The organism is Psychrobacter sp. NPDC078929 (genome assembly GCF_050267985.1).
Taxonomy (GTDB): Bacteria; Pseudomonadota; Gammaproteobacteria; order Pseudomonadales; family Moraxellaceae; genus Psychrobacter.
This window is the reverse complement of the sequence record NZ_JBNNFX010000002.1, coordinates 115,344-230,686: the sequence shown is the minus strand read 5'-3', so window position 1 is coordinate 230,686 and position 115,343 is coordinate 115,344. Positions and strand designations below refer to the sequence as shown.

96 protein-coding genes and 3 tRNA genes (2 of these 99 cut by a window edge) are annotated in these 115,343 nt (G+C 42.8%); 80 read left to right on the top strand and 19 right to left on the bottom strand.

Annotated elements, in window-relative coordinates; translation table 11 throughout:
* On the bottom strand, window positions 1-12 hold the beginning of the coding sequence (locus tag ACQKCG_RS02180) for a PhoH family protein (protein WP_201555944.1). 1,092 nt of this gene lie to the left of the window's left edge; only the first 12 of its 1,104 coding nucleotides appear in the window; its start codon is at window positions 10-12; its stop codon lies off the left edge, out of view.
* 589 nt (window positions 13-601) lie between these two features.
* On the opposite strand from ACQKCG_RS02180, the gene ACQKCG_RS02175 reads away from it, so the two are divergent.
* From ACQKCG_RS02175 to ACQKCG_RS02165, 3 genes are all read left to right on the top strand, one after another.
* On the top strand, window positions 602-1,930 hold the full coding sequence (locus tag ACQKCG_RS02175; protein WP_201555943.1) for a UbiH/UbiF/VisC/COQ6 family ubiquinone biosynthesis hydroxylase: 1,329 nt from the start codon (window positions 602-604) through the stop codon (window positions 1,928-1,930).
* Between the two features lie 167 nt (window positions 1,931-2,097).
* Window positions 2,098-3,381 (top strand): FAD-dependent monooxygenase, encoded by a 1,284-nt coding sequence (locus ACQKCG_RS02170; RefSeq protein WP_201555941.1) that lies wholly within the window; start codon window positions 2,098-2,100, stop codon window positions 3,379-3,381.
* A gap of 37 nt (window positions 3,382-3,418) precedes the next feature.
* Window positions 3,419-4,651 carry a PIN domain-containing protein gene (locus ACQKCG_RS02165; RefSeq protein WP_201555939.1) on the top strand — a complete coding sequence of 411 codons (1,233 nt, stop codon included), beginning with the start codon at window positions 3,419-3,421 and terminating at the stop codon, window positions 4,649-4,651.
* A 1-nt stretch (window position 4,652) separates the two neighbouring features.
* Here the strand turns inward: ACQKCG_RS02165 and ACQKCG_RS02160 are convergent, their stop codons facing one another.
* Entirely contained in the window at window positions 4,653-5,564 is a 912-nt protein-coding gene (locus ACQKCG_RS02160) for a lysine exporter LysO family protein (protein WP_102092960.1), read from the bottom strand.
* A gap of 264 nt (window positions 5,565-5,828) precedes the next feature.
* Between ACQKCG_RS02160 and ACQKCG_RS02155 the strand changes: the two genes are divergently transcribed.
* Genes ACQKCG_RS02155 through ACQKCG_RS02145 form a run of 3 tightly spaced genes read left to right on the top strand, consistent with a single transcriptional unit; the run spans window position 5,829 to window position 10,555 of the window.
* Window positions 5,829-8,540, top strand: a complete 2,712-nt coding sequence (locus ACQKCG_RS02155; protein WP_201555937.1) for an alpha/beta fold hydrolase — start codon at window positions 5,829-5,831, stop codon at window positions 8,538-8,540.
* Window positions 8,541-9,731: a patatin-like phospholipase family protein gene (locus ACQKCG_RS02150; protein ID WP_201555935.1), complete on the top strand. Its 1,191-nt coding sequence runs from the start codon at window positions 8,541-8,543 to the stop codon at window positions 9,729-9,731. It abuts the gene before it with no gap.
* A complete protein-coding gene (locus ACQKCG_RS02145) occupies window positions 9,728-10,555 on the top strand; it encodes an SDR family NAD(P)-dependent oxidoreductase (RefSeq protein WP_201555933.1) in 828 nt (275 codons plus the stop codon). Before ACQKCG_RS02150 ends, ACQKCG_RS02145 begins: the two co-directional genes overlap by 4 nt.
* A 26-nt stretch (window positions 10,556-10,581) precedes the next feature.
* Here ACQKCG_RS02145 and ACQKCG_RS02140 read toward each other — a convergent pair whose 3' ends face one another.
* From ACQKCG_RS02140 to nadA, 3 genes are all read right to left on the bottom strand, one after another.
* On the bottom strand, window positions 10,582-11,475 hold the full coding sequence (locus ACQKCG_RS02140; protein ID WP_201555931.1) for a phosphatidate cytidylyltransferase: 894 nt from the start codon (window positions 11,473-11,475) through the stop codon (window positions 10,582-10,584).
* Window positions 11,476-11,596: 121 nt separating this feature from the next.
* The gene (gene nadB, locus ACQKCG_RS02135; protein ID WP_201555929.1) at window positions 11,597-13,507 is read right to left on the bottom strand and encodes an L-aspartate oxidase; all 1,911 of its coding nucleotides are present in this window, start codon (window positions 13,505-13,507) and stop codon (window positions 11,597-11,599) included.
* Between the two features lie 70 nt (window positions 13,508-13,577).
* Window positions 13,578-14,717, bottom strand: coding sequence for a quinolinate synthase NadA (gene nadA, locus ACQKCG_RS02130; RefSeq protein WP_057758969.1), 1,140 nt, complete (start codon window positions 14,715-14,717; stop codon window positions 13,578-13,580).
* A 360-nt stretch (window positions 14,718-15,077) separates the two neighbouring features.
* Between nadA and ACQKCG_RS02125 the strand changes: the two genes are divergently transcribed.
* From ACQKCG_RS02125 to ACQKCG_RS02115, 3 genes are all read left to right on the top strand, one after another.
* A complete protein-coding gene (locus ACQKCG_RS02125; RefSeq protein WP_201555928.1) occupies window positions 15,078-16,109 on the top strand; it encodes an NUDIX hydrolase in 1,032 nt (343 codons plus the stop codon).
* Window positions 16,110-16,269: 160 nt separating this feature from the next.
* Window positions 16,270-17,130 (top strand): carboxylating nicotinate-nucleotide diphosphorylase, encoded by an 861-nt coding sequence (gene nadC / locus ACQKCG_RS02120; RefSeq protein WP_201555927.1) that lies wholly within the window; start codon window positions 16,270-16,272, stop codon window positions 17,128-17,130.
* Between the two features lie 302 nt (window positions 17,131-17,432).
* Complete coding sequence (locus ACQKCG_RS02115; RefSeq protein ID WP_082624565.1) at window positions 17,433-18,074, top strand: MarC family protein; 642 nt, start codon at window positions 17,433-17,435, stop codon at window positions 18,072-18,074.
* A 149-nt stretch (window positions 18,075-18,223) separates the two neighbouring features.
* Here the strand turns inward: ACQKCG_RS02115 and ACQKCG_RS02110 are convergent, their stop codons facing one another.
* Window positions 18,224-18,826: a LysE/ArgO family amino acid transporter gene (locus ACQKCG_RS02110; RefSeq protein WP_101206238.1), complete on the bottom strand. Its 603-nt coding sequence runs from the start codon at window positions 18,824-18,826 to the stop codon at window positions 18,224-18,226.
* A 166-nt stretch (window positions 18,827-18,992) separates the two neighbouring features.
* Here ACQKCG_RS02110 and ACQKCG_RS02105 point away from each other — a divergent pair, with 166 nt between their 5' ends.
* From ACQKCG_RS02105 to ACQKCG_RS02095, 3 genes are all read left to right on the top strand, one after another.
* Window positions 18,993-19,721: a hypothetical protein gene (locus ACQKCG_RS02105; RefSeq protein ID WP_201555993.1), complete on the top strand. Its 729-nt coding sequence runs from the start codon at window positions 18,993-18,995 to the stop codon at window positions 19,719-19,721.
* A gap of 175 nt (window positions 19,722-19,896) precedes the next feature.
* On the top strand, window positions 19,897-20,571 hold the full coding sequence (locus ACQKCG_RS02100; protein WP_201555926.1) for a hypothetical protein: 675 nt from the start codon (window positions 19,897-19,899) through the stop codon (window positions 20,569-20,571).
* Window positions 20,572-20,611: 40 nt separating this feature from the next.
* Complete coding sequence (locus ACQKCG_RS02095) at window positions 20,612-21,163, top strand: hypothetical protein (RefSeq protein ID WP_201555925.1); 552 nt, start codon at window positions 20,612-20,614, stop codon at window positions 21,161-21,163.
* A 155-nt stretch (window positions 21,164-21,318) separates the two neighbouring features.
* Here the strand turns inward: ACQKCG_RS02095 and rluB are convergent, their stop codons facing one another.
* The gene (gene rluB / locus ACQKCG_RS02090; protein WP_101206234.1) at window positions 21,319-22,245 is read right to left on the bottom strand and encodes a 23S rRNA pseudouridine(2605) synthase RluB; all 927 of its coding nucleotides are present in this window, start codon (window positions 22,243-22,245) and stop codon (window positions 21,319-21,321) included.
* A gap of 628 nt (window positions 22,246-22,873) precedes the next feature.
* On the opposite strand from rluB, the gene ACQKCG_RS02085 reads away from it, so the two are divergent.
* From ACQKCG_RS02085 to ACQKCG_RS02010, 16 genes are all read left to right on the top strand, one after another.
* Entirely contained in the window at window positions 22,874-23,920 is a 1,047-nt protein-coding gene (locus ACQKCG_RS02085; protein WP_227678825.1) for a polysaccharide biosynthesis/export family protein, read from the top strand.
* 198 nt (window positions 23,921-24,118) lie between these two features.
* Window positions 24,119-26,380: a polysaccharide biosynthesis tyrosine autokinase gene (locus ACQKCG_RS02080; RefSeq protein ID WP_227678824.1), complete on the top strand. Its 2,262-nt coding sequence runs from the start codon at window positions 24,119-24,121 to the stop codon at window positions 26,378-26,380.
* A gap of 58 nt (window positions 26,381-26,438) precedes the next feature.
* On the top strand, window positions 26,439-28,448 hold the full coding sequence (locus ACQKCG_RS02075) for a polysaccharide biosynthesis protein (protein ID WP_201555920.1): 2,010 nt from the start codon (window positions 26,439-26,441) through the stop codon (window positions 28,446-28,448).
* 145 nt (window positions 28,449-28,593) lie between these two features.
* On the top strand, window positions 28,594-29,910 hold the full coding sequence (locus ACQKCG_RS02070; RefSeq protein ID WP_201555918.1) for a lipopolysaccharide biosynthesis protein: 1,317 nt from the start codon (window positions 28,594-28,596) through the stop codon (window positions 29,908-29,910).
* Between the two features lie 71 nt (window positions 29,911-29,981).
* Window positions 29,982-31,004: a glycosyltransferase family 2 protein gene (locus ACQKCG_RS02065; protein ID WP_201555916.1), complete on the top strand. Its 1,023-nt coding sequence runs from the start codon at window positions 29,982-29,984 to the stop codon at window positions 31,002-31,004.
* The gene (locus ACQKCG_RS02060) at window positions 30,991-32,175 is read left to right on the top strand and encodes a hypothetical protein (RefSeq protein WP_201555915.1); all 1,185 of its coding nucleotides are present in this window, start codon (window positions 30,991-30,993) and stop codon (window positions 32,173-32,175) included. The genes ACQKCG_RS02065 and ACQKCG_RS02060 overlap by 14 nt, the downstream gene beginning before the upstream one ends.
* 13 nt (window positions 32,176-32,188) lie before the next feature.
* The gene (locus ACQKCG_RS02055) at window positions 32,189-33,271 is read left to right on the top strand and encodes a polysaccharide pyruvyl transferase family protein (protein ID WP_201555914.1); all 1,083 of its coding nucleotides are present in this window, start codon (window positions 32,189-32,191) and stop codon (window positions 33,269-33,271) included.
* Complete coding sequence (locus ACQKCG_RS02050) at window positions 33,268-34,314, top strand: glycosyltransferase family 2 protein (RefSeq protein ID WP_201555913.1); 1,047 nt, start codon at window positions 33,268-33,270, stop codon at window positions 34,312-34,314. The genes ACQKCG_RS02055 and ACQKCG_RS02050 overlap by 4 nt, the downstream gene beginning before the upstream one ends.
* 5 nt (window positions 34,315-34,319) lie before the next feature.
* Entirely contained in the window at window positions 34,320-35,432 is a 1,113-nt protein-coding gene (locus ACQKCG_RS02045; protein WP_227678823.1) for a glycosyltransferase, read from the top strand.
* Between the two features lie 39 nt (window positions 35,433-35,471).
* Entirely contained in the window at window positions 35,472-36,512 is a 1,041-nt protein-coding gene (locus ACQKCG_RS02040) for an EpsG family protein (protein WP_201555912.1), read from the top strand.
* Window positions 36,512-37,375 carry a glycosyltransferase family 2 protein gene (locus ACQKCG_RS02035; protein WP_201555911.1) on the top strand — a complete coding sequence of 288 codons (864 nt, stop codon included), beginning with the start codon at window positions 36,512-36,514 and terminating at the stop codon, window positions 37,373-37,375. The genes ACQKCG_RS02040 and ACQKCG_RS02035 overlap by 1 nt, the downstream gene beginning before the upstream one ends.
* A 32-nt stretch (window positions 37,376-37,407) precedes the next feature.
* The gene (locus ACQKCG_RS02030) at window positions 37,408-38,550 is read left to right on the top strand and encodes a glycosyltransferase (protein ID WP_201555910.1); all 1,143 of its coding nucleotides are present in this window, start codon (window positions 37,408-37,410) and stop codon (window positions 38,548-38,550) included.
* A 3-nt stretch (window positions 38,551-38,553) separates the two neighbouring features.
* On the top strand, window positions 38,554-39,165 hold the full coding sequence (locus ACQKCG_RS02025; protein WP_201555908.1) for a sugar transferase: 612 nt from the start codon (window positions 38,554-38,556) through the stop codon (window positions 39,163-39,165).
* Between the two features lie 145 nt (window positions 39,166-39,310).
* A complete protein-coding gene (locus ACQKCG_RS02020) occupies window positions 39,311-40,510 on the top strand; it encodes a DegT/DnrJ/EryC1/StrS family aminotransferase (RefSeq protein WP_201555906.1) in 1,200 nt (399 codons plus the stop codon).
* Between the two features lie 276 nt (window positions 40,511-40,786).
* Entirely contained in the window at window positions 40,787-41,665 is an 879-nt protein-coding gene (gene folD, locus ACQKCG_RS02015; RefSeq protein ID WP_201555904.1) for a bifunctional methylenetetrahydrofolate dehydrogenase/methenyltetrahydrofolate cyclohydrolase FolD, read from the top strand.
* Between the two features lie 99 nt (window positions 41,666-41,764).
* On the top strand, window positions 41,765-42,283 hold the full coding sequence (locus ACQKCG_RS02010; protein ID WP_165597444.1) for a phosphate-starvation-inducible protein PsiE: 519 nt from the start codon (window positions 41,765-41,767) through the stop codon (window positions 42,281-42,283).
* Between the two features lie 80 nt (window positions 42,284-42,363).
* Here ACQKCG_RS02010 and corA read toward each other — a convergent pair whose 3' ends face one another.
* Both corA and ACQKCG_RS02000 read right to left on the bottom strand, forming a co-directional pair.
* Window positions 42,364-43,518, bottom strand: a complete 1,155-nt coding sequence (gene corA, locus ACQKCG_RS02005) for a magnesium/cobalt transporter CorA (protein ID WP_371546973.1) — start codon at window positions 43,516-43,518, stop codon at window positions 42,364-42,366.
* 162 nt (window positions 43,519-43,680) lie between these two features.
* Window positions 43,681-44,070, bottom strand: a complete 390-nt coding sequence (locus tag ACQKCG_RS02000; protein WP_057759025.1) for a DUF2237 family protein — start codon at window positions 44,068-44,070, stop codon at window positions 43,681-43,683.
* 488 nt (window positions 44,071-44,558) lie between these two features.
* Between ACQKCG_RS02000 and ACQKCG_RS01995 the strand changes: the two genes are divergently transcribed.
* The 13 genes from ACQKCG_RS01995 (at window position 44,559) to ACQKCG_RS01935 (ending at window position 61,372) form a co-directional block, all read left to right on the top strand.
* Window positions 44,559-45,857, top strand: coding sequence for an ATP phosphoribosyltransferase regulatory subunit (locus tag ACQKCG_RS01995; RefSeq protein WP_201555902.1), 1,299 nt, complete (start codon window positions 44,559-44,561; stop codon window positions 45,855-45,857).
* A 198-nt stretch (window positions 45,858-46,055) separates the two neighbouring features.
* Complete coding sequence (locus ACQKCG_RS01990) at window positions 46,056-47,345, top strand: adenylosuccinate synthase (protein WP_057759029.1); 1,290 nt, start codon at window positions 46,056-46,058, stop codon at window positions 47,343-47,345.
* A 259-nt stretch (window positions 47,346-47,604) separates the two neighbouring features.
* Window positions 47,605-48,021 (top strand): lysozyme inhibitor LprI family protein, encoded by a 417-nt coding sequence (locus ACQKCG_RS01985; RefSeq protein ID WP_201555900.1) that lies wholly within the window; start codon window positions 47,605-47,607, stop codon window positions 48,019-48,021.
* A gap of 421 nt (window positions 48,022-48,442) precedes the next feature.
* On the top strand, window positions 48,443-48,874 hold the full coding sequence (gene ndk, locus ACQKCG_RS01980; protein WP_057759031.1) for a nucleoside-diphosphate kinase: 432 nt from the start codon (window positions 48,443-48,445) through the stop codon (window positions 48,872-48,874).
* 414 nt (window positions 48,875-49,288) lie between these two features.
* Complete coding sequence (gene rlmN, locus ACQKCG_RS01975) at window positions 49,289-50,518, top strand: 23S rRNA (adenine(2503)-C(2))-methyltransferase RlmN (protein ID WP_201555899.1); 1,230 nt, start codon at window positions 49,289-49,291, stop codon at window positions 50,516-50,518.
* 210 nt (window positions 50,519-50,728) lie between these two features.
* Entirely contained in the window at window positions 50,729-51,664 is a 936-nt protein-coding gene (gene pilW, locus ACQKCG_RS01970) for a type IV pilus biogenesis/stability protein PilW (RefSeq protein ID WP_227678822.1), read from the top strand.
* Window positions 51,661-52,473, top strand: a complete 813-nt coding sequence (locus ACQKCG_RS01965) for a helix-turn-helix domain-containing protein (RefSeq protein ID WP_201555991.1) — start codon at window positions 51,661-51,663, stop codon at window positions 52,471-52,473. Before pilW ends, ACQKCG_RS01965 begins: the two co-directional genes overlap by 4 nt.
* A gap of 158 nt (window positions 52,474-52,631) precedes the next feature.
* A complete protein-coding gene (gene ispG / locus ACQKCG_RS01960) occupies window positions 52,632-53,747 on the top strand; it encodes a flavodoxin-dependent (E)-4-hydroxy-3-methylbut-2-enyl-diphosphate synthase (RefSeq protein ID WP_101206213.1) in 1,116 nt (371 codons plus the stop codon).
* A gap of 123 nt (window positions 53,748-53,870) precedes the next feature.
* Window positions 53,871-55,160 (top strand): histidine--tRNA ligase, encoded by a 1,290-nt coding sequence (gene hisS, locus ACQKCG_RS01955; RefSeq protein WP_201555898.1) that lies wholly within the window; start codon window positions 53,871-53,873, stop codon window positions 55,158-55,160.
* 70 nt (window positions 55,161-55,230) lie between these two features.
* Complete coding sequence (locus ACQKCG_RS01950; RefSeq protein ID WP_201555897.1) at window positions 55,231-56,025, top strand: YfgM family protein; 795 nt, start codon at window positions 55,231-55,233, stop codon at window positions 56,023-56,025.
* Window positions 56,026-56,171: 146 nt separating this feature from the next.
* On the top strand, window positions 56,172-57,380 hold the full coding sequence (bamB, locus tag ACQKCG_RS01945; RefSeq protein ID WP_201555896.1) for an outer membrane protein assembly factor BamB: 1,209 nt from the start codon (window positions 56,172-56,174) through the stop codon (window positions 57,378-57,380).
* Between the two features lie 392 nt (window positions 57,381-57,772).
* On the top strand, window positions 57,773-59,194 hold the full coding sequence (der, locus tag ACQKCG_RS01940) for a ribosome biogenesis GTPase Der (RefSeq protein WP_057759046.1): 1,422 nt from the start codon (window positions 57,773-57,775) through the stop codon (window positions 59,192-59,194).
* 207 nt (window positions 59,195-59,401) lie between these two features.
* Entirely contained in the window at window positions 59,402-61,372 is a 1,971-nt protein-coding gene (locus ACQKCG_RS01935; protein ID WP_201555895.1) for a sensor histidine kinase, read from the top strand.
* Between the two features lie 182 nt (window positions 61,373-61,554).
* Here the strand turns inward: ACQKCG_RS01935 and ACQKCG_RS01930 are convergent, their stop codons facing one another.
* Both ACQKCG_RS01930 and ACQKCG_RS01925 read right to left on the bottom strand, forming a co-directional pair.
* Window positions 61,555-62,721 (bottom strand): D-alanyl-D-alanine carboxypeptidase family protein, encoded by a 1,167-nt coding sequence (locus tag ACQKCG_RS01930; protein ID WP_101206208.1) that lies wholly within the window; start codon window positions 62,719-62,721, stop codon window positions 61,555-61,557.
* Window positions 62,722-63,224: 503 nt separating this feature from the next.
* The gene (locus ACQKCG_RS01925) at window positions 63,225-63,659 is read right to left on the bottom strand and encodes an MCR_0457 family protein (RefSeq protein ID WP_057759051.1); all 435 of its coding nucleotides are present in this window, start codon (window positions 63,657-63,659) and stop codon (window positions 63,225-63,227) included.
* A gap of 540 nt (window positions 63,660-64,199) precedes the next feature.
* Between ACQKCG_RS01925 and surE the strand changes: the two genes are divergently transcribed.
* The 12 genes from surE (at window position 64,200) to modB (ending at window position 74,784) form a co-directional block, all read left to right on the top strand.
* On the top strand, window positions 64,200-65,018 hold the full coding sequence (gene surE, locus ACQKCG_RS01920) for a 5'/3'-nucleotidase SurE (RefSeq protein WP_201555894.1): 819 nt from the start codon (window positions 64,200-64,202) through the stop codon (window positions 65,016-65,018).
* 135 nt (window positions 65,019-65,153) lie between these two features.
* Complete coding sequence (locus ACQKCG_RS01915) at window positions 65,154-65,942, top strand: LysM peptidoglycan-binding domain-containing M23 family metallopeptidase (protein WP_102092022.1); 789 nt, start codon at window positions 65,154-65,156, stop codon at window positions 65,940-65,942.
* A 69-nt stretch (window positions 65,943-66,011) separates the two neighbouring features.
* Complete coding sequence (locus tag ACQKCG_RS01910; RefSeq protein ID WP_101206205.1) at window positions 66,012-67,310, top strand: lytic murein transglycosylase; 1,299 nt, start codon at window positions 66,012-66,014, stop codon at window positions 67,308-67,310.
* Window positions 67,311-67,716: 406 nt separating this feature from the next.
* Complete coding sequence (locus ACQKCG_RS01905) at window positions 67,717-69,012, top strand: molybdopterin molybdotransferase MoeA (protein ID WP_201555893.1); 1,296 nt, start codon at window positions 67,717-67,719, stop codon at window positions 69,010-69,012.
* A 130-nt stretch (window positions 69,013-69,142) separates the two neighbouring features.
* The gene (gene moaA / locus ACQKCG_RS01900; RefSeq protein WP_201547669.1) at window positions 69,143-70,255 is read left to right on the top strand and encodes a GTP 3',8-cyclase MoaA; all 1,113 of its coding nucleotides are present in this window, start codon (window positions 69,143-69,145) and stop codon (window positions 70,253-70,255) included.
* Window positions 70,256-70,384: 129 nt separating this feature from the next.
* A complete protein-coding gene (moaB, locus tag ACQKCG_RS01895) occupies window positions 70,385-70,915 on the top strand; it encodes a molybdenum cofactor biosynthesis protein B (RefSeq protein WP_179798683.1) in 531 nt (176 codons plus the stop codon).
* Window positions 70,916-70,972: 57 nt separating this feature from the next.
* Entirely contained in the window at window positions 70,973-71,686 is a 714-nt protein-coding gene (gene mobA / locus ACQKCG_RS01890; RefSeq protein WP_427584976.1) for a molybdenum cofactor guanylyltransferase, read from the top strand.
* Window positions 71,687-71,716: 30 nt separating this feature from the next.
* On the top strand, window positions 71,717-72,223 hold the full coding sequence (gene moaC / locus ACQKCG_RS01885) for a cyclic pyranopterin monophosphate synthase MoaC (protein WP_427584975.1): 507 nt from the start codon (window positions 71,717-71,719) through the stop codon (window positions 72,221-72,223).
* A 97-nt stretch (window positions 72,224-72,320) separates the two neighbouring features.
* A complete protein-coding gene (locus tag ACQKCG_RS01880; RefSeq protein ID WP_057759069.1) occupies window positions 72,321-72,602 on the top strand; it encodes a MoaD/ThiS family protein in 282 nt (93 codons plus the stop codon).
* Between the two features lie 77 nt (window positions 72,603-72,679).
* Window positions 72,680-73,171: a molybdenum cofactor biosynthesis protein MoaE gene (locus ACQKCG_RS01875; RefSeq protein WP_427584974.1), complete on the top strand. Its 492-nt coding sequence runs from the start codon at window positions 72,680-72,682 to the stop codon at window positions 73,169-73,171.
* Window positions 73,164-74,036, top strand: coding sequence for a molybdate ABC transporter substrate-binding protein (modA, locus tag ACQKCG_RS01870; protein ID WP_427584972.1), 873 nt, complete (start codon window positions 73,164-73,166; stop codon window positions 74,034-74,036). Before ACQKCG_RS01875 ends, modA begins: the two co-directional genes overlap by 8 nt.
* Window positions 74,037-74,082: 46 nt before the next feature.
* Window positions 74,083-74,784, top strand: coding sequence for a molybdate ABC transporter permease subunit (gene modB, locus ACQKCG_RS01865; RefSeq protein WP_201555886.1), 702 nt, complete (start codon window positions 74,083-74,085; stop codon window positions 74,782-74,784).
* Between the two features lie 157 nt (window positions 74,785-74,941).
* Here the strand turns inward: modB and ACQKCG_RS01860 are convergent.
* Both ACQKCG_RS01860 and ACQKCG_RS01855 read right to left on the bottom strand, forming a co-directional pair.
* Window positions 74,942-75,018: transfer RNA gene (locus tag ACQKCG_RS01860), tRNA-Asp, on the bottom strand.
* Window positions 75,019-75,055: 37 nt separating this feature from the next.
* A tRNA-Val gene (locus ACQKCG_RS01855) sits at window positions 75,056-75,131 on the bottom strand.
* 283 nt (window positions 75,132-75,414) lie between these two features.
* Here ACQKCG_RS01855 and ACQKCG_RS01850 point away from each other — a divergent pair.
* The 7 genes from ACQKCG_RS01850 to ACQKCG_RS01820 all read left to right on the top strand — a co-directional run bounded on the left by ACQKCG_RS01850 (window position 75,415) and on the right by ACQKCG_RS01820 (window position 85,737).
* On the top strand, window positions 75,415-77,052 hold the full coding sequence (locus ACQKCG_RS01850; protein WP_201555885.1) for a cardiolipin synthase: 1,638 nt from the start codon (window positions 75,415-75,417) through the stop codon (window positions 77,050-77,052).
* 119 nt (window positions 77,053-77,171) lie between these two features.
* Complete coding sequence (locus tag ACQKCG_RS01845; RefSeq protein ID WP_427584970.1) at window positions 77,172-78,611, top strand: tetratricopeptide repeat protein; 1,440 nt, start codon at window positions 77,172-77,174, stop codon at window positions 78,609-78,611.
* A gap of 132 nt (window positions 78,612-78,743) precedes the next feature.
* Window positions 78,744-80,300, top strand: a complete 1,557-nt coding sequence (locus tag ACQKCG_RS01840; protein ID WP_102094344.1) for a 3-deoxy-D-manno-octulosonic acid transferase — start codon at window positions 78,744-78,746, stop codon at window positions 80,298-80,300.
* A complete protein-coding gene (locus ACQKCG_RS01835; RefSeq protein WP_102094345.1) occupies window positions 80,297-81,019 on the top strand; it encodes a 16S rRNA (uracil(1498)-N(3))-methyltransferase in 723 nt (240 codons plus the stop codon). Before ACQKCG_RS01840 ends, ACQKCG_RS01835 begins: the two co-directional genes overlap by 4 nt.
* A gap of 268 nt (window positions 81,020-81,287) precedes the next feature.
* Window positions 81,288-82,412, top strand: coding sequence for an extracellular solute-binding protein (locus tag ACQKCG_RS01830; protein ID WP_102094346.1), 1,125 nt, complete (start codon window positions 81,288-81,290; stop codon window positions 82,410-82,412).
* Window positions 82,413-82,610: 198 nt separating this feature from the next.
* A complete protein-coding gene (locus ACQKCG_RS01825) occupies window positions 82,611-84,287 on the top strand; it encodes an ABC transporter permease (RefSeq protein ID WP_102094347.1) in 1,677 nt (558 codons plus the stop codon).
* Window positions 84,288-84,411: 124 nt separating this feature from the next.
* Window positions 84,412-85,737: an ABC transporter ATP-binding protein gene (locus tag ACQKCG_RS01820; protein WP_185156646.1), complete on the top strand. Its 1,326-nt coding sequence runs from the start codon at window positions 84,412-84,414 to the stop codon at window positions 85,735-85,737.
* A gap of 34 nt (window positions 85,738-85,771) precedes the next feature.
* Here ACQKCG_RS01820 and ACQKCG_RS01815 read toward each other — a convergent pair whose 3' ends face one another.
* Window positions 85,772-86,635, bottom strand: coding sequence for a methyltransferase domain-containing protein (locus tag ACQKCG_RS01815; protein ID WP_102094348.1), 864 nt, complete (start codon window positions 86,633-86,635; stop codon window positions 85,772-85,774).
* Window positions 86,636-86,690: 55 nt separating this feature from the next.
* Window positions 86,691-86,972 carry a hypothetical protein gene (locus tag ACQKCG_RS01810; protein ID WP_101206189.1) on the bottom strand — a complete coding sequence of 94 codons (282 nt, stop codon included), beginning with the start codon at window positions 86,970-86,972 and terminating at the stop codon, window positions 86,691-86,693.
* Between the two features lie 469 nt (window positions 86,973-87,441).
* Between ACQKCG_RS01810 and ACQKCG_RS01805 the strand changes: the two genes are divergently transcribed.
* The 7 genes from ACQKCG_RS01805 (at window position 87,442) to ACQKCG_RS01775 (ending at window position 95,785) form a co-directional block, all read left to right on the top strand.
* Window positions 87,442-87,621 carry a hypothetical protein gene (locus ACQKCG_RS01805; protein ID WP_102094349.1) on the top strand — a complete coding sequence of 60 codons (180 nt, stop codon included), beginning with the start codon at window positions 87,442-87,444 and terminating at the stop codon, window positions 87,619-87,621.
* Between the two features lie 292 nt (window positions 87,622-87,913).
* Complete coding sequence (gyrA, locus tag ACQKCG_RS01800) at window positions 87,914-90,718, top strand: DNA gyrase subunit A (RefSeq protein WP_102094350.1); 2,805 nt, start codon at window positions 87,914-87,916, stop codon at window positions 90,716-90,718.
* Between the two features lie 176 nt (window positions 90,719-90,894).
* The gene (gene rarD / locus ACQKCG_RS01795) at window positions 90,895-91,965 is read left to right on the top strand and encodes an EamA family transporter RarD (protein WP_102094351.1); all 1,071 of its coding nucleotides are present in this window, start codon (window positions 90,895-90,897) and stop codon (window positions 91,963-91,965) included.
* A 240-nt stretch (window positions 91,966-92,205) separates the two neighbouring features.
* Entirely contained in the window at window positions 92,206-93,276 is a 1,071-nt protein-coding gene (gene rarD / locus ACQKCG_RS01790; protein WP_057759099.1) for an EamA family transporter RarD, read from the top strand.
* Between the two features lie 194 nt (window positions 93,277-93,470).
* Window positions 93,471-94,139, top strand: coding sequence for a glutathione S-transferase (locus ACQKCG_RS01785; protein ID WP_102094352.1), 669 nt, complete (start codon window positions 93,471-93,473; stop codon window positions 94,137-94,139).
* A 94-nt stretch (window positions 94,140-94,233) separates the two neighbouring features.
* The gene (locus tag ACQKCG_RS01780) at window positions 94,234-94,545 is read left to right on the top strand and encodes a hypothetical protein (RefSeq protein WP_102094353.1); all 312 of its coding nucleotides are present in this window, start codon (window positions 94,234-94,236) and stop codon (window positions 94,543-94,545) included.
* Between the two features lie 103 nt (window positions 94,546-94,648).
* A complete protein-coding gene (locus ACQKCG_RS01775) occupies window positions 94,649-95,785 on the top strand; it encodes a ribonuclease Z (RefSeq protein WP_102094354.1) in 1,137 nt (378 codons plus the stop codon).
* A 40-nt stretch (window positions 95,786-95,825) separates the two neighbouring features.
* Here the strand turns inward: ACQKCG_RS01775 and ACQKCG_RS01770 are convergent, their stop codons facing one another.
* Complete coding sequence (locus ACQKCG_RS01770) at window positions 95,826-96,797, bottom strand: ATP-binding protein (RefSeq protein ID WP_102094355.1); 972 nt, start codon at window positions 96,795-96,797, stop codon at window positions 95,826-95,828.
* Between the two features lie 192 nt (window positions 96,798-96,989).
* Between ACQKCG_RS01770 and ACQKCG_RS01765 the strand changes: the two genes are divergently transcribed.
* From ACQKCG_RS01765 to ACQKCG_RS01755, 3 genes are all read left to right on the top strand, one after another.
* Window positions 96,990-98,030: a serine/threonine protein kinase gene (locus ACQKCG_RS01765; protein ID WP_102094356.1), complete on the top strand. Its 1,041-nt coding sequence runs from the start codon at window positions 96,990-96,992 to the stop codon at window positions 98,028-98,030.
* Window positions 98,031-98,184: 154 nt separating this feature from the next.
* The gene (locus ACQKCG_RS01760; protein WP_322868756.1) at window positions 98,185-98,745 is read left to right on the top strand and encodes a DJ-1/PfpI family protein; all 561 of its coding nucleotides are present in this window, start codon (window positions 98,185-98,187) and stop codon (window positions 98,743-98,745) included.
* Window positions 98,746-98,775: 30 nt separating this feature from the next.
* Window positions 98,776-99,174: a ribbon-helix-helix domain-containing protein gene (locus ACQKCG_RS01755; protein WP_102094358.1), complete on the top strand. Its 399-nt coding sequence runs from the start codon at window positions 98,776-98,778 to the stop codon at window positions 99,172-99,174.
* 203 nt (window positions 99,175-99,377) lie between these two features.
* On the opposite strand, the gene ACQKCG_RS01750 is transcribed toward ACQKCG_RS01755, so the two are convergent.
* The 3 genes from ACQKCG_RS01750 to ACQKCG_RS01740 form a co-directional block, all read right to left on the bottom strand.
* Window positions 99,378-99,462 (bottom strand) — tRNA-Leu (locus tag ACQKCG_RS01750).
* A 218-nt stretch (window positions 99,463-99,680) separates the two neighbouring features.
* Window positions 99,681-101,462 (bottom strand): sigma 54-interacting transcriptional regulator, encoded by a 1,782-nt coding sequence (locus tag ACQKCG_RS01745; protein ID WP_102094398.1) that lies wholly within the window; start codon window positions 101,460-101,462, stop codon window positions 99,681-99,683.
* Window positions 101,463-101,560: 98 nt separating this feature from the next.
* Window positions 101,561-102,925 carry a two-component system sensor histidine kinase NtrB gene (locus ACQKCG_RS01740; protein WP_102094399.1) on the bottom strand — a complete coding sequence of 455 codons (1,365 nt, stop codon included), beginning with the start codon at window positions 102,923-102,925 and terminating at the stop codon, window positions 101,561-101,563.
* Between the two features lie 135 nt (window positions 102,926-103,060).
* On the opposite strand from ACQKCG_RS01740, the gene rimO reads away from it, so the two are divergent.
* From rimO to fabZ, 10 genes are all read left to right on the top strand, one after another.
* The gene (rimO, locus tag ACQKCG_RS01735; RefSeq protein WP_102094400.1) at window positions 103,061-104,647 is read left to right on the top strand and encodes a 30S ribosomal protein S12 methylthiotransferase RimO; all 1,587 of its coding nucleotides are present in this window, start codon (window positions 103,061-103,063) and stop codon (window positions 104,645-104,647) included.
* Between the two features lie 172 nt (window positions 104,648-104,819).
* A complete protein-coding gene (gene pyrH / locus ACQKCG_RS01730) occupies window positions 104,820-105,545 on the top strand; it encodes a UMP kinase (protein WP_057759121.1) in 726 nt (241 codons plus the stop codon).
* A gap of 112 nt (window positions 105,546-105,657) precedes the next feature.
* Complete coding sequence (gene frr / locus ACQKCG_RS01725; RefSeq protein ID WP_057759123.1) at window positions 105,658-106,212, top strand: ribosome recycling factor; 555 nt, start codon at window positions 105,658-105,660, stop codon at window positions 106,210-106,212.
* 389 nt (window positions 106,213-106,601) lie between these two features.
* Window positions 106,602-107,360, top strand: a complete 759-nt coding sequence (gene uppS / locus ACQKCG_RS01720) for a polyprenyl diphosphate synthase (protein WP_102094401.1) — start codon at window positions 106,602-106,604, stop codon at window positions 107,358-107,360.
* Window positions 107,361-107,549: 189 nt separating this feature from the next.
* Entirely contained in the window at window positions 107,550-108,359 is an 810-nt protein-coding gene (locus ACQKCG_RS01715; RefSeq protein WP_102094402.1) for a phosphatidate cytidylyltransferase, read from the top strand.
* A gap of 176 nt (window positions 108,360-108,535) precedes the next feature.
* On the top strand, window positions 108,536-109,744 hold the full coding sequence (gene ispC, locus ACQKCG_RS01710) for a 1-deoxy-D-xylulose-5-phosphate reductoisomerase (protein ID WP_102094403.1): 1,209 nt from the start codon (window positions 108,536-108,538) through the stop codon (window positions 109,742-109,744).
* A 96-nt stretch (window positions 109,745-109,840) separates the two neighbouring features.
* Window positions 109,841-111,217, top strand: a complete 1,377-nt coding sequence (rseP, locus tag ACQKCG_RS01705; RefSeq protein WP_102094404.1) for an RIP metalloprotease RseP — start codon at window positions 109,841-109,843, stop codon at window positions 111,215-111,217.
* A gap of 262 nt (window positions 111,218-111,479) precedes the next feature.
* Window positions 111,480-113,879: an outer membrane protein assembly factor BamA gene (gene bamA / locus ACQKCG_RS01700; protein WP_102094405.1), complete on the top strand. Its 2,400-nt coding sequence runs from the start codon at window positions 111,480-111,482 to the stop codon at window positions 113,877-113,879.
* A gap of 146 nt (window positions 113,880-114,025) precedes the next feature.
* Window positions 114,026-115,042, top strand: coding sequence for a UDP-3-O-(3-hydroxymyristoyl)glucosamine N-acyltransferase (gene lpxD, locus ACQKCG_RS01695; RefSeq protein ID WP_102094406.1), 1,017 nt, complete (start codon window positions 114,026-114,028; stop codon window positions 115,040-115,042).
* A 52-nt stretch (window positions 115,043-115,094) separates the two neighbouring features.
* Window positions 115,095-115,343, top strand: the start of a protein-coding gene (gene fabZ / locus ACQKCG_RS01690) for a 3-hydroxyacyl-ACP dehydratase FabZ (RefSeq protein ID WP_102094407.1). Its footprint extends 288 nt past the window's final position; 249 of the gene's 537 nt are visible here — the first part of the coding sequence; it begins with the start codon at window positions 115,095-115,097; its stop codon lies beyond the right edge, outside the window.

Genomic DNA, 115,343 nt, shown 5'->3' with positions numbered 1-115,343 from the left:
GGAATCAGTCAAGCGATTATCCTTTTATTGTGTACCCGACGCTATGATTTGGTTTTAATTGCGTGGCGGGTTGCAGAGATAAAATAGTTAGTGGAATTACAGTGTTTAGGTGATACAAAGATTGTAGATGATACAAATGACGGCGATATTATTTTTGTTATTGTGGAAGGTCGTGAATGAAAGTCTTGCCTTCATTATGGTAGAGAATTTTTAAATTTCAAGCCATACATCAGATAGATAACGCTGTTTTTGTATGCTGATTGCAACTCTACAGCGATTTTCTATAGATTGATTCGATGTTGCTGTCAGTTCTATATAATTCATCGCTACTCACCATGTGATAGCGCTTTAATCATATTAATATTTTTGATTTTTATAAAAATAAACCTCGTTTACGATGAGAGTGGAGAAACGATTTGTCTACTGTTAAGACCACGGCATAATAGACAATTTGTGGTAATCTATGGGCGATACCATAGGTTGCTGCAACCCATCTAACAACAGTAGTGAAATGATAAAAATTATAAAATAAAGTCAGTGACGAGCGGCTATCTATCACTAATAAATTGCTTGTCCAAAAGATTATAATAGGAAAATAACGATGCAAGATACTGATTCACATTTATCCAATGCTGACAACATACCTAAAAAGTTCGACAGCATCTCTAAAAAGAAAGAAGCGATAACTGACCAGCAAGTGCTTATCGCGGGTGGTGGTCATGTTGGTTTGTCCTTTGCATTGCTATTGGCCCATCACGGTATTGCGAGCACCTTGTTAGAAAAAAACAGCTATCCAACCATCAGTCCAACGGATGATAGTGCTCGCAGCCATTATTTAGACAGTCGCAATACGGCTTTATCGCGGCGCACGGTACAAATATATCAAGAGATTGGACTGTGGGATGAGTTACAGAGCCATGCCTGCCGTATCGATACCGTGCAGATTAGTGAGCAAGGCAGTTTTGGGCGTGCGCAGCTGAATAAAGCAGAGGAAAAGGTCGAGTCATTTGGACAAGTCATCGAAAACGCTTGGCTGGGTCGTAAACTTTTATTAGCCGCACAGCAAGAGCCACTAATTACCTTGATAGATAATGCCAATGTGACGACTGTCCAGCAGCAGGCCGATAGTGTGACACTTAGCTTTAATTATAACGATGAAGCCGAAAACGAGCAGCAGCTGCAAGCTAGCGTATTAGTCGCTTGTGATGGGCGCGATTCTACAGTACGCCAACTGCTAGATATTAGTACAACCACGTATGACTATCAGCAAACGGCCATCGTCGGGGTAGTAGAGACAGATACGCCACACGAGCATGCAGCGATTGAGCGTTTCAGTCCAGCTGGCCCACTTGCCGTGCTCCCACTGACCGATCCAGAGGGCGATGGCAACGATGAGTATCAACAAGGTTACAGGCGCTCTGTGGTGTGGGTATGCCCAACGGGTGAAGAAACCAGGTATTTGGAAGACGACGCCCATTTCTTGCAGACCCTACAGCAAGCTTTCGGTCAACGCGCTGGCAAGTTCACCGCTGCTGGTCGCCGCGGCGCCTATCCATTGACCCGCGTACTAGCGGATAAGCAGGTAGAAGGGCGCTGCGTCATTATGGGCAATGCCGCTCACACTCTGCATCCTGTCGCTGGTCAAGGGTTTAATCTCTGTATGCGAGACGCACATGTGCTGGCACAAATGCTAAATGCACAAGTACTCAAAGGCGCAGATATTGGTGATGCACAGCTATTAAAGCGTTATGAGAAAGCACGTCAAACTGACCAGAAGCGAGTGATTCGTTTTTGTGATGCGGTAGTACACGGCTTCACGCATCCTAACCCAGCGATTAAGCTGGCGCGAAATATGGCGCTATTGGCCTTTGATAAATTGCCAAATATCAAGCCACTAGTCGCCACTTATGCGATGGGTCTAAAATCATAGCGCTATAGTTAAATCCTCTTTAAAAGAGTGACAGCGTTAACCTCGCTTGAAGTATTGCCTATACATCTGCACTCGGTTGCCTTGTTTCTCTCTTAAACTGAATCAACTAACTGTAATTAAGATTGATAATCATCATTCTAATATTGAGCAATATTGAGAGACACCTTATGAAGAACAACCATACGTTGATTATCGGTAGCGGTATTGTTGGGGCAACGCTTGCTCTAAAGTTGGCGCAAGACAAAATGCCAGTGACGTTGATTGATGCCCGTCCTGCACGTGATGAATCAGCTTGGCAACATGTACTTAGCAAACGTGATGCACGTGTCTATGCACTTAGTATGGCTAGTATTAATTTACTTGAAGACATTGGCGCTTGGCAACATATTGCCGCCTCTAAACGCAAAGCAGACTACTCGCAAATGCAGGTATGGCAGCTCAATGGTATGGGTGAGTTGTTATTTGGCGAAAGTGAAGATAGCAGCGCCGAGGATAATAGTAGTGAAACTCATGAGCCTACATTATTAGGTAGTATGGTTGAGCCTGCTGTTATCGAGCACGCATTATGGCAACGCTTGCACGAAGCTGATGTCAGTGACTATCTGACCCTTATCGCTGGTCATAAAGTTGTCAATATGGATTGGCTAGGGGCGCAGCAAGGCTACCGTGTAACTCTGGACAATGGCGAAGCGATTGATTCGCGTCTGTTAGTTGGTGCTGATGGTCGCGGTTCATTTGTCCGTCAGCAAGCAGGGATTGGCGTAGATACACTTGACTATAATCAAACTGCCATCTGCTGTGCGATTCAGACTGAGAAACCGCATCAAGCGACAGCACGCCAAGCTATGCTACCGACAGGTACGTTGGCACTATTGCCATTAGCAGATATAACCGATGTTGATAAGGCAAGCCCGCAGCATTGGCAGTCAATCGTATGGACATTGCCACGCAATCAGGCATTGGCGTTGATAGAGGAAGAAGATCGATTTATCGCTGATAAGTTAGCAGCTGCCAGCAATTACGAGTTGGGTGCGATTAATCAGATTGAGTCTATCGCTAGTTTTCCATTAGCAGCACAGCAAGCGAAAAGCTACGTCGCTGATAACTTGGTGCTGATCGGTGACGCTGCTCATGGCGTACATCCGTTAGCAGGCCAAGGGTTGAACCTCGGTATGCTGGATGTGCAAGCATTGTCTGAGCAGTTAACGCATGACTATACCCGTAGTGGCGGTACGCTTTGGGGCAGCAATCAAACGCTACGTCATTATGAGCGTTCGCGTCGTCCGCATAATAGCCTAATGATGCATAGCTTTTCTGCGCTTAACTGGTTATTTGCAGGGTCGCTTGCCCAAATGCGTCCTGTGCAGCAAATTCGTAATGAAGGCATGTACCGCGTCAGCAAAATCAAGCCATTGATGCGCTTATTTGCGAAGCAGGCGAGTGGGGTATAAGTAATCGTAACTTTTATTAAATGATAAGAATATTTTGATGAAGCATATTTTAATTGATTATGAAAACATTCAGCCTAAAAGCTTCGATAATGTAGAGGTGGATAAATGCCATGTATGGCTGTTTTTGGGTATCAATCAGCAGAAGAGTTTACCTCTTGAATTGGTTGAAAACTTGCTCAGGTTTGATAATGAAAATGTGCACATTATTAAGATGCAACATGCAGGGAAGAATGCGCTAGATTTTTACTTGTCTTTTTATCTTGGCAAAATCTCTGAAATTGATCCTAGTGCTGATGTTTGTATTTTAGCAAGAGATAGTGGTTATGATATCTTGGTTGAGCATCTCAATAGTGCTTATGATGGTATGAACATCATGCGGTTAGAAAATGCTAATCAGCTAACTGTGGCTTACGAGTCAAACATAGAAAGTGCATCAGATATAAAAAAAAGCCAACTTGTCATCGAAGATAGTCATCATGTTTTGTGTGATGACGTTACTAGCGTTGCCATGGACAATAAGAAATCTTTAGCGCAAAGCCTTGAAGAGAGCGTTCCCAAATCGGTTATACATGAGTGTTATGTATTGGTTTTTGATAGCATTGTCAATCGTAAGGTTTTTTTACCGAGCTATAAATCCAACCTATTGTACTCGATAAAGAAGTACGTTCCAGTGAAAGTACTAGAGAGATTCAATAGTACTGAGCAAGATTATATTTTTGAACAGGTTTTTGGAAAATTTATCAAAGCAGGACTTATTAGACTTGATGAAAATGGAGAAAAACTAAGTTATAAAGTAGACAGTCAAGGAATATTAGATTTAGTCACTGATCAAGTTTTACGAAGTAAGGCAAAAGAAATTGATGGATTGAATAATGTGATAAAGCAAAAACTTGCAAGTTATCGCCAAGCAAATAGTCAGGATCAAATTGATTTAGTTGTAACGTACCTCAAAAAGAAGGACATAATAAAACAAGATAATAAAGCTATCTATTACTCACCTTTCGATAATATCAAAGGAAATTCGAGTAAAGTTTCACAAGATGATAATAAGAATAGCAAAGACTCTGCTACAACATATCAACGTGCAATAGCACAGCTAAAAAGTAGACCAGCAGGTACTCGACCATCCAAAAAGTCAAGTTTAACAAACTATCTTAAAAGCCATTTACGCAATGAAGACCCTAAAGTCATCGATAAGCTAGTTACACAGATGGTTAAAAATAAAGTTATCGTAATATCAAATACGAATAAGCTGATCTACAAAATATAGCTTAGCCAAGCGCCGAAAAGAACACCATCAGTACTGGCGAGACAATATTAATTAGGAAACCAAAGCTAATCGCTAGTGGCACGACTTTTAGACCACCTGACTGCTGAATGATAGGCAAGGTAAAGTCTAAGCTGGTCGCGCCGCCAAGCCCAACCGCAGCGGAGGGGTATTTGCGCATAAATACCGGAATAAAGATTAACGCAAAGAACTCGCGTACCAAGTCATTAAACAACGCGACACTACCCCAAACCGCGCCATAAGCATCGGTCATGACAATCGCTGATAGCGAGTACCAACCAAACCCTGACGATAGTGCTAAGCCTTTCGTCCATGACACATCCGTAAATAGTAGTGCAAAGATAAGCCCACCCGCCAATACCGCTAGCGTAAAGATGACACTCATTTCTACGCCGCGTTTATTTAACAGTACTTCTTTTAAGGTGATGCCCGATCCTTTTAAGCCTATACCGACCAGTAAAATCAAAATCATCAGCATGACAGTCATAGAGTTTTCAGGCGGCATATAATCAGCAGGCAAGAAATAGCCAATCACCATCCCGATCACCACACAAACCACTTGCGCCAAGCTACCTCGAATGCTCACCCGATGCTCTTTAGATTTTACGCTTGGTTTTTTGGCATGCCACGGGCGCAGATGATCGAACAACATCAGCCCAAATAAACCTGAACCAATCGTCAGTATCGATAATACAGTGACATATAAGGCAATTTCACCCAACTGATTACCTAGACCTTCTACCTGAGACAGCTCAATACCGATCAACGCTAGGATAATAAATACCAAGTATGATAGACCTTTGTCGGCCAATTTTGTCATAGTAGGGTTAGACGGAATGGCAAAGCCAATAAACATTGGCATTAATACCAGAACAAGGGTGACTAGGCTTTCCATGATAAAGGGCTCGCAGCATTTTTAATAAGGCGTTTTTAAGAAGCTGAAGATTGTACCATATAAGGTTAATAGTATTGATATGAGCCACTGAGATTCATTGTAAATCATCGCTCATTGTTGGCTAAACTGGAAAAACTGGACGATTATAATGATGTTAATAAATATCTTTTTCAAAATGTTTGAACGTTTTTGAGCGCTTTGTAATTCTTTACCTTACAAACTTTTGTTGCTACATTAAAGTACTGAAAATATTTGGCTAGACTCATGTCGCTATATCAGCTCAAGACTCAGTTTCAAAATCAACTACGCCCGATAAGTAATGCGCTGGTTGAGCAAAATGTTACCGCTAATCAAGTGACAGTATCCGCTGTTTTATTAAGTATCGGTACTGCCTATATCATTGCCAAACCAGCGGCTGAACAGCAGCGGCTGTGGCTTTTATTACCATCATCATTGTTTGTACGTATGGCACTCAATGCTATCGACGGCATGATGGCCCGTGAACATGGCCAGGCATCAAGGCTAGGAGCTGTGTTAAACGAGGTAGGTGATATGGTTGCCGATACGGCTCTATTAGCGAGTCTGGCGCCTCATATTCTGACCCCTCATATCAATAACAAAGAACGGCAAACGGTAATAGCCAACTTACCAACGAACATATCAATTTCTCAGCACCATATCACTGCTCTGATCGCGCTTAGTATTGGCACCGAGCTGTTGGGCGTTACTAGTAATACCATGTTAGGTGTTCGTGCTAACCAAGGGCCTTTGGGCAAAAGCGATCGTGCCTTCTTATTAGGTATGCTTGGTGCGTTTATGGGCATTAGAGCCAAAGCGCCAGTAAGTATTAAAGGGCAGGTGGCTTTACCTGCTATCAGAATGAGTCAATTATTTATATTAACAGAGATAATGCTACTAAAGACCTGTCTCAATCGACTACGTTATATGACAGAGTTATACTTGATGCATAACCCACCTCAGCTGCGATCCGTACTGGGTGAGTCAACAAACAACTCACTATTTCTTACTGTTGTTTTACCAAGTACTTCTACTGATAACGCTCGCCCATTGGAGTTCAAAGAAATGCCAACCACAACCGTTGATAGTCAAAAATTCGAAGAACAGGCCAGTGTTGGTTTTGACTTGCCTGCATCTAAAATCATCAATGGTGAAAGCTGTTATAACGCTTACGACGGCACGGCTATTTATTATCGCTATTGGCTAACGACGCCTTTAGAAGACATGAAAAAATCAGCTATCAAGCAAGCCAACCAACCGTTGCGCCAAGTTATCTTATTGCACCGAGGTCATGAGCATTCAGGACGATTGGCAGAGCTAGGAGAGCAGTTTGCAACAGCTGGCTATCAAGTGTTTGCTTGGGATGCACGCGGTAATGGGCGCTCAGGGGGTATCAAAGACCATGCTGAGAGCGTTACCGAGCTTGAGCGAGATTTAGAAGGTTTTGTACAACTGGTGATGGGGCAAACAGGCATTGCTATTGAAGATACATTGATTGTCGCTAGCAGTATCGGCGCGGTATTGGCAGCAGCATGGGTACACGATTATGCGCCAAATATTCGCGGGATGATACTTGGCACGCCTGCGCTCAGTATTCGCTTGTATTTGCCCTTTGCCATACCGTCATTGAAGGTGGCGCGTACGCTAGGTCTGATGTCACGTGTCAGCAGCTACGTTAAAGCACAAGTACTGACCCATGATAAAGACGCACAGCAGGCTTACAATGCCGATCCATTAATCTCCAACAGTATCTCGACTGATTTACTCATTGATACCCATGCAACGGGTCAGCGTCTGCTCGATGATGCTGGTGCTATCACTGTACCGACGTTCGTCTTGTGTGCGGGCAAGGATTATGTGGTCGATAAGCAGGCTGAGCGGACATTTTATGAAGCGATTAACACACCGATCAAACGCTGGCAGTTGTATCCAGACAGCTACCATGCAATCTTTCATGAAACCAATAAAACCGATGTATTCGCTGACTGTATTGAGTTTGCTGAGCAGGTATTTAGCACACCAGTCCAGGCACCTGATCTAAGTACCGCCCATTTAAACAGTGCCAGTAAGGATAAAGTGGATCGTTTGGCGATTAAACCATTCAATCCAAACTTTGCAATTACCCGTTTTACAATGCAGAAGTTTGGTCATGTCAGCGACGCGATTGCCACAGGGCTGGAGCATGGATTTGATTCTGGCCATTCGCTGGATCATGTCTATTACAATAAGCCTAGCGGTCAGAATAAATTCGGACAGGCAGTCGATAAGTTTTATTTAAATAATATCGGCTGGCAAGGTATTCGCATTCGCCGTGAGCATATATTGGAGTTGGCACGTTTAGCACTTGCAGACATTGAAGACAAAAATCAAAGTAGTAATAAACCATACCAACCAAAACTGTTAGATATCGCTAGTGGACATGGTTTTTATGCATTTGATCTGCTGACAGAGTTTACAGATTTGTATGCTGAGCTGCGTGATTATGAAATGCATAATATTCAAGCATTGCAAGCAAAGGCGGAGCGTTTGGCCATGAGCAGTCGAGTCGTGACCAGTAAAAAGGACGCCTTTGATCCTACTAGTTATATTGATGCACATACGAAAGACACTAGCACCGATACTAAAAAATCAGATCTTGCTATTGCTTCAGGGTTGTTTGAATTGTTCTCTGATAACGCGCTACCAGCGACAGCCTTAGCGGGTATTTATGACAGTTTAAAATCGGGCGGTTATCTGATTTATACCAACCAACCGTGGCACCCTGAGCAAGAGTTTATCAGTAAAACACTAAACAATCACCGTGGCAGTAGTTGGGTGATGCGCTGTCGCTCGCAAGCGGAGATGGATCAACTGGTTGAGCGTGCAGGCTTTAAAAAGGTCACGATGCGTATCGATCGCTTTGGGATATTTACTGTCTCGTTAGCGATTAAAACTGCATCAGCTGATAACGAGCAATAGATGAACAATGAGCAGGTTAAGCCTTACGAACGTGTTCAGCTTTTTTCAGGAGGAGGCTCACGTTTTGGTTACTACTTGGGCAGTTATGCAGCACTAGCAGCGCATGATTTGACGCCAGACATTATCGTTGGTACTTGCGGTGGGAGTTTGTCTGCTTACTTAGTACAACTTGCGCCTGATCCTAAAGATTTGCAAGCGTTGATGTGCAGCCGTGAGTTGTATCGCGTCATCACAGCCATCAGACATGTCGCGCCAGATGAAGCCAATAAACGTCTAAAGCTGCGTTATATGACCCATGCACTTAAGCGTTGGCGGTTATCAAAGCAAAAGGATAATGGACAAAGACAACGTCAAGCAGACAGCTACGAGCGACTGTTAAATGAGTTGCAGCAGTTAGCGATGTTTCGTATCGATAACGAGCAGTACTGGCTAGATGAGCTGTCGCAGTTTGCTACTAGTAATAATGATATTAGCAATACTGATAAAGCAACGCCAGAAATAGCTATCATTGCTAGCCGCCTGTATCAAACACCTGCTGATGGTTTGTATAGTGAAAAACTCGCACTGCAAGAGTTGTTATTTGCGCCGCCGCGCTTTGAGCGTTCTGCATCAGGTCTGGCCGACGGGCAAATGACATCGCCTGCGCACACATTTGCAAACGGACGCATACACCCTTCTGTAAAGGTTCAAACGCAATGGGACTTTGCCCCAGTGATTCCCGCTTCTATGGCAGACATGTACTATCTACCGCCAAAACATATCCCAGAGCTTGGCTGGTGTTTAGGAGGTGTGATTAATCTGACACCAATTGAGCTAGCCTGTCAGTTGGGTAACAGCGTATTTGCAGAGACTAAGGCAGGTTATGACCCATGGCTGGCTGCTCCCGCGATTCAGCGTGTTTTTGGTTTTGATCCTAATAGGCGATTGGCAGCAGTACACGGTTATCAACCGATGGAGGTATCGTCGCACATTAATACGGCGGCTAGCAACAACCGTCAGCTACATTGGTTACCATTTGCAGATAACGAGCAGCAACTGAGAGGGCAAAATGTGCAAAAGCATTTTAACCTAAAACAAGTGACCGTTGAGCTAATACACAGAGATTATGACGGTTTTGTGCAGCAAATGCAGGCGCAATGGCAATATGGCTATCAGCGTACGGTCGACTATATACAGCAGCATAAATTATGAAAAACCTCGCAAAAGGTATCACTAAAAACCATGCGCCGCATATCATTATCGTTGGTGGTACAAGTGGCATTGGCTTAGCTTTGGCGTTGCATCATCAGATGCTCGGCTGGCAAGTAAGCGTTGTTGGAAGTAGCGCAGTAAAGATAGCCGATATCAACAGCTTACATCCTGCTATTGTGATTTATGTATGCGACTTAACTGACCCAAATCAAACGCAAACGTTATTAGACAATTTGTCAGGTATTCCATTTCAAAGGCTGATCTATAGTGCGGGTAGTTACACCAATGAGCGTATCCATCACTTAAATCAAGCAGATAGCGACCAGATGCTAGTGATTAACTTACAGGCGTTTGAGCAAGTTTTTAGATGGGCAAGCAGTCAGTTAAAGCAGCAGTTAAAACAGTCATGTCAGGCATTAGATATGACTAAAGGTGATAGACCTAGCCTCATCTGTATTGCCTCTATCGCAGGCACGATAGATTATCCTTATGCCAGTCTATATGCAAAAAGCAAGCGTGCAATGATTGCTACGGCTAGCGCTTATCGAGCAGCACTTATACCTTATAACATCCAAGTAAACTGTATTGCCTCAGGCTATATCAATACTCAAGCACTACGTGATTTAAACGATGACGATGCTAGCCATAAGCCATTTATCATGAGCACGCAAGCAGCGGTTGATCATATTATGCAAGCGATTGACGATAATATAGAACTAGCGATATTTCCACGCTCAATGCGCTATATCACGAGTGCCTTAAATTATTTACCTAAGCCTGTGCTCAATTGGATATTGGGCAGTAAACTGGATAAAGCCAAATGACTCTGCTATCTGTGCTTTGATTGTATTTAACCAAATAACCAGTAGAGTAGAGTAAATGCTGGCACTCCAATCAGTAAACTGTCTATCCGATCTAACACCCCACCATGACCAGCGAGCATCGTTCCAGTGTCTTTTACCCCGTGCTGGCGCTTAAAGGCTGATTCTAATAAGTCTCCAAATATACCGCTTACAGCCAAGCCATAGGCAGCTAATAGACAGATCCACCAATCAAAAGGGGTGAGCCAAAGACCTAATACTGCTGCCAACATTGCCGCAACTAAACTGCCAAAGATAGCACCTTCAATGCTTTTATTCGGGCTAATAGTCGGCGCTAGACCTCGTTTAAACAGCTTACGTCCAAGCAGTCTTCCACATAGATATTGGGCAATATCGTTGAACTGACTGGCAAATAATACGAAGAGTAAAACGCCATATTGTTCGCGTTGCCAGGTCAATTGCTGTAAGGCTACAAGGCTAATGATGAGTGAGATGAATGCAACACTCAGTAGCAGATCTAAGGAATTGAGCCGCGTATAGTGTTGAGTCAGATTGAGAGAGGTTTTCGCTAGTAGGGAAGTATTTGGCTGTAAGCCTTGCGCTTGGAGTTTATTAATGAGTACGGCTTTACTGCGTAAACACCATAGGCGTTTAATCTCGTAGCTGCCGCGTAGACCAATTAATATAAAGAATAAAATGAGCAGCCATTGATAGGGATATACTTGCGAATGAGAACCTTGCGTATCGTTTGTTATTTTTGCAATCACATAGCAAATGCAGAGCGCGGCGAGCATCAACCACCACGAGCGGGCTATCAAGTAGATTTTTGGCAAGCGTTTTCGCAGAGGAGGTACGGCAAGCACGCTCCAAGCCAAGCTGACGATTATCATCAGGGCAATCACAAACACAATATCAGAAGCCATACCGTGGACACTCAAAGAAGAGGTAATATTTTAAGCCTATCCATAATGATAGCTTAAATGCCTCTTTAACTATAGTGTTAGATATCGCCCTTGATTGGTTTGGCTATTATCTGTCGTACGCTTAAATATGGTCAGTAACAGGTATCGGATAACGCTCGTCTTCTATATTGTGAGAAAAGGAGTTAAGCGTAGCGTCTCTCCGTGGCAAAATGATACTGGTAAAAGGTGTTTCAGCTAAGTTAGGATAATCCTCACGGTAATGCCCACCGCGACTTTCAAAACGCTGATAAGCCGATTGAACAATCATCGTTGCTAACGCTAATTGCCTCACCAATTGAAAAATGGCAAGCTCACTGTCAGTAGTAGGGGCTTTACTACTCGTATCAGATAGCATGATCTCAGTATGTTCGATTGACTCTTGCCACTGCTCAATTTGTCGCAATGCTTGCTCTAATTTTTCATCGCTACGTGTGATGCCCATATTGGCTGTCAAAAGAGCTTTCAACGCTATAGTTATCTCTGCAATATCTACGTCAGAATGAAACGCCTTATCGACCTTATAAATTGGGAGTGATGACTGCTTGGAAGATAGCAAGATAACAAATTGTGTGTTTTCTAATGTCGGATATTGCCAAATATCGGCAGCCAACTGATGCAGTTCATAAGAGGCAGTCGTATGTGGCTGTGCCATTTTTTCTAAAGTTTCAGCCGTTTTCTCTAAAGCTTCTAAGTTCTTTAAGTTTTCCAATTTTGTTAAATAATGAGGTAAGTTGGCGGCGATGTTGCGACCAACCACCACACACTCCAACAATGAATTGCTTGCTAAACGGTTGGCCCCGTGCAGCCCTGTATAAGCAACTTCACCTGCTGCATACAGCCCTGCAATATCGGTCAATCCATTGGCATCAGTCACCACGCCGCCACAACTATAGTGGGCAGTCGGAGCGACCGGAATAGGGTCTGTCGTCATATCGATACCGAGTGCTAGCAGCGTCTGATAAATCTGTGGGAAATGCGCTTGTATAAATGCGGCTGGCAAGTGACTGACATCAAGATGTACATAGCCAAGTCCGTTACTACTAATCTGATTGGCTATTGCTCGAGCGACGATATCGCGTGGCGCCAATTCAGCGCGCTCATCAATGTCTAACATAAAGCGCGCACCAGTCTGTGGGCAATACAGTCGCCCACCTTCACCGCGTAACGCTTCAGATATCAAAAAGCTGCTGTCATCTAATGCCAGACCCGTTGGGTGAAATTGAATAAATTCTAAATTTGCTAAGCGGCAACCTGCCTGCCATGCCATGATAACGCCATCACCGACACAAACGTTAGGTGCGCTGGCACGCTTAAATAGTTGGCCCAAGCCACCACTAGCGAGTACAACAGCCGCACTATAAATGGTGAGTTGGCGCTCATTGATATGATCAAAGACCAGCGCCCCTCGGCAATGTTTAATCTCGCTATCGTTCATGCTAAAAGAGGAGCTGCTAATCATAGGTGAAGTTAGTAATTCCAATGCTTCATGATAAGGCAAGATAGTGATATGGGCCGCAGTCTGTACTTTGGTGGTTAAGGCATCCATCACGTGTCGACCCGTTGCATCATCCGCATGGGCCACACGTCTACAGCCATGACCGCCTTCTTTGGTCAAGTGTAAGTCACTGGTTTTTAAGACTGCAAAATCAGGTGTATTATCATTTTCTTTAGTTAAAGTAGTTTGAGTAAATGGCACACCTTGTTCGCATAGCCACTGCACTGCTTGCTGTCCAGCACCCAAGATACGAGCAGTATTGTCCGTCGCACACAACCCTGCACCAGCAATTAAGGTATCAGCGATATGATCAGTCACAGAGTCTGCCTTGTCTAAGCTGGCTGCGATACCACCTTGAGCGTAGTGACTTGAACACACCTCAAGCGCGGCTTTGCTTAAAACAGTGATATTCAGCGATTTTGGCAGAGATAGCGCGGTGCTCAAACCTGCCAGACCAGCCCCAATAATAAGAACATCAGTTTTTATAATATTACTCATATCACTGCTGCTCCTACTATTTTTATAGCGAGTGGTGTTGGAACAATCAACTGAATGCGACTGACTCATGCTAGGCTGCCCCAACGTTAGCGAACAGCGCACGGTCTTTTACAATGTCGCCACTGGCGGCTACGCGTTGCTTTTGTGCTTCAGCAAAATCGAGCATCCGTTGTAATGGTTTTTTTGCTGCAGTCGCTAACTCAGGTGTCATTAGTACTTCACCGCTTTGATTGGTTAAGCACTGCTCAATACCTTTTAGACCGTTCATTGCCATCCAAGGACAAAACGCACAGCTCTTACAGCTTGCACTCTCACCAGCAGTTGGTGCGGCCAAAAAGCGCTTGTTTGGCGAGCGTTTTTGCATCTCGTGCAATATGCCCAAATCAGTAGCGACGATAAAGGTATCAGCATCCATCTCATACGTTGATTGCAAAAGCTTGCTAGTCGAGCCGACCACATCAGCGAGTGCTACCACGCTATCAGGTGACTCAGGATGCACCAAGACTTTGGCCTCTGGATGTTTCTCTTTTAATTGCATTAACTCAGTAGCTTTAAATTCGTTATGCACGAGGCAAGACCCTTGCCACAGCAGCATATCGGCGCCAGTCTCACGAGCGATGTATTTGCCCAAATGGCGATCAGGCCCCCAAATAATAGGCTCGCCTTGGGCATGTAAGTGACGAACGATGTCGATACCGACAGATGAGGTGACCACCCAATCAGCTCTCGCTTTTACCGCGGCGCTGGTATTGGCGTAGACGACGACAGTACGTTCAGGATGAGCATCACAAAATGCTGAAAACTCATCAGCAGGACAGCCCAAATCAAGCGAACATTCGGCTTCCAAATCTGGCATGAGGACAGTCTTTTCCATGCTTAATATTTTTGCTGATTCACCCATAAAGCGCACACCAGCGACAACCAATGTTTGGGCGCTATGAGCTTGTCCAAACCGAGCCATTTCAAGTGAGTCACCGACGCAGCCACCGGTTGCAAATGCCAAGTCTTGGATAAAAGGGTCGACATAGTAGTGTGCTACCAGTACGGCATTATTCTCTTTCAGTAGCTTCTTGATATTTTCTTCAATCACGATGCGTTCAGCGTGAGGCAAGTCTGCTGGCATTTTAGCCTTGGCATATTCAATGTTCATCTGAGTGGCGATGCGATTGTCCGTACTCATGATAGGTGCGTCGTAAGGATATTTTTTCATAATGGCAGCCTTTGTTGGTGCGATAACGATAAATGTGTGTGCTAAAAAATGGGTAATTGGACATAACAAATTTATAAGTTGTCTTAATTATGCTCATTTTGAGCATAATTACAAGTGGTTTTTTATACTCAATAAGTCAAAAGATTGGTTTTTAGTGCCCGAAATGACGTGCAGTTAAGCCGTACTAAGCTTAGAAATGATGCTAATTCATGCCTCTTATGACTATTTATCGCCATTGATTTTTCATACTTACAACCACAGACTATGATAGTTTTAGATTCGAGCTATACTAAGTCATACCATAGCTATTAACCCCAGTAGCCTTTCACATTTCAGAGAAAAAGGATAATTCCCAAAGCCATGACGTTGTCTTATTCACATGCGCACCAGCAAGGTAGCGGCACGACAGAAGTGGTCGCCGTATTGGTCGCTATCACCGATCATATCGCGCGCGTTCTAACCGTTGACCAAGGCAAGCTGTTGCCAAATGGGCCGCTTATGCCGCTACATCGCTCGTTGCAAGCGGGCGTACGTCAGTGGGTAGAGGAGCAAACACAACAACCGCTCGGATACTTGGAGCAGTTATATACCTTTGTCGATACCAATAGACGTAACATCGACGGTCATGCGTTGGTGTATGTGAGTTATTTAGGTTTGGTGCAAGAGACGCAAACGCAGGCACTCCAAAGCAAAGCACTCTGGCGAGATTGGTACGACTATTTCCCATGGGAAAATCATTTGGACGGTATGCCTAGTATTATTATGGACTTTATCGTGCCTGCGCTACTCGAATGGGCCAATACTGCCAACGACTCGATTGTCCAACAGCGCAGGCGTCAGCGTATTGGCTTATGTTGGGGACTAAACGAAGCGTTTTTAGCAAGTGGTAAACTCACTAACAGTCAATCCGTCAACGAACACGATAATGAAAGTAGAGAATGGATTGCAGAGCATGTACTACTACGTTATGAAATGCTTTATGAAGCAGGTTTAATCCCTGAAGCCCCTAATTATCCGCCTAACTATCAAGCTGTTACCTTGCCAGAGGACTGGTCACAACGCATAGGTGTACCCATGTATTATGATCACCGTCGCGTGATTGCTACTGCTATCTCAAGACTGCGCGCGAAAATTGAATATAGACCGCTTATTTTTGGGCTGATGCCAGACGTCTTTACCTTATCGCAGTTGCAGCAGAGTGTTGAGGCGTTATCAGGAGTGCGTTTGCACAAGCAAAACTTTCGTCGATTGCTTGATTCACAAAACTTGGTAATGGAGACAGGAGAGAGTAGTACTGCTCAGCGCGGTCGTCCTGCCAAGTTATATCGCTTCCGCCATGATATTGAATTACAGAGTTTATTGATGGACAGCAAACTTCCTAAGCGCAAATAGTCATTTCAAGCCAGTCCGTTGTATCTCTAAATCAGTTTGTATCACGAAAAATTTGTCACCTTTCCTTGCAGGGTCGCTAACTTTACGCTATATTTATGCTCATTTTGAGTTTAAATGACGAGCAGTTTCTATCAATATCATGCCTAGATAAGGGTCAAAGATGACAATTGAACAAGAGCCAGCATTGGATGACGTATTGCTTAAACCATTGGTTGAGAATGCACTAACTGAAGACTTGGGTAGGCGTGGTGATGTAACGTCACAAGCTACTATCCCAGCCGATATGCAAGCGCAGCTACAGATCAAGGCGCGGCAAGCAGGTGTGATATGCGGTATAGACTTAGCACGTTTGTCTTTTGCCTTAGTCGATGCACAAATTGAGTTTATTGCACAAGTACAGGATGGCGAAACAGTAGAGGCTGGTGCAGTGTTAGCGACCGTAAAAGGTAACGCGCGTCACTTATTGACAGCAGAACGCACGGCACTGAACTTTATGACCCATCTCAGTGGTATTGCGACAGCGACCCGTCAGATTGTCGATAGTGTGGCGCAATATCCTGCGCAAATTACTTGTACACGCAAGACCATTCCAGGCTTACGTATTGTACAAAAATACGCCGTACGCTGCGGCGGCGGACGCAATCATCGCTTGGGATTGGATGATGCGATTTTAATCAAAGACAATCATATCGCGATTGCGGGTGACATCAAAACGGCCATTCAGCAAGCCCAGAAATTTGCTGGGCATCTGATTCCTATTGAGGTCGAAGTCGATACACTAGAGCAATTAGAGCAAGCGCTCGATGCAGGTGTGAGTTTAGTGCTATTAGACAACATGTCGCCTGAAACATTATCGCAAGCGGTTACTATGTGTCAGGGTCGAGCAAAGACTGAAGCCTCAGGTGGTATTACGCCTGAAACGGTACAAGCGGCGGCAAGTACAGGGGTTGATTTTATCGCGATGGGCTATTTGACGCACAGTACGACAGCCTTGGATATTGGGCTAGATTTTAGTGCATAAGTGCAGGCGTAATAAAGGCTAATATCATTATATACGCTAGATTTTAGCGAAAGGACTATCACCGAGTTAATAGAATGGCAATTTATACTGACAGCTTGTACTGATAATCGGTTAAATGCTTGTTTTTACACTGAAGCTTTACTAAGGTGACATGTAGGCGTAACGGCGCAAAGTTAATGATTTTATTAGCTTATCTGCCTATGCTACAATGCTATTTTTAGTTGCCTATTGGGTCATCGTTGCACTCGCACGATGACCTTATCTTTTTGCACAAGCGGTATCAATAGACAAGCGAGCGCTCAGTGAATACTGAAATTATCAAGATAATCCTAGCCTTTATGGTATTGATCAATCCATTTAGCGCATTGACGTTATTTTTAGATTTGACTCGCGGCTATTCGATGAACAATCGACGTAAGGTCGCGCGCGTTGCTTGTCTGACTATTTTTATCACCATCAGCTTTTTTACGATTGCAGGTGAGACGCTACTAAAAACCCTTGGTATTTCTATCGGCTCGTTCCAATTGGCAGGCGGTATATTGGTGTTTTTAATTGCGCTAAATATGATGAATGGGGAGGGTAACCCGGTTAAACCTGATCAAGAGAATTTTGATGTTGATCATGTGAAAGATGCGCCAGTTTCAATGGCAGCTGCTGTGGTTCCCCTCGCGATTCCGATGATGATTGGGCCTGGTGGTATCTCCACGGTTATTATTTATTCTTCACAAGTATCAGGTATTTTGCAGGTATCTGCCATTTTGATTGCTGGCTTATTTATCAGTCTGTTTTGCTACTTAGCATTGATGGCGGCAGGTCGTATCAGTCGCTTACTAGGTGATACTGGCTTGAACATCATGAGCCGAATCATGGGGATGCTATTGGCCGCCGTTTCTATCGAGATTATCGTTAATGGACTGCGTACGCTCTTTCCTAGCTTGATGTAAACGATCAATACAATATTACCGCTAACCATATATATTTATACAGTGGTTAGCGGATATCGACGTCATTCAGTATTATCCAATACGTCGTTTACTTAATATTCAGTTTATTCAACACTCAGCTTATCTATCATTTCTCAGTTATACCTCTATCAGCTTTGATACAAATGCCAAGCCAGATAGAGCATTAGCAACCCTACCAAAGCGTCCAGTATGTTCCATGCTTTAGGCTTCTCAAATAGAGGCCTGAGTAATCGCGCACCATACCCAAGTGCAAAGAAGAAAAAGAACGAAGCGCTAATTGCACCTGCGGCAAACGTCAATTTACTGCTTGCACCCGTAGAGACCATGCCGACGAGTACCAATGTGTCTAGATAGACGTGCGGGTTTAACCAAGTAAAGCCAAAGCATAGTAACAAGGCTTTTTTTAAGCTAGTGACGACTTGTCCTTCAACAGTCAAAGCGTGTGACACGCGTACGCTGGCATACAAACTCTGTAAGCCATATCCTAATAAAAATATAACGCCTGCTATTTTTGCGATATCTATAACGTGAGGATAGCGAGCTGTAACTGCACCAAAACCACCAACGCCTGCTGATATTAAAAATGCATCGCTCACCGCACAAAACAAGCAAACAAAAAATATGTGCTCGCGTTTGAGGCCTTGTTTGAGTACAAAAGCGTTTTGGGAACCAATAGCAATGATGAGAGATAGCCCAAGTAGGAAACCAGAAATATAATCGGGAGCATTCATAATACGGTGCTTAACGGTTGGCGTGTAGGAATGGTGACATTTTGCTTACTGGCAGGCCAGCAAAAACCTGCTAAGATACGCTATTGAATGAATGTATGCAATATGCGCACAATGTGAGTGTAATAGACGAGGGGCAGAGCAAGTCATGGTAGTCAGTTTGACAAGAATGCTACAGTCATTTGGGCAAGCTCAAGATGACCTACCGACATTGGCAGCAAAGAATGCTCAGGAGATGAGTGTCAATCATGAACAGGATGCTGCTGCCGATAATGATAGCAATCACGCAGTACAAGAGCGTTCTATACTGACTCCACCTGAACGTGTAAACCGTATATGTGATGCGTTGGCACAAGTCAGTGATAGCCAATCATCCACACCTTTGACCGATCGCTATCTGAGTAATCGTGCTCAAATGCGCCCAACCAATAGACCGCCTTTTGACCCAGATACTTTGTGGTATCTCAAACATGGACGTTGTCCGATTATGACTGAGCTTGTTGATGTGGTCGATGAGGCCACCCTAAATGCCATGCCTATTGAAGCCGTTGCGATACTAGACCGTATCAACGGTAAGCTAAAGCGTTACCGTGAGTGGAGTAGTGAGCTGAACGAACAGCAACAGCAGCAACATAATGAGCGTCAGTTCGTCATCGATAAACTGGTGTCCGAAAGTATCCCTGAAGCATTACATCATTATGAGCAGCTACAACGCTTTAGTCCGCATCGCACCAAAAACAATATGGTGCAGGGCAAGATGACTGCTGGTGATATGCTGACAGATTTGTTTTTAGAGATTGATTATGAGCTTGACGAATTATTGGATGAATTGCATCAGACAGTTTTGAACCGCCTTGCCTCAACCCATCGTTATGTTAAGAGCCGTACGCAAAGTTAAATTTTCTCTGATGACACTTTCTCTCGTACATTTGCAAAGGTTAAGTATTATCAAAAAACACAATCGACCTAGTGCATAACAATATAGGGCTTTAATAGAGCCTTATTTTTTTGTTTAATAATAACAACCACAAAAAATCAGCCACGACATTCTGATAAGTAATAAGGACAATATAATGACCCAAATGACTGCGATGTTCGTAATGTTTGTTTTGTATGGGCTGTTGCCAGCGGCTGGGTTATATCTAGGTTATCGTGGCATTAAAAAAGTCACAGCACCCAAAATGCTCGAATATAAGGCAATGCCGCAACTGGGTTATATACCTGAAAAAAGCCTACCCGTCGACGTTAAGACTGCTCTTGATCAAATTAATACAAAGGGTGAGAAGCTGCGTGTCATGTATGGCGATACCAATAATGATGGCAAGATTGATGACAAAGATACTGTCAACGAAATTTATATTATGATTCAAAACTTAATGGATAGGCATGTGCCACAAGCCGTCGCTGACTATCGCCGCTTACATGATTTAGATGTGACGGATAGTGCACTTGCTGATACTACCAAAATTAAACATTCTAATGTCACGGGCAAAGAAGCCTTGTTAGACGTGCTTAAGACAATTAACACACAGTTCGATGACCTGCTCAACGCGTCATATCATCAAGACGGTCAAAAGCTACTCGCGACCAATCGCTATCTCCAAAAACGTTTTGACAGTCCTGCTAGCAATACAGATATTCTAAAGCCCGATAGCAATGCCAGTAGTAATGCTAGCAGTGATGTAAATATCCAAGCGATTGAAAGCCCAACTGGTGAAAATGTGAGTGCTGAAGACATTAAGCTATAAATACAAAGTTGAATGGTAAAAGGGTAAAGAGCAAGCGTATATGAGTATTTTAATAGGCATCGGTATTGTAACGACCGTCACTACCTTTTATCTAGGTAGAAAAGGCTGGCAAGCTTTTCATAAAGCCGTCGGTATCTCACCTGGTGTACTCACGTATCAGGATTACGATGTACCCTTGTCATTAGCCACATTAAATTGGCAGCAGTTAACGTTAAATAAACAGCACTTAAAAACGTTGTCTGAGCAGAAATTGCGCCAGTTAAAACGTATCGATGAAAAAGTAAGCAGCTATCACGCTTATCAAGCAGCCCTACAAACTCAACATAAGACACCGGCGATAACAGAAGCACAATTTGTGTTGAATAAAATGTTGCAAACACGGTTACCCGAGATGCTGGCTACTCATTACCAATTAACGGATATAAATGCCAAGAATAGAAATAACGAAAAGAGATTGGAAGCTAGTGAGTTATTGCAGAGTGTTTTAGATAATATCGAACAGCGTTTGGATAGATTACTGGCACAAATGGACGAGGAACAGCTACAAGAGCTGCGAGTCATGAAGCACTATATTAATAGCCACGATAGCTGAGCCGTTATTTTTATACTAAGCGACTGTGACGCCTGTAAACTGTGACACCTGTAAAAAGACACAAAAAAAGCGGTCAATGACTATTCATCATTGACCGCTTTTTTATGTTTATCCCAAATCTATTTAAGACTTAGAATAATGTTAAACAAAATCAACTAGCGCTTATCATTGCGATCACGGGTGTTACGTGTACCGCGGCTAGCAGGGCTAGCACTACTTTTAGGTTTCGCGCTGCTGTTGCGGTTATCGCTACGGGTGTCAGTGCGACGCGCTTTAAGCGGCTTGTTTCTGATACGTTCTTGCTTTTCTTTAGCTGCGCCATGTAGACCCGTGCCATAACGTGGACGCAAGCTGACCAAATCCGTCAACGTATTAATTTCTTTTTTATCAAGCTCTAAGAAACGACCAGTACGTAGCTCTTTTGGTAGAACAATCGTGCCATAGCGTGTACGTAGTAGACGACTAACTTTTAAACCTTGTGACTCAAATAAGCGACGTACTTCGCGGTTACGGCCTTCTTTTAGCTGGACGTGATACCACTTGTTGACGCCTTCGCCGCCGCCTTCTTTGATGTCTTCAAATTTTGCAAGGCCATCTTCTAGCATGACACCAGCGGTCAATGCACGAGCGATATCAGGCGTTACTTCACCCAATACACGTACCGCATATTCACGAGTAACTTCACCAGATGGATGCATCAAGCGATGCGCCATTTCGCCATCATTAGTAAATAACAATAGGCCAGTTGAGTTGATGTCCAAACGTCCAACCATTACCCAGCGGTCATGAGTCAGCTTTGGCAAACGTTCGAAGACAGTTGGGCGGCCTTCTGGATCTTTAGCAGAGCAAACTTCGCCTTCAGGCTTGTAGTAAGCGATAACACGGCGACGCTTCTCATTTTCAGAAGTGTATTTGATTTGACGGCCATCAACGCGAATCTCATCACCTTGCGAGACGCGATCACCAATGGTCGCAGGACCGTTATTAACCGTTACGCGGCCAGATTTGATGACTTCTTCCATTTGACGGCGTGAACCAAGTCCCATACGGGCGAGTGCTTTCTGTAATTTTTCGTCTTTCATCATAATATCCTTGAGTCGGTGGGTTACATTTCTCAATGTAAAAAATTGGATTGACTATTCTACGCTATTTTAACAAATTTAGCACGTAAACCAATAGCTTACTGATTATTAATGCATAAGCAAACATTGTGCTAATCAATAAAAGTTTATTAGTCATATACGAAATATAGACTCGAAGACTCTCAGTGACTGGTGGTATAAATGAATACGTAGATACAAACACTTACACTATTTCGGCACTAAAAGGTTATTTCCAATCATAAATGCAATCGAAACAATCCTTTATTAAGTTAAAGTTTTTCAAATTAAAAATAAAAATTTTATTTATGACGAAGCTGTTTTCACTTGCATTTTTTTATCGCTCAACAATCTAAAAGTCGATATAAATTTTTGCAATTAGCCGAAAATAAAGGGCTTGATGAGAAATTGCAAAATAGTCACTTAATTATTTTATGGCAAGTTATATGTATTGCACTGAATATAGTTTAGGTGTATATTTATTAAATATATTCTTTTTTACGAATATAAATGCTGTGGTGAGGTTTCCTGGTTTGATTCACAAATATAAATATGAGTAACTGTTATGGTTAATAAATATTTCATTTTTGTACACAGACGCTTCTTGGTAATGAGCATATTTTGCTTATTTCTAATGGGGTTGTTTAGTGGCTGTACGATCAACTCAGGACTTCAGTCAGGAAATCTTCCTGAATCTGGCACCTTTACCGCAGAAAACGGTCTTCAATTTCATATTCAGCCTTTAAGTCTGGCAACTTTACCGCGTACAGTGCCGCCTATTATTACGCAAGATCTCTCTCATTTGATCAAAACTTCTGGACGAGTCAATTACGGCATTGCGAAAGGGGATGTGCTGAATATCATCCTTACCAATTATCCAGATATTAATGCGTCAACTGCTAGCTTAACGGTAGATCAACAAGGGTATATACAGTTTCCATTAATAGGTAGAGTTCAAGCCAGTGGGCTGAGCGTGCCGCAGTTCACCGCTACGTTGCAAAGCAAGTTACAACGTTATCTCAAGTACTCAGATCCTCAAGTCAAAATCATCAATTACCGTGGCAGCAAGTTTTTCGTAGATGGTGCGGTGAAGCAGTCTGGTGAGTTTGCTATTGCTGATGTGCCAGTGTCGGTATATGGGGCTATCTCTATGGCAGGTGGTACCACTGAGACAGGCGATTCAAATAACATTGTGCTAAATCGTCAGGGCAACAGCTATCGCTTAGGAGTGCAGTCACTACATAAAATGGGACTGTCTGCCAATCAAATCTATCTGCGGAATGGTGACTCTATTCACGTCAATAGCCAAAGCCGCAATAAGGTCTACGTATTGGGTGAATTTGGCAAAATTGAGCCAGTTGCGATTCCAGAACAGGGGCTGAGCTTAGCGCATGTATTGGGCGAGTCAAATGGACTAAATTCCAATACGGCTAACGCAGCCAAAGTATATATCGTGCGCGACAACCCTCAGTACCAGTACACCAATATCTATTACGTCGACATGCAGAGCATCACAAGCTTAGCATTAGCCAGTCGCTTTGACATGCAAGCCAATGACATTCTTTATGTAGATCCAACAGGCTTGGCTCGCTGGAATCGTGTGATTAGCGCGATACTACCGTCAACCTCTGCCATCAACGTGATATCAGGGTTATAAATAATAGCTAGTGAAAATACTGGATGTGCTTTGAATTTCAATACTGAGATTAAGTGAGATAAGAATAGAAAGTAGAGTGATAGATTTTATAAGGTGCGATGAGGCAGAGAGCAATCTAACTGCAGTCAAGGGCAGTTAGGGTCTTGGAGCTAAGCGAAAGCTATTAAGCGATTAACATTGAATAATGGGTATATGGTTATGAATAATATAGATTCAAAAGACCTATCGACACCTAAGGGTGACAACGACAATGACAACATCGACTTAACAGCGCTGGTTTTGGTTTTGTTGCGTGGCTGGAAAGTCATAGCGCTCATGGCAGCAATCGGACTCTTAATAGGATTTTTCTATACACGTTATATTAATCCGACCTTCAAGTCTGATGCGCTGATCCAAATTGAAGAAAACTCCCAAGGAGTCGAGGCGCTTGGTGCAAACATCTCAGAGTTGGTCGGAGAAGAAGTCAGCAAGGCTGAGGCAGAAGCCGAGCTCATACGGTCTCGGATGATACTAGAGCCAGTCGTCGATATGCTACATCTAGACATCAAGCTGACCGATCCTAATATTGGCTATCTCGATAAAATAACAAACGACCGCATTAATACTCAGTTGAACACAAATGATGGTGTGTCTTTGAGCACAAAAAACGGTTCCGTACAAATCAATCAGTTCGATGTTTCACCAGCGTATTTAAACCAGTCTTTTACGCTGTCACAGTCTGACACAGGATTTGTCTTGAGTAATGGACTAGATGATTTCAAAGGACAATTGGGTCAGCCGCATCAGTTTAATGGGGTAAACGGTGAGATTAACATTACGGTGACTGAGCTACCTGCAGACGGTTATCCTATTGGCATCACTCAGCAGACCTTAAAGACCACGACAGATGCAATGAATAGCGCATTGTCTGTGGAAGAAAAAGGCGATAAAACCAATATTATTCAGCTGTCGATGACAGGCACAAACCAACAGCAAATCACGACCACACTTGATCAGATAGTCCAGTCTTATATCGATCAAAACCAATCTCGTGGTACGGAAGAAACGACCAAAACATTGGCTTTCATGGAAACGCAGATTCCAGCGTTAAAAGAAAAATTAGACGCCTCTGAAGCTCAGTTCAATGAATTTCGTAAAAAGCACGGCACCATCGATGTAGGTAAAGAAGCTGAGCTGTTACTAAATGAAAAGTCTCGAATCGATGAGCAGCTCAATGATCTCAAATTAAAGCGAGCAGATTTAACGACTTACTATACCAATGAACACCCACTCGTTATCCAGATTAATGAGCAACTAAAAGTCCTCAACAGTCGAATAGGAGCGATAGGTAGCACAGTGGCAGGACTGCCTGAAATACAGCGAGAGTTCTTAAAATTATCAGAAGATACAGCCATTAATAGAGAGATTTACCTCACGCTGCTCAAAAATTATGAACAACTAAAAATCGTTAGAGCTGGTCAGGTTGGTTATGCCCGTATTCTAGATAGACCGACCAGTACCTTCGATGCCATTGCACCAAACAAATTCCAAATTATGCTGCTGGCGCTACTCGTAGGTACTGTACTTGGGGTAATGCTGGTTTTAATCAGAAACTTAATTAGAAATGTCGTGAAGGACCCAGAGCATCTAGAGTCTAAAACGGGAATTCCTGTCATTGCAACGATTCCACGTTCGACCTCGATATCTAAGTTAGGTAGGAACAAAAAAAATACTGGTCGGATGCTTGCTCATGTTGATCACAACGGCTTGAGCTATGAAGCAATTAAAAATTTACGGACAAACCTTTTATTCGGTAAGACGCCGAAGACAGTAGATAAAAATTCTGCTCAGACCATATTAATCACTGGAGAAAGCCCAGGTGTCGGTAAATCTTTTATTACGGCCAATTTATCTGAAGTATTTGCACAGCTTGACAAAAAAGTGCTGATTATCGATGGAGATATGCGTTTAGGAGAGCTGCACAAAATGTTTGGTATGAGTCCAGACAGTGGTCTCACAGACTACTTACTGCAGGATAAAGATAGCTCTCTAACAGATAATGAGCCTCGATTAGATAGTGATATGACTAAGTTAAACCTTGAGAGCTTTATTCAGCCGACTGGTATGGAGCATATCGACCTTATATCGCGGGGACGACCGTCGCATAATCCGACTTCGTTATTGATAGGAGAGAGGTTCAATCATTTGATGGCAGCGCTCAAAACGAAGTACGACTATATCGTTATCGATGCGCCACCTATTTTGGCTGCATCAGATGCCATGGTGCTGGCACAGCACGCAGACAAAGTACTGATCGTCACCAAATTTGATCATTCAGTAGAAGGCCAGCTGGTCTATGCCATCAAACAGATGAGTAAAGCAAACGTACAAGTAGATGGCATCATCTTAAATGACATACAGCAAAGTATCTTGAACAGGTACAGCTATCACTACCATTATGCTTATGGACACAATTCGTAGTTAGTTACTGTCCATTGTCCATGGCAAACGAGCGACATAACTTAAGTAGGTGGATCTTATGTTTATAAAAACAGAGTCTAACAATGCTTATCACACGCCAAGCGATATCAATCGATGGTCGAAGCGTATGACGCTGTTTTTATTAGCCTTACCACGCTTTGCTAAATGCTCTATCTTATTTGGCATCGACTTTTCAATTGCTGTCCTTTGCTTGGTAGCGGCATTGGCACTGCGTCAGGGTTATGTCGATGATCAAATTGGCCCTATGGTGTTGGCTTTTTATGCATTGATACCTGTCGTCAGCTTATATCTGATTGGCTTTTATAGAGGCGCCTCTAGAGGATTTTTCGATGCGGCGATGGGTCGAGTACTACAGTTGTTTTTATTACTTATTATCGTTTATCAGTTCATCATTTATGTGAACCCAGTATCAATGATGCCGCGCTCAGCGCCAATCATATTTTTGTTCTTATTTTTTATTTGGTTATGGAACAGTCGGCTAATGATTCGCGGGTTGCTGAATCGACTACAGAAACCAGACAGTCAAGATCGCCTAGATAGTTGCTGTGATAACGTGATTATTTATGGTGCAGGATCGGCTGGTAGAGAGCTATTAGAGAGCTTGAGACATTCTCATAAATACAATGTAGTGGCATATATCGATGATGATCCGCAGCTGATAGGGGCTTATTTACATGGTAAAAAAATATATGCCGCTCATGCGCTACCTTGGTTGATAGAAAAATTAAATGTCGCGCAAGTGATTTTGGCAATACCTTCTATGAGCCGTGGTCGTAAAAAACAGATTATGGATAGCCTGTCAGGCGTTTCTGTCAAATTAAAAGATTTACCGAGCTTACGAGAGCTTGCTGATGAGATCGTAACAGTCAGCCATATACGGCCAGTCGATATATTAGATGTGCTTGAAAGAGAGACTGTCGAACCAGTTGCTGAGCTCCTCCAAAAAAACATTACGGGTAAAAACGTACTCGTGACAGGGGCAGGAGGTTCTATTGGAAGTGAGTTATGCAGACAAATCATGAAAAATAAACCTGCATGTTTGGTATTATACGAGCAGTCTGAATATGCCTTGTACACAATTGATCAAGAGCTTAGAAGCCTTGTCGCTAGTAATGTCATTAGTAATATTGAATATCAAGATACTGAGATTGTCAGCATCATTGGAAGCGTGGGTAACGAAAAAAAATTAATCAATATATTCGAAAAATACCATATAAAAACGATTTATCACGCTGCTGCATACAAACATGTACCGATTGTCGAGTCCAATCCATTTGAAGGCACAATCAACAATACTAAAGGTACCTATCATTGTGCTTGTGCTGCGATAAGGGCTCATGTTGATACGTTTGTACTGATCTCTACTGACAAAGCAGTGCGGCCGACCAACGTGATGGGAGCCTCCAAACGCTTGGCTGAGCTTGTCTGCCAAGGACTGAGCCAAAGCAATAGTCATACGTGTTTTAGTATGGTGCGTTTCGGTAATGTCTTAGGTTCATCAGGCTCTGTGGTACCACTTTTTACCAAACAAATTGAGCAGGGTGGTCCGATTACCATCACCCATCCAGACATCACGCGCTACTTTATGACCATACCAGAAGCGGCCAGTTTAGTTATTCAAGCAGGGGCTATGGCGTTCGGTGGTGAAGTATTTGTGCTTGATATGGGTGCGCCCGTCAAAATTGTGGATCTTGCAAAACGTATGATTCGTCTGACAGGGTGCGAGCTAAAAGATGCGAGGAACCCTAATGGTGATATCGAAATTGTGTTTACTGGATTGAGACCAGGTGAAAAGCTCTATGAAGAGTTAATCATTGGTGCCGACAACATAGAAACCACGTTTCATCCACTCATTATGCAAGCAATGGAGCATAGTTTTCCATTGGAAGACATCGAAGCTATCTTGTTTGAGTTTATCGAAAGATCAAAGCGGCACGATATTGAATGGTTGAAAGCACAGTTTAGGACCTTCGTTGAAGGCTACCGAGAAGGCGATGAAGCTGATGTCACAAAGACAGATGTAGAGCAGTTAGAGGTGGTCGGTTAAGTAGTAGTAATGATACTAAGTAAGGGTATTAAATAGCGGTGATAAGGTTGATATTGAAGAGATGATGAAATCATTTATTGGTAAGATTGTTTAGGATATGATGATTTATATAAATGCTGTGACATACCAAATTGGATGATGAGTAATGGCCTCTGAAGTGTTTTTATCGATACAGAGCGTAATCAGTCGATTGAAAGCCAGTCACTTTGTACGAGATGTGGCCATGGTTGGCGGCGGTATTGCTGCTGGTCAGGCAATCGCTATGGTCTTTATGCCGTTTCTCACCAGATTATATAGTCCTGAAGATTTTGGTATCGCTGCCGCATTTGCCGCAGTCATCAGTATTATTACTCCGATTGCGACCATGGGTTATGCCAATGCCATTGTGATGCCTGACAGTGACGAGGATGCCGCTGCCATTATCAGATTGTCTGTATTGCTCAGTTTGTTTATAGCGGCTATAGCGTTCATCGCTGTCTATTTCGGCAATGTTTATTTGGCACGATGGACGGGTATGGAAAGTGCACCATATATGTTGTATCTCATACCGTTGACGCTATTGGCTGGCGCGTTTCTATCTGTTGCTGATCAGTCTGCTATCAGGGTAGGTTTGTTTAAAGCCAAAGCTCGTGCATATGTAGAGAGCAAGCTTGTGACAGATACCAGTAAGTTGATAGGGGGTATGTGGGCCCCCTCTGGTATGTTGCTTATTTTATTAACGATAGCAGGGCAGATCACGAATTTTATAATGCAAATGCTCCGTGTGCCTAGGATTGGTGTATTAAATGTCCGAAATTGGTTTGGCACGATTGGTATCCGTAACGCCGCTATATCTCAGCGTGACTTTGCCATATATCGCATGCCACAGAGTATGCTTAATGCTGCTTCAGTAGGGTTGCCAACTATCTTGTTAGCATCACTATTTAGTGCTTCTTCTGCTGGGCAGTATTCGTTGGCTATTCTTGTACTTGGTGCACCAGCGATGTTGCTAGGCCAAGCTGTTGGAGAGGTTTTCTATCCTAAGATTACGCGTGCGATCACAGCAAAGTCACCAGAAGCTTATCAATTTTTATTAAAAGTGACGGTAATTCTATTGGTGGTTGGTATTGTTCCATTCGGTACAGTGTTCGTTTTTGGCGATTATCTTTTTTCTTTAGTGTTTGGCGCAGAGTGGGCATTAGCAGGTAGTTATTCACAGTGGCTTTCTATTTGGCTTTTGACCAGCTTGGTGTCGGGTGCGAGTACTGCAGCATTGCCAGCATTACGTTTGCAGCGCTTTCTTTTGATTAGAGAGATTTTTGCAGTGACATTTCGTGCTGCAGCGTTGTATATAGGTTTTTACGTTTTTGAGTCAGATATGGTCGCCATTGCCCTGTTCTCATTTGTTGGGGTCTTGCTTAGTTTATCTATCGTTTATGTCGCTTTTCGGCAGCTAAATGATGCTTACGAAATGAAGCGATAGGCTGATTGCCTTTAGTTATTCCAAGCAACTTACAGGATAATTTCTAGAGATTTCACCTTAAGAGGTTCCATATGATATCAGTTATTATTCCCGCGTTTAACGCCGCCGCTACTATTGATCGGTGCATTGATAGTATTGAAACAGCTAAGAAAAACCATGAGATTGAGTTGATAATCATTGACGACGGTTCTAAAGATGAAACAGCTAGGTTATTGCATAGCTGGGAAAGTGATAGGGCATGGATAACGGTGATATATCAAAAAAATGGCGGCGTGGCAGACGCTCGTAATACTGGGCTTGATATTGCAAGTGGTAACTACATCACGTTTATAGATGCAGATGACACCATTGATGATTGGTATTTTGACTTTGTGGTTGAAAAAGCTATTACTTCAAATGTTGAGATGTTGGTTTTCGGTCATAAGCGTGTGATGCTAGATGGCTCAATCATCGAAAGAGAGAACGATTTAGCTGAATACTCTAGACAAGAAATTAATAAGATACAATTGAAAGGGACCGAACACAGAAATATATATTGGTACGCTTGTACTAAGGTCTATAGTAGGAATTTAATAGAAGGTTTGAGATTCAATTGCGATGTCAAGTTTGGTGAAGATTCAATTTTCAATGTCGAGTGTTTGAGTAAGGCTAGCCACTTATCTGTGGTGCCAGATTGTCCATATAATTACTATGAAAGTATGACTTCTTTGACAAGCTCACATTATAAACCCGATCTTTTAGAGTCCATTGAAGCGCATTATAGTGCTAGAGTCAAAGCATACGATTGGCCTACCAGCTCTATTGAAAAGCAAGTGCTTTTCTCAGACTTTGCTCGTAGCTATGTTGAGCATATGCTGCCCTATTTACTTAATAATTTGGTGCATATTGATATGAAAAAGCGTCGTGCAGAGCTAATTAAAATACGCCAGTCTTTCGTTTATCAAAACTGTTTGCCGCATTATTATCAACGACATCCAGCACGAGGTATTCGCATCTTGATTTCATGTTTTTCGCAGCGTTGGTATGTTATGACACTGATGCTGCTTCAAATTTCTTGGTATAAAGAAAAGGTGAATGACTATGCTCAAGATTGATTTGTTTCCTCAAGTTCTAAAGATTGAAGATAGTGCGCAGAAGCGGTCTTGCTTGATCCAGCAGACAACAGTAAACGACACAATTATCGAGAAAGAGCTATGGTTTTTATATCCGACTGAGCTATCTTTGCCAGAGGACCACAACTGTGACTCTTACTTGCTTGCTGTATTACTACCAGCCATGCAAATGAAAGCTAATATTATTGTCCATGGTAGTGTCTCTAGTGAGTTACTTGCTAATCTTACTGAGCTGCAACATGTCTGGAAGAAGTGGTGCCCAGAGCAGTTTTTCTTAGTGGATATAGAAGTTGAAAGGGTTAGAGAAAAAGAAGGACGAGTGGAGGGATCTATTTTAGCATTTTCTGGTGGCGCTGATGCTCAGTTTTCCGCTTATCGCCATGCTACAGGTAAAGTAAGATATGGCACACAGTTACTCAAAGCTGGTATTTTTATACATGGTTTTGATATTTCGATTTCTGATAAAAAAGGATTCTCTGGTGCCCAATGTCTGGCAAATCGTGCATTAAAAGATCTGCAGCTGAGCCTGTTTATTGTGCGTACTAATATACGTGAACTTTGGGATATTAATTGGGAAAATTACTTTGGTTCCGCTCTTGCGTCGGTCTTATGTGCTTTTAGTAAGTATGCAGGAACTGGTCTCATTGCAAGTGGGCCTTCATACAATGAGTTGTTTACGCCTATGGGAGATCATCCAATGCTAGACCCTATGCTAAGTTCTGGAGAATTTAAAATTATGCATGATGGGTGTGGTTTTGACCGATCAGAGAAAATTAAAATTATTTCAAGGTGGTCAAGCGGAGTGAGCAACCTAAGGGTTTGTTGGGAGGGTGCTGAAAGTAATCGTAACTGCGGTCGCTGTGAAAAATGTGTTAGAACACGTCTTAACTTCTTAGTTGCTGGTATATCAGATCCTGTTTGTTTTAGCTCTCCACTTAACAAAGAAATTCTTAAAAATATGAGATTATCTAGTAGTTTTATAGTTTTGGAGTGGGAACGTATTTGCGACGAGATGATAGCTGTAGGTATAGACGATAAGTGGGTAGAGCAGGTTCAAAAAGTTATTAAACGAGGTCCTCCGTTGGCTTTTTTATTCCCTGAAGGCTCAGGGCGTCGTATGTGGGTGAAAAAGATGTTAATGAGAAATAAATAGGGGAGTGTCAAAAATGAATACTACCGCCATAAAAAAGCTCATACCACTTAGACTAAAAAAACACTTAGTTACTTATATGGGCGCGCGAGATTTGCCTTTACCTAGTAGTAATCGATGCTTCATTTTTCTGGCAGCTGACTACGGCAATATTGGTGATATTGCTATCTCTTATGCTCAAAAGCAATATTTGCAACATGTGATGACTGATTATGAAGTTGTCAGTGTTCCTATTAGTCAAACCAGATTGGTGCTTAATTCGATTAAACAACAAATACAACAGAGGGATATTGTCACTATTATTGGGGGAGGCAATATGGGTAGCTCGTATCCTGATATTGAAGAGCTGCGCCAATTAGTTATCAATACGTTTCCTGCGAATCGCATTGTTTGTTTTCCTCAGACATTGGATTGGAGTGATTCTGCTAAGTCTAAGCGAGCATTGCATCGTATCGTAAAGGTCTACGCCAAGCATCCAGATATACACATTTTCGCTAGAGAGTCGATGACAGCGGCCAAACTTATCAAGCTTTTTGCTGAGTATAGCAATGTCCATGTTGGTCTTGTGCCAGATATCGTTATGAGTGCAAACGCAGCAGTACTTGGGACGACAAATGACGTAGAGTCTTCAACTATTCTGCGATGCTTACGAGATGACAAGGAAGCTGCGCTATCAGGTGAGCAGTATGCAATGATAGACAAAGCCTTAGCAGATACTGGCTATCATATTGAAAAGACAGATACTCATGCTGGCGGCTCTCAATTGGACGAAGCACATTGCAAAAAATTATTGACTGACAAGCTTAGCCAGTTTCGTGCTGCAAAATTGGTCGTGACTGACCGCCTACATGGCATGATTTTATGTTTACTATCGGGTACACCTTGCTTGGTATTGCCGAACTCCAATCATAAGATAAGGCAAACGCAGTTAGACTGGTTACGTAACCATCCAAGACTTGTGTTTTTAGAATTAGATGAGGTTGCTGAGATTTCGAAACATATCGACAAACTGCTATACCTGTCTCATGGCACCATGACTGAGTCAACCGTTCATATCAATGAATACCATGATTTAGAAAAATCGGTGGTGATTATATGACTAGCATAGCAGAGCCATTAGTGAGCATTATCGTGCCAGTATATAACGTCGCACTATATATCGACGCGTGCTTAGAATCTATCAAGCAGCAAACCTATAAGAATATTGAAATTATTGTCGTTGAAGATTGCTCTACTGATAATTCAAAACAAGCGCTTGCCTTACATCTCACAGATAAGCGTATCAGAGTCATTCAACATAATAAAAACAGTGGTCTTTCTGCTGCTCGCAATACTGGTATTAAATCTGCAGTAGGCGATTATATGATGTTTGTGGATTCCGATGACATTGTAGATACTCGCTTAGTAGCAGCTTGTGTAGATTGTGCTCTTACTACGAATGCAGAAGTAGTGACATATGGTTTTGCACCGTTTAGAGAGGGAGCAGCAGAGAATGAACTACCGTATCCAGCTGCTAGCTTGGTATCCGAGACAACCAAGATAGAAGATTCGTATTTCAGCCTACCGCATTTTGCGTGGCTAAAATTTATTAAATCTAGTGTCGTGCAAACGGCTTCTCTAAATTTTCCAGTGGGTTTGTATTATGAGGATTGGCCTTTCCATTGGCATCTTGGCTTATCTACTAAGGTTAGATATCAGTTGCCTATTAATTTTTACCTGTATAGACAGCGAGGCACGTCGATTACGGGTTCAACAGATAAAAAGCTATTAGACCTATTTATTATTCATTCAAAAGTCATGAGTCTAGTAGAAGACTATCAAGCGGATGACGTTAAAAAGATACTTGCCAATAAAATCAGACAGAGTCATTGGAGCATTCTCACCCGTATAGACAATGAGTATTTAGTAAAGGCATTAGTACAAGCTAAAAAAGCAGATAAAGCGCTACGACTAAAAGGTTATCAGAATAAGTGGACGTTAAGGAATATATTGATCAGCAATATAGTACGTATGCCAAGCCAAATTGCGCTGCCTATAATGCAGGTGCTTCGTCAAGCACTAGAGAAAGAAGCAAAACTAAAAGGAAGCAAATTGGAAATAGTTATGAGAAGCAAAGTTGGCTTTATGTTTCTTAAAAGGTAAATGATATGACTATCCGAAGAGTGCTGCACATAGTGGGAAAAATGGATCGTGCTGGGGCAGAGACCATGCTTATGAATTTATATCGTCATATAGATCATAGCCAGATTCAGTTTGATTTTGTCACTTTTACCAACGAGATCGGCGACTATGATGCTGAGATAACAGCGTTGGGCGGTAGGGTTATACCGATTTTAGCTGGTCATTCATTAACGCGCATGCTCAAACTTAAAAAATTCCTTAAACAGCAGCCTGATTATCAAATCGTTCATGCTCATATGCTATTAAACAATGCCTTTCATCTGTTGGCTGCTAAAGGTGCTGGCGTGCCGCATCGCATTTCTCACTCTCATAGCACCAGTAATGGTAAAACCAATATTATTAAAAAAATATATGAACAATGGGCATTAATTACCAATCGTACATTGGCTACTAAGAGAATCAGCTGCGGTGATCATGCTGCAAACTACCTATTTGGTACTACAAAAGATGTGTGGCTACTGCCCAATGCTGTTGATATACAGAAGATGATATCAGTCGCTAACCAATCACGGCATTATATCAATCAGGAGTTTGGTGCTAAAAGACTTGGAGATGAAGGGTTAAAAATCATCCAAGTTGGTCGTCTCAATGAGGTTAAAAACCATCAGTTTTCTTTAGAAATCGCTGAGCAGCTGAAAAAACGTCAGATCGACTTTACCTTATATATCGTTGGACAAGGTCCATTGGAAGATAAATTAAGACGACAAGTGAAAGAGCAAACCTTAGGGGGTAATATTAAGTTTTTGGGTATGCGTACTGATATTACTGAGTTAATGGCCAGCGCTGACTATATGATTATGCCATCCCTGCATGAAGGTTTCCCAGTGGTCTTAGTAGAAAGCCAGACAGTAGGACTTATGGCATTAGTTTCTGATCAAGTATCACCTGAAGTAGATTTAGGACTTGGACTTGTATGTTTTTTGCCTATACAGTCAGCCAATGTTTGGGTGGATAGTTTGCTGAGTTTTCAGCCTCCAATATCCAATGAAGCAGAAATAATGAATGCGCTAAATGTACATGGTTTTAGCGCCGCAACCAATTCGCAGAAGTTAACGCAAATGTATTTGAATATGCGATAAGGCTTTTACTTAATATTCAGCTACTTTATAGAGGGTTAAATGCTTCCTTATCTGTTGGTCCTTAGCCTTGTTGTTTTCTGGATAGTACTGGAGAAAAAATCTCTCAATCGTACGTCTTTTTGGCTGCCTTTAATTACTTTAGCGCTGTTCGCAGGCGGTCGTAGTTATTGGGTCGGTACGGATACTGCAAACTATACCAGAAATTTTAATAACAAATTGAGTCCTGAGTCCTTTAGATTCAATGAAGATGTTGAGTACGGTTACCAGTTATTTGAGTATTCATTACTGCATGTGACGAATAACTATTTTTGGCTACTAATTATCACCAGTTTGATTATCGTCTATTGTTATTTAAAAGTCATCAAAAGATACAGTGTGAACTATTGGCTCTCTGTATTTCTGTTTATTACGCTAGGTGTTTATACCTTTTCATTCAATGGGTTGCGTCAAGGAATCGCAATGGCTTTGTTTACGTTGGCTATTCCTTACCTATTAGAGAAACGGTTTTTTCCTTATCTATTGATATGTGCCATTGCATCACTTTTTCATATCACGGCTTTATTTATCATTCCATTTTATTTCATTGTAAATTTGAGAGTGAAGCCAGCTTATAAAATATTTGCGACATTTTTTGGGTCGTTATTCGTTAGTAGGTTACTCGTATCTTATATTTCATCTACTAATGATCGATATGAAGACTATGCAAAAGTATCTGAAGAGTCGGGCGGGTTTTTGACACTTGGGTTTTACACAGCCCTTATGCTTCTCATCATTATTGCGAGCTATGTATATAAAATCAGAGACAAAAGTTTTCAACAGCTATTGATGTTTTATGCATCAGGCGTGGTTTTTGTCATACCGCTAGCGCTGTTAGGTACGAGCGCCTCAGGGCCGCAAAGAATCATTTCGTATTTCACATGGACTTTGGTTTTGTTACTGCCAGTGGTTTTGAAAAAGATAAATAACATTTATGTCTATATCATCAGTGTGTTTATCTTCCTTGCGTATTTCATATTGACGACATCAAAGTTCAGCGATCTGAGTCCTTATATTATCAATCCTATGTTTGAGGTGTTCTGATGAAAAGTCACGCTTATATCTCAATTGGCATTCCTATCTATAACGCTGAAGCCTATTTGGCAACAGCCATAAAGTCGATATGGGCGCAGACACACGAGCTGTGGGAGCTTATCTTGATAGATGATGGTTCTACAGACAACTCGCTAGCAATAGCCAAACAGTTTGAGAAGATTGATAGCAGAATAAGAGTGATATCTGATGGTTCCAACAAGAAACTGCCTGCTCGTCTGAACCAGCTTATTGATGAATCAAAATATGATTACATTGCCCGTATGGATGCTGATGACCTCATTCATCCAGATAGATTGGCTATTCAAATAAGCTTTCTAAAGGACAATCCCAGTTACGACTTGGTGTCGACTGGCGTAGTATCTATTGATGCTCAAAACAAAGTGTATGGCTGTCGTCATGTAGACGATTTATATGCAAAATTTGAGAGTGTGGAGACTGCATATCCCATTGTCCATGCGTCTATTTTGGCAAAAAAAAGCTGGTATGAGCGTAATAGATACAATGAGAACTATCCACGATCTGAAGACTATGACCTGTGGTGCAGAGCCATATCCAAACAGGATTTGCGCTTAGCTGTGCTCCCAGACTTGCTCTATTACTATAGAGAAGAGGGTAATCTATCATTGGCAAAAATCGTTCGATCTTACAAAGATAGTCTTACAACATATAGTGAGTATAAAAAAACCAATATCGTCGACAGTGCTAAGTTAGAAGCAAAAGTAGGCGCGGTAAGGTTATTAGACTCGCTAGGGCTCTTGCAAAAAATAGCCAATAAGAGAAACAAAATAACGATGTCCGAGGAGCTCCAAGAAAACCATCAAGCGGTTGTTAATGGTTTGGTTGCTGAATAAATTTATCAATGAAGTAATAATGAGGTGCTTAAATGAAACCAAAAATATGCTTTATTATGACGGACGCCGTTTCTTTTAATGTGTTATATCGCAATCAGCTTGAATATATTAGAGACTCTTCAAACTTTGAGATTACGTTAATCTGTGGCGGTAGTAGAGAGCAGCTAGATATTTTACGAGCTCGTAATCTAGGAGAAGTAGTTGATTTAAATTTTCAGCGCAAGCCTTCTGTAGTACAAGATGCCAAGTCATTAGTGCTATTGACTCGTTACCTGTTTACTAGACGATTTGATATTGTGGTTTATTTAACACCAAAGGCTTTATTGTTAGGAAGCATAGCCAGCGCACTCACTATGCAAAAGAGAAGAGTTGCTTTTAGTGTGGGACGAGCCTATGAGAATTTTTCAGGCCTAAAGAAGCGCGCTTTTCAGAGTCTTGATCAACTTAGCTTTGGTCTTTCTCATGAGGTTCTATTCGTTTCTGATTCCTTAGTAAATGTTTGCTTGTCAGAGAATCTCCTGAAAAAAAATAAGGCACGTGTCATCGATAATGGTTCATTTAACGGTATTGATATTGATGTGCTCAGACCGGTAGAACAGATGGAAAAACAAAAATTAAGACGACAGTATAGAGTGCCTGTAGACGCTTTTGTAATTTGTGTTGTCGGTAGAATTTGTGAAGACAAAGGCCTAAAAGATATTAGTGAGATATCAGAAAGCCTTAAATCAGAGAATATTCACTTTATGTTCATCGGAGACTTCGAAGATGACATCGGCAAGTCGGTCGTTGATAGAATAATGAGAGAGGGTAAAGGCGTATATATACCAGCCAATCCAAAAGTAGAAGAGGTAATTCAGTGTGCTGATTTGCATCTATTTTTAAGCTACCGAGAGGGTTTTGGGAATGTTGCTATCGAAGCAGCTAGTTGCGGTGTGCCAACGTTTGCCTATGATGTGGTGGGTGTAAAAGATAGTGTAAAACAAGACATCAGCGGCCAAAAGTTCCAGTTAAAAGACACTGTGTCCGTGACAAAAGCCATCAAACAAGCAATCACTGATACCAGTTTTAAAGATAAGTACTCTGAAGCGAGAGCTTGGGCGGTTCAGCACTTCGAACAAAAAGAACTATGGCAGAGTTATTTGGATTTTTATCTACACCATACAAATAAGGTCTAACAGATGATAAAACGACTATTTGACATTGTAGGTGCAACGACAGCGTTAGTAGTGCTGTCTCCTGTCTATGCTGCAACTGCATATAAGGTGAGTAAAAATCTTGGCGCGCCTGTTCTATTTCGTCAGATTCGTCCAGGTCTGTATGGCAAGCCATTTGAGATGATAAAGTTTCGATCCATGAAGGATGATATAGACGCAGATGGCAACCCTTTGGAAGATGGCGCGCGATTGACATCGTTTGGTAAAGCGCTGCGTAACACCAGCCTTGATGAGCTGCCTGAGCTTTGGAATGTCATAAAAGGTGATATGAGTTTAGTGGGCCCGCGACCATTATTGATGGAATATTTGCCCTTATATAATGATGAACAAGCGCGCCGACACGACGTTCGTCCAGGTATTACAGGTTACGCTCAAGTCAATGGTCGCAATGCTATTGGATGGGATGAGAGGTTTGCATTGGATACATGGTATGTTGACAATCAGTCGCTGTGGTTGGATATCAAGATTTTATTTAAAACAGTAAAAAAAGTTATTATCAAAGATGGTATTAGTGCTGAGGGTGAAGCGACTATGAGTAAATTCATGGGCAATAGTATTAATAAAGAAATGCTTTAAAAGTACTCTTTGCTGATAGCAATACAGCTAATCAAAAGACATTAAGTATTAGAAAAGTCGTGAGAGATAAAAAGATTAATAACATAGTGAGCAGTTTATCGTAGAGCGTGACACAACATTAGACATAAGTACCATAGAGGAACATATGCTAAATACCCCTTTTTCACCTTGGCCAAAATTTACGCAGCATGAAGCTGACGCTGTCAGTCGAGTGCTACTATCTAATAAAGTCAATTATTGGACAGGCGAAGAATGTCGTCAGTTTGAGCGAGAGTTTGCTGACTGGACAGGTAGTAAATACGCAATAGCGTTGGGCAATGGTACCCTAGCATTGGATGTCGCGTTACAAGCACTTGATATAGGTGCAGGTGATGAGGTCATTGTCACACCGCGTACCTTTATTGCTAGTATCTCATCAATCGTTAATGCAGGTGCGACCCCCATCTTTGCAGATGTCGATGAAGCAACTGGCAATATCACTGCTGAGACCATCACAGCTGTATTAAGCGACAAGACGAAAGGTATCGTGTGCGTCCATTTAGCTGGCTGGCCATGCGATATGGACAGTATTATCGCACTGGCAGATGAGCATGGCTTATATGTTATTGAAGATTGCGCACAATCTCATGGCGCACGATATAAAGGGCGAAGCGTGGGCAGTATTGGTCATATTGGGGCATGGAGTTTTTGCCAAGATAAGATTATGACCACAGGAGGTGAGGGCGGTATGGTCACCACTGATAGCGAGCTGCTATGGCGTAAAATGTGGGCATATAAGGATCATGGTAAGAGCTATGCTGCAGTCTATGAAACGGAGCAATCACCCGGATACAACTGGCTGCATGAAAGCTTTGGCACCAATTGGCGTATGACTGAGATGCAAGGCGTTTTGGGGCGTATTCAACTGGAGAAAATGAATGAATGGACAGCCAAACGGACTGCTAATGCGCAAGCCATACTAGAGGCCTGCAGTAAATGGGAGTCCAAAGGTTATCTTATCGTGCCGAGACTAGAGCATTTAGCGCAGTTCTCCAACACTGACCATGCTTACTACAAATTATATGTCTATGTGCAGTCCGATAATCTACCTACTGGTTGGACACGTGACCGTATTATTGAAGCAATTAACAATCAAGGTGTGCCTTGCTTCTCTGGATCTGCGTCAGAAGTCTATTTGGAGAAGGCCTTTGATAATACAGGGTTACGTCCAAGTGTTAGATTGCCAATAGCAAAGCAGTTAGGAGAGAGTAGTCTAATGTTTCTCGTGCATCCTACGCTTACGGCGACTGAAATTGAACTGACGATACAGGCGATCGACAGCGTATTTGGTTCGATGGACAAATAACATGATAATGAATGATTATTTTTAGAAATTTACTTTGTGGTCGATGCTGCTCTTACTAAAAGCATAAAGTACATTTGCCTATATAAGTAATACTGTTTAATTCACTTATTATAAAAAATTATCAGTGTGCAGGCTTTATCTTACGCTAGGATTTTGTAGCGTACACAGGTACAATATTACTCTTAGTCAAAGATTGACGAACCAAAGGACAGGCATGCAAAGTATTTGCGCGCGCTGTCTTTATTTTTTTATATCGTACCCTCTATTGGAGTTACTATGTCTACTGCCCAAGAATCCGCCACCGTTTTGGACGGCAAAGCACTTGCCAAACAAATAGAACAGGATCTGCGCACGCGCGTAGATACGATTAAGGAAAAGACTGGCCGCACCCCAAGCTTAGCGACGATATTGGTTGGTGACGATCCAGCCTCTGCCACTTATGTTCGTATGAAAGGCAATGCCTGTAAGCGTGTTGGCATGGACTCTATACGCGTTGAGATGCCAAGTGCCACGACCACTGAGCAGCTCATGGCAAAGATAGATGAGTTAAATAGCAATCCAGATGTACATGGCATTTTGCTACAGCATCCTGTTCCTGAGCATATCGATGAGCGTGCTTGTTTTGAGCAGATTGACTTAGCAAAAGACGTCGATGGTGTGACTTGTCTTGGTTTTGGTCGTATGGCCATGCAGCAGTCAGCTTATGGATCATGCACACCGCAGGGCATCATGCATTTGTTAGAGCATCATAATATCGATCTATCAGGTAAAGAAGCAGTAGTCGTAGGGCGTAGTGCTATCTTAGGTAAGCCAATGGCGATGATGCTATTGAATGCTAACTGTACGGTGACGATCTGCCATTCAAGAACTCAAGATTTGGCAGCGCATATTAAGCGTGCAGATATCGTGGTTGGTGCGGTAGGCGTACCTGAGCTGATTAAAGCGGAGTGGATCAAAGCAGGAGCGGTTGTCATTGATGCGGGTTTCCATCCGACAGATGATGGCGGTGTTGGTGATATCGAAATGAAAGGCATGGAAAATATTGCCAGTGCTTATACGCCAGTGCCAGGCGGCGTTGGCCCAATGACTATCAACACGCTTATTCGCCAAACGGTCGATGCTGCTGAAAAATCAGCGGGTTTGAATAAAGACTAAAAAGATAGTCATACGAATACTGATTGCCGATATATAAGGGGCCTGAGGTAACGTAAACTCAGGCTAAATCAACCACATTTCAGTTGATAGGACCTAAACATGGCTAAAAAAAACGTAGGTGTTCATGAGCGACTACAAGGTATTGGTAGAGAGTTTGTCGATGTCTGTCATTACGTTATTTTATTTCTAATCAGTGTGGTTGTCGTTTGGACCGCAGGTAAAGAGTTTATTTATATTGTCCAAAAGGGTTCAGCGGATCTAAAAGACATATTAATGTTATTTATTTACCTTGAGCTACTGGCCATGATAGGTATCTACTTTAAAACCCACCGTCTGCCAGTACAGTTTTTGATATTTATTGCCATAACGGCTTTATCACGACATTTGGTGGTTGATGTGCAGGCTGTTTCAGACTATTTCCATTTATGGCTACTAGCGACAATTTCCGTGGCCATCATGCTACTAAGCGGCTCTATTGTAATCTTGACTTGGACAGCAAAAACGTTTGGTCGCCCAGAAGACAATCTCGATAAACAACATGCAAACCTAACGGTTAAAGCATTGTTGCCTGATAATGCTCAAGCGCCTGATAGCCATACTAAGCATCGCCGTGAATAATTAGATAGCAATACAAAAAGATAGCAACATAAAAAAAGAGCGACCAGTGGTTGCTCTTTTTTTACGGATGGCATTTGGTATTACAACCATTTCAATCTTTTGAAGTTATAGTACAGATAGCTACATAAGGCGATAATAATGGCCATGATGACAAGGTAAGAGTATTTCCAATGAAGCTCAGGCATAAAATCAAAGTTCATGCCATAGATGCCAGCGATGGCTGTCGGCACTGCTAGAATACCTGCCCATGCAGCGAGCTTACGCACCACTTCATTCTGACCCATATTGACCATCGCCATATAGGTATTCATCACCACGCTCAGCATTTCATTGAGGCCATTAATAGCATCTAGTGAGTGCAACAGGTGATCGTTCACATCGCGAAAGTACGGCTTAGCGGCTTGAGAAAACCCAGAGACAATCTCACTTTTCTTATGATTAATAAAAAAGCTACAGATGTCTTGCACAGGTAATATAATGGCACGCATATGTACCAGTTGTGACTTGAGCTCGTAGAGGTTTTTTAGGGTGCCTTTATCAAACTCAGAAGTAAATACATAGCGCTCCTGCTCGCGCAAGTAACGGCCCAATCGATCGGTAATCGGCATATAGTTATCAACGATAAAATCGAGGATAGCGTGCAGTACAAAGATAGGCCCCATGCGTAACTTTTCGGGGCGACGATGGCAGTGCTCACGTACTGGCGCATAAGAGTTTGACGGGCCATTGCGAATCGTAATGAGGTAGTTTTTACCCATAAATATCGCAGTAGTACCATAACGAATGACATTGTCTTCTAGCTTGGCCGTACGTAGCACCACAAAGACCATATCATTATCGTAGTTTTCGACCTTGGCGCGTTGATGATCAGCAAAGGCATCTTCAATCGCAAGCTCATGCAGGTCAAAGGCTTCTTTTACTTTGACCATGGTTTCTAAGCTTGGATCATATAGCCCAAGCCAAATAAATTGACCGTTATTACCTAGCGTACGACTCACATCATTGAGCGCCACTCTATTAAGATTCTCACCTGTTTTACGTGAGTAAGCGTAGCAATTGACAACTTCGCCTGCACTTGATGAATCAATATCTTCATAGCGTTCAGAGTCAGGATCGTAGACCGTCATGGTCTCGATAGTGTCTTCAGTGGTGGCATCCACATCACCATAAATATAGCTATCATCATCGTCCAAATAGAGATGCTTGTCATTCATATTGGCGTAGATATGATTCATATTGGAATCAGGCGCAATATGAGCCGTTTTTTTAATCAATTGATTATTATCATTTTCCATATACTTTCCTGTCATATAATAAAAAACTTCAATAATCCAAATATGCTGTGAACGCTACTACGGTTTTATCGTGTGCCAATATTATCTATAGGGCATAGGTTTCTATAGGGCGTAGCTTTTTAGCGTATCGATATCTACCAATGCCAATAGGCTTTCGTGACATGCTTCTAGTTTGATTTGCGGTGCAATATCGAAGTCCAATGCTTCAACCCAACGTAGCGCGCAGATGCACCAGTAGTCGCCAGGTTTGAGACCAGGAAAGTTGTATTCAGGTAGTGGGGTAATCAGGTCGTTACCGCGACTGGCAGAGAAGTTTAAAAACTCGCTGGTCATCTTGGCGCAGACGGTATGTTGACCGACATCATGGTTGCCAGTATGACAAAAACCATTGCGATAATAGCCAGTGATGGGATCGAAACAACAGCTGGCAAGTGCGGTGCCTAAGACATTGGTTTGGTTGATGGCAGGGTTTGGATGGTAATCAGATGACATAAGGATTCCGAGATAAAAATATGTGTTAGTGTATCATGAGTCTGTGTTGATGACGCTGTCGTAATCACGCTCATTATCTTATGGTTAACAAAAAATAAACCTCTCGGCTATTCGCTCAATATTGAGCCAAACACATCAATGATGACTGTCACATCTGCTAAGCTAATAAGCGGCAATTGAACTGTAATTAGATAGTGATTGTGGCTAATTGTCACTAGGCGAACCTTGAGTGCTATGCTAAACTAAAGCATAAAGTGCCTTGATTATTTGTCGCAATTTTTTAGCGCATAAAGATACTCGTCTTATCATTCTAAATTATACTTATTATTCACCCTTTTGCGGTTACCTGGTTTGTTTATAAATAATTGGGTCAATGATGTTGCGCGTTAAAAATAAACACACACAGCGTCAATACCCGGCAAATCACCCTTTAAGTACCGCATCAGTACCGCGTTTTTGGTAAGCGATACGCCAAACAAGGATTTATTGTGTCTGTTAGTTCTGATTCTGCAAAACCTGACCAGCCAAACTCTACCAATGAAACAGTGTCTCAGCCTGCCGAAAACAGTGCTGCACCCAATCGTATGCCATATTTGAGTAACTTTGGCAGTAATGTTGCCAATAGTTGGCTATTGCCTGATGGGGTGGTTGATGTCCTGTTTGAAGATGCGCATAAGCAAGAAGTGCTTAGACATCAGTTAATCGAGCAGCTTATTACTCATGGTTATCAGCTGGTTTGTCCACCGATGATCGAGTTTACTGAGTCTTTGCTAAGTGATGCATCAGAAGATCTAAAACGCCAAACCTTTAAGATTATCGATCAGTTGACTGGTCGCTTAATGGGCGTACGCGCTGACATTACCCCGCAGATTTTGCGTATAGATGCGCATCATGGCGGTACGGGTATTGCGCGTTATTGCTATGTGGGCGATGTGATTCATACCTTGCCATCAGGTCTGTTTGGCTCACGTACACCGCTGCAGTTAGGTGCTGAGATATTTGGCTGTGCGTCACTAGCGGCAGATATTGAGCTGATAGATGTGCTATTTACGATGGTGAATAAACTCAATATGAGTGCAGCGCTCCATATCGATTTGGGTCACGTAGCGATATTCAAACGTTTGGCTGAATTGGCTGAATTGTCAGACAGTGATACTGAACAATTGATGTACTTATATGCCAATAAAAACTTACCAGAGCTCAAGCGTGTTTGTCGCGCTTTGCCAATGGGTGATGATTTTTATGTGTTGGCACGCTTTGGTCACGATATCGCAAACCTATTAGCCAAATTATCAGATGCGGCGCAGCAAGACAGCCAAATCGCAACGGCAATTGATGAGCTACAGCGTTTGAAAAACTATCTACAAGACCAATGGCAGTGCCCAGTCAGTATTGATGTGACTGAGCTATCAGGCTATCACTATCATACTGGCATCGTCTTCAATGGTTATATCAATAGCGAAACGCAGCCACTCGTACGTGGTGGTCGTTTTGATGGTATGCAAAGCCAGACGCAAGCGTTACGTGCAGCCACAGGCTTTAGTATGGATGTCAGCCGATTGTTGGCTCATACACAGTTAGATGCGCCAACCGTTGTCTTGGTTGACTTTGCCGCTTTGTCTAATGCAAATACAGATGAGATTCAGACGCTACTGCAACAAGTAGAGAGTCTACGTCAGCAAGGCTATCGCGTTACTATGCCGTTAGATGCACAGGACAGTCCAGATGATGTGACGCATCGTTTGAGCATGGCTGATGACAGTCAATGGCAGCTACAGACTGTTTAACTGTCTGATAGTAGGCTATTGAATGGCGCACGCGGCCAAAATTATTCAGTACAGATTACGAGAACGCAAAATTATTTGTTAGATATCTCAGTGTTTCTATTTCATGAAGCACTGAGATAAAAAGATACAGCTAAGAAAATCATTTTAATTTTCAGCTTTTATTGCACACACCTCAATACATAAAGGTAAGGATTGATCATGGGTAAGAATGTTGTAGTTTTGGGTAGCCAATGGGGCGACGAAGGTAAGGGTAAAATCGTTGATTTACTTACCGAAAAAGCCTCAGCAGTAGCCCGCTTCCAAGGCGGTCATAATGCTGGTCACACGTTGGTTGTCGATGGCAAAACCACTGTCTTGCATTTGATTCCATCAGGTATCTTGCGTGAAGGCGTCACTTGCTTTATCGGTAATGGCGTGGTGTTAGCACCTGACGCATTACTAAAGGAAATGAAAGAGCTAGAAGACAACAACGTACCAGTACGTGAGCGTCTACGTATCTCTCCTAATTGCCCACTTATCATGCCTTATCACGTGGCACTTGATCAAGCTCGTGAAGCCAAGCGCGGTTCTGGTAAAATCGGTACAACAGGTCGCGGTATCGGTCCTGCATACGAAGACAAAGTAGCACGTCGTGCGATTAAACTTGCTGATTTGTTCCGTGAAGATCTAGAAGAAAAACTACGTAACCTAATCGAATATCACAACTTCCAACTGACTGAGTATTATAAAGTTGAAGCGATTGATTTTGACGAGACACTTAAGCTTTGTAAAGAGTGGAAAGAAGAGATTAAAGGTATGGTTACTGATGTAACTGAAGACCTAAATCAATTACGTCTAGCTGGCAAAAACCTAATGTTTGAAGGTGCTCAAGGTACGCTACTTGATATCGACCATGGTACTTATCCATTTGTAACTAGCTCAAGTGTAACTGCTGGTGGTGTATCAACTGGTACAGGTATCGGTCCATTGTATTTAGACTACGTACTTGGCATCACCAAAGCGTACACTACGCGCGTTGGTAGTGGTCCGTTCCCAACTGAATTGTTCGATGATGTTGGCGCTCACTTAGCCAAAGTCGGTCATGAATTTGGGGCAACGACTGGCCGTGCACGTCGTTGTGGTTGGTTCGATGCTGAAGCATTACGCCGTGCAGTAGTACTTAACTCTATGTCAGGTATTTGCTTGACCAAGCTTGACGTACTAGATGGTCTTGAAGAATTGCTAATCGGTGTGGGTTATAACCTACCTGAAACTGAGTGTGCAGGCGCGCATGATGCTGAATTCTACGAGTCAGTCACGCCTAAGTACGAAACAATGCAAGGCTGGAGCGAGTCTACTGTTGGTATTACTAACTATGATGAGCTTCCAGAAAATGCTAAAAAATATATCAAACGTATCGAAGCATTGATTGGTTGCCCAGTTGATATTATCTCAACTGGTCCTGATCGCGAAGAGACTATCGTACTGCGTGATCCGTACGACGCTTAGTTTTTACTACAAACTTAATTAAATAGTTTTTAGTATCAATAAAAAAACCCCAATGCTAAGCGTTGGGGTTTTTTATGTGTGCTACTTCAAGAAATTGATTGATTACCTTGAATTTCAACAATGTAAGAGTAGGGCTACTAGCTATAATATCATCTAGAAATATCATAGATAATGGATATACTGACATTATTTTGGTTTAATTAAGTGTAAGATATTATAGACGGATTTGGTTTTATCAACATACAAAAAGGAATTTGCTATGACAACGAATACGCTTAAATCCACGATTCGCAATACCTCTATAGCAATAGTTACATCCGCAGCTTTCATGTTGCCTATGTTTGCTTGGGGTGCAGAAAACTGTGACAAACCAAACAATGACTTTGATGGGCTATATTGCCTCACGAAAGTATATTTGGAAGCAGATAAGGAGCTTAATAACTCTTACAATAAATTTAGTAAACTCCTAAACAAACAGCAAAAAGCCACGCTTAAACGCGGACAATTAGCGTGGATGCGCGAGCGCAACGACCAATGTAGTTATAACGATGGCGATGGTTTCTTTGTCAATATGAGCTGTGCTACCAATAAGACAGCTAATCGAGTTAATTTTTTGAATGAACGTGTGCGTGAATGCAATGCAGGTAGTTGTCGAGACAGTCGCTTAGATGATTAAATGTTTTGATTGGTAGTATGTATTAGCAAAACTCTTAGCAAGGTGTGTTGAGGGTTTCTAATCATTAATAATGATATAAATACTCTATAAAATCAGTCTGGTAGCTATAAATGATAAATATGAGTAGCGATAAGGTAAGTAAGTCGATAGCTCATGCATCTGTTGTTGATGAGTACTTAACTTGGATGTAAGTAAGATACTGTTATAAATTTACTTTTATGCAAGGTATGGTCATAAATTAACCCTATCATTTATGGCCTTAATCATTATAATAGGCAGCAATCCGATGTTGGCGCTTATGGTTATACACTGATATATCATGAGTTGTGTAAAACAGTCCAAGTCAACATTGTGGCTAAAGCTAAAACAACGCATTAATTTTTCATATTTTATTGAATTTATCATTTATTAGGAGCTTCTCATGGCTAACGAACGTACTTTATCTATCATCAAACCTGACGCAGTTGCTGGCAACCACATCGGCGCTATCTATAGCCGTTTTGAACAAGCTGGTCTAAAAATCGTTGCAGCTAAAATGCTACAACTTGATGATGAAAAAGCAGGCGGTTTTTATGCTGAGCACGCTGAGCGTCCATTTTACAATGACCTAAAATCTTTCATGATGTCAGGTCCAGTATTGGTATCAGTATTAGAAGGCGAAAACGCTATCGCTCAACATCGTGAAATCATGGGTGCAACTAACCCAAAAGAAGCTGCTGAAGGCACTATCCGTGCAGACTTCGCTAGCAGCATCGACGAAAACGCAGTACATGGTTCAGATTCAGCTGAATCAGCAGCACGTGAAATCAGCTACTTCTTCAGCGATGATGAAGTTTGTGCACGTACGCGTTAATAGCAGCGGTTATTAATGTCAGCTATTATTTAGCATATTGATTGTTAATAATTGGTTGTGCAAGACGGCTTATATCTTATGGGTATAGGCCGTTTTAGCTATTATAATAATCCTATAGTCCAAGAATTACTAAACTGCTAGGGCGTTACCCTCATCAGATGTACTACTTGTACAATCTACAGTTGGCTGCCTTGTCTCCGCTTTTCAGTTCTGTAATTATATTATTCATTGAAATTCTTAGTGACTTGCCTCATTATTGATTTTACTTAGCGTTATCAATCCCTTATCAGCATGTTTTCATTAATTCGAAAAACTGCGCTCATAGCGGATTGCTCATGCACTCATGTATGTATGGCAAAGCCCATATAAATAATTGCACCGCTTATCTAAGCTTCTGCAAAAAGGTTACCTATTATGTCAACTGTTCAAGCACCTACTCAGCACGTACCTGCTAAGATTACTGATAGCATTAAGCTAGTAGATGAGGCACATGCCAAAACCAATCTATTGGGTATGACGCAAGCGCAACTGGCTGATTACTTCAAGAGTATTGGTGAAAAACCATTTCGATCTACTCAAGTGATTAAGTGGATTTATCAGCATGGCGTGACAGATTTTGAGCAAATGACCAATTTGAGTAAATCGTTGCGAGACAAATTATCGCTTAATGCTTGTGTGGTACCGCCCAAAGTGATTCATCGTCAATATAGTGATGATGGTACGCGTAAGTGGATATTTGAAGTCACTGGTGGCTCGTTGGTTGAGACGGTGCTTATCCCTGCAGATGATAGTAAGTTAAATGGCCGTAAGACATTATGCGTGTCTTCACAAGTGGGCTGTGCGTTGGACTGTAGCTTTTGTAGTACCGGTAAGCAAGGGTTTGAGCGTGACTTAAGTGCGGCTGAAATTATCGGTCAGTTATGGGTCGCTAATGCGTCATATATGACAGATGAAAATGAAAGCTTAGAAAACGTCGACCATAGCCTATGGGAAAATAACGTCACCAACGTGGTGATGATGGGCATGGGTGAGCCGCTATTGAACTATAAGCCTGTCGTAGGCTCAATGGAGCTGATGCTAAGCGATCATGCTTATGGGTTATCAAAGCGTCGCGTCACGTTATCGACTTCTGGTGTCGTCCCGAAAATGTATCAGCTAGCACAAGACATCGATGTGGCATTGGCTATCTCACTGCATGCGCCAAATGATGAGCTGCGTAATGAGTTAGTACCAATTAACAAGAAATATCCGTTAGAAGAGCTGATTGCAGCGGCAAAAAACTATGTTTATGATGTCAATCCACGTCATAAGAAACACGTTACAATCGAGTATGTGATGCTTGATGGCGTCAATGATAGCAATGAGCATGCCCATCAGTTGGTTGCATTATTGGAAGGGTTACCAAGTAAGATTAACCTTATTCCATTCAACCCTTTCCCGCATGCACCGTATGATAAATCAAGCAACAACCGCATCCATGCGTTTAGTAATATATTGAGCGAAGCGGGTTTTGTTTGTACGATTCGTCAAACACGTGGTGATGATATCGATGCCGCTTGTGGTCAGTTGGTTGGACAAGTTGCCGATCGTACCAGACGCTCAGCCGCGTGGCAGCAGAGCATTAAAGATCGTGAAAGCGTTTAGTAGTCTTTGAGAGGATAAACGTTATATCTGACTGGTATAGCGTTTTAGCTGTCTTTTGTCTGTCGCAATGGTAAGAAAATGTAGCAATGACTGTCAAGATTGCAGAACGTGGCAATTAATAACAACTAAATTGTACTTATAGGGGTTAAATCTATTAAACTGAGGCCTCGAAGATCGAACGCATTGAATCCCAGTTTTATGATGGCGGCTATGATGACTTCTAAAAATTCTTGTCAGTTCAAATATCAAAAATCATTTTCTAAGTTTTATAAGCATTCGAGTATCAGTGCTGCCCAAACCGCTTTGCCAAAGCGTGCAGTGCTGTCGGCAGTATTTGGCGTTCTTGTATTAAGTGGCTGTCAGACCACACCGACTAATGATTTGCTAGGTAACTCTCCTTATCAAACATCTACGCGCGCTAGCAACGATCGAAATTTAGATCAGCAGGAAATCGCCCGTGTACGTACCTCACTTGCCGCGCAATACATCCGAAAAAATGAGCTTGATACCGCGCAGCAGCAGCTCGAAAAAGCCTTTGCTGCCGATAGCCGTTATGCGCCAGCCTATGATATGATGGGCGTTTTGTTGCAGCAAGAAGGCAGTCGTATCAATCTAGCCAAAGCTGATGAATACTTCAAAAAAGCAATCACGCTAGATAAAGACTTTGTACAAGCACACAATAATTATGGCGTGTATCTGTCACAGACAAAGCGCTATCGTGAAGCAGCAGAACAGTTTGAGATTGCAGGGGCGACGCTAGGCTATGAAGGCCGTATTGGCGCGCTAGAAAACCTAGGTCGTACTTATCTACAGTTAGGTGATAATAGTGCTGCTTCAAAAGCATTTTTACGGGCACTTGATGGCAATCGTAATAGTATTATTGCTCATATCGAACTGGTAGATTTATTGCTCAACCAACAGCGTGTACCGCAGGCACAGAGACTGTATGATGAGACGCTGATATTGGTGCAGGGGCAGGGTATTAGCCCGCGCTTGCTCTTACAAGGTATCAAGCTTGCAGCAGCACAAAATAATATAACAACGCGCCAGCAATTGGCACAGCAGCTTTTATCCGCTTATCCGCTAAGTGATGAAGCAAAACAACTTAAGACTTGGCTTAACAATCCAGAGGCACCATGGAAATGATCACCCCATCATCTAACACTCAATCTAACGCTCAGGGATCATTTGGTGCCGTGTTGCAGCAAGCCCGCAAAAACAAGCAAGTAACTTTAGAAGCAGCGGCGGCTGAGCTGTTTATTCTAAAGCGTCATCTAGAAGCATTAGAGAGCGAAAACTTCGCTGAGCTACCACAGGCTGCATTTGCTCGTGGTTTTGCGATTAATTATGCCAAATATTTGGGCTTAGATTCAGCAAAAATCGCTAGTAGCTTCGATGCTGCCTATCCTAATGAGTTGAAGGCCAAATCAGCCAGCAATATCGATACGCCGCTGCGCCCAATGGGGACTTTGCAGCGTGATACTCACAACCGCATCCGCTTTAACCCGCTATTGATCATAGGCGTTATCGGATTGATTATCTTGGCGGTGTTCCTATTCCGTATGGTGAGTAACGCTAGCAAAGAAAACACACAAGAGCCTGTATCAGCTGTTGAAGACATGTCAGCGATAGAGCAAGCGCAAGGTGCCGCCATCAATAGTGATGCAAGTGGCGTTGGTGCTTCTGGCTCTGCATTGAATCTAGGTGATGCTGCAACGACTGCTACCCTAAACCTTGTATTGACAAGCGACGCTGTGGTTAGTATCACGGATGCTTCTGGAAACAGTCTAATAAATGGCTCTCAGTCTGCAGGTAATTATGACTTGCCAGGTATGCCACCGTTTAATGTGCAGATTGATAATATCGACAATGTTAGCTTGATGCTCAATCAACAACCAGTTGCGTTAGATACGTATGCAACAGATAAGCAAGCTACTTTTGAATTGGCACCATAGTCAGTTGCATAAGCGCCAAATTTAAATAAAGCACTCATATGTTTGGATGAAGCATCCATGTGTTTGAATAAAGCGAATATGTGTAGGCTGATTTAGCTGGTTTATATTATATGTACAAAGGCCTAGGGCTTTTCTATTTTTGATTCAAGGATTTATGTATGTCAATGCCATCGCCTATTAATCGTCGTCTGACCAAAAAAATCTATGTCGGTGATGTCGCGGTTGGTGGTGATGCACCAATTAGCGTACAGAGCATGACCAACACTGACACCTGTGATGTAGCAGCAACGGTCGCTCAAATCGAGCGTTGTGTCGAAGCAGGTGCAGATTTGATGCGCGTATCAACGCCAACGATGGATACGGTCAAAGCCTTTGGTGAAATTCGCAAACTGGTAAGCGTGCCTTTGATCGCTGACGTGCATTTTGATCATAAAATCGCTTTGGCCGTTGCTGAAGCGGGCGCTGACTGCTTACGTATCAATCCCGGTAACATTGGTAGCGATGCCAAAGTACGTGAAGTAGTCGCTTGTGCCAAGTATCATAATATTCCGATTCGTATTGGCGTCAACGCTGGCTCTTTAGAAAAAGACATACAGCGTAAGTATACTGAGCCAACTGGCGAGGCAATGCTTGAATCGGCAATGCGCCATATCGACATTTTAGAGCGTCTTAATTTTGACCAGTACAAAGTATCTGTCAAAGCCAGTAACGTGTTTTTGACACTGGATGCTTATCGTTTAATATCAGCGCAAATTGATAATCCATTACATTTGGGCGTGACGGAAGCGGGTGTCTACCGTACGGGCGCTGTTAAATCTGCTATCGCGCTAGGTGGATTATTGCTAGATGGTATTGGCGATACCATTCGTATCTCATTGGCCGCCGAGCCTGAAGAAGAGATTAAGATTGGTTTTGATATCTTAAAATCGCTTAATATTCGCTCGAACGGCGTAAACTTTATCGCTTGCCCAAGTTGCTCGCGTCAAGAGTTTGACGTGATTAAAGTAATGACAGCGTTAGAGTCGCGCCTAGAAGATATTCGTGAACCGATGAATCTATCTGTGATCGGCTGTAAGGTCAATGGTCCAGGAGAAGCAAAAGAGGCCGATATCGGTATCGTTGGTGCTGCCCCTAGATCACTGGTCTATCGTATGGGTGAAAAAAGCCACCTTATTGATACAGGCAATCTGGTCGATGAAATAGAAGGTATGGTTCGCGCCCATGCAGAAGAGTTGGCGAAAAAACGTGAGAATGAAATCATTCGCGTAAAATAAGCCATACATTAGATTGATACGTTAAGCTATATCGTCATAGCATCAATTAGATATAGCGCTTATTTGAAGATATAGAAAACAATAATAGAATACCTGTTAAACATTTAAGGATACGACCGTACCATGATCAAAGCTATCAAAGGTTTTAATGATATTTTGCCTGACCAATCAGCAAAGTGGCTGCATTTAGAAGCGATATTGGCTGATGTACTTGGTAGGTACGGTTACGAGCATATTCGCTTGCCTATCGTTGAACAAACGGATCTATTTGCCCGTGCTATTGGCGGCGCGACTGACATTGTCGAAAAAGAAATGTACAGCTTTACTGATAAATCTGAGCCACCAACGCCATTAGCGTTGCGTCCTGAAGGCACAGCTGGAGCAGTACGTGCAGTTATCGAGCACAACTTGCTACGTGGTGATACGCCCAAGCTTTGGTATATCGGTCCAATGTTCCGCTACGAGCGCCCGCAAAAAGGCCGCTATCGTCAGTTTCATCAGTTAGGTGTCGAGAGCTTCGGTAGTGCATTACCAGATGCTGATGCTGAACTGATTGCGATGACTCATCTGATGTGGCAAGAGCTAGGCCTCAACAATGAGATGCGTTTGCAACTAAACAGTTTGGGTGAGCTTGATGAGCGCTATGCTTATCGCGAAGCATTGGTTACTTATTTGACTGATAAAAAAGACCAACTAGACGAAGACAGCAAACGTCGTCTAACGACTAACCCTTTACGTATCTTGGATAGCAAAGAGGCGAGCACGCAAGCAGTATTGGCAAATGCGCCAAAGCTTGCTGACTTCTTGGGTGAAGAGAGTGTGGCGCATTTTGAGCAGGTCAAAGCCTATCTGACTGCGCTTAATATCGATTTTGAAATCAATCCGCATTTAGTACGTGGCCTTGATTATTACAATAAAACGGTATTTGAGTGGGTAACGGATAAGCTTGGAAGCCAAGCTACCGTTTGTGCAGGTGGTCGTTATGACGGGCTAGTAGGGCAATTGAAATCAATCGGTACAGATGGTAGTAAACCAGTAAAATCTGAGCCTGGTGTTGGTTTTGCAATGGGGCTTGAGCGTTTATTACTACTCATAGAAGCGGTTGCACCGATTGCTGACATACCTGCTTGTGATGTATTCGTTGTGGCCCATCCTGAGGTATATAGTGCTGGTATAAGCTATGCACAGAACTTACGTCACAGTCGTCCAGATGTACGAGTAAAGATGGCCAGTGCCACGAGTCTAAAAGCGCAAATGAAGAAGGCGGACAAGTCAGGCGCGGCATTGACAGTCATCATCGCCCAGCAAGAGCTGGATGATAATACGATTAGTATTAAAGACATGCAGACAGGTGAGCAAAAGACGGTCGCCCAAGATTGGCTATCAAATAAAGATAACTTTTCTCGTGGCTAGTCAATTTTTGACTAATCAGCTTTGTTTGTCGCACTAGCAATTTAATGTAAATTTTATCAGGTAAATATATATGGCTCTGACACCTAATTCGCCAAATGCAGATAACTCCATGCAAGCGCTAAAGCAATATGGTAGTTATATCGTCACTGCGATTTTGTTAGCACTGGCCGCCTATTTTGGTTGGACATACTGGCAAAACAACCATGCGCGAGTAGATACCGTCGCCGCCGATCAATATGCTGATATTCAGCAGCTAAACGAAGAGGTTAAATTGGCCTCGCAAAACCCAGATTTAGAAGCAGAGGCTCAAGAAGCGCTGACCCAAAGTCGTAGCCAACTAGACAAAGATATTGATACTTTGGTCGGCACGCATGGTGAGTCGGTTTATGCATGGCAAGCGCTAATGATAAAGGCACGTCAGCAAGTAGACAATGATGACTTTGCAGCAGCGACTGAGACATTCAAAAAAGCATTGGCCATCGATTTGGGTGATGCTGGTCTAGAAGCGATTACTCGTTTACGCTATGCAAAAACATTATTGGCTGCAGGTGATACAGATGCTGCACTTTCAGAAGCAAACAATGATATGCCAAGCTCGTTTGAAGCAAGTCAGCAGGAGCTGCTAGGGGATATTTACTTAGCGCAAGACAATAAAGATTCAGCGATTAAATCTTATAGCAATGCGTGGGAGCTATTACGTAGCCGTCAAGAAACGCGTGCAGTATTGGCATTAAAGATGGAAAGCTTAGGTATCACGGCTGAGCCGATTGCTGAACAAACCAGTCTTGTTCAAGAGCCATCTGCTCCTGAGCCGTCGCTAGTGATGGATACCTCGAACGAAGTCGCTGTCGAAGCAGGGCAGTAAGTCAGTAGGCTAGATATTAAGTCAGTAGTATAGTATTGAGAGTTGGTAATCATCCAAAGCTCTTTTTTAATATAACCTAATGATTACTAATTTGCCGTTGGCCAATTTACCAATTAATAATAATTTATCTGTAGTGAGAACATACAATGACTCAATCTATTCGCTCTAGCAAAATGTTAAACACCAAGACTATCAGAAAGACAGTCATGCATGTGGCCGTACTGGCAGTAATGAGCACGGCAGTGATTGGATGTAATCGCGGTATTAAGCCGGTCGTTAATGATCCGGTAAAGTTGGTACAAATCGCTCAGCCGATTAGCGTACTACAGCCTGTTTTCAGTACCGATGTTGGCAACAAAAAAGCCAGCAAAAAGGATCCGCTAGATTTGCAAGTTGGCTATGCCAATGGTCAAATCGTTACTGCATCACGTGGTGGTGAACTGTCAGGGTTTAATAGCGCAGGCGAGCGCATATGGTCAATCAATGTTGATGACCAAATCACCGGCGGTGTTGCAGTAGATGCATTAAGTCAGACATCTATCGTTAGTACTCGTGGTGGCAAGGTCATGGCGTTTGATAGCACGACTGGTGCAAAACGCTGGCAGCAGCAGTTATCAGGTTCGGTTTTGACGCCAGCACTGATTACCAATAATCGTGTGGTATTATCAGCAAATGATGGTTTCTTACATGGTCTGTCACTACAAACCGGACAATCAGTATGGCAGTTCGCAACTCAAGTACCTGCTATCAGCGTTCGCGGTAGCGCTGCGCCAACTTTATTAGACAATGAGACAGCGCTTTTAGCAACAGCTGATGGTCGCCTGCATGCAATTACTGTCGATAATGGTCTTCCGCTATGGTCAAGACGTGTTGGCGTAGGTGCTGGTAGTAGTGAAGTTGAGCGCATGAGCGATGTCGATGGCAAACCTATCTTAGATAAAAATCAGTTGTTTGCGATCAGCTATAGTGGTCAGCTATTGGGTATTGATTTGGCCTCGCGTCAGGTGATGTTCGTCAATGAAATTGCGAGTCTCAAATCACTGGCGGTAAATCCTCAGCAAGTTATCGCTACCAGTCTAGATGGCAAAGTAGTTGCTTATGATCGCAACAGTGGCGAGACACTATGGGAAAGTGACGAATTGGCTTATCGTGATCTTACCAATCCTGTGATGATTGGCAACTATATTGCCATTGGTGATTTCGATGGCGTAGTGCATTTGTTTGACCCTGCTACGGGTAGCATCGTTAGTCGTGTAGAGACAAAAGGTGCGTTGACCAACTTGCAAGTCCAAGGTAGCCGTTTAATGACTCAAAGTACGTCAGGACAAGTTGCTATCTGGCAGTTAGTGCGCTAATAACTATATAGATAGGTGCTTATAGATAATCAACGAAGTGTAATATTTCACTATAGCCCTTAAGCCTATTCTTGATTATCATTTATAAAACACAAACGCTGCTTAGTCAGCGTTTGTGCCTTGTGTAAATTGCTTGTTTAAACACAGGCTTTCGCGTACTCTATGCGACCGATGTGCTATCCATATATACTACTTATTTATGTATAATAGGTATTATGAAGCCATCCTATATACTATTTTTAATCGTAAAATAGCCATCTATTATTTTTGCTATTGTTCTATCATTCATTTTAATTCACGGTCAATTGCAGCATATCTATTACTATTGTTATGTCACTGGTTATAAGAATAACTGTACTGCCCGTCATTGTGCCTTTCACTGAGAGTAACCCATGAGTATCAAGCCTGTGGTCGCCTTAATTGGTCGTCCAAACGTCGGTAAATCCACCTTATTTAATCAGTTCACAAAAAGTCGGCAGGCATTGGTCGCTGACCTTTCAGGATTGACTCGTGACCGTCAGTACGGTGATGCAACTTATGAAGATAAATCTTTTATCGTTGTAGATACGGGTGGTATCGGTGAAGCTGACGATGGTAGCGGTAATATTGATGACTATATGTCTGAGCAGTCGCATACAGCAATCCATGAAGCAGATATTATTGTATTCGTCGTTGACGCTCGTGCCGGTATGATTGGTGCTGATGCTGAAATTGGTAAATTCTTGCATACGTTAGGCAAGCCTGTCTATGTTGTTGCCAATAAAGTCGACGGCGTACATGATGCAGCGCCTGCTGAGTTTTATGCACTAGGCTTGGGCGAGCCGTATCCGATGGCAGCCAGTCATGGTCGCGGTGTGGGCAATTTGCTTGAAGTGCTAACGGCTGATATGCCTGAGCAAGAAAACATAGTAGAACCAAGAGGCTTGAAGCTCGCCATTATTGGTCGTCCAAACGTTGGTAAATCGACGCTCGTCAACCGCCTGCTTGGCGAAGACCGAGTAGTGGTATTCGATATGCCAGGCACGACGCGCGATAGTATTTATATTCCTTATCAGCGTGAAGGTCGCGACTATGTTTTGATCGACACTGCTGGTGTACGTCGCCGTGGTAAAATCGATGAAAAAGTAGAAAAGTTCTCTGTCATCAAGACCTTGCAAGCGATTGAAGATTCTAACGTAACTGTGATTGTTATTGATGCTCACGAAGGTATCGTGGACCAAGATTTGCATATGATTGGTTATGCGCTTGACGCTGGACGAGCGTTAGTCGTTGCGATCAACAAATGGGATGGTCTAACACAAGATCAAAGAGACTATATCAAGCTTGAGATGGATCGCCGTTTTAGCTTTATCCCTTATGTAAAAATACATTTGATTTCAGCATTACATGGTACAGGTGTCGGTAATTTATATCCGTCTATCTTGCGTGCATACAAATCTTCGATGTTCGAAGTATCGACCAACCGTTTGACCCAGATTTTGCAAGATGCGGTAACGGCCAATCCGCCACCGACCGTTGCTGGTCGTCGTATCAAGTTACGATATGCGCATATTGGTGGTCACAATCCACCCGTTATTGTTATTCATGGTAACCAAACCAGTGCGCTTCCTAAAAGCTATCAGCGTTATCTAGAGAACCAATTCCGTCAAGTATTCAAGTTAGAAGGCACACCGCTTAACGTTATCTTGAAGCAAAACGATAACCCATATGCGAATAAGAGCGATACGCCGACTAAGGCAAAAGCTCAGCAATTGCGTCAGCGTGAGCGTAATAGATCACAGAAATTTACTACCAAAGATAAAAAGCCTCGTTAGTCCTCGTATTTTAGGCTTTATATCTTTAGCTTTATGATTAATGTCATCGCGTTCGATAGCGCGATGACATTTTTCTATTAATACGCTATAGTTTAAGTTCATCAATAGCTGTCTTAATGCGTCAAAAAATACTCAAATGTTTTACTTATCACATCTTTAAAATACCTGTACTATAAATGAAAGCTGCACGCGACTCAGTAGAGTGATATGAACAACCGTTCGTTTCAAACCATCCCCGTACTTATCTGGCGTTCTGTCATACAAGCTGTCGTATTGGCAGTATTGGCAGGTTTTTTATTGCCTTTTATTTATGGCTTAGTGCATCACTATCAAGAAAAAGAACAGCATATTCAACAATTGGCATCGCTACTAACGACTAGCGCATCGACTGCAGATGGCGCAGATGTTGTGGCCGAACAAGTTAATATCTTGTTAGAAAATGAGCCGACTATTCAAAGTATTGTTTTTTATTCCACCTCTGAGCCAATTGAAGATATAGACCAGTCGCTTGCTGATTGGAAAAATGCTTTATTTGCGCATACGGTCAGTTTCAACTATCCAGTGATTAGTAAAGACCTCGATGCCAGTATTGTGGCGTCCAATAAGTCCGATTCCAATCAACAGTTAGCACTGACCTTATCAAACATTATGAGCGAATCGTCAGCGCCAGATGAGGCTACTGATACAGTTACCGAAAATAGCACATTGATTGGTTATATTAATATTACGATGGACGTAGAGTTGCTACGTTTACATTGGTTCCAAAATATCCTTTGGTTATGGCTAACAACAGTGGTAATGATTGTTATATTTGCCTTATACATTTTTAGGAAGCTTAATTGGCCAGTCAAAGATATTGAAGTGTTAACTGATGTTTGTGACATTGTCATAGACAACACAAATCTAGAGCAACTACCCGTTATCCCGCAACAATTTAATTTTCAAGAACTGACCCAAATCAAGAAAGCATTGATTGTGTTATTCAACCGTTTACAAGAAGCGAAGCAAGGTTATGAAACCCTTGCAGCTTTTGAACAGCAATTGCACAATAAAGACGTGTCACTTGATGTGCAATTGCATAATTTTCAAAGTATGATTTCTCATGAGTTAAAAACGTCATTGAATGCAATTGTAGGCGGTTTACAACTATTGGATCATGAAACGCTAAACAGAGAGCAAAAAGACGCGGTAGAGATTATCAGTAGTGGTAGTGATAAATTGGTATTGTCTTTAGATCATATTATACAGCTGAACCAGATTCAAAAAGGCCAGATAAGAATTCATAAAAATGAGTTTAACCCATTACAGTTAATCGCTGATCTGCTAGCTAAGTTTGAAAATATGGCTACGCAAAAAGGGTTAGAGTTAATCAGTAATATTCATCATATAGACTATAGCCTATACGGTGATTCAGAAAAAATACATCAGATACTATCGATACTGCTCAACAATGCGATTAAGTTTACACCTGTCGGAAAAATTACAATTACGTCGCAACTGACACATTTTAATAAAAGTAATCGCTGGCAAATTAGCGTAAAAGATACGGGTATTGGTATCAATAATGAGCACCTAGACGATATATTTAATCCGTTCTTTCAGGTAGATTCGTCGCAAACTCGCCAGTACGAAGGCTCAGGGGTTGGCTTACCGATTGTTAGACAAATGGCGCAGCTTATGGGTGCTACGATTGATGTTGATAGTGTGCTTGGTGTAGGTACACAGTTTACGCTGACCATAGCGATGCCCAATCAACAGCAATCAAAACAGCAGCGCTTATTGTCTGGTCTAACGATTATTTATTATTACTATCATGAGACAGGCTCCTTATTAAATGAACTGGAATATCTAGGGGCTACGATTATTTGTTGCCAAGGTAACCAACTCGTCATAGAGGAGATGCGTAAGCAGAAAGTTGACATGGTGATGTTTGGTGAAGATGTTTTCCCGGAAAAAGCTGCGATGCTAGCCAAACGTATCCGTAAGCATGAAAGCGATGAGGGCAGTAAGAGCGAGCATCGTGCGTTATTGGTATATTGGTATCCACAGCATCGGGCGCGCTATGTAGGCAGCTTTGAGTATGGTTTAAAAGCAGCTGGTATTGACTATTGTCATATTGCTACTTATAAGGACAAAGCGTTAAGCGACTTATTAAAACAATGGTTGGTTTGGACGTAGAGCTGTTCTACCAAATCCGTGTTCCTAGTTAGGCTTATTTAATTTACTAGGTAGCATTTTTCATATTTTTTACTATCGAAGCACTGTTGAATTAAAGTAAGCATAAAAAGAAAAAAGACGCCCATTTTGAGGCGTCTTTTTTTAAACAGTTTTTAGCTAAAATTACTTTTTAAAAGTTTCTCTTAGAAAAGGTTCTTTACCCAGCGTACGATATGTTCCCACGTACGGCTCATAAAGCCTGACTGTTCGATATCATTAGTTGCGATAATGGGAACTGAGGCTACCGCTTTACCATCGATGACAGCCATCATTTTACCAACTTCCTGACCTTTTTTGATTGGTGCTTCTAAGCTCTCAGGAATATCCACCACTGTGGTGATTTTATTTTTCTGGGTTTTGCTGGTTAGAATTTGCAAGTTGTCGCCAGTTGCCAGTTCTACCTCGTCAGCTTCTCCAAACCATACTGGAAGCTTACTAACGAACTGCCCAGCAGGCGCCTTGGTAACCGTTGTAAAGTGACCGAAACCCCAGTTAAGTAGTTCGCGTGACTGATCAGCGCGAGCCTGTTGGCTCTTGGTACCCATAATGACAGAGATTAGACGCATGCCTTCACGGTTGCTTGATGCAACCAAGCAGTAGCCTGCTGCATCAGTGTGGCCAGTTTTCAGGCCATCAACAGTTGGGTCAGTAATCAGCAGAGCATTACGGTTACCTTGGGTAATACCGTTATAAGTGAACTCTTTTTCTGCGTAGATACTATAGTAGTCGCCGCTGTTTTTGATAATAGCGCGAGCAAGTTTAGACAAATCCAAAGCAGATGCTAAATGACCTTCATCAGGCATACCCGTAGCATTGACAAAGTTAGAGTTCTCCATGCCAATTTTTTGCGCTTGTTCGTTCATCAAGATTGCAAACGAGGCTTCGCTACCAGCAATATGTTCAGCCATGGCTTTTGATGCATCATTACCTGATTGAATAATAATACCGCGTAGCATATCGATGACGCTGGCGGTTTTGTTCACAGGCACATACATACAAGATTGGCTGCTACTACCACGGCACCACGCGTTTGGACTCATCAATACCTGTTCATCTTCTTTCAGGTCACCTGATGCTAAGCGTTGCTCAATGATATAACTGGTCATCATCTTAGTCAGAGATGCTGGCGGCAGCGCCTCATTGGCGTTCTTCTGAGCCAAAATTTCGCCAGTGTTATAGTCCATCAACACATAGGCAGTATTGTCCATTTCAGGTGGTTGAATGGCTGCGTTTGCCACTACTGCACTCATCGAGATACTTACACCAACTACTAGCTGTATAAGCTGATTTTTTACACGCTTTACTGTCATATATCATTACACCGCATCATGGAACCAAATGTATCTATCGCTTATGTTTTGTACCTATTTCCATACATTATTTTAAGCAGCATGTCTTAAATGCAGTGTTTAAAATAATGTATCGACGAAAATAGTAACGCCTACACAATAGACATAAAATTAACGCCTTATCTTAGCAAAATGACTACCGATGGGGAATCAATAAATGCAAAAATAAGGCAAGTTTGAAAAGAAAAATGAAGGCCTATCATATATTTGTTCTGACTATCATCTGACCAGTCTCTGTAATAAAAATTTAACGCTCACAAAAAAGCCTGCTGCACTGCTTGTGAATAACAAGTAAAGTGACAGCAAGCTTTGATGCTACAGACGTCTAAACAACCAGTTGATAATATTTGCTTAACCGATGTTCTAAAGAGTACATAGCTTTTATTTTATTATCATTAATAGCAATATTATTATTAACACATTAAGCAGATGACGCTAGTCGTTGAATCAAACTAGCTAGTTATCTAATAATCTGCGTTTGCTAAATCTTCACATAGTGCTTTGTTTTCTTGCTTTGAGAATCCCATCGTCCAACTACGAATACCTTGTAGTATCTGGCGATAGTCTTGCTGTGTAGATAAATATTGAATAGCCGCTTTGGGATCTTCTAGAGAAGGCATTAGCTCATGCAGCTGCACAGTGTACGACTTATAGAACCGCTGTTTTTGTTTACCATTTAGCATTGGTGGGCATATCTCTGATAGTACCTGCATCACCGCAATTTCGTGCTTAGTGATATTGATGCCAGACATGTCTAGCGGAATGGTAGTGCCAGAGTTATTCGCAGCATTAGAAGCTTGAGACAGCATAGCAACAGACGTTATCAGTCCTGCAATCCCAACTTTTGAGGCAGTATTTGCTATCACAGAAGCTATAGATAATATCGATTGTTTATTCATTCAGTATTACACTCGCTCGTCTTTATTTAATGGTCATATGTTAATCGGTAAAAAAACAAAAGTCACATAAAATATTGATTTATGTGTAGATATCTTGTGAGCCAAAACCATTTTTTAGCAACATATCAGTAGCATACCCTAATGACGTTACTTCAGTATCAGTACATCGGTTTGTATTGTTGTGGGGTGTTGCTTATTGTAACGCGATGCTTAATCTACTAGTTGTTATTCGTTTGATACAGATCTTGTTACGCTACTTTCGTCGTATAATTATCAGCATAAGAAGAGCATGATACTTTGCTAAAGACAGGGTTCGTGTCTTTATATTATTCAGTTATAATCGCCCATGCTATCAAAATGACTCTTTTTCTCTAGACTGAGACGTCATCTCATTGGAGAATTAGAGTATCATGTTTTCATTTTAAATATGAGCATCGTATTTTTATGCCATATCTTGAACGGATATGGCACGATAGCAGAATTATCAAATAGAGCTGTAGAAAAATCGGCAATAAAATATTAACCATATACTGAGCAGAAATGAGATTTTTAATTAGTAACGATGACGGTGTGTATGCGCCAGGATTATTGGCACTATCTCAGGCATTATCGACTATTGGTGAAGTGGTGGTCGTCGCCCCGAACGATGAACAAAGCGGCTATGCCAGTGCGCTGAGTGTCTCAAGACCACTGAATACGCATCAGCTGCCTTCTGGATTTGTAGCGGTAAATGGTTCACCAGCTGATTGTGTTTATCTAGCAATCCATGAGTTGTATCGTGATACTGACTTTGACTGCGTGATTACAGGCATTAACTCAGGGGCTAACTTGGGACAGGATGTGATGTTCTCTGGTACGTTCGGTGCTGCATTGACTGCGCAACTATCTGGTATCCCTGCTATAGCAACGTCTTTGGTAGGCGGGGGTGTCAAAAACGGCGGGCAAGAATCAGCCAGTGATTATCAAGTGGCTGCACATGAAATCGTCAAGCTGCTTACTGAAACTTCGGTTTTAGAGATGCTCAAAAGTTTGCCCTATCATGTATTAAACGTTAATATTCCTGATGTGCAGCATGCCGATGATATCAAGGGTCGAAAAATAACCTCGCTAGGCTATAAGCAGTCTGCTCAGCCAGTACGCCATATGATAGACCCACGCGGTCGAGATGCGTATTGGTTGTCTCTACGAAAAGGTAAAAATGAGCGACCATCAGAGACGTCAATCGATGCGATACAAGCGAATCAGGATATGATGACAGATTATCAGGCTGTAGCGGCAGGGTATGTCAGTTTATCACCAGTACGCCTACATCATACGCCAACGGCAGCGCTGGAGAGATTATCAACACTCGCGCTATAAATTCTATAAGATATAGTCCATACCGGCTTATTAAACACTGACGTGTTATGAGAATATCAGAAGACTCTTGTATGATATCAAGCGCTTTTGAATGATTAAACAATGAATGAGCAACACAAAGAATAGGAACCTTGTATGAAAAAAATCATAGCTGGATCGCACCTTGTTAAAGCCGCGTTGATTGGTACTATGGCAGTCGCTACTCTATCTGTCGTTGGCTGTGCAACGAAGCCTACCTATCAATCAGCAAACCAAGCAGGTCCTAAGATTATTACTAACGCGCAAGGCGTCCCTAACTATCACCGTGTACAACGCGGCGATACGGTCAGCCAGATTGCAGCGCGCTATCGTCTGAACTACCGCCAAATCGGAGCGATGAACAATCTAGATAGTAAATACACCATCTATAGTGGCCAATGGCTCAAACTATGGCAAGGCAATGTGGCAACCACTGCAAGTAACAATAGCTACAGTGCTCCAGTTCAAACGCAACCAACTTATACGCCACCTGTGACCCAATCTCAAACACCAGCTTATGAGGCCACTGCCAACTCGACCTCTGGTTATGATTATCCTACGCGTAACCCAGTGACTCGTAATATTGACCCTGCTACGGGCAATATGGGAATGTGGTTTGCGGGCAAAGTTGGTGATCCAGTACTTGCCAGCCAATCAGGAACTGTGCTTTACTCAGGCAACGGTCTGCCAGAGTATGGCAATCTAATTATGATTCGTCATAGTGATAACTACATCACAGCCTACGCGCACAATAGCCAGTTGTTGGTGCAAGAGGGCGATACAGTACAGCGTGGCCAACGTATTGCTAGTATGGGTAGCAGTGGTCAGACCAATGAGGTAGGCTTAGAGTTTCAAGTTCGCTTAAATGGTAATCCTATTGACCCACGTAGCGTACTTGGGCGTTAGACTTAAATAATAGCTACGGATAGCTTGGCCACTGTGAGCCATTTTATTTATTCATGTTTGAGATTTTTTATGAGATTAAAAAAGCAATACCTCACCCTTATGCCAGCATTAGTGATGGTCGGGTGTACAAGCCAGCAGGCAATGCAAAGTAAGCCTGTTCGTCAAGGCGGCGTTGAGATTACTCAAACTCAAACCGTTCAGGTTAAACCAACACCTGCGCCAGTCGTAAAACCGCAGCCTGCGCCCAAGCCTAGCTACAGTAGCTTTTCTGATTGGAAGTCAGACTTTTCTATGCGTGCCATATCGTCAGGCTATGATGCCCAAGTGATTGGTCGATTGCTCGATTCTGCTTATCTAAATCAGCAAGTCATCTCATTAGATTCAGGTCAGCCCGAGTTTTCTAAGATGCCATGGGAATACGTAGATTCTGCGGTATCAAGTGGACGCGTCAGTGTAGGTAAACGCAAATTTGCTGAGCAGCGTGCTTATCTCTCTCAGCTAGAGTCTCAGTATGGGGTTAATGCAGAGATTATCGCTGCGATATGGGGCATGGAGTCATCGTATGGCGCTGTAACCGGCAATAGTGATTTGCCAAGTTCGCTTGCTAGTCTTGCTTATGATGGTCGTCGTCAAGAGTTCGCTGAAACGCAGTTGCTATCGTTAGCGACCTTGCTACAACGTGGTGACGTATCATGGTCACAGCTGGATGGTTCTTGGGCAGGCGGTATGGGACAAACCCAGTTTATCCCTGAGACTTGGCTCAAACAAGGGGTTGATGGTGATGGCAATGGGCATCGCAATCCATGGGCCACTGGTGATGCACTAGCCTCGACTGCCAACTATCTTAGCAATTCAGGTTGGGTTCGTGGCTTAGCACCGTTTTATGAGGCAACGGTGCCAGCATCGTTTGATTACTCAGTGGTTGGTAGTAAACAACCTGCCGCTAGATGGGCTGCGATGGGCGTCGATACGATAGCGGACGTTTACTTAGATGCCAATACTCAGATGGAGCTATGGTTGCCCGCTGGCAAAGACGGTCCCGTATTATTGCTGAGCCCAAACTTTGATGTGATTAAAGTCTATAACAACTCATCAAGCTATGCGTTGGGCGTTAGTCTACTAGGCAAAACGATTAATGGACAAAGCGGTTTGCAAAAATCTTGGCCTCGTTATGAACGTCCATTATCGACCACGCAAGTGACTAACCTACAACGTCGTTTGACTAGTATGGGTTACGATACCAAAGGCGCTGATGGTATCGTGGGCACGAATACTCGTATGGCATTCCAGCGTTGGCAAGCAGATAACGGCCAAACGCCAGACGGATTCATTACTCAAAACAGTGCGTCTTCATTGGCTGGATGGTGAGGTAAACTGACGGTGTTTATACATTGTATAAAAGTGGCTATTTTTAATCGTATTTAGCCATTATTAATTAGCCACTAGTCATCAAACGATAATTTACTTTGTTCTACAAAAAGCACCTTGCCAAGGTGCTTTTTTTGTCTCAATCTATGTCTGATTTTGCTGACACCTTTAACATAATGGACCATGCAATAAGTATCAAAAATTAAGACCAGTGTAATCTGGCTTTATTCAAAACTTATCAGGACAAGGTTAATACAAGAAAGTTGATACTTTGAATGATAGACTCTAGATAATGTGTTTTTTAACGATGACTTTGACTCAGAGTGTTTAGTAACAGTTTTCAACGACTATTTTAAATCACAATTTTGATTATAAATAATTAGAACGACAGAAAGAGCGTGACCTTATGATTACCATGGAAGAATTACAAGCTGCGATACAGCAACGGATAGATACTTATCATATTACTGATTTTCCACTACAAAAAAGAGCCGTTAACACTCTAGAGTTGCTGGGCAGCCTAAACCATATACTGGCTCAAGATATTGCTTCGCCCTTTGATGTGCCGAGACAGAATCTATCTGCAATGGATGGTTATGCGATTGCCAAAGGTAGTCAGTTATCAGAAAGCAGTACTATCGAAATCGTTGGTGAGTCGCAAGCTGGCAGTGCTTATACTGGTGAGACAGCGGCGGGGCAAGGGATACGTATTTTTACTGGTGCAGTCGTGCCAGATTGTTGTGATACGGTCATTATGCAAGAGAATACAAACTTTGCAGATATCAAAGCGACCGTTGATAAATCTCGACCTTATAACATCACGCTCACACAAACCGCCAAAGTTGACAACAACATCCGCTCACAAGGCGAAGAGATTGAGTCTGGCGAATCCGTTTTAAAGATCGGTAAACGCCTTAATCCTGCAGATATTAGCTTACTGGCTAACCTTGGTATTAGCCAAGTGAACGTGTTCCAACCGCTCGTTGTAGGCGTGTTGGCAACAGGTGATGAGCTCGTGGCTATTGGCAATGAGCTACAAAGTCTAGCCCAAATATATAATTCTAATACTCCAACGCTCAAAAGCTTGCTATCAGATTTGCCCATCATTATTCGTGATTATGGCATTATTCCTGACAACCTAGAGCAGACAACTATCGCAGTCAATGAGGCCATGCAGGACTGTGATGTACTGATATCGACAGCAGGTGTCTCTGTTGGTGACTATGATTTTTTGACCACTGTGATCGAAACGCTAGGTCAGATTAACCATTACAAAGTGGCGATGAAGCCTGGTAAGCCTTTTGTATTTGGCGAGTTAAATAAAAATCTCGATAAGCCAGTATTGTATTTTGGCCTACCGGGCAATCCACTCTCTACGGTTGTGGGGACGCTACAGTTTGTGATTCCTGCATTGTGGCAAATGTCAGGTGCTAGCGTATCAGAGCAGCCAATGCCGCTAACTATTAAAGCCAAACTCATCAGTGATATCAGAAAATCTCCCGGCCGCAAAGACTTTCAGCGTGGCGTACTGTCACGAGGTGAGACAGGTAATTATCAAGTTGAGTGCTTTTCAAGACAGCAGTCACATAGAATCAAACAGCTGAGCCGCGCTAATTGCTTCATTGTGTTGGATAAAGATAGTGGGAACGTAGCAGCTGGTAATGACGTCGTTGTACAACCGTTTCCTTGGCTACATCGCTAATTCATCGTTTGCCAATTTATTGTAGGGTGGTCGCACAAAGTTAGAGAGCAATCCCATGACCTTACACTGGTATGCTAAACACGAATAATAAAGTAGTGCTTATAGTAAGCAGTACTGATGGCAGTAACATATGATTGATGACAACATAGATGACAAACACAAAATAGACAGCCCGCAACTCTATTCACCGAGCTTGGCACCGGCATTATCTGATGGCTACATAGAGCCTTCCTTGGTCATGCCCACTGAGCAGATGAGTGACTATCACCAGCCGCTAACCGATGGGTTTGCACGGCGTCTGACCTACTTGCGTCTGTCTATTACTGACTTTTGTAATTTTCGCTGTGAGTATTGCCTGCCAAACGGCTATCAAGGTAAGCGACCTGATGATGAGCTGAGTATCTCTGAAATTGCCACCTTGGTGCGTGGCTTTGCTCAAGTAGGTACTAAAAAAGTTAGAATTACAGGTGGTGAGCCTTCTATTCGTCGTGATGTTGTCGAAATTATCGAAAAGATTAAGCAGACTGACGGTATTGAGACAGTTGCGATGACCAGTAACGGCTATAAATTGGGTAAACATATAGCCAGCTGGCAAGCGGCTGGACTTGATCAGCTCAATATTAGTATGGACAGTTTTGATGCCGCTACTTTTCATAAAATGACAGGCTTTGATACCTTGCCGCAGATATTGGCTGACATGGATACGTTGTTAGAAACGACTGATATCAAACTGAAAATAAATAGTGTCTTGATGGCGGAGACTGCTTTTGAGAACTTAGTCACGGCGATTGACTATGTCAAAGACAGACAAGTGACATATCGCTTTATTGAATTTATGCAGACCAGTGACAATAGCGATTTGTTTTTTGCTCAGCATGCTCAGTCTGATATTATCACTGATTACTTGTTAGAAAATGGCTGGCAGCCGCACGAGCGCGGTAGTGCCGATGGTCCAGCAGTAGAGTATAGCCACCCTGAGTATGTCGGTCGTATCGGTATGATTGCCCCATATGCGGCGCACTTCTGTGATACCTGTAACCGCTTGCGCGTAAGCAGCCAAGGCAAGGTGCATTTGTGTCTGTTTGATCAGGGCAACTATGATATCCGTCCATACTTACAGCAAGACGATATCCAAGGACTGGTAAACACTTTACATAGCTTTATGCCAATCAAGCCTGAGCATCATCATTTGCATGATTCTAACAGTGGCATCATGCACAATCTATCGATAATCGGCGGATAAAAACCTTTGAGTCTACAATTATGACGCTGATAGAGATTGTCTGCCAGTGCAATCGTTTTTCTACATAACTTTTTTTGATACAACGGATCTTTAATACAATTATAAAATGACATCTATAAAGGATTATTTATGAGTAAGCCTGCTGCACAATTTACACCGCTTAATATTGCTGTATTGACCGTTTCTGATAGCCGTACGCTGGCAGAAGATACATCAGGTCAGTACTTAGTAGATAGCTTGACTGAAGCAGGGCATCATTTGGCAGATCGCCAACTAATCACCGACGATATTTACCAGATTCGCGCAGTCATCAGTGGTTGGATTGCTAGTCCAGACGTTCATGCGGTTATCACCACTGGCGGCACAGGGTTCTTCATCAGAGATAGCATGCCAGAAGCTGTGAGGGTGCTGTTTGATAAATCAATCGATGGTTTTGGTGAAATGTTCCGTTTAATCTCAAAAGATGAAATCGGTATGTCTACCGTACAATCGCGAGCAGTTGCTGGCATGGCCAATGGTACGGGTATATTCTGTCTACCAGGTTCTTCTGGTGCTTGCCGTACTGGTTGGGAAAATATCTTAAGAGATCAGTTTGATAGCCGTACTCGTCCGTGCAATTTTGTGCCGCATTTTTTGGCACAAAATCCTAGCCATGATTGAGTTGTAAATAATTGAGCCAAGATTGATATTAAATCAAAACTGATAGGTAATGGCACAATGACAGATCGCTCAAATAATCTGGATGGTTTGGCAGGTGTGGTTATCTTGGCAGGCGGTGCATCTAGACGTATGGGAATGGCTAAGGCGATGCTGACGCTACCGTCAGGTGAGCAGCTGCTAGACTATCATGTTCGTCATGCGAACAAGTTACAAGTTCCTATATTGATTGCAGATAATGGTCGCGACTTTCAAGCTGGTTTAGATGTCCATTCAGAAAAACCTAATGCGCCTGTTATTCATATTGCTGATTATGGTGCTGATGTTGACTCTAATAAGCATGATGAGCAGATTAAAACTGGCGGCGCATTGGTGGCTATCGAATCAGCCTTACAAACATTGAACGATTTGATCAGCTTGAATGATTCAGGCGTATCAAAAGACGTACAAGCATCGTGGTTAATGGTTATTAGCTGCGATAGCTTAATACCAGTAACTGACCTGTGGCAGAAATTACAATGTGAAATAAGCCTTGTTACTGATAAGAAGGTGATTTGCTTAAAAGATGACAGTCACCTATATCCATTGTTAGGGCTGTATCAGTTAAGCATTGAGCCTGATTTGAAAAACTATATAGATAGCGGACAGCGTAGAGTAATGCAGTTTATTCAGCCATTAGTGCAAGCTGTACCATTTATCAAAGAGTGGCAAAATCTGACTAACTTCAATACGCCTGAAGATTTTAAGCAGGCATGTGCTGCTCTACCAAAATAATAAAAATATCACATAAGAAAGGTTATATAAATGAGTGACAGCGTTCAGATAAATCAGCAATCTACTTTATCTCACTTGGATAGTGATGGTGATATTACCATGGTCGATGTCAGTGGCAAGACAGCAACGACGCGAGAAGCCAATGCCACTGGACAAGTACGCTTTCCCAGTGAGATTTATGGGCAGATTAAAGCGGCTGATGGTATGACCAAAAAAGGCAGCATCACGCAAACAGCTCATATCGCTGGTATCATGGCGGCCAAACGCACTCATGATCTTATACCGCTTTGTCATCCACTACCGCTAGATAAGATAGGCTTAAGCTTTGAGTATAACGACGCGCTTAGTAGTATCACGGTCAGTGCTGCAGTCAAGGTCACGCATAAGACAGGGGTTGAGATGGAAGCGTTAACAGCGGTTAGCGTTGCCTGCTTAACTATCTACGATATGACTAAAGCACTATCGCATGACATCGTTATAGATGATATTCATCTGGTTAAGAAGACAGGTGGTAAGTCAGACTATAGTCATGCTTAAAGTGATAAAATTGCAGAGTGCGTCGTCAATCAATCAATGAATTAATAAAAATGTGCTAAGTGCCAAGCAAGGAAGCGTGCATAAGAGGGAGAGGGTTATGAGTGCTATCGATATGACAACTAATATCGAATCAACGATGAATATTAATGTCATGTATTTTGCCAGTTTGGCTGACGAGGCCAATTGTCAGCAAGAGACAGTAAGCGTACAACAGGATACGTCATTGACTGAACTATACGAACAGCTTAGTCAAAAGCATCGCTTTAGCCGTCCGCAGTCGGAGCTACGAGTCGCAGTGAATGACTACTTTGCTAAATGGACTGACCAGATAAATGATGGTGATAGCGTGGTTTTCATCACGCCAGTCGCTGGTGGTTAGACAAGCGTTTATTAGTGTCCATTTTGTCAGTAGCTATTCAGTGGTTACAAAGAGAAAATAATAAATAGAGAAGAAAAATGACCGACAACGTCCACGATCATTCAATGAGTATCAAACGTAGTGCTGACGAGGCTTACCTTATCGCTGAGCGTGATGGTTTTGCGCTATTAGATATTGCTATAGATGAAGATAGACTAAAAAGTACGTTAGATAATGACAGCTGCGGCGCGTTTGTTTGTTTTGAAGGGCGAGTGCGCAACCATAATAATGCCGCGAGCGTTGATAGCCTTACCTATTATGGTTATGAGGATTTGGCCATCAATCAAGGCCGCGCCATTATAGAAGAAGCCAAAAAGCGTTTTGAAATTACGCATGCTATTGCGATACATCGTATCGGTGCGTTAGAAATTGGCGACGTGGCTGTGTGGGTTGGGGTAGTGTCAGCGCACCGTTATCCATCATTTGATGCTTGTCGCTGGATATTAGATACCATCAAAGCAGACATTCCTGTGTGGAAGCAAGAATACTACGAAGACGACTCGTCTAAATGGCTCAGCAATAATGGTTAAGTCATTAGTTGCTGTCTGTGTATCTGCTTGTCTGCTATTGTCACTAAGTGCTTGTACGCAAGACAAAGACGCCAATACGATGCTTGCTGGTGATACCACTGAACCAGCCCGGACTTTGCGTATTGCCGCGGCTGCTAACTTATCTGATGTACTACCTCATATTATTGATAGCTATCAGGCTGATAACAGCTCATCTGCCCAAAATGTTTCAAGTATCTCAGATATTGAAGTTACTTATGCCTCTTCTGGTAAGTTATATGCGCAAATCAAAGCAGGGGCACCATATGATATATTCTTGTCTGCCAATCAAGATTTTCCTGCTAAATTGGCTGATGAAAATTCAGCTAGTGCTATTAACGAAGATAATAAGCTAACCAAGCCTTTTACGTATACCAGAGGTCAATTAGCACTCTATAGTGTCACCAAACCTTTAAACGATTTTACGCCAACATCGCTAGGTGATGTGTTTACCAGCGTTGACTTTACTCAGGACAGCAAGGTAGCTATTGCGAACCCTGACCTTGCTCCTTATGGTGCCTCTGCAAAAGCCTATCTGCAATCACAAAATATGTACGATAAGTTAAATGCTCAAAAAAGCTTAATACAGTCAGAGAATATCGGTCAGGCATTTCAATATGCGCATACAGGTAGTGTGGACTATGGGTTTGTGGCACAGTCTCAGCTTGTTGCGATTAAAGCCAAGCCTGAGCAGTTTATCACTTTGCTGCCAGCGTCTTATCCAGCTATTTTACAAGATGGCATAATCGTTAATAACACCGCTCCAGCAGCAGACTTCACCGACTACCTGCGCTCAAAAGCAGGGCAGCAGCACTTCTTACAAGCAGGCTATCTGGCCGTCCAGTAATACGTTAGACTAAACCCTCTCATCATAGAACGAGCAGTGACATTATATGATCGACCAGTCTCTTATGTCAGATATGCTCAGTCCATTTTGGGTGAGCATCAAGCTCGCTTGCGTGACTACCTTATGTCTATTGCTATTTGCAACGCCTATCGCTTACTGGTTGGCTAAGCCGAGCCGTATAAAAGTAATAGGACGTCTTAAGGTACTGCTCATGGGCATCATTGCGATGCCTCTGGTGCTACCACCTACCGTGATTGGTTTTTATCTATTGTTACTGCTCAGTCCTAGTGTGGGTATCGGTAAATGGTTGAGCGAGCATAATATTAGCCCGTTGATTTTTACCTTTGAAGGTCTGGTCATTGGTTCCATTATTTACTCATTACCGTTCTATATACAGCCAGTTTACGCACAGTTTTTGCGTATTCCACAAAGTGTCACAGAAGTTGCTCATCTCTTAGAACCAAGTCGTATGCGACGGTTTATGAAAGTGGCTTTACCGCAAGCGCGGGTGGGTATTATTTTGGGTAGTTTGGTAAGCTTTGCTCATACCATCGGAGAGTTTGGGGTTGTACTGATGATAGGGGGCAGCATCTCAGGTGAGACCAAGGTAGTATCGATTGCGATATATGAGCAAGTAGAAGCGCTTAACTATGAAGCAGCGCACATGATGTCTGGTATTCTGATTATTATGGGTGTAGTGATGGTAGCGTTAATCGCTAGCGTCAGCCGAATAAGTCAGCGTCCATAGCACTGAAATATTTGTATGAGAGTTAAGACGTGTTAGCTGGCGCAGTAGCTATATAAACAATGTCCAAGCAGAATATACAGACACAAAAAAACCTCAAGCAATCTAATGCTTGAGGCGAAACTTGCTTAAACTTAACAGTTTAAATTCGTTTTAAATATGGCGCAGCGGACGGGACTCGAACCCGCGACCCCCGGCGTGACAGGCCGGTATTCTAACCAACTGAACTACCGCTGCTTAGGTCTCTTAGCTTGTTTAGCCACTTGCTAAAAAGTGGTGGGTGATGACGGATTCGAACCGCCGACATTCTGCGTGTAAGGCAGACGCTCTACCAACTGAGCTAATCACCCTTCGAACAATTGCTATGCAATTTATTCAACATCAACTGAGCTCTTAAGTTTGTCACTAAGCTCCGTTGCTGTGGGTGTGTATTATATAGATTTACAGTTGGGTGTCAAATATTATTTTAATATTTTTAGAAAATAATTATAAATCGCGCTTGTAATCTATCAAAAATAGCACTCAAGGCTATGTATTGCATAGCATTTCTAAAAATACACTTATTATCATTATTTGTTGTTTAGAGGTGAAAAGCTACTGTACTATGGATGCTTTATTCGTTGAACACGGTTGATGGAGGCCAATATAAATACTTTTACTATTAAAGATACTTTTACCAGCTGGACATGGGGAGACTTAGCGGGTCTAGGTTTGGTACTACATATTGTACTTATGATAGTAATGACGCTGCGAGTGGTTTCTGTGCAGCGCAATATTGGCGTGTCTATCGCTTGGGTTGCGGTGCTTTACACGTTGCCAGTATTTGGTTTTATTGCTTATATCCTGCTCGGTGAGCCGATGATCGGACGACGCTATCGTGAACGCGTAGATCAAGCCAGCATCTTGATGAATGATATGGCAAGGCGTGAGCATCTGATTTTTGATAAAGGGCAAGACTTATTACCAACCAACTACCGCGGTGTTAGCCAAATAGGAACGCGCTGGACAGGGTTTGGTGTATTTCCCAACCATCAAATGCAGCTGTTGAACGATCCTGCTTCGATTTTTCAGCGTTTGATTGAAGATATCCACGCCGCCCAGCGTATTGTCCTCATGGAGTTTTATATTGTCTATCCAAAAGGACAGGTGCTAGAAGTCATAGAGGCACTGTCTGTAGCGGCTCAGCGCGGCGTAGAGTGTCATATATTGGCTGATAGTGTGGGCAGCTTTAGCTTTATTAATAGTAGCGTGCATCGCAAATTAGAAAAAGCAGGGGTTTATGTCCATCAGTCATTGCCAGTAGGACTGTTTAAGACGCTATTTAAACGTTCTGATTTGCGCAATCATCGTAAAATGGTGGTTATCGATGAACATATTGGCTATATCGGCAGCTTCAATCTGGTTGATCCAAGGTTTTTTAAGCAAAATAAAAACGTTGGTCAATGGATTGATGTGGCGCTACGAACGACTAGCCAGCACTCAATTAGTATCAATACAGCGATGGCCAAGGTAATTGTTACCGATATCGGTGCTGAAAGTAATGACAATCTTGCTGAACTGCATCAGCGGGTTAATAATTACACTCGTAAGTTATATGTGATGCATCCGACCATCAATGATCTAAATAGCCGCGTGAAGGTATTGGCGGATACGATTGATAATCATGAGCAGCCAGATATAGGTGCCACCTCGATTGTCGTACCAAAGATGCCTGTCGTGGACAAAGTCTTGGCGCAGCTAATACCTTCAGCACCGCAGCTAACGGCTCATGTGATTTACAATACGTTAGTTTCTGTGATTCATCGTGCCAATAAGCGCATTCGCATTACCACGCCTTACTTTGTCCCTGATGAATCCCTATCGGGCGCGCTGACGATAGCGGCTAAGCGCGGCGTTGATGTGACGATTATTGTTCCTGAAAAAGTAGACTCGTTTCTGGTACAGCACGCTTCTCAGGCTTATTATCAAGAGTTGTTGGATGCAGGGGTAACGATTGCATTGTTTAGAGGTGGTTTGCTACACGCAAAAACAGTGGTTATCGATGATGACTACTGTTTATTTGGCACCGTCAATATTGATATGCGCAGCTTTTATTTAAATATGGAAGTCAGTTTGGCGATTTATACGCCAGAAATGGTTGCCCAAGTAGCGGACTGTCAGGAAGTCTATTTAGAAAACTGCCGAATCTTGGATAGTGATGAGTGGCAACAGCGTCACGGATCAAAACGCTTGTTTGATAATGTCGTGCGCTTGTTCAGTCCTTTATTGTAGCACTCGGATTTTTAGGGTAAGGTAATCTACCAGTATCGTTCTATTATTTTAGTAGTAGTAGCAATCTTATAGCCTATGCTTTTTTGGTTTATCTATCTGTAAAGAGGACTCGCCTTTCTATGTCTGCATCACCTTTAACGCCACTGGACTATATTGCAGAAGGCTACTGGCAAGATTTCTTAGCTAGACTTCCTATTGCAGGCGGTATCGCCTACGAAACTGAGCTGCGCGCTTGTACGCTAGATGAGTCGCTTGAGAGTTTACAGCGTATCGATACGCTATTGTCCCAAGTGCGCCGAGATATGATCAAGAGTGGTATGTGGGAAGAGGCGACGCTGCTGGTCGATGAGCGCTATCGTAATTTTATGGTATTTTTGGCGTTTTATGCAGGTCGTGTATTGGCGCAGCAGTGGCAAAGCAAGCCACATTGGTATGGTCAGTTTGAGCTGCGTAAACGTTACCCTGAGCTAACGTTGATCACCGATGATTTTTATCAGCATATGGCAGTCGGTTATGATGATAGCGTGGTTAAAGAGCGCTTATTTTTTGCACTAGAGCCAATAGGGCTGCGTCTGTTTGGTCATATTGATCGGCAGTTTGACGCGGTACAAGGTGGGCATGTAGAGAGTGGGCTGTATCAAGCGATTAGCCTTAGACTACCAACTATTTTAAGTAACGACGTTCATTCAGTGCCTGAATTAACAGCGGATAAAGTAACAACGCATAAAGCAACCACTCATCAAGTCACTGAAAGCATCGTTCCGAGCGCAGATTTAAATACGCATATCGGTACTATCCAATTAAATGCTCCTCTTAACAAGCCAGAGGAAGTATCGATAGGAGCTGAGCATAACCAAGCAAACGTAGTGCCTCCTGAGTCTGAGAATTCAATAAAGCCTGAGCTGACTAAAGTAGCGCAACCAACGGCTAAGCCTGCGTCACCTGTAAAAAACACATCAACGCCAGAGATGTTTACGCAACTGCTCGTAGAGTTAGATGAGATAACGGTGCCACAACCAACTGGTGATGTGCAATATAAGCAAGCACGCAAAGTATTAGATCAGTTCGAGCAGCATATTGCCAAACAGAACAAACCTCGTCGCCAAGTTATATTTTCAGATAATCATATCGCAGCAAAAAACAAAGCGTTGCTATTACTACAAGCGGCTGCTGAAGATGGTAATACAGCGGCTATGTTACGTTTGGCCATGTATGAATTGTTAGGTGAAGGTTTGACAGCGGACAGTGACAATCAAAAAAAATCTGGCGTAGATTGGGTTAATCAAGCCGCCAGCAAAAACGACAGCCGTGCTCAGCGTCTACTCAGTAAAATGTATTATCAAGGAGTAGGGGTGTCTCAAGATATAGATAGCGGTAAATACTGGTTAGAGCAAGCAGCGGATAATGGTCATGCAGAAGCGGCCAATCTGGTCAAGCAATGGCAGCAAGCAGATATGCTGCTGACCACACAGAAGCAAGAGCAGCATAGCACCAAGCGTTATCAGCTGTTAATCGGCGCAATCATCGCAGTCGCTTTATTGATAATAATCATTATCTAACAATCATTATCTAATAACTATTTACTCAGTAACTTTTTAAAAGCTTATTGTTACAGCTTAAATTCAGGTAGAATTGGCGCGCTTTACCTTTACCCTTTTATTGTTTGATTCATAACTAATTTGGGCTGTTCCATGCCATCATCTAATACCCCGTCTGACCACTCTGCAAATCCAATTGACCCTGTATCATCGCCTAGTCGTGCGGTACATGAGACACCTTTATATTATCAGTCTCTTATTGGGCTGCTAAAGCCACTATATCGTCTGCAAGTATGGCGTCGATCTCATAAAAACGAAAACTATCAGCAGGAAATCGATCAGCGTTTTGGCAGGCAGTATCCACCGCGTCCAGTGGTCAATGCTGATAGCGATAAAGGGGTGATTTGGTGCCACGCAGTCTCACTAGGTGAGACCAATACGGTCGCGCCTTTACTAGATATGTTATTGGCTAATGGCTATCAGATATGGTTGACCAATACGACTCAGACAGGTTTTGCTCGTGGCGCCAGTCGTTTTGCAGAAAAGATAGCTCAGGGTCAGATGAGTCATAGTTATGTGCCAGTCGACAGCCCTGCTGTTATCGAGACTTTCTTAACGCATGTGCAGCCGATCGCTGCACTGTTTGTAGAAACAGAGCTATGGGCAAACATCTTGACCAAATTATCCCAGCACCGTATTCCAAGTATTCTAGTCAATGGTCGACTATCTGCTTCTTCTTTTCAGAGCTATCAAAAAATTGGTGCAGTCAGCGCCAGCATGATGAAAAATCTTTCTTTAATTATTGCGCAAGACAGTGACTCTGCTAAACGCTTTAGGCGACTAGGGGCTAGTAGCGCCCAAATTCGCGTAGCAGGCTCATTAAAGTGGGTAATCAATGCGTCCACAACTAATGACAAAGCGGTAGAAGATAACAGTATTCATAGTAAGAAAGCTGATCTGCGAGCAGAGTTTGGTATAGCAGATCGTCCTGTGTGGGTAGCTGCGAGTACTCACGATGGCGAAGAGGCAGCAGCGTTGTCATTGCAGCAGCAACTACTGTCTCAAGCCACATTAGCAGATACGCTGCTTGTTATCGTCCCTAGGCATCCTGAGCGTTTTGATGCAGTAGCAGATCTCATTCAAAAAACTGGGTTAAACATGGCTCGGCGCAGTGATGGGGAAGCGATTGATGCAGACACTCAAGTCTATCTAGCAGACAGCATGGGTGAGATGATGACTTGGTATACATTGGCAAATGTAGCATTTGTGGGCGGCTCGCTGGTAGATATTGGTGGGCATAATCCAGTGGAGCCTGCAAGTGTGGCAACGCCTGTACTGATGGGGGGTTACACTCAGTCTTGCCAAAGCGTAATAGACAAATTGGCTAGCGTAGGCGCTGTATATCAGCCAAGTAATGACTTCTATCGTCCAATCGAGTCAAATAGCTCAAGTAGTTCGGATGCACAGATAGTCAGTGATGAGCAGTTAAAGGCGAATAAAAAATCCTCTCGTAAGAAAACAGCTTATAACCGTGAAGACGCTGTTAGCATTTATATGCAGCTAGAGACTTGGCTAAGTAATTTGCCATTAGCCGCGCAGGCAGGGCTAGCTGGCGAGCAAATGACGATACAGCAGCAAGCGGTACTGACCCGTCAATTTACGATGATTGAAGACGCTATCGAGATGTCTTCCAACCAAGATAGCTTATGAACTGTATATTATTGCCCGCTGAAAACTTCTCATCAGATACAGCAAAAATCGATTCCTTGTCTCAAGTCAGCCATGTGACTAAAGTGCTGGGCGCGAAAGTCGGTGATACGCTTAAAATTGGCCAAATCGGCGGCAATCTTGGTACTGCTGTTATCGAAGATATTACCGCTGACAGCATTCAGTTAAGTAACGTTCAGCTCAATACTGTGCCGCCAGCCAAATTAGATTTGACTGTCATTTTGGCGTTACCGCGTCCTAAAGTGCTACGGCGTTTAATCATGGATATGACGGCGCTTGGTGTACGCGATATCATTCTTATCAATAGCTATCGTACTCAAAAAAGCTATTGGCAAAGCCCAATGCTTGAGCGGATAGACGAGTTTGTATTAGAAGGTCTGCAACAAAGCATCGATACGATTGTTCCTAGTATTACGCTACAAAAACGTTTTAAGCCATTTGTTGAAGACACACTTGCAAGCCTAATGAACAATCGAGCGATTGTCGCGCATCCTTATAGTCAGCAGTCATTTTCTGAGTTTTTACAACTACAACCATCACGAGAGCTACCGAGTATAGTCTGCATAGGTGCTGAAGGTGGTTGGATTGACTATGAGATAGAGATGCTGTCGGCACAAGGTTGCACGCCTGTACATATAGGCTCTCGTATCTTACGTACAGAAGCTGCGGTCAATGCAATTTTAGGGCAATGGCTCCTTTAGATTGACACTAAAATGCGTCGCCAGACCAAACTATTGAAAGAACTGGGCCGCTAAAAATAGCTCTTAAAAATCAATGCTAAAGACTCATCACAGGTATATTTGCCAGTTAAACAAATGTATTGATAATTAATCTCACTTCCATTAGTATGTTGCTTTGATATATTATGGCCTGATTACTGCTAGCGCTTAGCAAGTCAGCGTTATAATCACTGTTATTTTGTCTCACCATCCGTCTTACTTTTTTTATAGCATTACTATGGGGAAAACCATGTCATTAAACGCTATCAGCGCTAATCTAACCTCTACGAAGCTTATCTTACCTGCAGCCGTATTTGGCATGATGTTGGGTTTGGCGGGTTGTAGTAATTCTTCAACCACAGAAGAGAGCGTAGAAGTAGAGTCAACAGAAACAGGTGCTGAGCAGCAAGCAGCAACTGACGAAGCTATGACTGCTGATGGTCAGACAATTACTATCTACTCATCACGTAATGAGCAGCTGATTAAGCCATTGTTAGATCGCTATACTGAGCAAACAGGCGTAAAAGTTGAACTGGTTACAGACCAAACTGGGCCTTTGATGGCGCGTCTAAAAGCTGAAGGTCAGAATACCCCAGCTGATATGCTATTGACCGTTGATGCTGGTAACTTATGGCAGGCTGCAGAGCAAGGCCTATTACAACCAGTATCATCTACTGTATTAGAAGCTAACGTCCCTGCAAAATACCGTGATCCAAAAGGTCAGTGGACAGGTCTGTCACTACGTGCACGTACTATCTTTTATGACCCAAGCAAAGTCACTGCTGACCAGCTATCTACTTATGCAGATTTAGCCGATCCAAAATGGAAAGGCAAATTATGCTTACGTACTTCTAAAAAGGTCTATAACCAATCGCTTGTCGCTAGCATGATGGAGCATTTGGGCGAAGAGAAGACCGAAGCAGTTATTAAAGGGTGGGTTGATAACCTAGCGACTGATGTGTTCAGTGACGACGTTGCGATGTTAGAAGCTATCGCTGCTGGTCAGTGTGAAGTGGGTATTGCCAATAGCTACTACTATGGTCGTCTATTGGACGAGAAACCAAACTTCCCTGTTAAAATATTCTGGGCAAACCAAGATACGACTGGTACGCACGTAAACATCTCAGGCGCTGGCGTGGTTGCAGGTTCAGACAATCCAGATGGTACGCTTAAACTGATAGAGTGGTTGTCATCTGATGAGGCACAAGGTCTTTATGCCAGCTCTGACAAAGAATTCCCAGTAAAAGTAGGTATCGATGAGTCAGACATGCTCAGATCATGGGGCGAGTTCAAAAAAGATGATATCAATGTACAGAAATTCGGTGAACTACAAACTCAAGCTATCCAAATGATGGATAAAGCGGGTTATAAATAAGGGGTCGCCAGTAATACTGATACCAATCTCAAAACCATAACTTTTAGACAATAGTTCTCAAAGCACGGCTTTTAAACAACAGCTTTTAAAGAATAAGTTCAAAGGTTAGTCGTTACAGATCAGTTATTCAAGTAATGACGATTTTGAGGTTGGTATAAGCTTACAAGGTCTCTATACGTATGACACGGTAATGATAATATGATCACAACGCCAGATGCGTCTGTTAGTCAAAACGATACTGTCAATAACGGTGTTAACGACCAGCAGACTGTCAGCCAAGACCATGCCCTTCGTAAACGTATTATCTCGAAATCAGTCTTAGGGCTGATTTCGTTGTTTATGCTAGTACCGATTTTAATCGTGCTGCTGTCGTGGACACAGCCAGTGGCAGAGATTTGGACACACATGGCAGACTATGTACTGCCGCAAGTGCTCAAAAACACGGCGATTTTATTGCTAATGGTGACTGTTGTTTCAGGCACTATTGGTACTGCTCTGGCTTGGGTGACTAGTATGTATCGTTTCCCTGGTCAGCGTTTCTTTTCGTGGGCATTGATGTTGCCACTTGCCATCCCTGCTTATGTGTTGGCATTTGTCACTATCGGCATTGTTGACTTTAGTGGGCCGCTACAGACAGCTCTGCGCGATTCTGGTATTAGTACTGCTCTACCGTCGATAAGGAATGTATGGGGCGCAGGCTTGGTATTATCGCTAGCGTTTTATCCTTATGTATATTTGCTCGCGCGTCAGGCATTTTTGTCGCAAGGCAGGCGAGCGATAGAAGCGGGGCAAATGCTAGGTTTGAGTCGTAGCCGTGTATTTTTTCGTCTGGCGCTACCACAAGCATTACCGTGGATCATTGGTGGCTTGCTGCTAGCCAGTATGGAAACCTTAGCGGATTTTGGTGCAGTATCGGTATTCAATGTCGATACTTTTACTACCGCCATTTATAAAGCATGGTTTGGTTTTTTTAGTTTGACCACAGCGGCTCAGCTAGCAGCCTTGCTCATTGGTGTGATCTTTATTGTGGTATTGTTTGAGCAGTATTGGCAAGCGAAGCGTGGTAGCTCACTGACCCAAGGTAGCAGCCAGCGCTTTGACGCTAGCAAACCTGCCAAATTCGCCATGACACTGCTGTGTACGCTGATCTTTCTGGTCGCCTTCTTAATTCCTTTCTTACAGCTTATCTATTGGACAGCACTGAATTTTCGCCAAGATTTTGATGCACGTTACATTGATTTTGTCACCAATAGCCTCATGATTGCTAGTATGACCACGCTATTTATTGCTTTTTTGGCCATTATTATTGCGTGGATCAAACGGCAGTATCCTGATAAATCGACTAAGCTAATGACCACTTTAGCCAATTTAGGCTATGTCGTACCGGGGACTGTATTGGCGGTAGGGATATTTATACCTATTGCGTGGCTTGATAATCAAATGATTGCCTTTGGTATCACCTCACAGCAAGTGCTTTCTGGCAGCGTCATTGTTATGCTACTGGCGCTATCGACGCGTTTTATGACAGTGAGTTTTCAGCCAGTTGACAGACAGTTGCAGCGATTGACAGTCAATCAGGAGGCTGCCGCAAAATTACTGAGCGACAGTCCTTATCAGCGCTGGCGTCATGTGATGCTGCCTGTGCTTAGCCCTGGCGTATTGACTGCATTATTGATGGGTTTTGTCGAAGTGATGAAAGAGATGCCCATTACGCTGATGACACGGCGTCAAGGCTGGGATACGCTTGCAGTACGAGTGTTTGAAATGACGAGCGAAGGCATGTGGGGACGAGCCGCTTTGCCGAGTTTGCTAATCGTGCTGGTTGGTTTGCTCCCTGTTTGGATATTATTGCGTCAAAGCGACAAACACAGTTAGTAACAACAAAGCTAATAGCAATAATTTGACATAAGTTTAACAGCACACTCGTAGTGTCAGCTATATTATAATTTGCTCTGTTTTATCGATGGTTTTACTTACTAATAGCGAACTGGTACCGTTTATGTACACTGATTCAATGAACGACTCTACAAATTCTAAGTCAGAAAAGGCTCGGGCTAATCACATGCCTGTAGCAAAATCAGCACTGTCACAAAATAGAATCAATCCAGTTCAGCCGAATAAAACTGTAGAGCAGAGCAGTACCTCACAACAAAATACTGAGAAACATATCGCGACAGATCCTTACTTTAGTGTGCAAAATCTCATCGTAGGCTATGACGATACTATTGTCGTCAATGGTCTATCGTTGATGTTGGAGCAAGGAGAGATTGGTTGCTTCTTGGGTTATAGTGGCTGCGGGAAGACCACAGCGCTACGAGCAATCGCGGGACTGGAGCAAAGTCGTGGCGGCACTATTTATCTAAACAACCAACGCCTAACAGAGAAAACTGCTCGTCAATCATTTGCAGTTGCGCCAGCCAAGCGTGGCATGGGCATGGTGTTTCAAGACTATGCTCTGTTTGGGCATTTAAGCGTGGCAAAAAACATCGCCTTTGGTCTCAATAAGTGGTCAGCTGCTGACAAAAAAGCCCGTGTGGCTGAGATGCTAAGTTTAGTTGAATTGACTGAACATGCAGACAAACGTCCAAATGAGCTTTCTGGTGGTCAGCAGCAGCGTGTGGCTCTAGCAAGAGCGCTAGCCCCCAAACCAAAACTACTATTACTTGATGAACCATTCTCTAATCTAGATGTGGTGCTGCGTGAATCACTAGCAATGAATGTCCGTGATATTCTTAAACGTACCAACACCACAGCAATTTTGGTCACTCATGATCAAAATGAAGCGTTCGCGCTAGCGGATAAAGTAGGGGTAATGGATAAAGGACGATTGGTGCAGTGGGCGCGACCAAGCGAGCTGTATCATGAGCCTGTCAGTCCTTTTGTCGCTGAATTCGTAGGCGAAGGCGCGATGATAGACGGCATTATCAAAGAAGGTCATGTTGAGACGGCGCTAGGTAATATCTATCGTCGCATGGAAGTCTATGATGAATCAGGCCAGCCACAGTACTGCGAATATGATTATCCAAATGGTACGCCAATCAAAGTACTCGTGCGCCCTGATGATATTATTCATGATGATGACAGTACGCAGACAGCTTTGGTTATCGGACGTGTGTTTCGCGGTGCCAACTACTTGTACCGTCTGCAGTTAGACGACGGACAGACTGTCTTATCCTTGGTTGCGAGCCATCATAACCATGCAATCGGCTCGCATATTGGCATTCTGCCTTTGCTAGAGCATGTCGTAGTCTTTGATGAAAAAGACATCAATGCCACTACTTGGTCAGAATACGATAGATCATCGAGAATGGATGAAGAGGTTTAGTAGTCTTCATCCATTCTTGGGTAATCTTCTAAATTTACCGTTTAGCCAAAATGTGTAAATAACGGCCAAGCCATTTGTACGGCTCTAATTGTGAGTAGCGTAACTCCATTCTGATCACTGCATCTGGGTCGTTATGCCCGCCACGCTTGAGTGGTGCATAATCATGAAACACTCGTAGACCACTGCTACGTACCGTCTGATAATCATGCGCTTTGAGCCACGACTCGACTTCTACTTTGGCCACGGGATAGTTGGGGGTGAGGCTTTTCTTATTGTCCGCTTTGTAATCGTTACCATCAAGTAAGCTATCGAGTAAGTTAAAATTCCCCATGATAAGATTGCGATAATCAAAACTCGCTGGGTTATAGAAGCAGACAGATAGCGCGCCATCATCTGTTAAATGCTCATCAAAAAAGTCCATGACCGCCGCTGGTTCTGCCAACCATTCAAGTAGCGCATGCGACATGATCAAATCAAATTTTTCTGTCTCTGTCTGAGCCAGTTTTTCTTCAAGCGCTTGATAAGGGCAAACATACCATGTGATGTCTAGCTTTTTATCAATTTTTTCTGCGCTCGCTTTCGCCTTCTCAAGCATATTTGCTGATATATCATTGATGACTACGCTATGACCTTGAGCAGCAAGTTCTATCGCAATTTGCGCAAGCCCTGCACCCACATCCAGGATACGTAAAGGTCGCCCAAGCGCTTCACTCATCTGTGAACTATATTCGAAAATATCACGGCGTAGTACAGCCAATCGAATCTCGCCTTTTAAACCACCATACACTTTCTTTTCGAAATGATCGGCAATGGCATCGAAGCTACGATCTGCTCGTTTGTCTTCTGTTGGTATAGAAAGGTTTGAGTCAGGCTGGCTATCTTGATGTTTAATTGTCATAGGTATTTAGATCAATAATTAAGAGGGTCAAATTAATAAAACTATTCAGTATTAACTAGCGTTTCAAACGTCTGTTAATTACCCATTTAAAAACGACTTTCGCTAACACAATAACGACAAATACCACGATAACAAACACCCACATACCATTGCCTTGTAGGTTTTCTTGATAGGCTTTTGACAAGTATGCTGATAAAGCCATAGCGACTAAAAGTGCTCCCCAACGAACATAGGGTACAGCGCGATTGTTATGGTTAGGAAAGCTAGCAACATAATCGCTCGAAAAGCTGTATAGCACCATTGCTAAAATCCAAACAATTGCAAGAATGATATCCATAATAAAAGTAGCCTGTTAGGTCGTTATTTAAGTGCTATAAAAGATGAGGTAGTGTAGCGTTTAGAATTTTTTTGTCCAGTATCACTAAAAAATAACCGCATCAAAGTGGTTTAAATCATAATGTGCTCATGAGAATAATATGATTTTGAAAGCTATTAGCTTATGGCAAAGCATTATGGTTATGAAAACAATATGACCATAAAAACAATCAGTTCACGTCAGAGACAGTTGTAGGTGTTGTTGTATTGGCTAAATATTCTAAGCATCCTAGTTGTTTGGTCAATAGAGCTTATATGCAAACCACGTATGATCCCTATGCTCAAGATTTTAGCGTTAAATTAAATGTCATGTTGAATTGTAGGTAGAAATATAAGTATTCACTCAGTTAGTCAAAATAAATCTTGTCGAGCTGTACTGAATGAGTATAGTATTTTTCTATTTAATATCCATCAGATACGGAGAATAAACAATGAAATCAATCAGCACAGCGCTACTTGCCCTAGTATTTACTTTTACATCTATGAGCCAAGCACAAGCTCGAAATACGCCTTGTTCAGGTAAAATGGGCGGGGTGTCTCATTGCTCAGCAGATGGTAAGTTTGTTTGTAAAAATGGCAAAATCAGCCAATCAAAAAAAACCTGTCATTAGAATTATTTTAGAGTGTGTCAATAATTCAAAATATCACTGTGAATGAACCGTCTAGCTTGATTTTAATGGTACTCAGAACCCCCTAAATCAGCAAATTTGTGCTAAAATAGCTTCTTTTATTAAACATTAAAACTATCGCTATTTTCCTATTGTTTTGCACGTGTAGCAGTGTTTTTTTATGGTATGTATTTTGGTCATGACTGCCCATTTATGTGGCAGTATTTTTATATGATCTATGGGTGCTATAAGCGATGTGTCAACGTTAGAAAAAAATGTGAGTGAAGGAGTGTATATGAGCGAATCGGTCAGTCCTATTGGCATCGTAGATGAACTAAAGCAGTCGTATTTGGATTATGCGATGAGCGTGATCGTCTCGCGTGCGCTTCCTGATGTGCGTGATGGGTTCAAACCTGTACACCGCCGCGTGATGTATGCCATGCACGTGCTATCAAACGATTATAACAAACCGTACAAAAAATCAGCACGTGTGGTCGGTGATGTTATCGGTAAGTACCATCCACATGGCGATAGTGCCGTCTATGATGCCATCGTCCGTATGGCGCAGGATTTCAGCTTGCGCTATCCAATGGTTGATGGTCAAGGTAACTTTGGCTCGATCGATGATGATCCTCCGGCAGCGATGCGTTATACCGAAGTACGTATGACCAAACTGACCCACCAGATGCTCGCTGATTTGGACAAAGATACGGTCGATTGGGAAGACAACTACGACGGCTCTGAGCGCATGCCAAGCGTGATGCCAGCGCGTATTCCTAATCTATTGGTCAATGGCGCGACGGGTATTGCCGTTGGTATGGCGACCAATATGGCCCCGCATAACCTGACTGAAGTGATCAATGCTTGTTTGGCCTATGCTGAAAACCCACAAGTTTCAGCCGAAGAGCTGATGTCGCATATCTCAGGTCCTGATTTTCCTACGGGCGGTATTATCTATGGTCGCGCGGGCATTTTAGATGCTTATCGTACGGGTAAAGGCCGCTTGCATATTCGTGGTCGTTATCATATCGAGCCGATGAGCAATTCTGGCGTCAACCGCGATCGTGAGCGCATCGTATTCACCGAAGTACCTTATCAGGCCAATAAAGCCAAGTTGATTGAGCGTATCGCAGAGCTGGTCCGTGATAAAAAAATCGAAGGTATTAGCGAAATTCGTGATGAGTCTGATAAAGATGGTATGCGTATAGCTATTGATTTGCGTCGCGGCGAGACTGCTGAAGTTATTGTTAATAACCTATTTCTACAAACGCCGCTAGAGTCTAGCTTTAGTATCAATATGGTGGCGCTCGATAATGGTCAGCCAAAACTATTGACCTTGCGTCAGCTTATCGCTGCGTTTGTTCGTCATCGTCAAGAAGTGGTGACACGTCGTACGATTTATGAATTGAACAAAGCCCGCGTTCGTGGTCATTTGCTAGAAGGTCTAACGGTCGCTCTAGCCAATATCGATGAGATTATTGCGACGATTAAAGCGTCAGCAAACCGTGGATTGGCTCGTGAAAGTCTATTAAATAATACATGGGGTTCAGGTAGCGTTGTCGCGATGCTTACAGCTGCTGGTAGTCAGTCAGTGCGTCCTGAGTTTATCGATGGTGAAGATCCTAAAGCGCCGTTTGGTCTGATCGAAGGCGAAGAGCGCTATCGCTTGTCACTTGAGCAGGTCAATGCGATTTTAGATATGCAATTGCATCGTTTGACGGGTCTTGAGCAAGATAAATTGACCGAAGAATACCAAGACCTATTACGTGAAATTGCACACTTAGAGTCTATCCTTGGCGATTTTGATAAGCTTATGGCTATTATCTCTAATGAGATGATCGAGATTCGCGATAACTTTGGTGATGAGCGCCGTACGGACATTATTGACTCACGTACTGACTTTAGCCGTGAAGACCTTATTCCAGAGCAAACGGTCGTGATGACAGTGTCACGTACTGGTTATGCTAAGACTCAGCCAATTGACGATTATGTCGCGCAAAAACGTGGCGGTAAAGGCAAGTCTGCCACGGCGATGAAAGAAGATGATGTCATTGATCATTTAGTTGTGACATCTACTCACTCTACCGTATTGTGTTTTACGGATAGTGGGCGTGTCTTTAGCTTACGTGGTTTTGAAGTGCCGATTGCCAGTCGCGGTGCTCGTGGTCGTCCACTCGTTAACCTGATTGGCTTAAATGGTGATGAAACCGTTACGACGATATTACCGATTCCGAAAATCGTAGGGGACACATCGGTCACAGGTGAGATGTCAGAGGCAGATATCTTAATAGATAGTGATGATGACTCAGTAGAAGACAGCAACCAAGCAGAAGCGCCTTTCGTTTTCTTTGCAACGGCCAATGGTACCGTGAAGCGTGTTGAGCTTAAGCAGTTTGCCAATATTCGCTCGAACGGTTTGATTGCGGTTGGACTAGAAGACGGTGATAAATTGGTCAGCGCTCGTATCACTAACGGTAGCCAAGAAGTGATGTTGTTTGCTTCAAATGGTAAAGCGATTCGTTTTGATGAGAATGATGCGCGTGCGATGGGCCGTACGGCAAAAGGCGTCCGCGGTATGCGTCTGGCTACTGATGAGTTTATCAAATCATTAGTCGTTATCGAAGATGATGTACGTGAAATTCTGATTGCTTGTGAAAATGGCTTTGGTAAACGTACCTTTATCGATGAGTTCAATACACAAAATCGTGGCGGTGGCGGTGTGATCGCTATCAAGACCAGCGAGCGTAATGGCGCACTAGTACGAGCGACCAAGGTTGACTCTACCGATGATATTATCCTAATCTCTGACAAAGGTACGTTGGTTCGTACACCAGTTGAGCATGTTGCTAGCTCTGGTCGTAATACGCAAGGCGTAACATTGATTCGTCTGTCAAAAGATGAAAAACTGGTTGCCATGGCGCGTGTTGAGCACGAAGAGAGCGATGACGAGCTTATCGATGCCATGAGAGAAGATGGTACGTTTGAGGTAGAAGGTCAGGAGCAGATAGATATTGATGCGACAACTGACAATACCGCAGCTACCGACGTCGATGATGTGATTGATATTGCAAACGACCATAAACCAAGTGACAATCTATAATAGACTAACTATGCATAAGACGATGACGAGTAATAGTCTTGGTAATTAGCTTTTGAGTCTAGTCTCTTAGCATTTTTCTAGAAAAAAGCCTCTGACGTTATCGTCGGAGGCTTTTGTTTTTTAATTCTCATTTTTTCAATACTGTAAATAAGGTTCTATTTTTTAAGGCTGTTGTTATGCTTACGACCAATCAAACTTTTCAGGGAACGGTTGCTTCGGTATCATCGAGCTTTTTATTCTCGATGATGTTTTTGTTTGGACTGTTTATGCTGCCCTTAACAGGGACGCAGGTAGCATCATGGCGTGTGCTCATGATGTTGCTCAGTTTGGTTATATTGGTCAGTTTGACTAAGCAGTGGCAACGTGTTTTTGATTATATAAAGACGCTAAAGACAGTCAAGGAATGGCTTATATTTATACTGCCTGCGCCAATCCTAGGTGGACAGATTTGGTTGTTTATGTGGGCACCGGTCAATGGGTTTGGTCTCGATGTCACATTGGGCTATTTTTTATTGCCGCTAGTGATGATTGTGCTTGGTCGATTCTTTTACCATGAATATATGAGTATCTTGCAATGGGCTGCCGCGATATTTGCAGCACTCGGTATCGGCTACGATATTGTTCAGTATGGTTCAGTATCTTGGGTGACACTGTTTGTATGCTTGGGTTATCCACCGTATTATCTGCTACGGCGCACCCTTTCTGTACCACCTATTACGGGTTTGTTATTTGATTTGACGCTGTTGACACCAGTAGTGCTCATCGTGCTTTATATGACTGGCGGTTTTGATGTTGCAGCGCAAGACATGAAGTTCTGGTATCTATTGCCGCTGCTTGGTGCTTTTAGTGCGCTTGCGATGTCGCTGACGATGATTGCTAGTAGTAAGCTGCCAGTATCACTGTTTGGGGCGCTAAGTTATATAGAGCCGATGCTGTTATTCGTATTGTCTATTACTATTTTGAGTCAAAGCCTTGAAGAAGGTGGTTCGCTCTTTATGTACGGCATGATTACGCTTGCGCTACTGGTTATGATGGCTGATAGCATAAAAGGCTATCTCGTTCGTCAGCGTAATGATCGCTTGCATGGCTATAGAGAGCTTCAGATTGGCGGCTTTCCACCGCGTCGTCATTTTATCAATCAGCGTATCGATGGCGTGCTAAAAGCCCATCGTTTTCGCAAGATTCGTCGTTACCAAAAGAAGATGGATAAGATACAACAAAAAATCCAACAACTTGATGCAAAATAAGTATTTACCTGCATTAAATTTACTCAATTTAAAAGTTTAGACACTAGATGAACAGTGGCATTGCTTATTCATTCTGACTTTGACATAATGCCGACCATGATGTAAGCCTAGTACATCAAAAGCGTTCAACTTAGATTGCGCGACGACCTTATATGCAAAAGCCTCAGACGTTCTCGTCTGAGGCTTTTGTTTTTTTTAAAAATTGCCATGGATGTGCCCCAATCTTTAAAGGCTGTTGTGATGCTGACTACTAACCAAACCTCGCAGGGTACAATCACTGCCGTCGCTGCAAATTTTTTATACTCATTGCTGTTCTTATTTGGTCTACTGCTGCAACCATTATCAGGTACGCAAGTCGCTTCGTGGCGCGTGCTGACAATGTTTTTTAGTCTAGTACTGCTGGTAAGCGTATTAAAGCAGTGGCAGCACATTTTTGATTATTTAAAAACACTAAAAAATGCAAAAGAGTGGTTTTTATTTATATTACCCACACCGATTTTGGGTGCGCAAATCTGGATATTCATGTGGGCGCCAGTTAATGGTTTGGGACTTGAGGTAACGTTGGGTTACTTCCTATATCCGATGATTATGATCGTTGTCGGCAGGTTCTTTTACAACGAAGACATGAGCTTACTTCAGTGGGCTGCCATTGTATGTGCAGGTCTGGGTATCGCTTACGATATTTTTGAGTATGGTGCTATTTCTTGGGCGACTTTGTTTGTTTGCTTGGGTTATCCTCCTTATTATCTACTACGCCGTAAGCTTGCAGTACCGCCTATTACTGGTCTGATTTCAGACCTTGTATTGTTGTTGCCAGTGGTATTGGTCGCACTGTATATGAATGGTGGTTTTGAAGTAGCAATCACCAACCACAAGCTTTGGTATCTGCTGCCATTATTAGGCATTATTAGCACCGCTGCGATGTCACTAACGATGGTGGCCAGTCAGAAGTTGCCTGTTTCACTGTTTGGCACTCTGTGCTACCTTGAGCCAATATTCTTGTTCATATTCTCAATCGCAATTTTAGATCGTAACTTACATGATGGTGGCTCCATGCTGATGTACAGCATGATTTTCATCGCATTGCTGATTATGATTGCTGATAGCGCGTTGGGCTATATGGCGCGTAAACGTGAAGACCGCTTACATGGCTACAATGAACCACAAGTAGGCAGTTTTCCACCACGTCGTCGTCTGAAAAATCGCCGTATCAAAGGCGTGCTAATCGCGCATCGATTTCGTCAGATCAAAAAATATCAGCAAAAGATAGATAAAATGACGCGCAAGATTGAAGCATTACATTTAGATTGATGTCAAAGAGTACACCGTCTTAGACAGTATCGATACGGTAGGCATTGTTTTCCATCATGTCTGCCAACTCATAGTATTAAAGAAGTAGAAATTACGCTATTATCGAGAGCAGTAGGGCCGCGATTGAGTGAACATATGGCGCTATATCTGAGATATTATGGCTGATTTACTACAATATATAACTAGGACGGTTTATGTTACATCTTCATCATTTAGCAAACTCGCGCTCGTTTCGTATTATCTGGCTGTTGGAAGAGCTCGGCGTTGATTATAAACTGACTTGCTATGAGCGCAATAAGGCATACCGTGCCCCTGATAGCTTAAAGCAAGTGCATCCGATTGGTAATGCACCGATACTAGAAGCAGACGATCGTGTGCTGATTGAGTCAGGGTTTATCATTGAGTATTTGATTAAGCACTATGATAAAGAAAAGCAGTTCAAACCTGACGATAATAACGAAGCAGCGTGGGAAGCCTACACGTTTTGGCTACACTTTGCAGAGGCTTCATTGATGCCACTGTTGGTCATGCGTTTGGTATTCACCAAAGTAGTGTCTCAATCGCCGATGCTAATCAAACCTATCAGCAAAAAAATCCAAGGTCAGATTGAAAAGAACATGATCAGTAGCGGTTTGGAGAAGATGTTAGATATGATGGAGCGTCATCTACATGAAAATCACTGGTTTGCAGGTAGTGAATTTAGCGCCGCTGATATTCAAATGCATCTTGCAGTCTTGGGTGCCAATGCTGGTGCAGGTTTAGATCAGAGTAAATATACTAATCTCTTGAATTGGCTCAAACGCTGCGAAGAACGAGATGCCTTTAAGCGAGCAGAAAAAAAGGGCGGCCGTCTGAATTTTTAGAGGATACTGGTATAATCCTCTCTCAACGCTTAAGTAGCCATATAGACCAAAGGCTTTGTTTATGAATAAACAAAGCCTTTTTTAGGATAATACTATGACAGATCTAAATACCTCGAATAAAGGTAATCTAAAGCAAGATAGCCTAAATAAAGATGACAATCAGTCAGCAACTCAAACATCACTTAATAAGCAAGATACCAGTATGCAAGAAAATAATAGACAACAGATTAATAGCCAGCAAGTCTCTATCAAATCGTGGTCACAGAAAATTCTAGTGGTAATTCTATGTGCAGCGAGCTTTTATGGTGGCTGGAAATCTTACGAATCGAATATGGTAAACGATTGCACCGCCAATGGTGGACAAATGGTTGAAGGTCAAAAAACCATGATATGCCAACTGTCGTAGCTAGGACATATTCTCCGTTTATCTCATTTCTGTTATCGTTTTAGAATGAAGAGACGTTCTCGTAAGTCTGAGCCAGTATTCCTGATAAATAAAAGGCATCACTATGCTAAAGCTAACCTTTTTGGGCACCTCTGCAGGTGTACCGACCAAACAGCGTAATGTGACCGCATTAGCAATAGAGTGTTTGAATCCGCATACCTCTGGCGTACAGCAAGGAAGTCGTCAACAGAATAATCAGAGTAAGAAATCGCGTCCATGGGTGCTGATTGATTGCGGTGAAGGCACGCAGCAGCAGTTGCTACATACCAAGCTCTCCTTACATCAATTGGCTGCTATCTGTATCACTCATGTTCATGGTGACCATTGCTATGGTCTACCAGGGCTGCTAGCTAGTGCTGCCATGTCAGGACGTCGTGAATCATTGACTTTGATTGCACCAAAAGCAATTGCTACTTTGCTTGAAGCTATTACCGCCACTACAGAGCTGTATCTACCTTTTGCTTTCGATTTTATAGCGATTGAAGAGGTGTTAGCTGAGCAAGATGATACGAACAAGGTCAGTATTAGCTTAAGTGACCAACATCAGCTTGATATTGATATCACGCCGCTATCACATCGAGTTGCTTCTCATGCCTTTGGTATTACTCAGACTATTAGCCGCCGCATCCTTAATACAGATAAGCTTGTGGCAGATGGTATTCCAGCAAGTGCACTATGGGGCAAGTTACAGCAAGGCGAAGATGTCACGACTGAGGGTAATAGACAATTGCGCTCAGTAGATTATGTTGACAATGAGATACAGCGGACGCGAGTGGTGGTGGCAGGAGACAATGATGCGCCAAATTTGTTAAGCAAAGCCGTTATCAATGCGGATTTATTGGTGCATGAAGCTACTTATACGCACGAGGTGCTCAATAAGATTCGAGCCAAAAACCCAGACTATGATCCGATGCATAGTAGCGCCCAATTGCTCGGCGAATTTGCCCAAGCGGCTGGACTCAAAAATATAATTTTGACCCACTTTAGCGCTCGCTATCAGAACTTTGATAATCCAGATAGCGAAACGCCAAATATGGCATATATTCGCTTAGATGCGCAAAGTGTCTATCAAGGCAATCTATGGCTGGCAGAAGATTTTGACCAATATATGGTCGATAGTGCAATTGGGTCGGCAAGCAATCAAGAGAGCGGTCAAGAGGAGAGTCGCGTGCAGTATATAGGCTCTGCACGCAGTGATTAGAGATCGTTAAGCTTAGATATGATTTAGCGTTAAATATGACCTAGCGCTTACTGTCTTCGATAGCCAATTGTGTTTCACCACTCCAAAAGCGGCTGAACTGGTAAGCAACTCTTCCTGAGCGACCACCACGTTCTGAGGCCCAACGTAGCGCATCCTTTCTGATCTTATCAGGCATAGACTGACTTGCTAAAATGTCCTTAGCATCACTACCCATATCAGCTGAGATTTTTTGCTGCTCTAAATTCAGATAATGCTGAACGATATGCAGATAAGTCTGCTGATCCATAGGATGGAAGGTGAGGGACAAACCGAATCGATCTGATAATGACACGGTCTCATCAATAGCCTCATAGGGATTGACTTCATCCGTCTGCCCATTATAGATATCGACATTGTCTTTCATCATCTGCGGTAGCAGGCGACGACGATTGCTGGTGGCGTAGACCAGTAATTTGTCTTGCTCAGAGTCTAGCGAGCCATCGAGCACGCTCTTTAGCGCACGATAGCTTTCATCTTGACCATTAAAAGCGAGGTCATCACAGTATACGATATAGCGGCAATGACAATCTGCTGGTAGGGCATTAATAGCAGCACGAATCTTATCCAATACTTGCAGATCATCGCGGGCCACCTCAATAATACGCAAGCCTTCACTATGATGGGCTTGTAGCAAAGCGCGAATCAATGATGACTTACCGGCACCGCGTGTGCCTGACATCAATACATGGTTGGCAGGGTAACCTTTAATAAACTGACGGGTATTCTGTACCAGTTTCGATTTTTGCGTATCGATACCATGCAAGTCATCTAAGCTCAAAAACAGATTGACTGACAAAGGCTGCAGGTGACCAGTGCGTCCACCAACCCAGCGATAAGCAAGCTGGCTCGGGTCGATTTCAATAGTTGGTGTGACTCGCTCTTGTAAGTATTGACTGAGTAAGTCTAGCAGCGGTGCGGGCAGGGCATAAGTGGGTTGATCAGATGGCGTGGTCGGGATAGTTGGTTGTGACATAGTGGCTCTAGCAATTAAGGTTGTCTTTAATACCATACCCAAAAATACAATTAACGCTGCTGAAATTTCAGTGACTACACTCTTAGTACCTACTAAGCGTAGTACTTGTAACCATTATTCGCGCTATTATTATCTTTGGAAATGATACGAATGGGAAGGCAGTAATCTCACTATATTATGAGAAACAATATCATGGAAAATAGTGCCAGTAATCCGTCTATTACGCAAGCCTTGCAAGCTCAAGCAATGCAGCTATTGCCCATTATTACCCAAGAACTGGACGCACAAGATTTTAGTGAGATAGTACATCAACGTATTGCTCAGCAAAGCACAGAACAAACGCAAGGTCAGCATGCGCAAGTTGTTAAAACGCAACATATCGACAAGACTTACTTCCAAGGACTAACACGTGCCCAGCATCCACAATTTGGTAGCGTGATGATTAAATGGCAGTTGAGTGATGGCGCTTATACTATTGCTGCCGATTTAACTCATGAAGCGGATATTTTAGCTGCTGTAAATGCTTCATCGAAAATCAAAAATAACGCTATCGCACCGCCACTATTGGCTCATCATTGCGTGGATGTTCAGATACTATCGCAGTTGCAACGACTAGTTATAGTAGTCACACCTTATTACTCTAATGGTAGCTTGGCGAGTCAACTGACCGCTTCAAAACATCTGTCATTGAGAGCATCACAAAAGCATCATTTCATCACTCAGGCTGCATACTTGATAGCTAATTTGCATCAGGCTGGTTGGCTACATAATGATATTAAACCCAGTAATATCTTGGTTGAAGGTTCTGATGATGAGTGGCCAGTAGATACTATGAGTAATAGTCTGACCCCTAGATTATTACTCACTGATTTTGCTTTATCACAACGTGTTACGGTGGCTAATAGCCAACCAAATCCTGCTGGCACACCAGCGTATCTCGCACCTGAGCGCTGGCAAGGTCAGGGTGCAACGGTGCAAAGTGATATCTACGCGTTTGGCGTAATGATGGTTGAGATACTAACAGGAAAACGCCCGTTTCAGATAAATGCTGACAGCCGTGAGAAATCAAAAACGTGGGCGATTCAGCATTGCCAACAACCTATTCCAACGTTACCAGCAGAATATAATCACTATCAATATATGGTCGATAAAGCATTGGCGAAACGGGTAGAGAGACGGTATCAGGAGATGGATAAGATATTGATAGATTTAAAGTTATTAAAAAATAGCTGAATTTATTATTTTATTTTAAAAAGTGATTGTTTGTAGTATTCACATATTACCTAGTAGTTGTTTTTTATGTTTGAATGGATATTCAGGCTCATTTTAAGCGAAGTCGCTATAAACTAATTTGGGTTCCCATATTTCATTACAATACAGTGAGAATATCATGGCTAAAGTACTTATCATTACCGGTGATTTTGTTGAAGATTATGAAAACATGGTTCCGTTCCAAGCGCTTCTAGCGATGGGACATGAGGTTGATGCTGTATGCCCAGATAAAGTGGCAGGTGATAGCATCGCGACCTCAATACACGACTTTGAAGGTGATCAAACTTATACCGAAAAACGCGGTCATAACTTTACCCTTAATGCGTCTTTTGCAGATATTAATGTCGCAGATTACGATGCTTTGTATTTACCAGGTGGACGTGCGCCAGAATACCTGCGTTTGAATACTAAGGTTATTGCAATGATTCAGCATTTCGCAAATACTAATAAACCGATTGCGTCGGTTTGCCATGGACCACAAATGCTGACGGCTGCTGGCGTATTGAAGGGTAAAAAAGTATCTGCTTACCCTGCGTGTCAGCCAGAAATAGAAATGGCTGGCGCTGAGTATGTCAAGTTACCTATGGATGGTGCTATTACAGATGGCCAACTGGTAACGGCTCCTGCGTGGCCTGCCCATCCAGCTATGCTGAAGCAATTTGTTGCCTTGCTATAAGCTTTAATTAGTATCGAGAGAGGATATTATATGTGTCAATTGTTTATTAGTGCTGACGACAGCTTGTGGAGCTCTAAAACCAAATCACTTCGAATTCAGGGAGTTGTCACCTCAATTCGTTTAGAGGTGTTTTTTTGGGATATATTAGAAGAGTTGTCATTTCGGGATCAAATGACGGTTAATCAGCTGATCACTAAGCTATACCTTGAATCTCTCGATGCTGATCATGATATTGGTAATTTCACCTCTTTTTTAAGAGTTTGTTGTTCTCGTTATTTATCTTTAATAGCCGATGGCGATCTTTCTCGCGAAACAAGGTTACCTTTAGAAAAGGTCGATGCAAAAAATATAATTCAACGTGAAACCCTTCGTAAAAATCAACGTAGTGCATTATTCAATGAAAGTGAGGGAAACCTTTCTATTAATTAGTTCTGTCTATGGCAAGTACATTAAAGCATTGATGCAGCGGGTAAGTAAGTGCCATCAGAGTATGGAGGAAGTGTTAAAGGATTTAGAAAAGAAGATTAATACTTTTAATAAGATATTTTATAGTTTTAACACCAAATTCCAGACACAAAAAAACCTGCTAAAAGCAGGTTTTGATATTTGGTCTAAGATGTACTATCCGAAAATGGTGGGGCTGGAGAGACTCGAACTCTCACACCTTGCGGCGCCAGAACCTAAATCTGGTGCGTCTACCAATTCCGCCACAGCCCCATTTTCGTTACTCTATCATCAAAAGCGGTTAAACTCAAACGCTATCTAGATAGTTAACTGATTCGGTAGTGCGTCTCAGTGGTTGGCTATTATATAGAGTTTTAATTGTTTGGCAACCCCTATTTGCAATTATTTTTAATTATTTATCATTTATTTTCGGTACTAATTTTAAGTGATTGATATTAATAATAATTTATTATCATGTTTTATGCGTTTATTTACTCTTTAGTTGGTACTCTCGGGGCAGAGATATCCAATTGCTGCAATTTGCGTGTCAGAGTATTGCGTCCCCAACCAAGTAAGCTTGCGGCTTCTATCTTTTTGCCGCCACTATGATTGAGTGCTGCTGTTAATAAAACGCGCTCAAACTCAGGGGTTGCTGTTTGTAAAATATCAGTTTCACCCGTGCTTAGCGACTGCTCAGCCCAATCAGCCAATGCTTGTTGCCAACTTTGGTTCTTAGGCAACGGGCTACTTTGATTATTTTGATGACTGTTTAACGCACTACTATTTAATACATCGCCATTTTGTACCAAGTTCTCTTGAGCGTCTTCCTGTGATGAGCAATGCTCTTCATAAAGCACCGTATTAGGTGAGATGTTTTCAAGTAGCTCTGGTGGCAAATCTGTCGCCATCACAGTATCACCAGTAGCCATAACCGTGAGCCACAAGCAGACGTTTTCTAATTGACGCACGTTACCACGCCAGTCAAACGTCTGCATGATTTGCAATGCGGCAGGATGTAGATGCTTTGGAGTGGTATTCATTTGCTCTGCGGCAGACTGCATAAAGTAGAGGGCCAATGCAGGAATGTCTTCAGGGCGTGTACGTAGTGGTGGTAGGGGTAATCGAATGACATTAAGGCGATAAAACAAATCTTCGCGGAATCGGCTTTGTTTTACCAGCTCTTCTAAGTTTTGGTGGGTGGCTGCGATGATACGTACATCGACCTTTATTGGCTGTTGACCACCAACACGATAAAATTCACCATTGGCCAGTACGCGTAACAGCCTTGTCTGAGTGCTAAAAGGCATGTCACCGATTTCATCTAAGAATAGAGTACCGCCGTCTGCCTGCTCAAAACGGCCTTGACGCATCGTTGTTGCACCAGTGAACGCGCCTTTTTCGTGACCGAATAGCTCAGACTCGATCAAGTCATGCGGTATGGCTGCCATATTAAGTGCAATAAACGGTTGCTGCTTACGAGGGGAGTGTTGGTGCAATGCACTGGCTACCAACTCTTTACCCGTTCCAGACTCTCCAGTAATTAAGACGGAAATGGGGGATTGAGCCAGTCTGCCAATGGCACGAAACACCGTTTGCATGGCTGGTGACTGTCCAATGATGCCGCTAGGGTTACCATTATCCTTGGTTACGGCGGCACCTTTGCTCTTATTGTCTTTGGTTGTCTTACTAGCAGGTGCTACTTTAGGTTTTATCAGGTCTTCAGTGAAAGTATCAGACGTTATATTGTTATTGGATTCATCTAAAAGGGAAACAGTCGTTGTTTCTAGATTGGGCTGATAATTGATGGCTTTATAAATCGTCGCAACCGCGTCATCTAAGTCAAAAGGCTTGGGCAGGTATTCAAAAGCCCCTGTCTGATAGCTATTGATAGCAGAGGTCAGGTCTGAGTGTGCTGTCATAATTACGATTGGCATTTTAGGGAAATGCTGATGAACCCAGTCGCTAAAAGATAATCCATCCATCATTGGCATGCGTATATCGGTCAATATGACGTCTGGTAATTGCTCGGCTGACTCTTGCTGTTTTAAAACATCATTAAGGCGAGTCCATGCTGCTTGTGCTTGAGTAAAACTGATAACGGTCAATCCAGCATCTTCAAACGTGTCTGCCAACACCATGCGTAGGGCTGCATCGTCATCGATTAACCACAATGTTGCAGGGTGGTCGCTGGGTGCATTATTCACAGTTACTATTTGTGATTGTGGTGATTGATCATCGCTTTTAGGTTGGAGGTCGTCGCTATATTCAGTCATGTATTGGGCCTAATCAGCAATTATTGATGGTAAGTTGGGGATTGGGAGTTGGCGTTATGAAACTTAGCAGCCTTTAATTCATAAATTCATAATTTGTTTTATGTCTCAGTGATGGGTTGAGTAAATGGTAGATATAGCGTAAATCGGGTTTGCTTATCTTCTTGCTCTTTTGTCGAGCTCACATCAATCATACCATGATGATGACTGATAATATCTTGGACGATGGATAATCCAAGACCTGTACCGGCTGCACGGCTAGTGACCATCGGGAAAAATATCTGACCGATCAATGCTGGATCAATACCTGAGCCATTATCAGTAATAGTAACTTGCATCACTTGCTTGTGCTGCTGTCCGACGATTGTATGCTGAAAAGCAACCCGCGTTTGAATATTCAATGTCGGTTGATAGTCAGAATTGCTCTCAGTTTGCATGGCAGCTTGTGGTGATTCTTGAGACTCTGAGATTTGATTCTGTTGTAGCGTTTGTTCGAACTCAGTCATCGACTCACAAGCATTATTGATAAGGTTTAAAAACACTTGAATCAGCTGATCTTTGTCAGCGCACAACTCTGGCAATGATAAATCATAATCACGCTGTAACACTACCTGTGGATACTGATTGGTCACTAAGGTTAAGACATGCTCTAGAGGCTCATGGATATTAAGCGTTTGCCAGTTTGGTAGTTGATTGGAACCCAGAAGCTGCCCAATAAGATGGGTCAATCGATCAGTTTCTGAAATAATAATGTCCGTATAGTTGCGCAGCTTTTGATTCATTTTTTGCAAATCATGCTGAGTGTCAGTGTTAGTGGTTGTCAAAGCATTATCAGCGCTAGAGGTGTTAGTAGTAGATGCGTCGCTGAATTTAATAAACTGCCGTTGCAACAGCTGGGCTGCCCCGCGAATACCAGCAAGAGGGTTTTTTATTTCGTGTGCGACCGACCGTAGCATATGACGGGCCACTGTATACTGCTGTTGTTGGCGCTGCTCCTCAGAGATACGACTTTGCCGATCTTTACCCCACATCTCGATAATAAAATAAGGCTGCTGTTCATAGATGACAGGCGTGACGCTATAGTCGACTGACAATGATAAATTACCGTTTAGCGGTGTTTTGATAATGTGATCATGGTCGATAAAAGGCTGCTGATAGTTTTGCGCTTGCACAAAGCGCTCGGTCAAAGAGTAAGCTGGCTCGCTTGAAGACTCATTTTCATTTGTATCATTACTATCATTATCTATAGATACCGTATCTTTAGTCTTTAATTCATCAGGTGCTAGCAGTGTCAAGATGGATTGATTGATTAATCTGCCGCTACTAATGGCAAGTAGCTGCTCGGCTTGAGCATTCAACCGCGTGATTGATAGCTCATCGTTGACCCATAAAATAGCGGTGAATAAATGCTGAGATATAAATGCGAGGTCAGGGGTTGTTTTGGCGGTTATAAAATCAGCGTTCATCAGTAGGGCCCAAAAAAGTCAGATGCTTGAGATAATATTTAACCACAAATCAAGACTATAGAGCGGCAAAACTGGTGATTTTTGCAAAAAAAACGTACAATGCGCTCAGCCAATTTATCTCTAGCAAGGTCAGCCATGTCCAAAACTTCTACCGAGTCAGTGAATACGACAGCAACAGCTCCTCTATCTGCCGTAAAAGACACTGCCACTATCTTCAATCCTGCCGCGCCTACCATAGTACAAGCGCAGAGTCAGGCAGATGCCAGTCAAACAGATACTAAACAGCCTTACCATCACAAAGCCAACCACAACCAAAACCGTAGTGTAGCCCAAAGCAGCGATGTTACGACTGCCAACGCCACTGCTACGATGCCAGTTAGTGCAGCGCCAAAGATTGGTTTTGTGTCACTAGGTTGTCCAAAAGCATTGGTGGATAGTGAGCGTATTATCACTGAGCTAAGCCGTGACGGCTATCAAGTAGCCAGTGATTATGACGGTGCTGACTTAGTCGTGGTAAACACTTGCGGCTTTATTGAATCAGCGGTACAAGAGTCCCTTGATGCGATCGGCGAGGCCATTAGCAAAAACGGTAAAGTGATTGTTACTGGTTGCTTAGGTAAAGAAGCAGACAAAATCCGTGAGATGCATCCGGCCGTACTAGCAGTGACGGGCGCGCATGCCTATGACGAAGTAATTACGGCAGTGGCGCAGCATGTGCCTAAGCCAAATCGTAGTCAGGACGCTAACTATGATCCAAAAATAGATTTGATTAATGAAGCGGGTATCAAACTGACCCCAAGCCATTATGCTTATCTAAAAATATCAGAAGGCTGTAATCACCGTTGTACGTTCTGCATTATTCCAAGCTTGCGCGGTGATTTGGTATCGCGCCCGATTGATAATGTGATGAACGAAGCACTGGCACTCAAAAAAGCTGGCGTGAAAGAATTACTTATCATCTCGCAAGATACTTCGGCATATGGCCTTGACCTAAAGTATAAGACCAGTTTTTGGAATGGCATGCCGCTCAAGTCTAAGTTTTATGACTTATGCCAAGCATTGAACGATTTGGGCATTTGGGTACGCCTGCATTATGTCTATCCGTATCCACACGTAGACAAAGTCGTTGAGTTGATGGGTGAGAAGAAACTGCTTCCTTATCTGGACATTCCGTTCCAGCATGCCAGTCATCGTATCCTAAAAGCGATGAAACGTCCTGCGCATAGCGAAAACACCTTGGCCCGTATCAAAGCGTGGCGTGATATCTGTCCTGATATCGTGATTCGTTCAACCTTTGTGGTTGGCTTCCCTGGCGAGACAGAAGAAGATTTTCAGTGCTTGCTTGATTGGCTGGTTGAAGCACGCCTCGATCGCGTGGGCGCATTTACTTATTCAGAAGTAGAAGGCGCAGTTGCTAATGACTTGCCTGATCATGTTCCTGAAGACGTCAAGCAGTCTCGCTATGAGCGTTTAATGGCGCTACAGCAAGATATTTCAGCGCAAAAGCTACAAGAAAAAGTCGGCAAAACCTTAACGGTATTGGTCGATGAAATTGATAGCGATGAAAATATTGCTATCTGCCGTAGTTATGCTGATGCACCTGAAATTGATGGTCATGTCTATGTTGATGACATCAACGCTCAAGTTAAAATAGGGCAGTTCTTAACCGTGACTATCGATGATGCTAGCGAATACGATCTATTCGCCAGTTATCAAGGCTAGATATCCAATAAGATATGCGAGTGAAAATTGCCCAATGGCGGGCAGTTTTTGCTACAATTAGCGCAATTTAGCCTTTTTAATACGCTTAGCTGTAAGTGTGGCGTTGTGGGCAAACTCGATTTGTATTTTACCGATAATTTTCTTTATAATTTCATGATAACAAGGTGACCTCATGTCTGACAAAAACCCGCGTTACGCTCGTATCTTGCTGAAACTCTCCGGTGAAGCCTTAGCTGGTAGTAAAGACATGGGTATTGATACCGAAGTGCTTGATAAAATGAGCTTGTCTATCGCTCACTTGCGTGGACTTGGTGTCCAAGTGGGTATCGTAGTCGGTGGTGGTAATTTATATCGCGGTGCACAGTTACAAAAAGAAGGTCTCGTTGGCCGTGTGACTGGTGATCAGATGGGCATGCTAGCGACCGTTATGAACGGACTGGCAATGCGTGATGCGCTTGAGCGTCGCAATATCAAAACGCGCTTGATGTCAGCGTTACCGATTGGTGAAGTCACCGAAAGCTATAGCAGTCGTAATGCCATTCGTTATCTCAAAAACGGCGAAGTTTGTATCTTTGTGGCAGGCACGGGTAACCCATTCTTTACCACTGACACCGCTGCATGTTTGCGCGGTATCGAAATCGAAGCTGGTTTGATTTTAAAAGCGACTAAGGTCGATGGCGTTTATGACAAAGACCCGAGCCTACATGACGATGCAGTCAAGTATGACGGTCTGACTTTTGACGAAGTACTAGAGCAAAAGCTAGGCGTCATGGATTTAACGGCTATTGCACTGTGCCGTGAGCATAACGTACCGCTGCAAGTGTTTGATATGACTAAACCCAATGCATTATTGAATGTCATCATGGGTGAGAATGAAGGCACACGAGTTTTTCATTAATTGATGCGATACTGGCAACTAACGTCAGTAAATAGCTAATGATTAGCAACAAATAATTAATATCCCAATAGCAAATAAAAAATTTGTCGGTAACGATAAATAAGGATACACAATGATTAAAGAGATTAAGCAAGACGGCGAAGCACGCATGCAAAAAACGTTGGAAGCGCTTGAAAGCACTTTCAGTAAAGTTCGTACTGGCCGTGCGCATCCAGGTATGTTGTCAGGTGTGATGGTCAGCTACTACGGTTCTGATACACCATTGAACCAAGTAGCAAGCGTCAACGTTGAAGACTCACGTACCTTGCTGGTTCAACCATTTGACCGTACGATGGTACAAGCAGTAGATAAGGCCATTCGTGAAGCAGATTTGGGTCTAAACCCAATGTCTGCCGATGTAATTCGTGTGCCGATGCCAGCATTAACAGAAGATACTCGTCGCGATATGCAAAAACTTGCACGTGGTGAAGCTGAGAGCAGCCGAGTTTCTATCCGTAACATTCGCCGTGACATGATGAATGACATCAAAGACTTGGCAAAGGAAAAAGAAATCTCAGAAGATGATGAGCGCCGCGCTAGTGATGATATTCAAAAAATCACTGACAAATATATCGAAACAATCGATGCTCGCTTGAGTAAGAAAGAAAGCGATCTGATGGAAGTTTAATACTGATATATTTGGTGTTGAGAGCAAGAATGAGTTCGTAAGATTATCTGTAATTGAGCAGCCAATACTTTATAGCTATTGGCTGTTTATTATTGTGTAGACTGATATAGTCAATCCTTTCTAAAAGAGTAACAGCGTTAACTTCGCTTGAAGTATCACAGTTACATCTGCACTCGGTTGTGCTGTCTCTTTTTTAAACTGAATTAACTATATAAAGCCATATCTAAGGCAAGCCAAAGATGTGGTTGATTGAACTGGATCCATCGTATTCTGAGCACTAAAAACTAACAATGTAATTGTGATAAGTTAGTGAATTATATAAATGGCGCTTTTTAATCGCTGTTGCACACGTTATTATTATTTTACCTCAACAATAAGCAAGTTCGCCTATGTCCATTTCAGCCGTTTTGGCGCCCGCTATTCTTCCTCGTCATATCGCCATCATTATGGATGGTAATAATCGCTATGGTAAGGCCAATGATTTGCGCCACGGTCAAGGGCATGTGGCTGGCAAAGACGCGCTCGATCCTATCGTTGAGTATTGTGTCAATACAGGCATTGAAGTGCTGACCGTATTTGCGTTTTCTAGCGAAAATTGGCAGAGACCACCTAGTGAAGTGGCACTGTTGATGCAGCTGCTTACATCGACGATTCATGAGCAAATGCCGCGCATGAATGAGTATCGTATTCGCTTGCGTTTCATCGGTGACCGTAGTCAACTTAGTGAGTCATTACAAACGCTAATGGCTGATGCAGAAGAAAAAACGGCGAAGTTTGACGCAATGACGCTAGTGATTGCGATTAGTTACGGTGGGCAGTGGGATATTGCAAATGCAGCAAAACAGCTGGCTCAACAAGTTCAAGCTGGCGAATTAAAAGCTGAAGATGTCAGCGAAGAGTTGTTAGGTAATTACGTACAGTTAGCCGATACGCCAGCAGTAGATATGCTAGTGCGTACGGGCGGCGAGTATCGTATTTCTAATTTCTTATTGTGGCAATCTGCTTATGCTGAGCTATTTTTTACTCCCACATTATGGCCAAATTTTACAGCAGAAGAGCTGGCTTTGATGATCGCAGAGTTTGCAAAACGTCAACGCCGCTTTGGCAAAACCAGCGAGCAGGTAGTAATAGAGCAGCAAGGGCACTGAGCAATGAGTTGATAGGTAAGTTCAGTCGGTTCAGTTCAGTTAGTATTGTATAACTGGTCAATAGGGTTGGTTTATGCAATGATAAATGGCTTGAATTAGTATTGAATGCTATCACTAGGCCATCGTTAGTTAGCTGCTATAATGCATTTTTTGAACATCTGTTCTTCATTATTATAAGGCTCGATAAGTATGTGGCAACGAATTAAAACGGCAATTGTTCTCGTTATTATCGTTGGTATTGCAATGTTTGCGAGCCAAACACCTATTTTATTTGCACCACTGTTGGCCATTGGGGTCATTATCGCCGCTCATGAGTGGGCTAAATTGATGCCTAAGTGGCGCCAACCTGCGGTATTTGTTCTATTGATTTTAGCGCTCACTATATTCTCACTGATGTTCAAGGTGACTTGGCTGTTTTGGTGGGTGGCGTCACTCGTTATATGGCTAATGGCGCTGTCTTGGGTTCGAGTCTTCCCAACACAAACAAGATGGTACGGCAACCAATTGGCAATGATGGGCGCGGTTATTTTGACGGCATCTATTACGGCAATGTTCTATCTCTGGCAACTGTCGGCATGGTGGCTGCTGTATGTGTTCTTATTAGTATGGTGTGCAGATAGCGGTGCGTATTTCGTTGGACGCAAGCTTGGTCGCCGAAAAATGGCACCCAATGTTTCGCCCAATAAGAGCATGGAAGGGTTGGCTGGTGGCCTCCTCACAGGGCTGTTAGTTGTGATAGCTATCAGCGTCTTTAAATTACAGCTGACGGGTGTACCGTTGATCGCATTTGTAGCGTTATCGGCCATCACTATTCTTGCCTCTGTACTTGGAGACTTGTTTGAGTCGATGCTCAAGCGCCGTGCTGATGTAAAAGATTCAGGCACTATCTTGCCAGGTCACGGTGGTATCCTTGATCGTATTGATTCGCTTCTGTCTGCAACACCGATATTTGCCCTTGGTTTTTGGGCGATACAGCAGCTTGGTTTGATAGTGGTATAAGGTTTTATAGCAGCACTGTTCTATTTAAACCTACTCTGTCGTTTATTCTCAGTAATATTGATATAAGTCAGCCGAGCGCGAGTAATACATTAGTATGGCAAGCGTGGCTACTAGCATGACAATATAGTTAACAGACGATATTCTATTTTTATTATTTTTAAGTATCATGGGCATTGATGGTTATGACGCAACGCATCGCCGTACTAGGCGCGACAGGCTCGATTGGCGATAGCACCTTAGCAATATTGGCGGCGCAACCGCACACTTATGAAGTCTATGCTTTATCAGGCTATCATCGCTTAGATAAACTATTTGCACTTTGTCAGCAATTTCTGCCGAAGCGAGTCAGTGTGCCGACGTCAGCCGTAGATGATTTTGCTCACAGGCTTAAAACAGCAGGAATTGCTAGTGAGGTCGTAGGGGGCGAGGCAGGATTGGTAGATATTGCCACTGACTCACAGACTGATACGGTGGTAGCAGCGATTGTAGGGGCGGCAGGGTTGCCGTCTACATTGGCAGCAGCACGTGCAGGCAAACGTATCTTATTGGCCAATAAAGAAGCCTTAGTCATGGCAGGTAAGGTCATGATTGATGCGGTCAAGACGTACAACGCTACTTTGCTGCCGCTGGACTCTGAACACAATGCTATTTTTCAATGCTTGCCACTTGCTATTCAGCAAGACAATACGCAAATTCATCAGCCAAATCATGGTGTCCGTAAACTGTGGTTAACAGCCTCTGGTGGGCCATTTTTGCAGCAGTCGTTTGAGCAGATGCAGCAGGCAAGCGTCGCAGAAGCGGTCAAACACCCTAACTGGTCAATGGGTCAAAAGATATCTGTCGATTCGGCGACGATGATGAACAAGGGGCTTGAGCTGATAGAAGCCTGTCACTTATTTGATTTGCCTGAAGATAAGATAAATGTGGTCATTCATCCACAAAGTATCATTCACTCAATGGTAGAATATAGCGATGGCAGCTTTTTAGCGCAGCTGGGCAGTCCAGACATGAAAACCCCCATTGCGCACGCGCTGAGCTATCCTGATCGAATTGATAGTGGCTCGCAGCCGTTAGACTTATTTGCACTTAGTGGTTTGGAGTTTATTGAGCCAGATCTACAAAAATTTGCCTGTTTGCGTTTGGCTCGCCAAGCTATGCAAGCAGGGACGCAAGCCACAATTGTGCTCAATGCGGCAAACGAAATTGCAGTAGCAGCGTTCCTCGATGGCAAAATACGTTTGACTGATATTGCTGATATTAACGAACAAGCCTTAAATGACATACAGCTGCCACCATTGAACGAAACCGCTGACATAGAAGATATATTGGCAATCGATAAGATTGCACGCCACTTGACTGATAAGTTGGTAGCAAAGCTGACATAATCGTAGCAAGCGTCTCTTAGCTGATACGTGACATTGATAAACGATATTAGCGAAGATGTTGATGAAAATGCTGAGAGACAATACTGAGAAAAAATCATGACGTTTTTACTAACACTTCTTGCCGCCATATTTGTTTTAGGCCCGCTTATTGCCTTACACGAGTGGGGACATTATATTGTGGCGCGGCTTTGCGGTGTCAAAGTACTAACGTACTCTATCGGTTTTGGCCCTAAAGTTTTTGGTTGGACCAGCAAAAAGAGCGGTATCGATTATCGTATCTCAGCATTGCCACTCGGCGGTTATGTAAAAATGCTGGATGAGCGTGAAGGTAATGTCGCAAAAGATGAGCAGCATCTTGCATTTAATCGGCAGCATCCGCTCAAGAAAATTGCTATCGTTGCAGCTGGCCCTATCATGAATTTTGTCATCGCTATCGCGCTATTTTGGGTACTATTTATGACCCCATCTGAGCAGTTGGCGACTAAGATTGGACAGGTACTACCAGATACGCCTGCTGCAATGGCACAGTTACCAGTCGGTGATAAGATTGTTGCGATTGATGGCCACGATGTGCAGACATGGGAAAATATTAACTATCGTCTTGCAGGACGTATGGGTGAGACGGATAATGTCAGCATTACCTTGCTGTCAGACGCCCAAACCAATCAGTCGACTAAAACATATCAAGCCCCCGTCACACAGTTTATGCAAGGTGAGGCTCAAGGCAAAGACGCATTGACTAGCTTTGGTATGTTGCCATGGCAGCCGCAGATTGCGCCGATTGTAGGCGGTTTGGCTCCCGATGGTGCCGCTAGCCGCCAAGGTCTAAAGGTTGGTGACCGCATTACTGCTATTAATAATGAGTCAATCGAAGATTGGATTACTGCGACGCGTATCATTCGTGATAATCCTGAAACGCTGTTGAACTTTACAGTGTTGCGTGATGACAAGCCTGTACAGTTGCAGATTATGCCCCAAGGTAAAAAAGACAACTTGGGTAATGATTACGGACAGATTGGTGCAATGGTGGATCAGACTGAGATTATTATCCCTGACGATTACAAGACCACTGTGGTCTACGGTCCTAGTGAGTCGTTAGTTAAGTCGTTTGAAAAGACTGAGCAGCTAGCAGTAATGACCGTAAGCTCAATGGGAAAAATGCTGTCAGGTATGATTGGTTTAGACAATCTATCAGGGCCAATTACCATTGCCAAAGTCGCCAAACAAAGCTTTGATATCAGTTGGCAGATGGTATTATCGACAGCGGCGCTTATTAGCTTAAGTCTTGCCGTCTTAAACCTTTTGCCGATTCCAGTATTAGATGGTGGTCATATTGTCTATCATTTTATTGAGCTGATTCGCGGTAAGCCACTGTCTGAAGGTGTGCAAATGGTCGGTCTAAATATCGGTTTACTCTTGCTAGCAGGTTTCATGGTGTTAGCAATTGGTAATGACATCAGCCGGCTCTTTTAGTCAGCTGATGAGCAATATGGCTGATAAAGCACGATATACTAATGGTTTTACGCCTATTATAGGCTGATTATTGTTATGATAGGCATGCTACTCTGTGTCGCAGCCTCTGTACTAATCGTAATTTTTAGTTTATTTTGTGATGCAATTTATATAAAGTGTTCTGAGTTACCCTTGCATGGGTTTATAACCTTATGCGCACGGGTTAGACAATACGTGCCTTTTAACTTAACTTAAGCAATTTTTTTATTGACGGATAGTGTTTATGCGTACGCCTTTAATTATGAGCGCGGCTGGGTTGCCGTTAGTTGTAGCGATGATGAGTATGCCAGTACAGGCTGCAGAATTTGTAGTAACTGACATCGGTTTTAATGGCTTACAACGCCTAACCCCTGATAGCCTCTATCCGGTCTTACCTGTTACGGTAGGCGATACGGTGAATGATAGTAGCTTAGCTGCCAGTATTAAGGCGCTATATGCAACTGAAAACTTCGCTGATATTCAAAGTCGTGTCGAAGGTGGCAAGCTGCGCTTTGATGTCGTCGAGCGTCCTATCATCGCTGAAGTCAACTTTGAAGGCAATAAACTTATCCCAAAAGAAGGGCTTGAGCAAGGGCTTGGTAACGCTGGTTTGTCTGTGGGTGATGTGCTAAAGCAAGCGACCTTGCAAGGTGTTGCCAACGAGCTACAACAGCAATATATTAGTCAAGGTTATTACAATAGCAATATCGAAGTCGATCAGACATTATTAGATGGTAACCGCGTGAAACTTGACGTGCGCTTTGTAGAAGGCAAGCCTGCTAAAGTTGTCGATATCAATATCATTGGTAACAAGCACTTTAGTGATGAAGAGATTAAAGACGTTTTCGCGGTAAAAGAATCTTCATGGACGCGTCTATTATCTAAGTCAGATCGCTACGCCAAAGAAAAACTAGGCGCAAGTTTAGAGAACCTAAAAGCGCTGTACCAGAACGATGGTTATGTGCGCTTTAACGTTGACAACGCCATACTCAATATTAGTGAAGATAAAAAAAGCGTCTTTATTGAAATCAGCTTAACCGAAGGCGACCAATACCAGTTTGGGGATATTAGCTTTTTGGGCGATCCCAAATTCGATGTCAATGATCTAAGCGAGCTTGTGACCTTTAATGCTGATGAGCAGTACTCGCAAGCTAAGCTTGATGCAACAACTGCTGCGCTCAAAAACCGTTATGGCAATGAAGGCTATTATCTAGCACAAATTCGCCCAGTACCGCGTATTAATGACGACACCAAAATCGTCGATGTTGACTATTATATCGATCCGGTAAGACCTATCTATGTACGCCGTATCAACTTTAACGGCAATATAAAAACCCAAGACGAAGTACTGCGCCGAGAGATGCGTCAGTTAGAAGGTTCGCTGGCCTCTAACGAAAAAATCCAGCTATCGCGCACGCGTTTATTGCGCACCGGTTTTTTTAAAACCGTTAACGTTGATGTTAAATCGGTGCCCAATCAGCCAGACCAAGTCGATGTGAACTATACCGTTGAAGAACAACCCTCAGGTAGCTCAACGATTGCCGCTGGTTACTCTCAAAGTGGCGGGGTAACTTTCCAATTGGATCTGACTCAAAATAACTTCATGGGTACCGGTAACCGTGTAAAGGCTGCGCTTTCTCGTTCAGAAACACGCGACTCTTATAGCCTAGGTTATACCGATCCGTACTTTACAGAAAACGGTGTCTCTCAAGGCATCAGCGGTTATTATCGCAAAACCAAATATGATGACGACAACGTTAGTAACTATGTGACCGATTCATATGGTGCGACGCTGAATTATAGTTATCCTATTGATGAAACCAAACGTCTGAGTGCGGGTCTGAATGTGGACAACACAAAGGTTCGTGGTGGTCGTTATCTGGGTATATCTAATGTTCAAGAAATTCTAGACGAGGGCGGTACGAAAACGCCTGAAGTTGATACTGATGGTGTTGCCACTTTCAAGAATGACTATCAGACTTACAATCTATTGTTTGGTTGGGACTACAGCACTTTAGACCGTCCAGTATTTCCTACCAAAGGGATGAGCCATGCGGTTGATGCAACCATCGGTCTTGGCGATGCCAACTACCAAAAGCTAACTTATAGCGGCAATATATATTACCCTATTTATAAAGATGTGATCGCACGTGGTTATACCAAGCTTGGCTATGGTAATGATTTGCCATTCTATGAAAACTTCTATGCTGGTGGTTATGGTTCGGTTCGTGGTTATAAATCATCTACTCTGGGACCTAAATCACAAGTCTATTATGATGCGGTCAATGATCCAGACAACCAAACCTTTACCGCAGAAGAGGTTGGTGGTAATGCACTAGCAACGTTTGGTGCTGAACTAATTTTACCAATGCCGTTTAAAGGTGATTGGGCAGATCAAGTACGCCCAGTATTGTTTGCTGAAGGTGGTCAGGTCTTTGACACGTCTGATAAAGAAGATCGTACTTTTAATGATTCAGATGTTCCATTACTGACCCAAGATAATGACTTCCGCTACAGTGCGGGTGCTGGTATCACTTGGTATACGCCTATCGGACCTATTTCGATCAGTTATGCGGTACCTATTGGCGACAAAGAAGACGACAAGACCGAAAAAGTCCAGTTCCAAATTGGTAATACATTCTAAATTAATGACATCATTCTCATCTATTTGAGCAGTTTTAGAGATTGTCTCAAATAGACGGAAATATCATTAGAGCTTAGTAGGTCGTCAAAACGCATTGTTATTTTGGCGACCGTTTCATTTATAACCATATTTTATTAATAGTCATTATGATAACGATTGAGCAACTCATTACTCGAATTGAGCAGCGTCAGCCTATTATTAATAAGGCCGAGATTGATACTGAGCAATTGTGTCAACCATTCAGTAGCGTCGGTAGTTTGACGACAGCCAGTCAGCAGCAGTTAAGCTTTTTGGCAGATCCTCACTATATCTCTAGCTTGGCTAGCAGTGACGCAGGCGCGGTGTTGGTAACGGAAGCATATCGTGACCAAGTGCCTACCTCAGCGATAGCGCTAGTCGTCTCAAATCCATATTTGGCTTATGCCAGTGCCAGTCAGCTGTTTGCACGTCATTCTTTATCTAATGGGATTCATCCTAGTGCTGTGATTGCAGACAGTGCTGTTATTGGCGAGCAAGTCAATATCGGCCCTTTTTGTGTGATTAGTGACAATGTGCAAATAGGAGCGCGTAGCTCACTCGATGCTCATGTCGTGGTTGAGGCCAATACTAGTATCGGTACCGATTGTGTCATTAAGTCGCAAGTCGTTGTTGGGCCTGAGTGTGTTATTGGCAATCACGTAAGATTGCATGCAGGGGTCAGTATCGGATCTGAAGGGTTCGGGTTCGCTCCTACTAAAGATCCTAGTAACACAGGTTGGGAGCGCATTGCCCAGTTAGGCCGTGTCATTATTGGTGATCATGTGCGAGTTGGTAGCCAGACGTGTATCGATCGTGGCGCTATTGATGATACTGTTATTGGTAATCACGTGATTATTGATAATTTGGTACAAGTTGCCCATAACGTCCGTATCGGTGACGGCACTGCTATTGCTGCTCAAACCGGTATTGCGGGTAGTACTACGATAGGTAAGCGCTGTATAATAGGCGGCGCTGTCGGTATCACAGGGCATATCGAGATTACAGACGATGTTGTTTTATCTGGCATGACCATGGTAACCAAATCCATTAAAACCGCTGGCTCATATTCATCTGGTACGGCTGCAATGCCAACTGCTAATTGGCGACGTGCTGCTGTACGTTTTCGTCAGCTAGGCAATAACTAATGCAAACACAAACGAATAATAGATATTCAAAACACAGCAAGGAAGCGTCATTATGAGCAATAACAATATAGATGTCCCAACTGATGAAGACGTTAAAAGCTTAGCTGAGCAAGGTCTTACGCTACCATTGACGTATAATACGATTAAGCATTACTTACCGCATCGTTATCCTTTTATGCTGGTAGATCGTATTGTAGCTTGTACGCCAGGCGAGTGTATTACTGGTATCAAAAACGTGACTATTAATGAAGAGTTTTTTAACGGTCACTTTCCTGATGAGCCGATTATGCCAGGGGTATTG

What these genes read in the sequence shown, in the direction of transcription:
- ndk (WP_057759031.1), top strand. Translation starts at nt 48,443, where the DNA reads ATGGCTAACGAACGTACTTTATCTATCATCAAACCTGACGCAGTTGCT.
- rarD (WP_102094351.1), top strand. Translation starts at nt 90,895, where the DNA reads ATGCTTACGACCAATCAAACTTTTCAGGGAACGGTTGCTTCGGTATCA.
- ACQKCG_RS02145 (WP_201555933.1), top strand. Translation starts at nt 9,728, where the DNA reads ATGAAAAACCTCGCAAAAGGTATCACTAAAAACCATGCGCCGCATATC.
- folD (WP_201555904.1), top strand. Translation starts at nt 40,787, where the DNA reads ATGTCTACTGCCCAAGAATCCGCCACCGTTTTGGACGGCAAAGCACTT.
- ACQKCG_RS02150 (WP_201555935.1), top strand. Translation starts at nt 8,541, where the DNA reads ATGAACAATGAGCAGGTTAAGCCTTACGAACGTGTTCAGCTTTTTTCA.
- ACQKCG_RS02040 (WP_201555912.1), top strand. Translation starts at nt 35,472, where the DNA reads ATGCTTCCTTATCTGTTGGTCCTTAGCCTTGTTGTTTTCTGGATAGTA.
- ACQKCG_RS02080 (WP_227678824.1), top strand. Translation starts at nt 24,119, where the DNA reads ATGAATAATATAGATTCAAAAGACCTATCGACACCTAAGGGTGACAAC.
- ACQKCG_RS02165 (WP_201555939.1), top strand. Translation starts at nt 3,419, where the DNA reads ATGAAGCATATTTTAATTGATTATGAAAACATTCAGCCTAAAAGCTTC.
- pyrH (WP_057759121.1), top strand. Translation starts at nt 104,820, where the DNA reads ATGTCTGACAAAAACCCGCGTTACGCTCGTATCTTGCTGAAACTCTCC.
- ACQKCG_RS02060 (WP_201555915.1), top strand. Translation starts at nt 30,991, where the DNA reads ATGCTCAAGATTGATTTGTTTCCTCAAGTTCTAAAGATTGAAGATAGT.
- der (WP_057759046.1), top strand. Translation starts at nt 57,773, where the DNA reads ATGAGTATCAAGCCTGTGGTCGCCTTAATTGGTCGTCCAAACGTCGGT.
- ACQKCG_RS02025 (WP_201555908.1), top strand. Translation starts at nt 38,554, where the DNA reads ATGATAAAACGACTATTTGACATTGTAGGTGCAACGACAGCGTTAGTA.
- ACQKCG_RS01745 (WP_102094398.1), bottom strand. Translation starts at nt 101,462, where the DNA reads ATGACTGAATATAGCGACGACCTCCAACCTAAAAGCGATGATCAATCA.
- ACQKCG_RS01905 (WP_201555893.1), top strand. Translation starts at nt 67,717, where the DNA reads ATGATTACCATGGAAGAATTACAAGCTGCGATACAGCAACGGATAGAT.
- rluB (WP_101206234.1), bottom strand. Translation starts at nt 22,245, where the DNA reads ATGAAAGACGAAAAATTACAGAAAGCACTCGCCCGTATGGGACTTGGT.
- ACQKCG_RS01755 (WP_102094358.1), top strand. Translation starts at nt 98,776, where the DNA reads ATGTGTCAATTGTTTATTAGTGCTGACGACAGCTTGTGGAGCTCTAAA.
- nadA (WP_057758969.1), bottom strand. Translation starts at nt 14,717, where the DNA reads ATGAAAAAATATCCTTACGACGCACCTATCATGAGTACGGACAATCGC.
- modB (WP_201555886.1), top strand. Translation starts at nt 74,083, where the DNA reads ATGATCGACCAGTCTCTTATGTCAGATATGCTCAGTCCATTTTGGGTG.
- uppS (WP_102094401.1), top strand. Translation starts at nt 106,602, where the DNA reads ATGTCCATTTCAGCCGTTTTGGCGCCCGCTATTCTTCCTCGTCATATC.
- ACQKCG_RS01715 (WP_102094402.1), top strand. Translation starts at nt 107,550, where the DNA reads ATGTGGCAACGAATTAAAACGGCAATTGTTCTCGTTATTATCGTTGGT.
- ACQKCG_RS01965 (WP_201555991.1), top strand. Translation starts at nt 51,661, where the DNA reads ATGATCACCCCATCATCTAACACTCAATCTAACGCTCAGGGATCATTT.
- ACQKCG_RS02170 (WP_201555941.1), top strand. Translation starts at nt 2,098, where the DNA reads ATGAAGAACAACCATACGTTGATTATCGGTAGCGGTATTGTTGGGGCA.
- ACQKCG_RS01775 (WP_102094354.1), top strand. Translation starts at nt 94,649, where the DNA reads ATGCTAAAGCTAACCTTTTTGGGCACCTCTGCAGGTGTACCGACCAAA.
- ACQKCG_RS02110 (WP_101206238.1), bottom strand. Translation starts at nt 18,826, where the DNA reads ATGAATGCTCCCGATTATATTTCTGGTTTCCTACTTGGGCTATCTCTC.
- ACQKCG_RS02030 (WP_201555910.1), top strand. Translation starts at nt 37,408, where the DNA reads ATGAAACCAAAAATATGCTTTATTATGACGGACGCCGTTTCTTTTAAT.
- ACQKCG_RS01985 (WP_201555900.1), top strand. Translation starts at nt 47,605, where the DNA reads ATGACAACGAATACGCTTAAATCCACGATTCGCAATACCTCTATAGCA.
- ACQKCG_RS02070 (WP_201555918.1), top strand. Translation starts at nt 28,594, where the DNA reads ATGGCCTCTGAAGTGTTTTTATCGATACAGAGCGTAATCAGTCGATTG.
- corA (WP_371546973.1), bottom strand. Translation starts at nt 43,518, where the DNA reads ATGAATCATATCTACGCCAATATGAATGACAAGCATCTCTATTTGGAC.
- bamB (WP_201555896.1), top strand. Translation starts at nt 56,172, where the DNA reads ATGACTCAATCTATTCGCTCTAGCAAAATGTTAAACACCAAGACTATC.
- ACQKCG_RS02175 (WP_201555943.1), top strand. Translation starts at nt 602, where the DNA reads ATGCAAGATACTGATTCACATTTATCCAATGCTGACAACATACCTAAA.
- rarD (WP_057759099.1), top strand. Translation starts at nt 92,206, where the DNA reads ATGCTGACTACTAACCAAACCTCGCAGGGTACAATCACTGCCGTCGCT.
- gyrA (WP_102094350.1), top strand. Translation starts at nt 87,914, where the DNA reads ATGAGCGAATCGGTCAGTCCTATTGGCATCGTAGATGAACTAAAGCAG.
- ACQKCG_RS01820 (WP_185156646.1), top strand. Translation starts at nt 84,412, where the DNA reads ATGTACACTGATTCAATGAACGACTCTACAAATTCTAAGTCAGAAAAG.
- ACQKCG_RS01990 (WP_057759029.1), top strand. Translation starts at nt 46,056, where the DNA reads ATGGGTAAGAATGTTGTAGTTTTGGGTAGCCAATGGGGCGACGAAGGT.
- ACQKCG_RS02010 (WP_165597444.1), top strand. Translation starts at nt 41,765, where the DNA reads ATGGCTAAAAAAAACGTAGGTGTTCATGAGCGACTACAAGGTATTGGT.
- ACQKCG_RS01765 (WP_102094356.1), top strand. Translation starts at nt 96,990, where the DNA reads ATGGAAAATAGTGCCAGTAATCCGTCTATTACGCAAGCCTTGCAAGCT.
- ACQKCG_RS02085 (WP_227678825.1), top strand. Translation starts at nt 22,874, where the DNA reads ATGAGCATATTTTGCTTATTTCTAATGGGGTTGTTTAGTGGCTGTACG.
- ACQKCG_RS02155 (WP_201555937.1), top strand. Translation starts at nt 5,829, where the DNA reads ATGTCGCTATATCAGCTCAAGACTCAGTTTCAAAATCAACTACGCCCG.
- ACQKCG_RS01830 (WP_102094346.1), top strand. Translation starts at nt 81,288, where the DNA reads ATGTCATTAAACGCTATCAGCGCTAATCTAACCTCTACGAAGCTTATC.
- frr (WP_057759123.1), top strand. Translation starts at nt 105,658, where the DNA reads ATGATTAAAGAGATTAAGCAAGACGGCGAAGCACGCATGCAAAAAACG.
- moaC (WP_427584975.1), top strand. Translation starts at nt 71,717, where the DNA reads ATGAGTGACAGCGTTCAGATAAATCAGCAATCTACTTTATCTCACTTG.
- nadB (WP_201555929.1), bottom strand. Translation starts at nt 13,507, where the DNA reads ATGAGTAATATTATAAAAACTGATGTTCTTATTATTGGGGCTGGTCTG.
- ACQKCG_RS01935 (WP_201555895.1), top strand. Translation starts at nt 59,402, where the DNA reads ATGAACAACCGTTCGTTTCAAACCATCCCCGTACTTATCTGGCGTTCT.
- ispG (WP_101206213.1), top strand. Translation starts at nt 52,632, where the DNA reads ATGTCAATGCCATCGCCTATTAATCGTCGTCTGACCAAAAAAATCTAT.
- ispC (WP_102094403.1), top strand. Translation starts at nt 108,536, where the DNA reads ATGGTTATGACGCAACGCATCGCCGTACTAGGCGCGACAGGCTCGATT.
- ACQKCG_RS01835 (WP_102094345.1), top strand. Translation starts at nt 80,297, where the DNA reads ATGAACTGTATATTATTGCCCGCTGAAAACTTCTCATCAGATACAGCA.
- ACQKCG_RS01910 (WP_101206205.1), top strand. Translation starts at nt 66,012, where the DNA reads ATGAGATTAAAAAAGCAATACCTCACCCTTATGCCAGCATTAGTGATG.
- ACQKCG_RS02125 (WP_201555928.1), top strand. Translation starts at nt 15,078, where the DNA reads ATGACGTTGTCTTATTCACATGCGCACCAGCAAGGTAGCGGCACGACA.
- ACQKCG_RS01780 (WP_102094353.1), top strand. Translation starts at nt 94,234, where the DNA reads ATGACAGATCTAAATACCTCGAATAAAGGTAATCTAAAGCAAGATAGC.
- ACQKCG_RS01845 (WP_427584970.1), top strand. Translation starts at nt 77,172, where the DNA reads ATGTCTGCATCACCTTTAACGCCACTGGACTATATTGCAGAAGGCTAC.
- ACQKCG_RS01740 (WP_102094399.1), bottom strand. Translation starts at nt 102,925, where the DNA reads ATGAACGCTGATTTTATAACCGCCAAAACAACCCCTGACCTCGCATTT.
- bamA (WP_102094405.1), top strand. Translation starts at nt 111,480, where the DNA reads ATGCGTACGCCTTTAATTATGAGCGCGGCTGGGTTGCCGTTAGTTGTA.
- rlmN (WP_201555899.1), top strand. Translation starts at nt 49,289, where the DNA reads ATGTCAACTGTTCAAGCACCTACTCAGCACGTACCTGCTAAGATTACT.
- ACQKCG_RS02035 (WP_201555911.1), top strand. Translation starts at nt 36,512, where the DNA reads ATGAAAAGTCACGCTTATATCTCAATTGGCATTCCTATCTATAACGCT.
- rseP (WP_102094404.1), top strand. Translation starts at nt 109,841, where the DNA reads ATGACGTTTTTACTAACACTTCTTGCCGCCATATTTGTTTTAGGCCCG.
- ACQKCG_RS02105 (WP_201555993.1), top strand. Translation starts at nt 18,993, where the DNA reads ATGCTACAGTCATTTGGGCAAGCTCAAGATGACCTACCGACATTGGCA.
- ACQKCG_RS02160 (WP_102092960.1), bottom strand. Translation starts at nt 5,564, where the DNA reads ATGGAAAGCCTAGTCACCCTTGTTCTGGTATTAATGCCAATGTTTATT.
- ACQKCG_RS01785 (WP_102094352.1), top strand. Translation starts at nt 93,471, where the DNA reads ATGTTACATCTTCATCATTTAGCAAACTCGCGCTCGTTTCGTATTATC.
- ACQKCG_RS02055 (WP_201555914.1), top strand. Translation starts at nt 32,189, where the DNA reads ATGAATACTACCGCCATAAAAAAGCTCATACCACTTAGACTAAAAAAA.
- ACQKCG_RS01875 (WP_427584974.1), top strand. Translation starts at nt 72,680, where the DNA reads ATGACCGACAACGTCCACGATCATTCAATGAGTATCAAACGTAGTGCT.
- ACQKCG_RS02100 (WP_201555926.1), top strand. Translation starts at nt 19,897, where the DNA reads ATGACCCAAATGACTGCGATGTTCGTAATGTTTGTTTTGTATGGGCTG.
- ACQKCG_RS01925 (WP_057759051.1), bottom strand. Translation starts at nt 63,659, where the DNA reads ATGAATAAACAATCGATATTATCTATAGCTTCTGTGATAGCAAATACT.
- rimO (WP_102094400.1), top strand. Translation starts at nt 103,061, where the DNA reads ATGTCCAAAACTTCTACCGAGTCAGTGAATACGACAGCAACAGCTCCT.
- ACQKCG_RS02140 (WP_201555931.1), bottom strand. Translation starts at nt 11,475, where the DNA reads ATGGCTTCTGATATTGTGTTTGTGATTGCCCTGATGATAATCGTCAGC.
- ACQKCG_RS02020 (WP_201555906.1), top strand. Translation starts at nt 39,311, where the DNA reads ATGCTAAATACCCCTTTTTCACCTTGGCCAAAATTTACGCAGCATGAA.
- hisS (WP_201555898.1), top strand. Translation starts at nt 53,871, where the DNA reads ATGATCAAAGCTATCAAAGGTTTTAATGATATTTTGCCTGACCAATCA.
- ACQKCG_RS01815 (WP_102094348.1), bottom strand. Translation starts at nt 86,635, where the DNA reads ATGACAATTAAACATCAAGATAGCCAGCCTGACTCAAACCTTTCTATA.
- ACQKCG_RS01805 (WP_102094349.1), top strand. Translation starts at nt 87,442, where the DNA reads ATGAAATCAATCAGCACAGCGCTACTTGCCCTAGTATTTACTTTTACA.
- ACQKCG_RS02075 (WP_201555920.1), top strand. Translation starts at nt 26,439, where the DNA reads ATGTTTATAAAAACAGAGTCTAACAATGCTTATCACACGCCAAGCGAT.
- moaA (WP_201547669.1), top strand. Translation starts at nt 69,143, where the DNA reads ATGATTGATGACAACATAGATGACAAACACAAAATAGACAGCCCGCAA.
- mobA (WP_427584976.1), top strand. Translation starts at nt 70,973, where the DNA reads ATGACAGATCGCTCAAATAATCTGGATGGTTTGGCAGGTGTGGTTATC.
- ACQKCG_RS01850 (WP_201555885.1), top strand. Translation starts at nt 75,415, where the DNA reads ATGGAGGCCAATATAAATACTTTTACTATTAAAGATACTTTTACCAGC.
- modA (WP_427584972.1), top strand. Translation starts at nt 73,164, where the DNA reads ATGGTTAAGTCATTAGTTGCTGTCTGTGTATCTGCTTGTCTGCTATTG.
- pilW (WP_227678822.1), top strand. Translation starts at nt 50,729, where the DNA reads ATGATGACTTCTAAAAATTCTTGTCAGTTCAAATATCAAAAATCATTT.
- ACQKCG_RS01880 (WP_057759069.1), top strand. Translation starts at nt 72,321, where the DNA reads ATGAGTGCTATCGATATGACAACTAATATCGAATCAACGATGAATATT.
- ACQKCG_RS02045 (WP_227678823.1), top strand. Translation starts at nt 34,320, where the DNA reads ATGACTATCCGAAGAGTGCTGCACATAGTGGGAAAAATGGATCGTGCT.
- moaB (WP_179798683.1), top strand. Translation starts at nt 70,385, where the DNA reads ATGAGTAAGCCTGCTGCACAATTTACACCGCTTAATATTGCTGTATTG.
- ACQKCG_RS02050 (WP_201555913.1), top strand. Translation starts at nt 33,268, where the DNA reads ATGACTAGCATAGCAGAGCCATTAGTGAGCATTATCGTGCCAGTATAT.
- ACQKCG_RS02095 (WP_201555925.1), top strand. Translation starts at nt 20,612, where the DNA reads ATGAGTATTTTAATAGGCATCGGTATTGTAACGACCGTCACTACCTTT.
- ACQKCG_RS01930 (WP_101206208.1), bottom strand. Translation starts at nt 62,721, where the DNA reads ATGACAGTAAAGCGTGTAAAAAATCAGCTTATACAGCTAGTAGTTGGT.
- ACQKCG_RS01825 (WP_102094347.1), top strand. Translation starts at nt 82,611, where the DNA reads ATGATCACAACGCCAGATGCGTCTGTTAGTCAAAACGATACTGTCAAT.
- ACQKCG_RS01840 (WP_102094344.1), top strand. Translation starts at nt 78,744, where the DNA reads ATGCCATCATCTAATACCCCGTCTGACCACTCTGCAAATCCAATTGAC.
- ACQKCG_RS01810 (WP_101206189.1), bottom strand. Translation starts at nt 86,972, where the DNA reads ATGGATATCATTCTTGCAATTGTTTGGATTTTAGCAATGGTGCTATAC.
- ACQKCG_RS01950 (WP_201555897.1), top strand. Translation starts at nt 55,231, where the DNA reads ATGGCTCTGACACCTAATTCGCCAAATGCAGATAACTCCATGCAAGCG.
- ACQKCG_RS02000 (WP_057759025.1), bottom strand. Translation starts at nt 44,070, where the DNA reads ATGTCATCTGATTACCATCCAAACCCTGCCATCAACCAAACCAATGTC.
- nadC (WP_201555927.1), top strand. Translation starts at nt 16,270, where the DNA reads ATGACAATTGAACAAGAGCCAGCATTGGATGACGTATTGCTTAAACCA.
- lpxD (WP_102094406.1), top strand. Translation starts at nt 114,026, where the DNA reads ATGATAACGATTGAGCAACTCATTACTCGAATTGAGCAGCGTCAGCCT.
- ACQKCG_RS01770 (WP_102094355.1), bottom strand. Translation starts at nt 96,797, where the DNA reads ATGTCACAACCAACTATCCCGACCACGCCATCTGATCAACCCACTTAT.
- ACQKCG_RS01915 (WP_102092022.1), top strand. Translation starts at nt 65,154, where the DNA reads ATGAAAAAAATCATAGCTGGATCGCACCTTGTTAAAGCCGCGTTGATT.
- surE (WP_201555894.1), top strand. Translation starts at nt 64,200, where the DNA reads ATGAGATTTTTAATTAGTAACGATGACGGTGTGTATGCGCCAGGATTA.
- ACQKCG_RS02065 (WP_201555916.1), top strand. Translation starts at nt 29,982, where the DNA reads ATGATATCAGTTATTATTCCCGCGTTTAACGCCGCCGCTACTATTGAT.